At 63.8% G+C, this 93,139-nt stretch carries 76 protein-coding genes, 1 tRNA gene and 1 riboswitch; of the genes, 43 read left to right on the forward strand and 34 right to left on the reverse strand.

Annotation, left to right across the window (positions count from 1 at the left end; genetic code table 11):
• A partial coding sequence (locus tag CLV47_RS18655) for a cbb3-type cytochrome c oxidase subunit I (RefSeq protein WP_238145515.1) occupies nt 1-1,314 on the reverse strand: 1,314 nt, incomplete at its 3' end.
• Between the two features lie 264 nt (nt 1,315-1,578).
• Here CLV47_RS18655 and cysS point away from each other — a divergent pair.
• Genes cysS through CLV47_RS18670 form a run of 3 tightly spaced genes read left to right on the forward strand, consistent with a single transcriptional unit; the run spans nt 1,579 to nt 6,901 of the window.
• Nucleotides 1,579-2,985 (forward strand): cysteine--tRNA ligase, encoded by a 1,407-nt coding sequence (cysS, locus tag CLV47_RS18660; protein ID WP_106350635.1) that lies wholly within the window; start codon nt 1,579-1,581, stop codon nt 2,983-2,985.
• The gene (gene rlmB, locus CLV47_RS18665) at nt 2,986-3,939 is read left to right on the forward strand and encodes a 23S rRNA (guanosine(2251)-2'-O)-methyltransferase RlmB (RefSeq protein ID WP_106350636.1); all 954 of its coding nucleotides are present in this window, start codon (nt 2,986-2,988) and stop codon (nt 3,937-3,939) included. It abuts the gene before it with no gap.
• A 46-nt stretch (nt 3,940-3,985) separates the two neighbouring features.
• A complete protein-coding gene (locus CLV47_RS18670; protein WP_106350637.1) occupies nt 3,986-6,901 on the forward strand; it encodes an FAD-binding and (Fe-S)-binding domain-containing protein in 2,916 nt (971 codons plus the stop codon).
• A gap of 77 nt (nt 6,902-6,978) precedes the next feature.
• On the opposite strand, the gene CLV47_RS18675 is transcribed toward CLV47_RS18670, so the two are convergent.
• Nucleotides 6,979-8,802 carry an HNH endonuclease signature motif containing protein gene (locus tag CLV47_RS18675; RefSeq protein ID WP_106350638.1) on the reverse strand — a complete coding sequence of 608 codons (1,824 nt, stop codon included), beginning with the start codon at nt 8,800-8,802 and terminating at the stop codon, nt 6,979-6,981.
• A 210-nt stretch (nt 8,803-9,012) separates the two neighbouring features.
• On the opposite strand from CLV47_RS18675, the gene CLV47_RS18680 reads away from it, so the two are divergent.
• Both CLV47_RS18680 and CLV47_RS18685 read left to right on the forward strand, forming a co-directional pair.
• The gene (locus CLV47_RS18680; protein WP_106350639.1) at nt 9,013-9,786 is read left to right on the forward strand and encodes a cyclase family protein; all 774 of its coding nucleotides are present in this window, start codon (nt 9,013-9,015) and stop codon (nt 9,784-9,786) included.
• Nucleotides 9,786-11,411, forward strand: coding sequence for a thiamine pyrophosphate-binding protein (locus CLV47_RS18685; protein WP_106350640.1), 1,626 nt, complete (start codon nt 9,786-9,788; stop codon nt 11,409-11,411). The genes CLV47_RS18680 and CLV47_RS18685 overlap by 1 nt, the downstream gene beginning before the upstream one ends.
• 33 nt (nt 11,412-11,444) lie before the next feature.
• On the opposite strand, the gene CLV47_RS18690 is transcribed toward CLV47_RS18685, so the two are convergent.
• On the reverse strand, nt 11,445-12,779 hold the full coding sequence (locus CLV47_RS18690) for a DUF445 domain-containing protein (RefSeq protein ID WP_238145516.1): 1,335 nt from the start codon (nt 12,777-12,779) through the stop codon (nt 11,445-11,447).
• A 273-nt stretch (nt 12,780-13,052) separates the two neighbouring features.
• Nucleotides 13,053-13,547 (reverse strand): hypothetical protein, encoded by a 495-nt coding sequence (locus CLV47_RS18695; RefSeq protein WP_106350641.1) that lies wholly within the window; start codon nt 13,545-13,547, stop codon nt 13,053-13,055.
• A gap of 150 nt (nt 13,548-13,697) precedes the next feature.
• Here CLV47_RS18695 and CLV47_RS18700 point away from each other — a divergent pair, with 150 nt between their 5' ends.
• Nucleotides 13,698-14,462, forward strand: a complete 765-nt coding sequence (locus CLV47_RS18700) for an SGNH/GDSL hydrolase family protein (RefSeq protein WP_106350642.1) — start codon at nt 13,698-13,700, stop codon at nt 14,460-14,462.
• A gap of 92 nt (nt 14,463-14,554) precedes the next feature.
• On the opposite strand, the gene CLV47_RS18705 is transcribed toward CLV47_RS18700, so the two are convergent.
• Nucleotides 14,555-16,189, reverse strand: a complete 1,635-nt coding sequence (locus tag CLV47_RS18705; protein WP_202862694.1) for a bifunctional 3'-5' exonuclease/DNA polymerase — start codon at nt 16,187-16,189, stop codon at nt 14,555-14,557.
• A gap of 63 nt (nt 16,190-16,252) precedes the next feature.
• Here CLV47_RS18705 and CLV47_RS18710 point away from each other — a divergent pair, with 63 nt between their 5' ends.
• The 15 genes from CLV47_RS18710 to CLV47_RS18785 all read left to right on the forward strand — a co-directional run bounded on the left by CLV47_RS18710 (nt 16,253) and on the right by CLV47_RS18785 (nt 33,578).
• Nucleotides 16,253-16,774, forward strand: coding sequence for a gluconokinase (locus CLV47_RS18710; protein ID WP_238145517.1), 522 nt, complete (start codon nt 16,253-16,255; stop codon nt 16,772-16,774).
• 96 nt (nt 16,775-16,870) lie between these two features.
• Nucleotides 16,871-16,943: transfer RNA gene (locus CLV47_RS18715), tRNA-Thr, on the forward strand.
• A gap of 263 nt (nt 16,944-17,206) precedes the next feature.
• On the forward strand, nt 17,207-17,572 hold the full coding sequence (locus CLV47_RS18720) for a hypothetical protein (RefSeq protein WP_146135445.1): 366 nt from the start codon (nt 17,207-17,209) through the stop codon (nt 17,570-17,572).
• A 1,398-nt stretch (nt 17,573-18,970) separates the two neighbouring features.
• The gene (locus tag CLV47_RS22145) at nt 18,971-19,135 is read left to right on the forward strand and encodes a hypothetical protein (RefSeq protein ID WP_170111164.1); all 165 of its coding nucleotides are present in this window, start codon (nt 18,971-18,973) and stop codon (nt 19,133-19,135) included.
• 127 nt (nt 19,136-19,262) lie between these two features.
• The gene (locus CLV47_RS18735) at nt 19,263-20,144 is read left to right on the forward strand and encodes a sigma-70 family RNA polymerase sigma factor (protein ID WP_202862695.1); all 882 of its coding nucleotides are present in this window, start codon (nt 19,263-19,265) and stop codon (nt 20,142-20,144) included.
• Between the two features lie 133 nt (nt 20,145-20,277).
• Nucleotides 20,278-20,745, forward strand: coding sequence for a carboxymuconolactone decarboxylase family protein (locus CLV47_RS18740; RefSeq protein ID WP_106350647.1), 468 nt, complete (start codon nt 20,278-20,280; stop codon nt 20,743-20,745).
• 184 nt (nt 20,746-20,929) lie between these two features.
• Nucleotides 20,930-21,736, forward strand: a complete 807-nt coding sequence (locus CLV47_RS18745) for an enoyl-CoA hydratase/isomerase family protein (RefSeq protein ID WP_106350648.1) — start codon at nt 20,930-20,932, stop codon at nt 21,734-21,736.
• Between the two features lie 184 nt (nt 21,737-21,920).
• A complete protein-coding gene (locus CLV47_RS18750) occupies nt 21,921-23,702 on the forward strand; it encodes an acyclic terpene utilization AtuA family protein (protein WP_106350649.1) in 1,782 nt (593 codons plus the stop codon).
• 34 nt (nt 23,703-23,736) lie between these two features.
• On the forward strand, nt 23,737-24,705 hold the full coding sequence (locus CLV47_RS18755) for a zinc-binding dehydrogenase (RefSeq protein ID WP_106350650.1): 969 nt from the start codon (nt 23,737-23,739) through the stop codon (nt 24,703-24,705).
• 5 nt (nt 24,706-24,710) lie between these two features.
• The gene (locus tag CLV47_RS18760; RefSeq protein WP_106350703.1) at nt 24,711-25,904 is read left to right on the forward strand and encodes a CaiB/BaiF CoA transferase family protein; all 1,194 of its coding nucleotides are present in this window, start codon (nt 24,711-24,713) and stop codon (nt 25,902-25,904) included.
• Between the two features lie 256 nt (nt 25,905-26,160).
• The gene (locus CLV47_RS18765; RefSeq protein WP_106350704.1) at nt 26,161-27,117 is read left to right on the forward strand and encodes an alpha/beta hydrolase; all 957 of its coding nucleotides are present in this window, start codon (nt 26,161-26,163) and stop codon (nt 27,115-27,117) included.
• On the forward strand, nt 27,114-28,700 hold the full coding sequence (locus tag CLV47_RS18770) for a flavin-containing monooxygenase (protein ID WP_106350651.1): 1,587 nt from the start codon (nt 27,114-27,116) through the stop codon (nt 28,698-28,700). The genes CLV47_RS18765 and CLV47_RS18770 overlap by 4 nt, the downstream gene beginning before the upstream one ends.
• Before the next feature lie 102 nt (nt 28,701-28,802).
• On the forward strand, nt 28,803-31,190 hold the full coding sequence (locus CLV47_RS18775) for an ATP-binding cassette domain-containing protein (protein WP_106350652.1): 2,388 nt from the start codon (nt 28,803-28,805) through the stop codon (nt 31,188-31,190).
• A 103-nt stretch (nt 31,191-31,293) separates the two neighbouring features.
• The gene (locus CLV47_RS18780) at nt 31,294-32,166 is read left to right on the forward strand and encodes an LLM class F420-dependent oxidoreductase (protein ID WP_106350653.1); all 873 of its coding nucleotides are present in this window, start codon (nt 31,294-31,296) and stop codon (nt 32,164-32,166) included.
• A 38-nt stretch (nt 32,167-32,204) separates the two neighbouring features.
• Complete coding sequence (locus CLV47_RS18785) at nt 32,205-33,578, forward strand: NAD-dependent succinate-semialdehyde dehydrogenase (protein ID WP_106350654.1); 1,374 nt, start codon at nt 32,205-32,207, stop codon at nt 33,576-33,578.
• A gap of 44 nt (nt 33,579-33,622) precedes the next feature.
• Here the strand turns inward: CLV47_RS18785 and CLV47_RS18790 are convergent, their stop codons facing one another.
• Complete coding sequence (locus CLV47_RS18790; protein ID WP_238145518.1) at nt 33,623-34,132, reverse strand: mycothiol transferase; 510 nt, start codon at nt 34,130-34,132, stop codon at nt 33,623-33,625.
• A gap of 79 nt (nt 34,133-34,211) precedes the next feature.
• Nucleotides 34,212-35,114 carry an alpha/beta fold hydrolase gene (locus tag CLV47_RS18795; RefSeq protein WP_106350656.1) on the reverse strand — a complete coding sequence of 301 codons (903 nt, stop codon included), beginning with the start codon at nt 35,112-35,114 and terminating at the stop codon, nt 34,212-34,214.
• A 92-nt stretch (nt 35,115-35,206) separates the two neighbouring features.
• Here CLV47_RS18795 and CLV47_RS18800 point away from each other — a divergent pair, with 92 nt between their 5' ends.
• Both CLV47_RS18800 and CLV47_RS18805 read left to right on the forward strand, forming a co-directional pair.
• On the forward strand, nt 35,207-35,893 hold the full coding sequence (locus CLV47_RS18800; protein WP_106350657.1) for a TetR/AcrR family transcriptional regulator: 687 nt from the start codon (nt 35,207-35,209) through the stop codon (nt 35,891-35,893).
• A 133-nt stretch (nt 35,894-36,026) separates the two neighbouring features.
• Nucleotides 36,027-37,277 (forward strand): homogentisate 1,2-dioxygenase, encoded by a 1,251-nt coding sequence (locus tag CLV47_RS18805; protein ID WP_106350658.1) that lies wholly within the window; start codon nt 36,027-36,029, stop codon nt 37,275-37,277.
• A gap of 64 nt (nt 37,278-37,341) precedes the next feature.
• Here CLV47_RS18805 and CLV47_RS18810 read toward each other — a convergent pair whose 3' ends face one another.
• A complete protein-coding gene (locus tag CLV47_RS18810; protein WP_106350659.1) occupies nt 37,342-37,962 on the reverse strand; it encodes a class I SAM-dependent DNA methyltransferase in 621 nt (206 codons plus the stop codon).
• 203 nt (nt 37,963-38,165) lie between these two features.
• Between CLV47_RS18810 and CLV47_RS18815 the strand changes: the two genes are divergently transcribed.
• From CLV47_RS18815 to CLV47_RS18830, 4 genes are read left to right on the forward strand one after another with little or no spacing between them, the layout of a single operon-like run.
• Nucleotides 38,166-39,095 (forward strand): LLM class F420-dependent oxidoreductase, encoded by a 930-nt coding sequence (locus tag CLV47_RS18815; protein ID WP_106350705.1) that lies wholly within the window; start codon nt 38,166-38,168, stop codon nt 39,093-39,095.
• Nucleotides 39,092-40,069 (forward strand): aldo/keto reductase, encoded by a 978-nt coding sequence (locus CLV47_RS18820; protein WP_238145519.1) that lies wholly within the window; start codon nt 39,092-39,094, stop codon nt 40,067-40,069. The genes CLV47_RS18815 and CLV47_RS18820 overlap by 4 nt, the downstream gene beginning before the upstream one ends.
• A gap of 54 nt (nt 40,070-40,123) precedes the next feature.
• The gene (locus CLV47_RS18825) at nt 40,124-41,653 is read left to right on the forward strand and encodes an acyl-CoA synthetase (RefSeq protein WP_106350660.1); all 1,530 of its coding nucleotides are present in this window, start codon (nt 40,124-40,126) and stop codon (nt 41,651-41,653) included.
• Nucleotides 41,654-41,673: 20 nt separating this feature from the next.
• Complete coding sequence (locus tag CLV47_RS18830) at nt 41,674-42,105, forward strand: OsmC family protein (protein WP_106350661.1); 432 nt, start codon at nt 41,674-41,676, stop codon at nt 42,103-42,105.
• Nucleotides 42,106-42,115: 10 nt separating this feature from the next.
• On the opposite strand, the gene CLV47_RS18835 is transcribed toward CLV47_RS18830, so the two are convergent.
• Nucleotides 42,116-42,634 carry a flavin reductase family protein gene (locus CLV47_RS18835; protein WP_106350662.1) on the reverse strand — a complete coding sequence of 173 codons (519 nt, stop codon included), beginning with the start codon at nt 42,632-42,634 and terminating at the stop codon, nt 42,116-42,118.
• Nucleotides 42,631-43,020: an ankyrin repeat domain-containing protein gene (locus CLV47_RS18840; RefSeq protein WP_106350663.1), complete on the reverse strand. Its 390-nt coding sequence runs from the start codon at nt 43,018-43,020 to the stop codon at nt 42,631-42,633. Before CLV47_RS18840 ends, CLV47_RS18835 begins: the two co-directional genes overlap by 4 nt.
• Before the next feature lie 101 nt (nt 43,021-43,121).
• Here CLV47_RS18840 and CLV47_RS18845 point away from each other — a divergent pair, with 101 nt between their 5' ends.
• The 6 genes from CLV47_RS18845 to CLV47_RS18870 all read left to right on the forward strand — a co-directional run bounded on the left by CLV47_RS18845 (nt 43,122) and on the right by CLV47_RS18870 (nt 47,708).
• A complete protein-coding gene (locus CLV47_RS18845; protein ID WP_106350664.1) occupies nt 43,122-43,799 on the forward strand; it encodes a uracil-DNA glycosylase in 678 nt (225 codons plus the stop codon).
• Nucleotides 43,796-44,932: a trans-sulfuration enzyme family protein gene (locus tag CLV47_RS18850; protein ID WP_106350665.1), complete on the forward strand. Its 1,137-nt coding sequence runs from the start codon at nt 43,796-43,798 to the stop codon at nt 44,930-44,932. Before CLV47_RS18845 ends, CLV47_RS18850 begins: the two co-directional genes overlap by 4 nt.
• Nucleotides 44,933-44,950: 18 nt before the next feature.
• The gene (gene rarD / locus CLV47_RS18855) at nt 44,951-45,898 is read left to right on the forward strand and encodes an EamA family transporter RarD (RefSeq protein WP_106350666.1); all 948 of its coding nucleotides are present in this window, start codon (nt 44,951-44,953) and stop codon (nt 45,896-45,898) included.
• 164 nt (nt 45,899-46,062) lie between these two features.
• Nucleotides 46,063-46,368, forward strand: coding sequence for a DUF3263 domain-containing protein (locus CLV47_RS18860; protein WP_106350707.1), 306 nt, complete (start codon nt 46,063-46,065; stop codon nt 46,366-46,368).
• A gap of 9 nt (nt 46,369-46,377) precedes the next feature.
• Nucleotides 46,378-46,941 (forward strand): LytR C-terminal domain-containing protein, encoded by a 564-nt coding sequence (locus CLV47_RS18865; protein WP_106350667.1) that lies wholly within the window; start codon nt 46,378-46,380, stop codon nt 46,939-46,941.
• A gap of 62 nt (nt 46,942-47,003) precedes the next feature.
• The gene (locus CLV47_RS18870; protein ID WP_170111165.1) at nt 47,004-47,708 is read left to right on the forward strand and encodes a dienelactone hydrolase family protein; all 705 of its coding nucleotides are present in this window, start codon (nt 47,004-47,006) and stop codon (nt 47,706-47,708) included.
• A 45-nt stretch (nt 47,709-47,753) separates the two neighbouring features.
• Here CLV47_RS18870 and CLV47_RS18875 read toward each other — a convergent pair whose 3' ends face one another.
• On the reverse strand, nt 47,754-48,206 hold the full coding sequence (locus CLV47_RS18875) for an SRPBCC family protein (protein WP_106350669.1): 453 nt from the start codon (nt 48,204-48,206) through the stop codon (nt 47,754-47,756).
• Complete coding sequence (locus CLV47_RS18880; RefSeq protein WP_170111166.1) at nt 48,203-50,716, reverse strand: AAA family ATPase; 2,514 nt, start codon at nt 50,714-50,716, stop codon at nt 48,203-48,205. The genes CLV47_RS18875 and CLV47_RS18880 overlap by 4 nt, the downstream gene beginning before the upstream one ends.
• A gap of 212 nt (nt 50,717-50,928) precedes the next feature.
• Between CLV47_RS18880 and CLV47_RS18885 the strand changes: the two genes are divergently transcribed.
• Both CLV47_RS18885 and CLV47_RS18890 read left to right on the forward strand, forming a co-directional pair.
• A complete protein-coding gene (locus CLV47_RS18885) occupies nt 50,929-53,742 on the forward strand; it encodes an alpha/beta fold hydrolase (protein ID WP_202862697.1) in 2,814 nt (937 codons plus the stop codon).
• On the forward strand, nt 53,739-54,626 hold the full coding sequence (locus tag CLV47_RS18890) for an ABC transporter permease (RefSeq protein WP_106350671.1): 888 nt from the start codon (nt 53,739-53,741) through the stop codon (nt 54,624-54,626). Before CLV47_RS18885 ends, CLV47_RS18890 begins: the two co-directional genes overlap by 4 nt.
• Before the next feature lie 50 nt (nt 54,627-54,676).
• Here the strand turns inward: CLV47_RS18890 and CLV47_RS18895 are convergent, their stop codons facing one another.
• The 4 genes from CLV47_RS18895 to CLV47_RS18910 form a co-directional block, all read right to left on the reverse strand.
• Nucleotides 54,677-56,434, reverse strand: coding sequence for an MDR family MFS transporter (locus CLV47_RS18895; protein ID WP_146135446.1), 1,758 nt, complete (start codon nt 56,432-56,434; stop codon nt 54,677-54,679).
• 35 nt (nt 56,435-56,469) lie between these two features.
• A complete protein-coding gene (locus CLV47_RS18900; RefSeq protein ID WP_106350673.1) occupies nt 56,470-56,955 on the reverse strand; it encodes a MarR family winged helix-turn-helix transcriptional regulator in 486 nt (161 codons plus the stop codon).
• A gap of 113 nt (nt 56,956-57,068) precedes the next feature.
• The gene (gene metX, locus CLV47_RS18905) at nt 57,069-58,232 is read right to left on the reverse strand and encodes a homoserine O-acetyltransferase MetX (RefSeq protein WP_238145520.1); all 1,164 of its coding nucleotides are present in this window, start codon (nt 58,230-58,232) and stop codon (nt 57,069-57,071) included.
• 28 nt (nt 58,233-58,260) lie between these two features.
• Nucleotides 58,261-59,583, reverse strand: coding sequence for a bifunctional o-acetylhomoserine/o-acetylserine sulfhydrylase (locus CLV47_RS18910; RefSeq protein ID WP_106350675.1), 1,323 nt, complete (start codon nt 59,581-59,583; stop codon nt 58,261-58,263).
• 180 nt (nt 59,584-59,763) lie between these two features.
• Nucleotides 59,764-59,877: riboswitch (SAM riboswitch) on the reverse strand.
• A gap of 361 nt (nt 59,878-60,238) precedes the next feature.
• On the opposite strand from CLV47_RS18910, the gene CLV47_RS18915 reads away from it, so the two are divergent.
• Nucleotides 60,239-60,442, forward strand: coding sequence for a cold-shock protein (locus tag CLV47_RS18915; RefSeq protein ID WP_106350709.1), 204 nt, complete (start codon nt 60,239-60,241; stop codon nt 60,440-60,442).
• A 63-nt stretch (nt 60,443-60,505) separates the two neighbouring features.
• Here the strand turns inward: CLV47_RS18915 and CLV47_RS18920 are convergent, their stop codons facing one another.
• Nucleotides 60,506-61,927, reverse strand: a complete 1,422-nt coding sequence (locus CLV47_RS18920) for an amidase (RefSeq protein ID WP_106350676.1) — start codon at nt 61,925-61,927, stop codon at nt 60,506-60,508.
• Nucleotides 61,928-62,289: 362 nt separating this feature from the next.
• Between CLV47_RS18920 and groL the strand changes: the two genes are divergently transcribed.
• Both groL and thpR read left to right on the forward strand, forming a co-directional pair.
• Nucleotides 62,290-63,918, forward strand: coding sequence for a chaperonin GroEL (gene groL / locus CLV47_RS18925; protein ID WP_106350677.1), 1,629 nt, complete (start codon nt 62,290-62,292; stop codon nt 63,916-63,918).
• Between the two features lie 158 nt (nt 63,919-64,076).
• Nucleotides 64,077-64,595, forward strand: a complete 519-nt coding sequence (thpR, locus tag CLV47_RS18930; protein ID WP_106350678.1) for an RNA 2',3'-cyclic phosphodiesterase — start codon at nt 64,077-64,079, stop codon at nt 64,593-64,595.
• Between the two features lie 24 nt (nt 64,596-64,619).
• Here thpR and CLV47_RS18935 read toward each other — a convergent pair whose 3' ends face one another.
• The 13 genes from CLV47_RS18935 to CLV47_RS18995 all read right to left on the reverse strand — a co-directional run bounded on the left by CLV47_RS18935 (nt 64,620) and on the right by CLV47_RS18995 (nt 82,374).
• Nucleotides 64,620-65,879, reverse strand: a complete 1,260-nt coding sequence (locus tag CLV47_RS18935) for an ABC transporter substrate-binding protein (RefSeq protein ID WP_106350679.1) — start codon at nt 65,877-65,879, stop codon at nt 64,620-64,622.
• Nucleotides 65,880-66,119: 240 nt separating this feature from the next.
• Nucleotides 66,120-67,379, reverse strand: coding sequence for an ABC transporter substrate-binding protein (locus CLV47_RS18940; protein ID WP_106350680.1), 1,260 nt, complete (start codon nt 67,377-67,379; stop codon nt 66,120-66,122).
• 163 nt (nt 67,380-67,542) lie between these two features.
• Nucleotides 67,543-68,799, reverse strand: coding sequence for an ABC transporter substrate-binding protein (locus CLV47_RS18945; protein ID WP_106350681.1), 1,257 nt, complete (start codon nt 68,797-68,799; stop codon nt 67,543-67,545).
• A 201-nt stretch (nt 68,800-69,000) separates the two neighbouring features.
• Nucleotides 69,001-70,266, reverse strand: a complete 1,266-nt coding sequence (locus CLV47_RS18950; RefSeq protein WP_106350682.1) for an ABC transporter substrate-binding protein — start codon at nt 70,264-70,266, stop codon at nt 69,001-69,003.
• 284 nt (nt 70,267-70,550) lie between these two features.
• A complete protein-coding gene (locus CLV47_RS18955) occupies nt 70,551-71,816 on the reverse strand; it encodes an ABC transporter substrate-binding protein (protein WP_106350683.1) in 1,266 nt (421 codons plus the stop codon).
• 218 nt (nt 71,817-72,034) lie between these two features.
• Nucleotides 72,035-73,291, reverse strand: coding sequence for an ABC transporter substrate-binding protein (locus CLV47_RS18960; protein WP_106350684.1), 1,257 nt, complete (start codon nt 73,289-73,291; stop codon nt 72,035-72,037).
• Between the two features lie 329 nt (nt 73,292-73,620).
• The gene (locus CLV47_RS18965; protein ID WP_106350685.1) at nt 73,621-74,883 is read right to left on the reverse strand and encodes an ABC transporter substrate-binding protein; all 1,263 of its coding nucleotides are present in this window, start codon (nt 74,881-74,883) and stop codon (nt 73,621-73,623) included.
• A gap of 304 nt (nt 74,884-75,187) precedes the next feature.
• Entirely contained in the window at nt 75,188-76,447 is a 1,260-nt protein-coding gene (locus CLV47_RS18970; protein ID WP_106350710.1) for an ABC transporter substrate-binding protein, read from the reverse strand.
• A gap of 498 nt (nt 76,448-76,945) precedes the next feature.
• Complete coding sequence (locus tag CLV47_RS18975) at nt 76,946-78,199, reverse strand: ABC transporter substrate-binding protein (RefSeq protein ID WP_106350686.1); 1,254 nt, start codon at nt 78,197-78,199, stop codon at nt 76,946-76,948.
• 354 nt (nt 78,200-78,553) lie between these two features.
• Nucleotides 78,554-79,747: a branched-chain amino acid ABC transporter permease gene (locus CLV47_RS18980; RefSeq protein ID WP_202862698.1), complete on the reverse strand. Its 1,194-nt coding sequence runs from the start codon at nt 79,745-79,747 to the stop codon at nt 78,554-78,556.
• Nucleotides 79,740-80,621, reverse strand: coding sequence for a branched-chain amino acid ABC transporter permease (locus CLV47_RS18985; protein ID WP_106350687.1), 882 nt, complete (start codon nt 80,619-80,621; stop codon nt 79,740-79,742). Before CLV47_RS18985 ends, CLV47_RS18980 begins: the two co-directional genes overlap by 8 nt.
• Nucleotides 80,618-81,538, reverse strand: coding sequence for an ABC transporter ATP-binding protein (locus CLV47_RS18990; RefSeq protein WP_238145521.1), 921 nt, complete (start codon nt 81,536-81,538; stop codon nt 80,618-80,620). Before CLV47_RS18990 ends, CLV47_RS18985 begins: the two co-directional genes overlap by 4 nt.
• Before the next feature lie 26 nt (nt 81,539-81,564).
• Nucleotides 81,565-82,374, reverse strand: a complete 810-nt coding sequence (locus CLV47_RS18995) for an ABC transporter ATP-binding protein (RefSeq protein ID WP_106350689.1) — start codon at nt 82,372-82,374, stop codon at nt 81,565-81,567.
• A 473-nt stretch (nt 82,375-82,847) separates the two neighbouring features.
• On the opposite strand from CLV47_RS18995, the gene CLV47_RS19000 reads away from it, so the two are divergent.
• Together CLV47_RS19000 and CLV47_RS19005 are read left to right on the forward strand one after the other, a co-directional pair.
• Complete coding sequence (locus CLV47_RS19000) at nt 82,848-84,578, forward strand: glycerol-3-phosphate dehydrogenase/oxidase (RefSeq protein ID WP_238145522.1); 1,731 nt, start codon at nt 82,848-82,850, stop codon at nt 84,576-84,578.
• A 3-nt stretch (nt 84,579-84,581) separates the two neighbouring features.
• Nucleotides 84,582-84,845 (forward strand): DUF4031 domain-containing protein, encoded by a 264-nt coding sequence (locus CLV47_RS19005; protein WP_106350691.1) that lies wholly within the window; start codon nt 84,582-84,584, stop codon nt 84,843-84,845.
• Between the two features lie 18 nt (nt 84,846-84,863).
• Here CLV47_RS19005 and CLV47_RS19010 read toward each other — a convergent pair whose 3' ends face one another.
• From CLV47_RS19010 to CLV47_RS19025, 4 genes are all read right to left on the reverse strand, one after another.
• Nucleotides 84,864-86,051, reverse strand: coding sequence for an MFS transporter (locus CLV47_RS19010; RefSeq protein ID WP_106350692.1), 1,188 nt, complete (start codon nt 86,049-86,051; stop codon nt 84,864-84,866).
• 97 nt (nt 86,052-86,148) lie between these two features.
• Nucleotides 86,149-86,826, reverse strand: coding sequence for an HD domain-containing protein (locus tag CLV47_RS19015; RefSeq protein ID WP_106350693.1), 678 nt, complete (start codon nt 86,824-86,826; stop codon nt 86,149-86,151).
• The gene (locus CLV47_RS19020; protein WP_106350694.1) at nt 86,823-88,559 is read right to left on the reverse strand and encodes a DNA repair helicase XPB; all 1,737 of its coding nucleotides are present in this window, start codon (nt 88,557-88,559) and stop codon (nt 86,823-86,825) included. Before CLV47_RS19020 ends, CLV47_RS19015 begins: the two co-directional genes overlap by 4 nt.
• Before the next feature lie 137 nt (nt 88,560-88,696).
• Nucleotides 88,697-91,051 (reverse strand): helicase-associated domain-containing protein, encoded by a 2,355-nt coding sequence (locus CLV47_RS19025; protein WP_106350695.1) that lies wholly within the window; start codon nt 91,049-91,051, stop codon nt 88,697-88,699.
• A 116-nt stretch (nt 91,052-91,167) separates the two neighbouring features.
• Between CLV47_RS19025 and CLV47_RS19030 the strand changes: the two genes are divergently transcribed.
• From CLV47_RS19030 to CLV47_RS22860, 3 genes are all read left to right on the forward strand, one after another.
• Complete coding sequence (locus CLV47_RS19030) at nt 91,168-91,371, forward strand: hypothetical protein (RefSeq protein ID WP_106350696.1); 204 nt, start codon at nt 91,168-91,170, stop codon at nt 91,369-91,371.
• Between the two features lie 33 nt (nt 91,372-91,404).
• The gene (locus tag CLV47_RS19035; protein WP_106350697.1) at nt 91,405-92,019 is read left to right on the forward strand and encodes an HAD family hydrolase; all 615 of its coding nucleotides are present in this window, start codon (nt 91,405-91,407) and stop codon (nt 92,017-92,019) included.
• A 194-nt stretch (nt 92,020-92,213) separates the two neighbouring features.
• The gene (locus CLV47_RS22860) at nt 92,214-92,597 is read left to right on the forward strand and encodes a cold-shock protein (protein WP_106350698.1); all 384 of its coding nucleotides are present in this window, start codon (nt 92,214-92,216) and stop codon (nt 92,595-92,597) included.
• Nucleotides 92,598-93,139 lie beyond the last annotated feature (542 nt).

Here is a 93,139-nt window from a genome sequence, read left to right on the forward strand (position 1 = left end):
ACCGATGAAGGTCAGCCAGAAGTGCAGCTTGCCGAGCTTCTCGTTCATGAACCGGCCGGTGAACTTCGGGAACCAGAAATACACGCCGGCGAACGCCGAGAACGCGATCGTGCCGTAGAGGACGTAATGGAAGTGCGCGACCACGAAGTAGGTGTCCGAGACGTGGAAGTCGATCGGCGGGGACGCCAGCATGACGCCGGTCAGCCCACCGAACAGGAAGGTCACCAGGAACCCGACGGCAAACATCATCGGGACCTCGAAGGTGAGCGACCCGCGCCACATTGTGCCGATCCAGTTGAAGAACTTCAGTCCGGTCGGAATCGCGATCAGGAAGCTCATGAAGGAGAAGAACGGCAGCAGCACCGCGCCGGTGGCGAACATGTGGTGCGCCCACACCGTCGCCGACAGCACCGCGATGGAGCAGGTCGCCATGATCATGCCCTTGTAGCCGAACATCGGTTTCCGACTGAAGACAGGGATGATCTCGGCGATGATGCCGAAGAAGGGCAAGGCGACGATATAGACCTCCGGATGCCCGAAGAACCAGAACAGGTGCTGCCACAGGATCGACCCGCCATTTTGTGGTTCGAACACGACTGAACCGAGTTGCCGGTCGGCCAGCAGCACCAACAGCGCGGCGGTGAGGATCGGGAACGCCAGCAGGACCAGGATCGAGGTAACCAGCGCGTTCCAGCAGAAGATCGGCATCCGGAACATCGTCATGCCGGGTGCGCGCATGCAAATGAGGGTGGTGATGAAGTTGACCGCGCCGAGGATCGTGCCGAGACCCGAAATGCCCAGGCCGATGATCCACAGGTCCGCGCCGACGCCCGGCGAGTTCGTCGCATCGCTGAGCGGTGAGTAGGCGAACCACCCGAAGTCGGCGGCGCCACCGGGGGTCACGAAACCCGAGATGTTGGTGATCGCACCGAGCAGGAACAGCCAGTAGGAGAATGCGTTGAGACGCGGGAAGGCGACGTCTGGTGCGCCGATCTGTAAGGGCAGCACGAGGTTGCCGAATGCGAAGAACAGCGGTGTCGCGAAAAACAGCAGCATGATCGTGCCGTGCATGGTGAACAGCTGGTTGTACTGCTCCGGCGACAGGAACTGGTAGCCGGGGCGGGCTAGCTCGGCGCGCATCATCATCGCCATCAGGCCACCGAGCAGGAAGAACGAGAACGCCGTAATGAGATACATCAGACCGATCACCTTGTGATCGGTCGTACGCAATACGGCGCCGAAGCGGGAGCCCTTCTTGGTGACGCGGTGCGGTGTTTCGGTAACTACGGATCGAATCGGCGTACCAATCGCCACGGTGAACCTCCCCAGAACGCCCTGGAGACGGGCCCGTACCGTCTGCTTCGACTGCCGTGCGAATCGACGTGGCCCGCCGAGTCGGATCGTTGCGCGGGGCGCGCTTGTCAGGCGCGGAGACTCGTTCCCAATCGCTGGCTCTGTCCTCTACGTAACGTCGATCTTGCCCAATAGTCAAGGGACAATTGCCTAACCTGGGGGTACGCCGGACTTCCATTACCTATAGGTGCGGGGTCACTCGGATCGTTTCCGTACGATTGATCCGTGGCCATCCGACTCTTTGACAGCAAATCCCGCACCGTCAGGGATTTCGTCCCGCTCGAAGCCGGCAAGGTCTCGATGTATGTCTGCGGCATCACCGTGCAGGGACCGCCACACATCGGGCATATGCGATTTGCCGTTGCATTCGATATTCTGCGCCGTTGGATGACTCGCGAGGGTTACGACGTGACACTCGTGCGCAATGTGACCGACATCGACGACAAGATTCTGACGAAGTCTGCCGAAGCCGGCGTCGACTGGTGGAAGTTCGCGTACGCCAACGAGCGGATCTGCACCTCGGCGTACGACGTATTGGGCAACTTGCCGCCGTCCTACGAACCACGAGCGACTGGTCACGTGACCGAAATGGTCGAACTCATGCAGAAGCTCATCGACGGTGGTCACGCGTACGCCGTCGGCGGCGATGTGTACTTCGACGTACGTTCCTGGCCGGCGTACGGCGAGCTCACCGGGCAGAAGCTCGACGAGTTGCAGCCCGCGTCCGACACCGAGACCGACGAACACAAAAAGGACCCGCGCGACTTCGCGCTGTGGAAGTCCTACAAAGACGGCGAACCGCAGACCGCGTCCTGGCCCACGCCGTGGGGCCGAGGGCGGCCAGGCTGGCACCTGGAGTGCTCCGCGATGGCCCGTCGCTACCTCGGTTCCGCGTTCGACATCCACGGCGGCGGGATAGACCTGCGCTTTCCGCACCACGAAAACGAGCTGGCACAGTCTTCTGCTGCCGGTGACGATTTCGCGTCGTACTGGATGCACAACGGCTGGGTGACCATGGGTGGCCAGAAGATGAGCAAGTCACTCGGTAACACGCTCAACGTTGATGAGCTGGTCAAGACCGTGCGGCCGGTGGACATTCGGTACTTTCTCGCCGCGGCGCATTACCGCAGCACGCTGGAGTTCAATGACGACTCGTTTGCGCAGGCACATGCGTCGTACTCGCGGCTGGAAAACTTCGTGCGCCGGGCCAACGAACTGCACCCCGAACCGGTCGACCTCGCGCAGGTCGAGGTTCCGACGGAGTTCGCCGAGGCGCTCAACGACGACCTCAGCGTCAGTGGCGCGCTGGCGGTCATCTTCGATGCCGTTCGCGTCGGCAACAACGAGATCGGCCCCGGCGAAGCAACTCGGGCTCGGCTACATCAAGTACGCGCGATGCTCGACATCTTCGGGCTCGACCCTCTCGATCCGCACTGGTCCGGCGGCGAAGAGGCCGACCTCACCGGTGTCGTCGACGCCTTGGTCGCGCTGACCGTGACGCAGCGGCAGGACGCCCGAGCGCGCAAGGACTATGCGGCCGCAGACGCAATCCGTGACGAGCTCAAGGCGGCCGGCATCAATATCGAAGACAGCGCATCCGGCACGCGCTGGACAATAGAGAGCGGTAAGTAGATGGCGGGCAACTCCCAACGCAAGGGTGCAATGCGCAAGGCCGGCACCAAGAAGGGCGCCCAGACAGGTTCGGGCGGGCAGCGTCGCAAGGGGCTCGAAGGCCGCAAGCCGACCCCGGCCGCGAAGGACCGCTACAAGCACCCGGCCCAGAAGCGCGCTCAGGTCGCGGCACGCAAGGCCGTCGGCCGCCAGACGCGGCGTAAACCGGCCAACGCGCCAGAGATGCTCGTAGGACGCAACCCTGTCGTCGAAGCATTGCGCACGCGCGTGCCGGCGACCGCCCTCTACATCGCCGAACAGACCGAGCTCGATGACCGCGTCAGCGAGTCGATCCGGATCGCCGGGGACATCGGACTGCCGATCCTCGAGGTCTCTCGGCACGAGCTGGACCGGCTGACCGGTGGGATCTTGCATCAAGGGATCGGAATCGCCGTACCGCCCTACAAGTACGCCGACCCGTCGGACTTGATAGCGGCTGCGCGCGCGGCCGGTGAAGCACCGCTTCTGGTCGCGCTGGACGGCGTACAGGACCCCCGCAACCTCGGCGCCGTGGTGCGATCCGCGGCGGCGTTTGGTGCGCACGGAGTGATTGTGCCGGAGCGTCGCGCCGCAGGCATGACCGCGACCGCATGGCGTACGTCGGCCGGCGCGGCGGCCCGCCTGCCGGTCGCGCAGGTCACCAACATGTCGCGCACGATCCTGGAACTGCAGAAGGCCGGCGTATTCGTCGTCGGGCTGGCCGCTGACGGCGATATCTCGTTGGAGTCTTTCGACGGGGCAACCGATCCCGTTTGCATCGTGGTCGGTTCCGAAGGCAAGGGCTTGTCTAGGCTGGTTGCGGAGAAGTGCGATCAGGTGCTGTCGATCCCGATGTCGGGCAAGGCCGAATCACTCAACGCATCGGTCGCGGCGTCGGTCACCCTGTGGCAGTTCGCTAACTCGCGTCGTTCCTGAGCCAACGGCTCGCGTCGTACAGAGTGCGTCGTACAGAGAGGGAGTTATGTCGGTAGATCTTGGCATGCCGGGGCGTCGCCTCGACCGGTCGGGCGTTGATGAGGACGCATCGAAAAGCCTCGAGCTGAAGTTGCGTCGTACCGTCGGCGGCGAGGTTGCTTTCGATTCCGGCACCCGGGCCGTGTACGCCAGCGACTCGTCCAACTACCGCCAGATCCCCATCGGCGTAGTCTTTCCGCGCGACGAGGGTGATGTCGAGGCCACGATCGCTGCGGCCCGTGAGGTCGGTGCGCCCATCCTAGGTCGCGGGGGTGGCACCGGGCTTGCCGGCCAGACGTGCAACGTCGCAGTGGTCATCGACTTCTCGCGGCACATGAACAAGGTCCTTGAATTCGACCCGGAAACCCGACTTGCGCGAGTGCAGCCGGGCATAGTGCTCGACGATCTGCGCGCCGTTACAGAAGCGCACGATCTGACCTTTGCTCCTGATCCCGCGACACACGCGTACTGCACTATCGGCGGCATGATCGGCAACAACTCCTGCGGCACGCACTCGGTATATGCCGGCAAGACTGTCGACAACATCGAGTCGATGCGCGTCCAGACCTACGACGGACTCCGTCTCGATGTCGGCAAGCTGACCGAGGCGCGGTTCACGGAGCTCGGTCAGAGCGCCGGCCGGGTTGGCGAGATCTACCGCGGGCTAGGCGATCTGCGGATCAAGTACGGCGATCACGTGCGCCGCGAATTCCCGGACATCCCGCGGCGAGTGAGTGGCTACAACCTCGATTCGCTGCTCGAAGAGGGCGGCCCGAACGTCGCTCGAGCGCTGGTCGGAAGTGAGTCCACCCTCGTCACGGTGACCGAGGCAACGCTTCAACTGGTGCAGTGGCCGCCGTACCGCCGGCTGCTCGTGCTTGGTTACGAGGACATCTTCACGGCCGCCGACTTCGCGGCGGAGTTCCGGAAGTTTCCCGGTGTCATTGGCATCGAGGGCGTCGACGACGTACTCGCCGGCTACATGCGCAAGCGCAACATGCACATGGAGTCCCTCGCCGGGCTGCCCGACGGTCGCGGCTGGGTGCTTGCAGAGTTCGGCGCATTCAGCGAAGACGAGGTCGAGTCGTTCGTGGAAAACGCCGTCCGTACGGCGCCAGGCAACCCGAGCACCAAGATCTGCCGCACAGCTGCGGAGCAAAAAGCGATGTGGGCCGTGCGCGAGTCCGGGCTCGGCGCGACCGCCCGGCCGCCGGGACAGGCACCCAACATCGAAGGCTGGGAGGACGCCGCCGTACCACCGGAACGCCTCGGAGAGTACATCCGCCGGGTCAGCGAACTGTGGAAAGAGTTCGGCTACACCGGCGCGTGGTATGGCCACCTCGGTGACGGGTGCATGCACACCCGCAGCAGCTTCGACCTCGGTTCCTACGAAGGGATCAAGACCTACCGCTCCTACATCGACAAGGCCTCGGACATCTGCGTCGAACTGGGCGGCTCGCTGTCCGGTGAGCACGGTGACGGACAGGGCCGCGCGGAGCTATGGGGCAAGATGTTTGGTCCTGAGCTGATGGGTGCTTTCAAGGAGTACAAGACTCTATGGGACCCGCAGGAGCGGATGAATCCCGGAAAGTTGATCGATCCTTTCCCGCTGGACACGAACCTCAAGCACGGTCCGGATCGACCGCACAACCCGATCGACAAGACGTCGTTCTATTTCGGTGACGAGGGTTTCTCGCTGCAGGACGCAGCCGATAGGTGCGTAGGGGTGGGGCGGTGCCGGCGTACCGATAGCGGCACGATGTGCCCGTCGTTCCGGGTCACTGGCGATGAGAAGCACTCGACTCGCGGTCGCGCGAAGATGTTTCAGGAGATGTTCCGAGGCGAGGTCACGCCGTCGACCTGGCGCAACAAGGATGTCGCCGAGGCGCTCGATCTTTGCCTGGCGTGCAAGGGGTGCAAGACCGATTGTCCGACCAACGTAGACATGGCGACGTTCAAATCGGAGTTCTTGTCCCATCACTACAAGGGTCGGATCCGTCCGCGGCAGGCCTACTCGCTGGGCATGATCCGCTACAGCGCCAGGCTCGCGTCCAAGATGCCGAAGCTTGCCAACAGGGTGCTGAAGTCGCGGCTTGGTAAGCCGTTACGCACGATGGCTGGGGTCACGGCCTCGCGTCCGGCGCCAGTGTTCGCGGAGCAGACTCTGCGCTCGTGGTTGGCGAAACAGTCACTGTCGACCAGCGGTGAGGACGTCGTGCTCTGGCTCGATACGTTCACTAACTACCTCGGTCCTGAGGCCGGGATTGCCGCCACCAAGGTGATGGAGGCTGCCGGCGGGCGCGTGCAGGTGCCGTCGGAGGATGTGTGCTGTGGGCGGCCGCTTTATGACTACGGCATGCTGGATCTGGCGAAGAAGAGCCTTGTTAAGACGATGAAGGCGTTGCGTCCGCACATTGCTGCCGGTACGCCGATCGTCGTACTGGAGCCGAGTTGTCTGGCGACGTTCCGGGACGAGCTGGTCGGCCTCTTCCACGACGATCCGACGGCGCTGGCGTTGTCAAGGCTGGCGATTTCGTTGCCAGAATGGCTTGCTATCAAGGCGAAGTCGATGCCGAAGTCCGAGGAGCCGCGCCGGAAGGTGCTTCTTCAGGTGCACTGCCACCAGGAGGCGAACGGCGGTCACAAGGCTGACGTGGAGATCCTCGAGGCGATCGGTTATGAGGTTGAGGTACTGGACGCGGGCTGCTGCGGTCTCGCGGGTTCGTTCGGTTTCAGCGCGAAGCACGCCGACGTCTCGGTGAAGGTAGCCGAAGACCGGCTGCTACCGATGCTGGCGGCGCAGCCGGACGCGATTGTCGTGGCGGACGGGTTCTCGTGCCAGACGCAGATTCGGCAGCTCGGCAACCGCGAGGTCAAGACCACGGCCGAACTCGTCGCTGAAGCCTTCGCCGTCCACGTCTAGCCCGGAGTCGCTGGGATGGACGACCATCTGGTCGCGCGGACTGTGAAGTAAGTCAGTAGATAGGCGCAGGCTGTGGCCTAGTCGCGTTGTGGTGGTGGGTCGGTGTCGGCGGGATACGTGAGGTATCTGCGGCTGGCGGGGCTGGTCCATTCACACGACGCGTCGTCGTGGAGTTTTACTCGCCAGTTGGTTTGGTGTTTCAGTCGGTGGTGGCGACGGCACAGGGCGATGAGGTTGCAGTCGCCGGTGGTGCCGCCGGTCCCGTCGGGGCGGTGCGGGTCGATGTGGTCGACGTCGCAGCGTTCGGCGGGGCGGGTGCAGCCGGGGAACCGGCAGGTGTGGTCTCGTTGGATGATCCGGCGGCGCATCTGTGCCGGTGGGCGGTACGTTTTTGTGCCGACGTCGAGGACGGCGCCGGTGTAGGGATCGGTGATGACGCGTTGCCATCGTGCGTCCTTGGCGAGGTAACGGGCGAGGTCGGCATCGATGGGCCCAAGGCCCTCGATCGCGGCGACCGCCCGGCGGTGCGGGTCGTCCGGGCGCGTTTCAGCACCGAGCGTGTCGGTGGCTTCAGAATCGTTCGTGCCCGCATCATTCGGGTTGCCGCTGTCGGTGTCGCCGCTGTTGGTGTTGCCGCCGGGTCGACTCTGCGTGTGATCATGACCCACGGGATCGCTTGAGGCTTCGGCATCGTTCGCGGCGTCGGGCTCGTTCGTGCCGTTGTCGCTGTCGGTCGCGGCAGCAGCATCGCTGCTTCGGTTCGTGCCGGCGGCACCGCTGCTCGCGCCTGTACTGCTGTTGGTGCCTGCGAGGTCGGACCCGGCCAACAGGTGCACGGGGATCGTGACTTTGATCGTGACCTCGGGTATGCGCGGGACGGTGAAGTTGATGGTCGCTGCCAGTCCCCGGATCTTCTCCATCACCGCGGCCGCTTCGGTGGACTGGCCCGGGTCGGTGATCAGGTACTGCCCGTCGGCGTCCCACGCCGCGGCGCCGGGTATCGCCCCGCCGTAGGCGGGGTGCCCGGCGGGGCGGATCATCGCCGCCGGCCCGAGCACACACGCCGCGAGGGCGTCGAGACGCCGCTGCTCATGCGTGCGGTCGTCACCCGGTAGCGCGCCGCTGCGCGCGAGGTCATCCAACGCTGTGTCGAGGGCGCGGGCGCACGCGATCGGTAGCCGCCCGAAGATCCGTGCGGTGATCGAGTCACTATCGAACGCGACGTACCGGTCCCTGTTGGCGCGGGCGCGGCGTTGTTTCTGCTTACTCGTGCCCGTCACAGCGATGACCGCTTTCTCGATACGCCGCGCGAACTGGCCGGGCGTGTCGGTGTGCGCGTGCGGCAGCACCCGCGCCGTGACTTTCTCCAGTTCGGTGTCGGTGAGGTCGGTGGTGTGCTCGGTGAACAGGTCCAGCTTGTGCGCGGTCATTCCGCGGTAGGGGTCACCGTCGGGGTCGAGACTGGCGACCGCTGCGGCGTAGTGGCGGGTGTAGTAGCTGGCGGTGGCGAGCTGGTTTTTCGCCGTACCGGTGCTCACGCACGTCGCGGCGGCGAGTTCGGCGGCGGCGAGGTCAATGTTCTGCAGCCATGTGTCGGACCCGATGTCGGGGCAGTCGGCCCCCGCATGCCGGCGGGGACCACCGGGTACGGCGGAGGGGTCGAGGAGTTGGTAGTCGGCGGTACTGAGCAGGATGCTGCGCAGGGTGAGCTTCTCGCGGTGCAGGAGTGCTTCGGCGTGTTCGATGTCGACCAGTTGGGTGAGGGTCGCCGTGAACGTCTCGGCCTTCGTGACCGGACCTTGCATCGTGGGCGGGGCCGTCTCGCCGGTATCGGCGGGTGACGAGGGCAGGTCGAGGCGTGGTTGTGTCCGTTCCGCCTGATCCTTGTGCCTCGTACGCATGTGCTATATCGTATCGCGCCGGGGTGCGTTACCGCAAGACCTGAGCAGGTCTTCTTTCCTTGTATATCAGAGTATTTTGCCGCAGATCGCCGGGTTATTTGCCGCGGATGACGGGGTGCAGAGTCACGGACCGTGGGGTACAAAGCCACGGATGGTGGGCGACCGGGCAGACTGGCACCAGCCCGTCTTACTCGCATTCTTGGAGGCACAGTGTCCGTATTGAGCGACTTCACCAAAGCGCTGCAGGCCGGCGCGATCTCGGTCATCGACCTGACGGCGCCGTTATCGTCCAGTACGCCGGTCATACAGCTACCGCCGGAGTTCGGCCAGACGGCGACGTTCGAGCTGGAGGAAATCAGCAAGTACGACGACCGCGGCCCTGCCTGGTACTGGAACAACTTCCGCTCCGGCGAACACACCGGCACCCATTTCGACGCGCCCAACCACTGGGCCACCGGCAAAGACCTAGGCGATATCGCATCGGTGCCGGTCGAACGGCTGATCGCGCCGGCCGTCGTACTCGACTTCAGCGCGCGGGTCGCGGACAACCCGGACTTCCTCGTCGAGATCGACCACATCAAAGAGTGGCAGTCCCAGCACGCGCCGCTGCCCGACGGCGGCTGGATGTTCGTGCGGACCGGCTGGGATGCGCGGTCGAGTTCCCAGGCCGAGTTCGTGAACGCCGACGAGAACGGACCGCACACGCCGGGCCTGTCCGGAGACTGCGTCCGGTGGCTGGCCGAGGAGACGCCGGTGATCGGCCTCGGGGTCGAGACCGTCGGCACCGATGCCGGCGCGGCGCACTCATTCGACCCGCCCTTTCCGTGCCACGCTAACTTGATGGGCAACGGCAAATATGGCCTGACCCAGCTGCAAAACCTCGCGCAGCTACCTCCGACTGGTGCCGTGATCATCGCGGGACCGCTGCCGATTGTCACCGGCTCCGGCGCTCCCGCCCGAGTGCTGGCGCTCGTGGAACGCTGATGAACGTCGCGCAGGCCGTCGGCCGGGCACTTGTCGAGGCGGGCATCGATCACGTCTTCGGTGTCGTCGGCTCGGGCAACCTCGAATACACCAATGCCATGGTGGATGCGGGCGCCCGATTTGTCGCCGCGCGGCACGAAAGTGCCGGTACGACGATGGCCGACGCGTTTGCCCGTACGACGGGGCGTCCGGCCGCGGTGACCCTGCACCAGGGATGCGGGCTGACCAACGCGATGACGGGCATCACCGAGGCGGCCAAAAGCAGGACCGCTCTGGTGGTCGTGGTCGCCGAGACCGATCAGCCAGATTCCAACTTCTATGTCGACCAGCCGGCCCTTGCCGAGGCGGTCGGCGCCGTACCGATGCGGATCACTCATGCAGCGGCCGCGGCCGCGACGGCGCGTTCGGCGGTGGAGTTTGCGGTGCGCGAACGTCGTACCGTCGTACTCAACGTGCCGCTGCACCTGCAGGCGATGGAGGCCGGCACCGAAATCGTGGATCCGGCGATGACCACGACCGGAGCCAAGCTCGAGGGTGACCTGGACCGGTTCGTGATGGCTATCAAGTCCGCTCGGCGTCCGGTGTTCATTGCCGGTCGGGGAGCGCGCGGAGCAGGCGCCGAACTCGCCGCGCTCGCGGATCGGTGCGGTGCGCTGCTGGCTACTTCAGCTGTTGCAAAAGGGATGTTTACCGGCAACGACTGGTCACTCGGTGTGTCCGGCGGGTTCTCCTCTCCGCTGGTCGCGGAGCTCATCCAAGGCGCCGACCTGATCGTGGGCTGGGGCTGTTCGCTGAATATGTGGACGATGCGGCAGGGGACGTTGATAGGCCCCGACGCGGTCGTCGTGCAAGTCGAGATCGACTCGGACCGCGTCGGGAAGTACCGCACGGTCGACCATTTCGTTGCCGACGACGCCCGGCAGGCGGCCGTCCGGACGACCGAGGCCCTGGGTGACTGGACATCCGAGGGCTATCGCACGTCCCGGGTGCGTGCCCACCTCGCTGATCGCGGCCGGTGGCGGGACACGGCGTACGACGACCTCAGCACCGACGAGTTCATCGACCCGCGGATCCTCACCACGCGCCTGGACGATCTGTTGCCGGCCGAGCGGATCGTGTCCGTGGACTCGGGCAACTTCATGGGCTACCCCAGCGCGTTTCTCGACGTACCGGACGAGCAAGGATTCTGTTTCACGCAGGCGTTCCAGTCGATCGGGCTCGGTCTGGCCACCGCGATCGGCGCGGCGCTGGCGCGCCCGGACCGGCTACCGATCGCGACGCTCGGCGATGGTGGTGCGCTGATGGCGGCCAGCGAGTTCGAGACCGTCGTACGGCTCAGTCTGCCGATGGTGGTGGTTATCTACAACGACAGTGCGTACGGCGCGGAGGTGCATCATTTCGGCCCGCACGGTCACGACCTGAGCACCGTGCAGTTTCCGGAGACGGATTTCGCGCAGATTGCCATCGGATATGGCTTTGACGGAATCACCGTACGGCGAAGCGCGGACCTTGATGCGGTAGGTGACTGGCTCGCCGGCGACCGTGCGCGGCCACTGCTCATCGACGCCAAGGTCGTGCGCGACCAGCCGTCGTGGTGGCTCGAGGAAGCCTTCAAGGGCCACTAACCCGCCCGTCCGCGACGAAACCGTGCGGTACCGCTAGCCGATGAGCTGGGCGATCGTGTAGATGACGAGCCCGGCGAGGGCGCCGACCACAGTGCCGTTGATCCGGATGAACTGGAGGTCGCGGCCGACCTGCAGCTCGATGCGCTTAGACGTCTCGACCGTGTCCCAACGCGCGACCGTGCCAGAGATGAGGTCCGCGATGTCGCCTTTGTACTGGTCAACGACGTACAGCAGCGCACGTTCGACCCAGCCGTCGATCTTGCCGCGCAGTGTGTCGTCGGTGGTGAGCATCGTGCCGAACCGCATGATGGTCATCTCGATCTGTTGGCGCAGCGGCGATTCGGGGTCTTTGGAGAGGTCGACAAGGTTGCGTTTGATCGCCGACCACAATGACGAGGACCATTCCTTGACTGCCGGGTGGCTGAGCACGTCCTCCTTGATCGCGTCGACCTTGGCCGCCGTGGCCGGATTCGTGCGCAGGTCCTCGGCGTACTCCTTGATTCGCGCGTCGAACTGGTGCCGTAGCTCGTGGTCTTCATCGATCGAGACGTCGTGGATGAAGCTCTGTACGCCGGTGAACATCTTCGTGAAGATGCGATCGTCGACCCAGTTGGGCACCCAGTCGGGCGACTCCTCGGAGACCTTCTGCCGGAAGACGGCCTTGTTTTCCTCCAAGAACTTCGCCATGCCTTTGAGAGCGGCGGTCAGCATGTGCTGATGGTTCCCGCCGTCGACGGCGATGTCGATGACCTTCGCGAGCAGCGGTGCGGCGGGCGTGGCGCGTACCCGTGACACGATGAGCGAGTCCAACGCGGCCTGTACGTCGTCGTCGTTCATGATCTCGGTGGCGCCTTCGATCGCGGCGCCGATCGTGTCGCCGAGTCGGCGGGCATTGGCCGGCTCGGCGATGAACTGGCCGATCCGCTGCGATACGCCGATCTGGCGCAGCTTGTCTGCGAGCACCGGGCCGGTGAGGAAGTTGGACTGGACGAACTCGCCGAGGCTTTCGCCGATCTGGTCCTTCTTGTTGGGAATGATCGCGGTATGCGGGATCTTCAGCCCGAGCGGATGCCGAAACAGCGCCGTGACCGCGAACCAGTCCGCGAGCGCACCCACCATGGACGCCTCGGCCGTCGCGCGCACGTAGCCGACCCAGGTGGGTGCGGCGTTCTTCTGCCAGATCACGCACGCGATAAAGATGATCGCCGCCAGGATCAGCAGGCCGGCCGCGGTTGCCTTCATCTTGCGCAACGCGCGGCGTCGTTCGTTGTCGCCGGACATGGCCGGGACGCTGAGGCCTACCGGGGTCTCCGGCGGGGTCGGTGCTTCGGTCAGTTCGGCGACCGGGTCTGCGAAATGTTTTGCCACGCCGGTAAGCCTATGGCCGGAACGCTGACCGCCGCGGCCGGCTGCTGCCCACCGGTGGCCAACCTCTACCTGAAAGCGGATTCGCTAGGCCCTGGAACGATCGGCGCCGCCCTCCGTACGCCGGCTCGGGTGGTCGTTGTGCACGCCCGCGACCCTACAAATGTCCGCGAAGTTTGGAACTGCGCGCCGAAATGCCCATGTCTGGCGCCCGGAAAATCCTCAACCGTGAACGACGAAAACCACCAGACGAGGCCGGGTCCGAAGACCGGGGGATCAGCTCTCCCATTTCGTGCAGGCCATCGTGCCATCGAGCGTTGCCGATCCGAGCGAAACATTGACAAAAGTTACGCTGTCCGCCCCGTAACTGATCCCATCAGGCTGCTGTGTCTTGTGCGGGGCGCCCTGTCCGATCTTGACCATCGCGAAGTTTGATTTCTCGGCCTCGACCAACGGTAATTGGTTGTTCGTTTTCCCGATGATGTGCTGGATATCGCCCGGTGTGCCCGAGCAGTACACGTCGGTCGGCATGAGCTCGGTCTGTTGGCCGTTGACCGTCAGCGTAAGCGCGGACGCGGCAGGCGTCTCTGCGGCCGTCGGGGGCGGGGTCGACGCCTCCGCTGAGGTCGTGGGCGCCTTGTCAGGCGATGTGCTCGAGGCCGAAACAGGGTCGTTGCCAGCGGAACATCCGGACAGGACGACGGCGGCGAAAGCCGTGAGGAGGAAGGTGCGACGAGGTATCCGGGCCAGCGTCGGGAGGCATGCGCGCATCAGGACAGCGTAAAGGATACGGGCGCGTCCATAGATTCCAGGCTAGAGATGATCCGCGGGTTGGCGCGACGCGCCGTTCATCGGCCGTTGGCCGCGCGGCGTCTTGCAAACCGGTGTTGGCCCCGCAGCCGTGGACGATAGCGTTGAGGCATGTTCAGCAGTTACGCCGCGATCGGCGATAGTTTCACCGAGGGGTACGGCGATGATCTGCCCGACGGGCGGGTGCGGGGTTGGGCCGATCTGGTCGCGCTCGGCATGGCCGCGGCGAGTCCGCAGCCGGTGACCTACGCAAACCTCGCGATTCGCGGCCGGAAGCTCGGTCCTTTGCTCGACGAGCAGCTACAACCGGCGATCGACCTGCGTCCGCAACTGCTCAGCCTCAACGGCGGCGGCAACGACATCATGCGCCCGCGCGTGGCGATCCAGCCGGTCGCCGACCAGCTCTCGGCGGCGGCCCGACGAGTCGTCGGTGCGGGGATCCACCTGTTACTGCTTAGCGGCGCAAATCCGTCGCGCCATCTGCCCGCAGGTCGGCTGATCCAACGGCGCGGTCAGCAGTTGGACGACGCCGTACTCGCGACCTTCCCGCGCGACGGTGTCACCTTCGTCGACAACTGGGCGGACACGGCGCTGACTGACATCCGCTTCTGGTCAGCCGACCGCATGCATCTCAACGCGCTCGGGCATGTGCACGTGGCGAGCAATGTGCTCACGGCGCTCGACGTACCGGTGCCGGATGAGTGGTCCGCGATCGAAGCGGCCGCCACGAGCGAAGTGCGCACGATCGGCTACTACCGCGAACACGTGCTGCCGTGGGTCGGCCGACGGCTGGCCCGGAAGTCGTCCGGTGACGGGCGACTGCCGAAAATTCCGGTGCTCACGCCGGTCGAGCCGGGTCCGTCGATCTCCACGTAACCGTCCCGCCTCCTCCGGAGGTTAGCTGGAGAGTTTGATGCGCTGAGCGCGTCAAACCTTCCAGCTAGGGATGAGATTTCGCGGGCGACGATTCATTTGGCCTCGGCGTACGACTTGACCGACTTCGCCTCCATCAGAAAGATCACCGGCGTGTCGCCGAACAACAGCCTGGAGGCGGCGTCGGCAGAATCCTTGATCGCCGCGCCCACCGCCTCGGCGAGTTCCGCGTCGCAGTGCACGATCACCTCGTCGTGCTGGTAAAAAACGATCCGAGCGCTGTCGCTGTCGCCGTACGCCGCAAACAGCTTCTGGCGCAGGATTCCCAGCAGCGACTCGGCCCACTCGGCGGCCGTTGCCTGTACGACGAAGTTGCGGGTGAACCTGCCACGCGCCCGCTCCTGAGCCGGTGACGGGTCGCGCTCTGAGCGCGGAGGGCTCGTGCGACCGAGGTGCGAATGGACGAGACCGCCGCGCTCGCCGGCGTGCGCGGCGTCTTCCAATAGCCGCAGGGCGCGGGGGTAGCGAGCCCTGAGCACCTGGAGGGGAGCGGCAGCGCCACCTCCGACCTGGCCATACATCGCGCCGAGCAGGCCGATCTTCGCCTTAGCCCGGTCACCTCCGAACGCCTGCGCGGCAAGGGTTTCGTACATGTCAGTTGATCCTGCCGCGCGCATCATGCCCGGATCGCCGGACATCGCGGCGAGGACACGCGGTTCGAGCTGGGCTGCATCCGCGACTACGAGCGTCTTGCCGGGGTCGGCGACGACGGCGCCGCGCAGGCGCCGCGGGATCTGCAGCGCCCCGCCCCCACGTGTCGCCCACCGCCCGGAGACAACCCCGGCCGGGACGTACTCCGGTCGAAATCTTCCATTGCGTACCCAGGTGTGCAGCCACGCCCAGCCGTTGGCCGTGTGCACTCGCGAAAGTTCCTTGTAGGTCAGCAAAGGAGCGATCGCTGGATGGTCGATCTTTCTGATCACCCAAGAGCGGGTCGATTCCAGCTCGACACCCTGCCGGCCGAACGCCGCGATGAGGTCGGCGGGGGAGTCGGGGTTGACCTGCGCGCCGTTAAACGCCGCGCGCACCTGGTCGGCGAGCGCGGCCATCTTCGGCGGCCGGCCACCGGAGCGTGGGCGTTCGCCCAGTAGGTCGGTGAGCAACGCGTCGTGTACGCCGGCGTCCCAAGGGATTCCGGCCTCGGTCATCTCCACCGCGAGCAGCGCACCGAGCGAATCGGCGGCGCACAGAATTCCAAAGGCGTTGGGGTGCGCTCGTTCTGCGATACGACGTACCTGATCCTGGTAAATCTCAAACGCGGCACTCGCCGGGTCGGCGTCGGACATCAGCGCGGCACGGTTGAACAGCGCGAGTGGCTCTGGGTCCGCAGAATGCGACGGACTCGTGAGGCGGGCCTCCGGCGCCTCGATTCCGTGCAGCCGCGCCAAGGATGCGGCCGGATGGGACGGGGCGCCGTACCGGCCCTCGGCCGCCAGCAGGAGCGCCTCGACCAGTACGACGTCGTGGCATCGGTCCAGGCGCACGCCGAGCTCGCGCAGCGTGGGATAGATCGAGGCGGCTCCGGGCAGGATCCAGCGAGGCCTTTCGGCGGTTTCGATCCGGGTGAGGGTTGGCGCGACATCTGCGGGAGCGAGTCGGACGGCGGATGATTCGTCGGTGCGGCGTACCCAGAAATCACCTGCGATATCGATTCCGAGGGCAACACTCACCAGATCATTGTTGCCCATGGGTCAGACTTGATTGATCGGACTCAACCTGCTGTGGAGGTTTGCGTGGTCGAGAAGGCCCTCGGAGACAGTTACCCGCCCATCGTCACGATGGGGGTGTCCGGGTCGGGCAAGACCACCGCCGGTCGCGCGCTCGCCGAGCGCCTGGGCGTGCCGTATGCCGACGCCGATGACTTCCACTCCGAATCCAACATCGCCAAAATGGCCAGTGGAACGCCGCTCACGGATGCTGATCGCTGGCCGTGGCTGGAGGCGGTCGGAGCATGGCTCGGTCGCCACCAGTCCGGTGGCGGCGTGATGGGATGCTCGGCGCTACGAGTCGCCTATCGGGACGTGCTGCGCAAACATGCACCGGGCGTGCTCTTTGTGCATCTGGAAGGTGAGCGGTCGGTCGTCGTACGACGCGTCGCCGAGCGTTCCGGTCACTTCATGCCCGCGGCACTGGTCGACTCCCAGTACGCGACGCTTGAGGAACTCGAACCGCGCGAACGCGGATTGGTGGTCGACTTCGATCTGCCGATCGAGCAGATCGTGGACAAGGCCGTCGCGTACGTCGCCGCGAACTGAGAACTAGTGCAGGGGACTTAGTAAGGGGCTGGTCTCTAGCAACGCGCCCGACCGGGCGTGCGCGGTGGCCGCCGTCTACGATGGATGCCGCACATCGCCGACCTGGCGCAATTGGCAGCGCATCTGTCTTGTAAACAGAGGGTTGCGGGTTCGAGTCCCGCGGTCGGCTCCGCTGATCGGGCCGTAAAGCCACCTGGTCAGAGCATAGAAATGGTCCCTCCCTAATTCGTGTAGGGAGGGACCATTTTGTCTCTGGTCACAAATCTTGGTCACAAATGACCGAAAACGGTCAAACCGCGAATATCCGCCCGGCTACCTCGGCCGCTGCTGTTGCGCCGTCGTCGTCTGTGACCAGATAGAACCGCGAGTACGTCGCGACGTCGTGCCCGAGCAGTGACACTAGCCAGGCAAGGCGTCAAAACGGATGAGTACGTGTTTAGTTCGGCTGGCGCCAACCGTCTGGCGCGGTCGCTGTGGGGAGCCCTGCGAGACCGCGCACTCGACCTGCCCGACGACGCCGAGTTGCGCGATGAGTTCATCGCAACGCGCCTGGTGGAGACGGCGCCCGGAGTGGTCAAGATTCAAAACCCGGCCGGATCTCACGACGACATCGTGACCGCCGTCGCGATGGTCGTCGCGGACCTCGCGAACATGCCGGACGTCGGCCGGGGGTCGATCGCGGTGCCGCACGGACGGGTCCGGAGGCAGTACGGCTCACTATCTACGCGAGACCGACTTAGACAGGGCGCCGTCGGGCCGCTCGCGGATCGTGCCTGGCCCAGGCGAGGCTTTGCTTAAAGAGCCGGTACTCGTACGGTGAGGGCCTCGACCAATTGCGGGGGCAGCCAATGGTCATGCAGAAGATTAGCGATTTTTTCGCGTACAACCCCGACCCGGGGGGCGAATCGGGTGGAGGCGGATCGACGATCGTTTTGATTCTGATTTTCGCTGTGCTTGTTTTGTCGCTCACTGTGGCTGGCCGCAGGATACAAGACAAGGAGCGGAGAGAAGTCGAGAAAGAAATCGATAGACTCAATGGACGCAACACACCGCGAGCGAGTCCGGAGGAGGACTAGCGGAGGGAAGGTCGCGAGGAGTTCCGTACGGGCTGCCCGACGGAAGTGATCCACCACGGTCTTGGTGCCTATCACTATTCGCGTCGACCGGGGCTGGCGGACGGAGCGATGAGAAGGCAAGTACGTCTGCTAGCGATTGCGAGCGAACAGTCAGGCGCGCTACGTTGAACAACGTGTCTGGTCCAAGTTTGGTGTTTACCGAGAATGCCCTTGACCGCGCCGATCGGGTGCTGGCCGACCAACGAGGCCGAGTCGGAGCGGGGCCCAGTTTCAATGATTACGTGCCGTACGTGTTCGACTGTGCATGCGCTGTGGCCCGCACTCTTAACGCTGAAGCAGCGCCTGCCCTCAAGGTGAACCAAGCGATGGCGGACTGGTGGAGAGGCTTACACGACGATGAGGAACTCAAACACGTCCGAATAATCGGACGGAATGGCGAATTGAAGGGGGGAATCCGGGCTCTATATGAGCAAATGACGATGACAGGGCCGGAGGCGAACTTGGTCGTCGGGCCGATCTATTTCGAATCAGTTGCCGCTGATGGCGGGAGGCACAGAGGCGGAGTCAAACATGTCCTGTCAGCGGCGGAAGGAACCTTGATCGAATGGATGTTCCGCTCAGGCCCTTGGGAAGACCTGGAGTTCTTTGCTTGCATGGAGAAGTTTCTGCAGCGCTGGCGCTCTGAGATTCTGCCAGCGGCAAATGCGTACGTTGCCGCGACGCCTGGAACGCCCACCTCAAATGAATGGACGGAGTACTTTCCACCGGAAAGTGACTCTTAGCGGACCGATCCTGGGGTACACGGCAGTTGGATCTGAAGCGAGGGGACGTTAACCGCGTGGTCACAAACCTGGTCACAAACGGCGAGATACGAGACGATACGAGACGATACGAGAAAGTACGGAATTTCTTAGTTGCCAGATATAAAAGCGAAGTAGGCGCGACTAGGGACACCAGGCCGTGTCTTGTAAACAGAGGGTTGCGGGTTCGAGTCCCGCGGTCGGCTCTACCTAATCATGGCGACAACCTGCGCGTTTGCGGTTGCCTACCATTTAACCCTGATCGACTTCGCTCGCTCCAAGAGTAAGCATGACGACGTCGGTGATGACAGGAGACCTGCATGGCGACGGACGACAATGAACCGGGTGCCGTAGATGCTGCTCCGCTGTTAGACATGGCAGAGGTCGCTCCTCAGCCCGATGAGTTCGAGGCCGACCCTGATTCCGCTTACCGGAAGAAGTGGGGCGCGACTTCCGACGAGTCGCCAAGCGAACGACGACGCTAGCCGAGGCAGCCCTACGGATGTGGCGGCAAATCCGCGAATCACTGGCAAGTCTCTGCGTGCCCGTTACGTTGGCACGAGCGGGCACGTCGTGGTTATGACGAGACTCGCCTGTAGGAGGTAACGACATATGGCTGGATCGATGTCGGAGCAAGCGGTAGTCGAGGCATTCGAGGAACACCGCGGGCGGCTGGTGGCGGTGGCCTACCGGATGCTCGGGTCGCGGGCGGATGCCGAAGATGCGGTCCAAGAGGCATGGCTGCGACTGGCGCGACAAGGCCCGGCAGCGATCGACAACCTCGCTGGCTGGCTGACTACCGTCGTGGGCCGCGTGTGCATTGACATGCTCCGATCGCGCAAGGCCAAACCCGAGGCGTCGTACGACGACCAGCGGCTGCCCGAGTTGGTCGTGACCGACGACGAGGACGCGCCGGAGGACACGGCGCTGCTCGCCGAGTCGGTCGGACTCGCGCTGCTGGTGGTGCTCGATACCCTGCGCCCCGCGGAGCGGCTGGCGCTCGTACTGCACGACATGTTCGCGGTGCCGTTCGAGGAGGTCGGTCAGATCATCGGTAAGTCCGCCGATGCCAGCAAGATGCTCACCAGCCGGGCCCGCCGAAAGGTACAGGGCTCACGGGCCCCTAACCAGGACCGGCGCCGGCAGCGGGCCGTGGTTGATGCGTTTATCGCGGCGGCGCGCGAAGGCGACTTCGAGGGGCTGCTGCGAGTGCTCGATCCGGACGTGCGGTGGAGCGTGCACACGCCGCAAGGCGTGACAGTCAAACTGGGCGCGACCGAGCTCGCGGCGCAGGCTCAGCGAGGCAAGGACGCGAAGGTGACCGCGCGCCGAGTGCTCGTCAATGGTGAGCCGGGGATCGTGGCGTGGGGTCCGACGGGCAAGCCGCTGGCCGTGATGGCGTGCACCGTCGTCGACGACCGGATCGTTGAGGTGATCTCGGTGGTCGACCGTGAGCGTCTCGCGGCGATGGACCTCCCTGGGCGCCCTAGCTAGATCGCGTTTTCTTCTGACCGTCGGCGCGAGATGAGCGGTTCGCGCGGGCACCTATGGTCGACGCGCGGTGTTACGTTCCCGGCGTCAGCCTCGTCCAAGTAGGTGAAACCCACAGAAGACGAAGGAGATCATCATGCAAGCTCGACTCAACCCGTTCGGCACCGATATCGCACCGAAGCTCGTCAAGCACATCGTTGCGGCAGGCAAAGTCGTGACCACGTCGTCCGTACCTGCGGCGACCCTCGAACTGGTAAACATCCGGGCGAGCCAGATCAACGGCTGCGGGGGCTGCCTGGACATGCACACTAAGGACGCAGCGCGCGCGGGCGAAACGCCACTACGGCTCAATCTCGTGGCGGGCTGGCGGGAGACAACGGTCTTCACCGACGCCGAACGTGCAGCGCTTGAACTCACCGAACAAGGCACCCGGCTCGCTGACGGTTCCGGCGTCACCGACCAGGTATGGGCGAGCGCGACAGAGCACTACGACGAGGAACAGCTGATGGCCCTGGTGGCGCAGATCGCCCTGATCAACCTGTTCAACCGGATGAACGTCATTACCCGGCAGCCAGGAGGTGAGTACGTGCCTGGGCAGTTCTGACGCTAGCGCGGATCGTCGCACCGGTCCTCGCGGAACGTCTGGGGCCGACACGCTGATGACCTCCCCGGCAGGCCGATGGTCCGGCATTGCCAGTTCGCGGTGTTAGGGTGCCCGCACTGGTCGTAGAGGTAGTGGAGGAGCGCGATGAGGGCACGTCAAACAGCGCGTTTCAGAGGTCCCGGCCATGACTGACGTGGGCGACGCGGGCGCGATCCCGACCCGCGAGGACCCGCTCGAGCGACTGACGCTGGTGCGCGAGGGCGCGGTCCTGCACGTGTGGCTCAACCGCCCGAAGATCCTCAACGCGCTCGATGACAAGACCTTGAACGAGATTGCCGCGGTATTCGATGCGGTCGCCGACCATGATGACGTCCGCGTCGTCGTGCTGGGCGGCGCTGGGCGCGCCTTCAGCGCAGGGGCCGATCTGCGCAACCCGCCCTCGCGTCCTGTCGCGGGCACCTCGGTCCGGCAGCGGCGGTACGTCGCCGAGACCGGACACCGCGCGTGCCAGGCGATCGCCGCGTGCGGGGCGATAACGATTGCGCGGACGCACGGGCATGTGGTCGGTGGCGGCGTATTGCTGGCTGTCTCCTGCGACTTTCGGGTCGGTGCAGACGACACGGTGTTTTCGCTGCCCGAGGTGGAACTCGGGATGCCGCTCTCGTGGGGCGGCACCCCCTTACTAATCAAAGAGATCGGCGCGGCGCGGGCGCGGGAGATGATCATGACCTGTCGGCCCGTCGATGCCGCACAAGCCGAGCGATTCGGTCTGCTGCATGCTGTCGTGGCACCAACGGACCTCGACGTCGAAGTCGCGTCCTTGTCCGCTCGACTGGTGGGGATGCCCGAGGCCAGCCTGACGGCAACGAAACAACAGTTCAACCGATACGCGGCGTCCGCCCGCCTCGCTGACCTGACCGAGACGGACAGCGACATCTTTACCGGGGTCTCAGGGCGGGGCGCAGCGCCGCCCCGACCAGACGCTAACTAACTGACTACCTGGCTCTTGTGTCATCAATGGTGCGCTTGTGTCACCGAGGTCCGTGACACAGGTGCACAGTCCGTGACACAAGCGGATTGCAAGAGTGTGCGGGGATGGCCTGCGCGGCGGCCGCACGGTAACGTCGAGCGGCGAGACATCTTAAGCATCGCTAAATATCGAGAGGCCTTGATCGATGGCTAAGCAACCTGTGCGCATCGCCAATTTTTCCGGCTACTACGGTGACCGCTACACCGCGATCGACGAGGCCATGACCGGCGACCCGATCGACGTACTCATGGGTGACTTCCTTGCGGAGGTCACCCTCGCCTCCCTCTCCACGCGTTACAAGGAAGACACCACGCGCGGGTACGTCGAATACTTCCTCGAGCAGATCAAGCCGCACCTGTCGGCGATCGCCGAGCGCGGCATCAAGGTGGTCACCAACGCAGGTGGATTCAACCCCGCTGCCATGGCAGTGGTGCTGCGCGAGTTGGTCGCGCAATCCGGCGCGGACCTGAAGGTCGCGCACGTCGAGGGCGACAACGTATTCGAGCAGCTCGGGGACTTGCAAAAGGACGGCAATCTGCTGCAGAACCTCGACACCGGCGAGCCGCTGAGCTCATGGGGGTACGAGCCGATCGCGGCAAACGCGTATCTCGGTGGTTGGGGGATCGCCGCCGCGCTTGAGGCCGGTGCAGACATCGTCGTGTGTGGCCGGGTCACCGACGCCTCGTTGACGCTCGGGCCGGCGGCGTGGTGGCACGGCTGGGCGCGCGACGACTGGAACGCTCTCGCGCACGCTGTCACCGCGGGGCACATCATTGAATGCGGATCGCACGCAGTCGGCGGCAACTTCTCCGGTTTCGCCGACGTACCCAACATGCTGGTCCCGGGCTTTCCGATCGCCGAGGTGGCCGCCGACGGATCGACGGTGATCACCAAGCACTCCGGTGACGGCGGCGCCGTCACCGTCGACACCGTCACTGCGCAGATCCTCTATGAGATCCAGGGCCCGCGTTACCTCAATCCCGACGTCACGCTGCACATCGAGAGCATTCAACTCGAGCAAATCGGCCCGGACCGAGTCCTTGTATCAGGGGTCGTCGGTTCGCCGCCGCCCCCGACGACCAAGGTCGCAACCTTCGCGCCGATCGGCTACCAAGTGATGGAGACGGCGTACGTCACGGCACCGGACGTGGAGAAGAAGGTCGACCTGCTGCGCTCCCAGGTCGGCCGCAACATGACCGTCGGTGTCGACGACTATGTCGTGACCCCACTGGGTACGGCGGCGGCAGATCCACAGAGTCAGTGGGATGCGACGGTGCCGGTGCGTTTCATGGCCACCGCGCGGGATCGCCAAACGCTCAAAGAGTTCAACCTCGCCGGCCGGCTCAACAGCCTCTACCTCAGCAGTATCCCCGGCTATTATCGCGACGGTGCGGCGTCCCGCGCTGCCGAGCCTCAGCCACGGATCGAGTATTGGCCGGCCCTTCTGGACATGGCGCTGATCAACCATCGGGCCGTGTTGTGGGACGGCACTGCGCTTGACATCGCGCCGCCGGACGAAACGGAGCTAAGCACTCAGCCGGAGCACGACGAGCCCCGACCCGAGAGCTATCGGGCCGCGGACCTGCGCACGGTCGAACTCGGCGCGCTCGCCTACGCGCGCAGTGGGGACAAGGGCGGCAACAGCAACGTCGGCATCTGGGTCCGCGACAAAGCGGCCTACTCCTGGCTGCGGCAGGCGCTCACCACGGACGAGTTCTACATGCTCGTCCCCGAGGCCAAGGACATCGATATCGTTCGACACGAGTTCCCCAACCTGGGCGCGGTGCATTTCCTGCTCAAGGGCCTGTTGGGCACCGGCGGATCGTCCAATTTGCGTGTCGACCAGATCGGAAAGGCCGTGGGCGAATACATCCGCGCCAAGCACGTGCAGGTCCCGCGGCAACTTCTCGGCGCCGCCGACTCTTAGCCTTCTCCCGACAAGACAAAGGACTAGCCAACGTATGTGGTCGCAACGGCTCATCGCTCCCCACCAATTCCGCAATACCGAGGTGCCGACGCCCGGCATGGACGACATCGGTGAGGGGGAACTGCTTGTGCGATTGCGTGCCGGAGGGATCTGCGGCAGCGACCTACCGCCGGTGCGGATGCATTTCGACCCGCAGGAGAAAGCGCCAGGCGTATGGCCGCTGCACGAGATCGTCGGTGACGTCGTCGCTTCCAAAAGTACGTCGATCGCCGTTGGCCAACGGGTCATCGGCTGGGCAAAGGACCTACAGGGGCTCGTCGAGGTCTTCACCGCGTACGCCGACCAGGTCGTGCCGGTCGAACCGGACATTTCTGATGTTGCGGCCGTGGTCGCCCAGCCGCTGGCGTGCGTGATGTGCGCCGTTGATCGGTTCGACAGCGTGGCCGGACGCCGGGCGGCGGTCATCGGCCAAGGCCCGATCGGACTGCTGTTCAGCCACGTGCTCAAGTCTCGCGGTGCGAGTGAGGTCATCGGTGTCGATGTGGTCGATCGCAGCGATCTGGGCGCCGACTTCGGCGTCGACAAGATCATCTACGGATCGAGCCGAAACTGGGCGCCGACGTTGACCAAGGATGAGCGGCCAATGTTGGTCGTCGAGGCCGTTGGCCACCAAATCGGTACCCTTAATGACGCGATCACCGCGGCCGCTGTCGGCGGGCAGATCATGGCGTTCGGCGTCAATGACGACCCGTACTACCCGATCGACTTCCACTGGTTATTTCGCAAGAACCTGACGCTTCATGCAGGGATCACCACCGAGCACGCGAGATATCTGAGGGCGGCGCAGGAATACCTGCGCGCGCACCCGGGCCTCGCGCAGCGATACGTAACCAACGTGATGCCAATCGCTGACGTGCAGCAGGCCTTCGAAATCGCTGCCCGGCCGTCCGTCGGCCGCCTCAAGGTCGTTCTTACCGTCGACGGCGAGGACGCTGCCAAGTGACGAGCATGTTTGACGGGCTCAAGGTCATCGATTGCGCGAGCTACATCGCCGCGCCGGCAGCCGCGACAATCTTGTCGGACTTCGGCGCCGACGTCATCAAGGTCGAATCGCCCGGAGAGGGCGACCCGGACCGGACCATGGGCTACCTGCCGGGAATGCCCAAGAGCGAGCACAACTTCGCCTGGATGCTCGACAACCGCAACAAGCGCAGCCTGGCCCTCGACCTGTCCACGGCTGACGGCCAGGCGGTGCTCGCCGACCTTGTCGGTCAGGCGGATGTCTTTATCACCAACCTGCCGCTCGCCGTCCGCTCTCGGCTGGGGATCGGATACGAGACGCTCTCGGCGCATAACGACCAGTTGATCTACGCCTCGTTCACCGGGTACGGCGAGCGCGGCGACGAGGTCGCCAAGCCGGGCTTTGACATGACGGCGTACTGGGCCCGGTCCGGGATCATGGATGCCACGCGCGCGCATGCAGGCGCGACACCTGGCCGTGCGCCATCCGGGATGGGCGACCATCCGTCGGCGATGACGCTGTTCGCGAGCATCGTCATGGCTCTCTACCAGCGCGAGCGGACGAAGAAGGGCACCTTGGTCCAATCGTCGTTGCTCGCGAACGGGGCCTGGGCGAACGCGGTGATGGCGCAGGCAGCGCTGACGGGGGCGCAGTTCATCCCGCGCCCGCCGCGTGAGCACGGCGCCAACGCGCTGAGCAACCACTACCGCTGCCAAGACGGCAAGTGGCTGATCTTGACCGCTCTCAACGAACCGCGCCAGTGGCCGCTGCTCGTCGAATGCCTCGGCCTTAGTGACCTGCTCAGTGACCCACGGTTTGAGACCAGGGCCGACCGCCACGAGCGCTCGGCCGAGCTGATCAAGATCTTCGACGACGCATTCGCGACGAAGGATCAGGCGCAGTGGCGCACGATACTTACCGAGAAGGGGATCGTGTTCGAGGTCGTGGCCGAGTCGGCTGACATCCCGAACGACCAGCAGATGCTCGCCAACGGGGTCATCGTCCCGTTCGAGTCCGGGGAGATGATGACCGTCGCCAACCCGATCAATGTTGGCGGAGTCGACAAGATCACTCCCCGTTATCCACCCGAACTCGGCGAGCACAGTGACGAAGTGCTGCGCGAGATCGGGTACGACGCCGATCGCCTAGCCAAACTGCGCGCAAGCGGCACCATCGTCTGAACAAATGTTCATCGAAGCGGTGTGCTCGGTTGACGGGCCGATGAACTCGCGCTTACAGTCAGTGCATCACAGACATATAGAAGATTTTTAACCGTCATCGCCACAAGCGAGTCGACGGGTTTGATGCCGCTGGACGCGTCGTCACCATGCGCATTCGCATTCGCGTTTCAGGGGACACGTTGGGTCGTGTCATGTGCGCGACCGCGATTTTCGGTCGATCTGCCGGATGGCAGGTCAGAAAGCAGTCGGTGAATTTATGACACTGGATCAGGCTTCGCAAGGATTTATTGCCGCGATGGCGGAGGCCGGCGCGCCACCGATGCATGAAGTTACGCCGTCGATCGCGCGGATCAATGGACCGGTGCTCGCGGGCATGAGCGGACGCGGTCCCGAGGTCGGCGAGGTCCACAACACTCGCCTCACGGGCAAGGACGGCGGCACGTTCCGGGTGCGTGTCCTCAAGCCGGAAGGCGCAGCGACCTCGGTCATCGTCTATATCCATGGTGGCGGTTGGGTTATTGGCGACATCGACTTGCAGTACGACAATCTCGGCCGGGAACTGGTTAACGCCACTCAGTCGGTCGTCGTGCTCGTCAACTACCGCAAAGCGCCGGAGCACCCGTTCCCGACGGCGATCGACGATAGCTACATCGGGCTCCAGTGGGCCGCCGAGCACGCGGCCGAGTTCGCGGGATCTGATGTGCCGTTCATCGTTGCGGGGGACAGCGCCGGTGGCAATATCGCCGCGGTCATGACCCAGTGGGCGCGTGACAAGGGCGGCCCGAAGATCGACTACCAAGTGCTCGTCTACCCGGTTACCGATTGCGATCTGGAGACCGCGTCGTATCTGGATCCGGACAATCAACTGCTGCTCAGTCGCGAGACGATGATCTGGTTCTGGGACCACTATCTGCCGGATAAGGAAGCACGCAAGAGCCCCGATGCATCGCCGTTGCGGAATCCCAACCTCGCGGGCCTGCCACCGGCGTTGGTATATCTCGCCGAGTGCGATCCCCTTCATGATGAGGGCGCGGCGTACGCCGAAGCACTCAAAAGCGCGGGCGTGCCCGTCGAGGTGTCGACCGCAGAAGGCCAGATGCACGCGTTCTTCCAGATGGTCAACATCCTGCCGGGCAACCGGGTCGGGATCGACTATGTAGCGGACCGAATCAACAGCCGGATCGCCGATCTCAAAGGAGCTGCCGTCAAATGACCGACGTCGACGTAGTCATTATCGGAGCCGGGTACGCCGGCATGTACCAGCTGCACAAGCTGCGCAAGATCGGCGTCAGCGCGCGTGTAATTGAGGCCGGCGACGATGTCGGGGGCACGTGGTACTGGAACAGATACCCGGGCGCGCGTTGTGACATAGAGTCGATCCACTACTCGTACTCATTCGACGAGGATCTCGAACAAGAATGGAACTGGTCCGAGCGGTACGCCGCGCAACCCGAGTTGCTCAAGTACGCCAAACACGTTGCCGACCGATTTGATCTGCGCAAGGACATCTCGTTCAATACCAGGGTCGAGAAGCTGGAGTTCGACGAGGACGCGGACACGTGGACGACGACCACCGACGACGGTGCGCAGCTCACGTCTCGCTACGTGATCGCAGCGACCGGCTGCCTGTCGGCGCCGTCTCGGCCGAAGTTCGAAGGCATGGAGGATTTCGCCGGGGAGCAGTATTACACCTCTAGTTGGCCCCATGAGGGTGTCGACCTGACCGGCAAGCGGGTCGCCGTGATCGGCACCGGGTCTTCTGGTTTGCAGACGATCACCGCGATCGCTCCCGACGTACTGGAGCTAACGGTGTTCCAGCGGACGCCAAGCTTCGCTGTACCGGCACACAATCACCCTTGGACTGAGGAGCAGCTCGCGGAGATCAAGGCGGACTACCCGGCGTTTCGCGAGCGGGATCGCAACACCCGCATCGGGTTCTTCACCAACGCCGGGACCGGACTCATGTCCGAGGCGCCGCCTGAGGAAATCCAGCGGGACTTCGATGAGCGTTGGCAAAAAGGTGGGCTCGGATTCAACTCGGGGTTCGCCGACGCCCTGATCGACGCGCGCTCGAACGACCAGGTCGCCGAATACGTCCGTTCGAAGATCCGCGAGAAGGTCAAGGACCCCGAGACAGCCGAGAAGCTGTCGCCGCGGACGTATCCAATCGCCAGCAAGCGGATGTGCGTGGACACCGGTTACTTCGAGGTCTACAACCAGGACAACGTCACGCTGATCGACATCAACGAGCAGCCGATCAGACAAATCACCAAGGACGGGATCCTCGCCGGCGACACCGAGCACAAGGTCGACGTCATCATCTTTGCGACCGGGTTCGATGCCATGACCGGTGCGTTGGACCGGATCGAGATTCGTGCGGGGGACCAGCTCCTGCGCGAAAAGTGGGCACACGGGCCGCGCACCTATCTCGGCCTGATGAGCGTCGGTTTCCCGAACCTGTACATGATCACCGGTCCCGGCAGCCCGTCGGTGCTGTCCAACATGCTCGTGTCGATCGAATACCACGTCAACTGGGTCACCGACGCGATCGGCTACCTCAACGCGCAAGGCAAGACGCGGATGGAACCGACTCAGGAGGCAGAGGACAACTGGGTGAGCACGGTCAACGACTTCGGCAACATGACGCTGATGCCGCAGGCTAATTCCTGGTATATGGGTGCCAACATCCCGGGCAAAGAAAGGGTCTTCATGCCTTTCGTCGGCGGCGTCGATACCTATGCCCAGGTGGCCAACGGCGTCGCGACGGTCGGATACCACGGTTTTGATCTAACCTAGTACCGCGTTCCGGGGACGAGTTACTGCGCGAGTGTCATTCTCGCGTTTCGATCGATCGAGCGCGCGCCAAAGCCACTCTCGACCGATGGAGACACGAAGACCTTGGCCACCAAGAAGGACAGGCAGTCCACGACAAAACACGCCGCTGATAGCCATGACCTAATACGCGTGCAAGGCGCTCGCGTCAACAACCTCAAGGACATCAGCGTCGAGTTGCCTAAACGGCGACTGAGCGTGTTCACCGGGGTCTCCGGATCAGGTAAGAGCTCACTCGTATTCGGTACGATCGCCGCCGAGTCCCAGCGGATGATCAACGAGACCTACAGCGCCTTCGTTCAGGGTTTCATGCCATCGCTGACTCGACCCGAAGTCGATTACCTCGAGGGGCTGACGACCGCAATCATCGTCGACCAGGAGCGGATGGGGGCCAATCCGCGGTCGACGGTTGGCACCGCTACCGATGCCAACGCGATGCTGCGGATCTTGTTCAGCCGGCTCGGCGATCCGCATCTCGGTCCACCGACGGCATACTCGTTCAACGTCCCGACCCGCAAGGCCAGCGGGATGATGTCCACCGAGAAAGGCGGCCGGGTCGAGAAGAAGACCGTGAAGCAGGCGGTCTATCTCGGCGGCATGTGTCCACGGTGCGAGGGCATGGGTCACGTCAGCGACATCGATCTCACCGCGCTGTACGACGACTCCAAGTCGCTTGACGATGGCGCGCTGATGGTCCCCGGCTACTCAATGGACGGCTGGTACGGCCGGCTCTTTGCCGGGGTCGGCCTGCCGATGGACAAGCCGATCGCGAAATTCACCAAGAAGCAGCTCGATACGATGCTGTACGCCGAGCCGACCAAGATCAAGGTCGAGGGCGTCAACCTGACCTTCGACGGCATCATCCCCAAGATCCAGAAGTCGATGCTGTCTAAAGATCCCGAGGCGATGCAGCCGCACGTCCGTCGCTTCGTCGAGCGGGCCGTGACCTTCCAGACCTGTCCCGAGTGCGAGGGCACCCGGCTGACGCCGGAGGCCCGCTCATCGAAGATCCGCGGCAAGAGCATCGCTGACCTCTGTGCCATGCAGATCAGCGATCTGGCCGACTGGGTCCGCGGGCTGGACGAACCTTCCGTGGGCCCGCTGTTGGCCGGCTTGCTTCACCTGCTCGAGTCATTCACCGAGATCGGGCTGGGCTACCTCTCACTCGATCGGCCCGCCGGGACACTCTCCGGCGGCGAGGCGCAGCGCACCAAGATGATCCGCCATCTCGGCTCGTCCTTGACCGACGTCACCTATGTCTTCGACGAACCGACGATCGGCCTGCACCCCCACGACATAGAGCGGATGAACCAGTTGCTGCTGCAGCTGCGGGACAAGGGAAACACCGTGCTGGTGGTGGAGCACAAGCCCGAAACCATCGCGATCGCCGACCACGTCGTCGATATCGGTCCGTTGGCCGGCTCCGGCGGCGGCGAGATCGTCTTCGAGGGCACGGTCGAGGGACTGCGGGGGAGCGACACCATCACCGGCCGGCACCTTGATGACCGCGCGCGGCTGAAGGACGAGGTGCGTACGCCGACCGGCGCCCTTGAGGTGCGCGGGGCCACGACGCACAACCTCCAGGGCGTCGACGTCGACATCCCGCTTGGAGCGCTCGTCGCGGTCACCGGTGTCGCCGGTTCCGGCAAGAGCTCATTGATTCACGGCTCGGTGGATGGGCGTGACGGTGTAGTCGTCGTCGACCAGGGCGCGATCAAGGGATCGCGGCGTAGCAACCCGGCGACGTACACCGGCCTTCTCGAGCCGATCCGCAAGGCGTTCGCCAAGGCCAACGGGGTCAAGCCCGCATTGTTCAGCTCCAACTCCGAGGGCGCCTGTCCCTCGTGCAACGGTGCCGGGGTGATCTTCACCGAGCTCGGCGTGATGGCCACCGTCGAGTCGCCGTGCGAAGAGTGCGAGGGTCGCCGCTTCCAAACCGCCGTGCTCGAGTACGACCTCGCCGGCAAGAACATCGCCGAGGTGCTCGCCATGTCGGTGGACGAGGCCGAAGCCTTCTTCGGAAAGGACAGCGAGGCGAGTATCCCGGCCGCGCATAAAATCCTCGACCGGCTCGTCGATGTCGGGCTCGGCTACCTGACCCTCGGGCAACCACTCACAGCCCTGTCCGGCGGCGAGCGGCAACGGCTCAAGCTGGCGACGCAGATGGCCGACAAGGGTGATGTCTACATCCTCGACGAGCCGACCACCGGCCTGCACCTCGCCGACGTCGAGCAGTTGCTGGGGCTGCTCGATCGGCTCGTCGACTCCGGCAAGTCGGTCATCGTCATCGAACATCACCAGGCGGTGATGGCGCACGCCGACTGGATTATCGATCTCGGACCGGGCGCCGGTCACGACGGTGGCCGGCTGGTCTTCGAGGGCTCGCCGGCCGACCTCGTCGCGGCGCGATCCACCCTCACCGGCGAGCATCTTGCGGCGTACGTCGGCGCCTGATCGATGCTCATGAGGCCTGTATTGCCGCGTGCTGTTCGCGGCGCCGTTGCCGGAGTAGGTATCTAATGGAAAACGCCGTGTTTCACATCCTGTCGGAGGCTTCATGAAAATCGGACTGCACATCAGTGACCACACCTTCCCGAGTGGTCCGGCCGGACTGCGCGACGACCTCATCCGGATCGTTTCGGCGGCCGAAGAGGCCGATTTTCAGCGGGTCAGCGTGATGGACCACGTCTGGCAGATCAGCATGCTTGGACCGCCGGAGCGCGAGATGCTCGAGGCATATACGACTCTCGGGTTCCTCGCCGCTCGGACCTCGAAGATCGAGCTCGTGCCTTGGGTTACGGCCGCAATCTACCGCGAGCCAGGAATGTTGGCGAAGATCGTCAGCACCCTTGACGTGTTGTCCGGTGGGCGAGCCTGGCTCGGTATCGGTGCGGGCTGGAACGAAGACGAAGCGCGCGGTCTCGGACTGCCGTTCCCTCCTCTGGCAGAACGGTTCGAGCGTCTCGAGGAGACAATTCAGATCTGCCTGCAGATGTGGAGCGATGACGATGGGCCGTACAACGGCAAGCATTACCAGTTGGCCAGAACCCTCAACTCGCCCCAGCCGCTCACCAAGCCGCATCCACCGATCCTGATCGGCGGCGGCGGCGAGAAGAAGACCCTTCGTATGGTGGCCAAGTACGCGAACGCGTGCAACCTGTTCGCGAACGACGACCTGACCCATAAACTCGACGTACTGCGAGAACACTGCGACCGCGAGGGCCGCGACTACGACGACATCGAGAAGACCGTCATGCGGTCGCTGGATCCCGGCGAGGGCGGCGCAGGCGTGGACAAGTTGATCGAGGAACTGCAGGCGCTCGCGAAGCTCGGCGTCTCGGAGGTGCATGGCGGCGTACCGCACGTCTCGCAGATCACCGCATTGGAAATCCTCGGCCGCGAGGTTGTACCCGCAATTGCGGAGTTCTGAGCCTTCCAGTTCCGCAGCTGCGCGGTTAGGGTGGGCTCATGACTTCTTATAAGGTAGTAAATCCAGCAACCGGGGAGACCGTCAAGGAATACCCCGAGGCCACCGACGCCGAAATCCAGGATGCGTTGAAGCGTTCGGACGAGGCGTTCAAGACCTGGCAGAACGCCCCGGTCGGCGAGCGGTCGAAGGTCCTCGCTCGCGTTGCCGAACTCTACGACGAGCGCAAAGAAGAACTCGCGAGGATCATCGGGCGTGAGATGGGCAAGCCGGTCGCCCAGGGAATCGGCGAGGTCGGCATCGTCGGAAGCATCTACAACTACTACTCCACCGAAGGCCCCGGCCTGATGCAGGACGAGGTCCTTTCGGTCAGTGGCGGCGGCGAGGCCGTCGTACGTTCGGCGCCGCTCGGTTCGCTCCTGGGGATCATGCCGTGGAACTTCCCGTACTACCAGGTGGCCCGCTTTGCCGCGCCCAATCTGATGCTCGGCAACACGATCATTCTCAAGCATGCGCCATGCTGCCCGGAGTCTGCGCTCGCGATCGAGCAGATCTTCAAAGATGCGGGGCTGCCAGAAGACGCCTACATCAACGTCTTCGCCACCAACGATCAGGCGGCCGACATCATCGCCGATCCGCGTAACCACGGAGTCTCACTCACCGGTAGTGAGCGTGCCGGCGCGGCCGTTGCCGAGGTCGCCGGGCGCAACCTCAAGAAGGTTGTGCTGGAACTAGGTGGATCTGACGCGTTCATCGTGCTTGACTCGCCCGATGTAAAGAAGACGGCAAAGATCGGTGCCGGCTGGCGCGCGATGAACGCCGGTCAGGCCTGTAACGCCCCGAAGCGCTTCATCGTCAAGGATGATCTGTACGACGAGTTCGTCGAGACGCTGACCGACCAGTTCAGCCAGATCAAGCCCGGAGATCCGCTCGACCCGAAGACCGCCTTCGGCCCGCTGTCGTCGCAGGCCGCCGCCGATGGTCTGATGTCGCAGATCCAGGACGCGATCGACAAGGGAGCGACGGTGCACACCGGTGGCAAGCCAGTCGACCGTCCGGGCGCCTATATCGAACCGACGGTCCTGACCGATGTCACCCCGCAGATGCGTGCCTACTCCGAGGAGCTCTTCGGGCCGGCCGCCGTCGTCTACAAGGTGGCCAACGAGGACGAGGCGGTCGAACTCGCCAACAGCTCGTCGTACGGCCTGGGCGGCACGGTGTGGAGTGCCGACCTCGACAAGGCACGCGCCGTGGCCGACCGGCTCGACACCGGGATGGTGTTCATCAACGCAGTTGGCGGCACGCAGGCGGATCTACCATTTGGCGGCGTGAAGCGTTCTGGCATTGGCCGCGAGCTCGGGAAGTTCGGGATGGACGAGTTCGTCAACAAGAAGCTCGTGCGCATCCCGAAGTAACGACGCGCAGGCGTCGTACCTCCGACGCTCGGCCGCAGCTTTTGTTAAAGCCGCTCGATGAGCCCGCGGATGTACGACGCCTGCCCCGCATGCTGCAGGTCGTCGCCGATGACGCTGACCAGCCGTACCCCGAGAGTTACCGGCGGGTCCCACCGTGTGTCGACCACCCGATCGAGGTCCTTGTCGGTGAGTGTCGCGACGTACTTCTTGGTCTGGGCGGTCACCGCGTCGAGGTAGCCGGTCAACAGGTCCCCGGACTCGACCTTTACCTTCGCGACATCCTCCGAGCTCTGCCCGTAGCCATGCGCCGCATCGTCGAACGGAAGATCGAAGCGTCGCGCCCATCCCTCAGAAGTCCAGACCTGATCGATTCCAGCGACGTCCGCGACATGGTCGTCCTGCACTCGCGTCAGATGCCAGACCAGCCACGCAATCGAGTTGGCGTCGGCGTCGGGACGATACGACAGCTGCTCCGGGGTCAGGCCCTCGACGGCGTCGTTGACGATCTCGGTAATCCGGTCGAAGTGGTCGCGCAGTAGATCGGCAGAGTTCACGGCGGTTCCTTTCATGGAGGGTTGCACAGGGTCGTACCACGTCTCACCGTAATCCGGCGAGCGACATTTTAGTCTGCGACTAGGCGTGGGGTCCGGTCGCGCGAGCAGCGGTAGTGCGGATCGCGCGCGCGAAGGTCGGCCAAAGCTCGCGTGGGACGAAATGTCCGAGTCCGGGGATCATCAACTGCCGGGCCCCGGAAACGGCCGTCGCGATCGCTCGCCCCGCGGACGGTCGCAGCACCGGGTCTTCAAGCCCATGCACGACGAGGGTCGGTTGCCTGATTTCCGCGAGAGAACCTCCGCTCCACTTCGCGCCGGTTTGCCGACTCATCGCTTTTGTATCGCGAAACGGGCTGCTCGAGTCCCGTTCGGCGATGATCCGGGCCGCCCTCTCGTCAAAAGGGTAATCCGAAGTCGATAGAGCCCGAAGAACTGCAACCCCGAGTGCGATGTCGCCGTCGCGTCCTTCAGGAAATTTCATGCGGCTCATCTGCACTATGAACCGGGGTCGCACGAACCGAAGTGCGGATAATCCGGATGCATCACTTGGCACCGCGCCCGACGTTATTAGGCTACGGACTCGGCTCGGATGCCGAATTGCGATCCGCTGAGCGACCAGCCCGCCCATCGAATGGCCAAAGAGGTGCGCCGACTCCCAGCCCATGCTGTCGAGTACGGCAACCGCATCGTCGGTCAGGTCCTCGGCGGTGTACGCGGCCGGACGCGGTCGGAAGAGTGCGACTAGCGGATGCACTTTTTCGGTATCGGGGAAGCGAGTGGACTCTCCGGCGTCTCGATGGTCGTAAGCAACGACGTGAAATCCCTCGCCGACGAGGGAGTCGACGAGCCCCTGCGGCCACCAGAACCGGGTGGTGCCTAGGCCGATCACGAGCAGAAGCGGGTCGCCGCCGGCGCCTCCGAGATCTTCATAGGCGATCTCGACGTCCCCGTTCCGGGCATACCTCGTTGTGTTGGTATTCATTCCGACTCCCTTCCGTCATTTGCAAACATCGTTCGCAAATGATGATACCTCTTTTTCGGGTACAGTGTTCGCAAATAGTGTTGGAGGTGCGAATGACCGCAGATCGCGATGACGAGATCATCTGGCTGCGACGCGAGCATGCGAACCTCGGCCGGCCGGCCGAGCGCAGCCGAGCGCAGCTCACTGCGGCCGCTGTTCGGATTGCTGATGTGGATGGCTTGGACGCGGTCTCGATGCGACGCGTCGCTGCGGATCTGGGTACCGGCGCCGGCTCGCTCTATCGCTATGTCGCTGCTCGGGATGATCTGCTCGACCTCATGATCGATGCGGTCGCCGAAGAATACGAATTCACGCCATCTACCGGCGACGCGATCGCTGACCTGCTTGATATCGGCCGTCAGATGCGCCAGATTATGCATGCTCATCCGTGGCTGCCCGCGATGGTCGCGACCACGCCGACACTGGGCCCCAACGGCATCGACCTGCTCGAGCACGTACTTGGCCTGCTGGCCGATCATCCCGCCGACGTTTCGACCAAACTCGAGACCTTCGCGATGCTGAATGCGTTGGTCTCGTCTTTCGTGCAGAGCGAGGTCAACGGTAACTCTGGGGCGCAACGTCGCCAGGCGGCCTACCTTGCTCATGTGGCCGCTGCCGGTGACCATCCGAGAATCGCTGCTGCCGTCGCCGATGCACCCCTGGAGATGACCGGCGCAGATCGCTTCGACGCACTCGTTGGTCGAGCGCTTATCGGCCTCCTCGGTGATGCTGGGAAATAGGTGGTCGCCCGCGCATCGCGCTTTGTGACCGGCCTATGTCAGAGAATCGCGAGCCCTCCCGATCGCGGACAGCGCGGAAATGCGATACACATGAACTGTCCCGATTGACCACAGTTGTGAAGGCGTGAGGGCAATGGCGCATTATCAGTCCGCAGGATTCATCCCACCGAAGCGGCACACGCAGCACCGCCTGGACAACGGCCGGCTGGCGTACGAAGAACTGATGGGGGAGGAGGGGTTCTCCTCGGACTCGTCGCTGCTTTATCACCGCAACATTCCGTCCACGATCGCCGATTCGCGGATCTGGGACCTCGCCGACCAGTCGACCGAGCCCAACCATCCCATCATCCCCATGCACCTGAAACTGCACGACCTTTTTGCCGTCGACGACACCGCGCCGGGCGGCGCGACGCCGTACCAGGGAGTGGACGTGGTGACCGGGCGGCGGCTCGTGCTCGGTAACGGCGACGTCCGGATCTCCTACGTAGTAGCCGATACGCCATCGCCGTACTACCGCAACGCGATCGGCGACGAGTGCCTGTACGTCGAAAGAGGTTCGGCGCGGGTGGAGACGACGTTCGGGCTTATCGAAGCCGCCGAGGGTGACTACGTGATCATTCCGCGGGCGACCAACCATCGATGGGTCCCTGACACAGATGGTGAGCCGCTGCGGGTCTACTGCATCGAGGCCAACTCGCATATCGCCCCGCCGAAGCGCTATCTGTCGCGGTTCGGCCAGTTGCTGGAGCATTCGCCGTACTGCGAACGCGACCTCCGTCCGGCCGGCGGTCCGCTGCTGGCCGAGGACGTCGGCGCAGACGCTGCCGACGCCACCGACGTCTACATCAAGCACCGCGGCAACGGGCCCGGCGGCATTGTCGGGACGGTGCATACGTTGCCGACTCATCCGCTGGACGTGATCGGCTGGGACGGCTGCCTCTACCCGTATGCGTTCAACGTGCGCGACTTCGAGCCGATCACCGGCCGCGTGCATCAGCCGCCACCGGTCCATCAGGTCTTCGAGGGCGACAACTTCGTGATCTGCAACTTCGTGCCGCGCAAAGTCGACTACCACCCACTCTCGATCCCGGTGCCCTACTACCACTCCAACGTCGACAGTGACGAGATCATGTTCTACGTCGACGGCGACTACGAGGCGCGGAAGGGTTCGGGGATCGGCAAGGGGTCGATCTCGGTTCACCCGGGCGGCTACTCGCACGGACCGCAGCCCGGAGCGTACGAAAACTCCGTTGGTATCGACTACTTCGACGAGCTCGCGGTCATGATCGACACGTTCCGGCCGCTGGAGATCGGCGAGGCAGGGCGGGCCAGCGACGATGGCCTGTACGCGTCGTCCTGGTCGCGCAACCTCCCGTCGAACTAGTGCGTACCGATCCCAGAGCGTCTCCAAGGACGGATTAGGTCGGGTGTATGCGACCTAATCCGACCTAGAGACGACGAGCGGAACCGGTGCAGACCGCCAGAAACAGGGGATAGGAACGGTCACCCTTGGCTACCTGAAAGATGCCACCCCGGTACTGCACCGCGAAGCCGGCTTCCTCGAGCTGGCCGGTCAAGGTCTTCTGATTGAAGCCGTTGTGGCCGTCGAAGTCCGTGTTGTGAAATGACCCGTCCTCTTCCTCAAGATCCACAATGCACGCCCGGCCACCGTCAGCAAGCAGCGTTGCAAAGCTGGCAAGGACCGTGGGCAAGTCGGCGATGTGGTGCAAGGCCATTACCGTGACGATGAGATCGAACCGTTCGTCCGGGGTATCGCCCGTCGAGAGGTCCAGGTCCCACACGCGGGTGTTGGCCGGGAGCGTCCCCGCCGTGATCTTGTCCTCGGCGACAGCGCGCATCCCCGCGGACGGGTCGGCGAGCGTGATCGGTCCTACCGCCCCTACGAGCTGCTGTGAGACGAGCCCGGTGCCGGCGCCGTATTCGAGTAGGCGCATCGAGGGCTGCAGAGGTACGGCATCGCTGATCGCGCTCGCAACCGCGCGTGCCCGCTCCACTTTGGCCGGCTCATCCCAGGTGGCCGCCCGGTCGTCAAACGAACTCGTGGTCATCTGCTGCTCCTCGCCGAGTGTGGTCTGCGTCCACCTTAACGTCCCCAATAGCGGCACCCTCTTCCTTCTCGTGCCTCATTTGGCGTGACAAGGAAGAGTTTCGCGAGACAGGGGAGGCGGCCGGTTGCCGATGGTGAGGTACGAAGTCGCGGATGGTGGCGGCGGGTCGCCAGCGCTCCGGCGGGCTGTTGTTGAATGGAGCCATGAAGCTACGGATCTTCACCGAACCCCAGCAAGGCGCGAGCTACGGGACGCTGCTCTCGGTCGCGCAGGCGACCGAGAAGCTCGGCTTTGACGCGTTCTTCCGCTCCGACCATTACCTGGTCATGGGTGGCGGTGATGGGTTGCCGGGCCCGACCGATGCATTCCTGACTCTTGCGGGTCTGGCCCGCGAGACCAGCACGATCAGGCTCGGCACGCTTGTGTCGTCGGCGACCTTCCGGCTGCCCGGGGTCACGGCAATCTCCGTCGCGCAGCTTGACGAAATGAGCGGCGGGCGCATCGAGCTCGGTCTCGGCACTGGGTGGTACGACGCAGAGCACACGGCTTACGGCATCCCGTTCCCAGCTTTAGGTGAGCGATTTGACCGGCTCGAGGAGCAACTCGAGGTCATCGACGGGCTGTGGCGTACGCCGGTCGGTGAGACGTACAGCTTCGACGGCAAGCACTACACGCTCAAGAATTCGCCCGCGCTCCCCAAGACCGTGCAGCAGCCAGGGGTCCCGATCGTTGTCGGCGGTGGTGGCAAGAAACGTACGCCGTACCTTGCCGCCAAGTACGCCGCCGAGTTCAATCGTGTATTCACTTCGGTTGACGACACGAAGGCGCAGTTCGAGCGAGTCCTCGCGGCGTGCGACGAACAAGGTCGCGAGCGATCCTCACTTGTGCTGTCGGCCGGCCAAGTTGTCTGCGTCGGACGCACCGAGGCCGAGATCAAGAAGCGCGCTGAGGCAATCGGCCGCGACGTCGACGAACTGCGTGCCAACGGACTCGCCGGTACGCCGGACGAAGTCGTCGACAAGATAGGGAAGTTTGGTGACGCAGGCGCCGTTCGCATGTATATGCAGATTCTTGACCTCAGCGACCTCGATCACCTCGAGGTGCTCGCTTCCGACGTGATGGCTCAGCTGTGACCCTCGAGCGACGGTCGATCGGCAGCGCCGGGCTGCGCTCCAGCCTGCTCGGGTACGGCGCGATGGGGCTGTCTGGCGTATACGGCGCGGCCGACGACCACGAGTCGGTTTCTCTGCTGCACCAGGCGATCGATCTTGGCATCACAATGTTCGACACGGCCGATGCGTACGGCGCCGGTCACAACGAGTCGCTGTTGGGCAGGGCATTTCACGATCGCCGGCACCAGGTCACTATCGCTACTAAGACCGGTGCCCTTCGCGACACGGGCTTGGGCCGCGCCGAACATATCCACGCCGCGATCGACGAGAGCCTGCGCCGGCTGCAGACCGATCACATTGATCTCTACTACCTGCACCGGGTCGACCCCACGACTCCGATTGAAGAAACGATCGGCGCGATGAGCGAGCTGGTGCATGCGGGCAAAGTCAAATACCTCGGCGTTTCCGAGGTAAGTGCGGACACCCTTCGCCGCGCGCACGCGACTGCACCGATAAGCGCCGTACAGCAGGAGTACTCGCTATTCGTGCGAGATCCGGAAGAGGACCTGCTCCCGACTATGCGTGAGCTCGGCATCGGGCTGGTCGCCTACTCACCACTGGGCCGCGGCATCCTCTCCGGCGCGATGCGCAACATCGCCGAGGTCGAAAACCTCGAAGACCGCCAAAACCGCTATCCGCGGTTCGAGGAAGATGCATTCGAAAAGAATGTCCGGCTCGTCGAGCAGATGAGTCAGATCGCCCACGCGCTCGACCTCACTCCCAGCACCCTCGCTCTGGCCTGGGTGCTGGCTAAAGGCGACGACGTGGTTCCGATCTTCGGCACGCGCAAGATTCACAACCTGCAAGCAAACCTCGCCGCCACGGAGGTCTCGCTCGATGCGGAGACCATCGACCGGCTCGACCACCTTTTCCCGATCGGCGCTCTTCACGGTGCTCGTTATAACGAGGCATTGCAGAAACGCATCAAGCGCTAGACGTCGTACTCACTACACACGGTTACCCCCTGTCAAGGGGGATGAAGGAGCAACATGTATCCCGGTAAATGGGCGAAGACGCAGCCCGATCACCCGGCCGTCATCATGTCGGACACGGGCCAGACACTGACGTTCCGCGAGCTCAACGAACGCTCGATCCGGCTCTCACACTGGTTCCACGAGCAGGGCCTTCGCCACGGCGACGTGGTGGCGCTGCTGTCGACGAACTCGGTCGAATACTTCGAGGTCTACTGGGCTGCCGTCCGTTCCGGTCTTTACCTGACGGCGATTAACTTCCACTTGCTGCCTGGCGAGGTCGGCTACATCTTGAACGACTGCCAAGCAACCGCTCTGGTCGCGTCCGCGGACTTGGCTGAGTTGGCGACCAGTGCACTCGCGCAGGCGCCCACTGTCTGCGCCAAGCTCGCCTACAAGGGCTCGATCGAAGGCTTCGAGGACTACGAACAGACCCTCCAGGCGCAACCGACCGAGGAGCTCGCCGAGCACCGTTCCGGACGGACCATGCTCTACTCCTCGGGCACGACGGGGCGCCCCAAGGGCGTGCGGCTGGCGTTTTCCGGTCTCAATGTCGAGGACGACACCGACGGCGGCCTCGCGGTGATGGCCGAGATCTTCGGCTTCGACACGGACACCCGCTATCTGTCGCCCGCGCCGCTCTACCACGCCGCGCCGCTGCGCTACTCCGCACGGATCCAGGCGTACGGCGGCACGGTCATCTCGATGCCGAAGTTCGATGCCGAAGAGGCGCTGCGGCTGATCGAAAAATACAAGATCACCCATAGCCAATGGGTCCCGACGATGTTCGTGCGGATGCTCAAGTTGCCCGAGGAGGTACGCGCGAAGTACGACGTTTCCAGTCTCAAGATTGCGATCCACGCGGCCGCGCCGTGTCCACGTGACGTCAAGGCCGCGATGATCGACTGGTGGGGTCCGGTCTTGTGGGAGTACTACGCCGGATCAGAGTCCAACGGCAGCACGCTCATCAACTCCGAACAATGGCTGCAAAAACCCGGCTCTGTAGGCAAAGCAGCCGCTGGAGAGCTCCACGTCTGCGACCAGGACGGCAATGAGCTACCGACCGGTGAGGTGGGCAAGGTCTACTTCGAACAAGAAGTCGTCGAGTTCGAATACTTCAACGACCCCGAAAAGACGGCCGCATCCCGCCACCCCGCCCACGACAACTGGTCGGCGATCGGCGACCTCGGCTATGTCGACGAAGACGGTTTCCTTTTCCTTGCAGAGCGGCAAAGTTTCGTCATCATCTCTGGCGGGGTCAACATCTACCCGCAGGAGATCGAGGACGCGCTCGTGCTGCATCCGAGCGTGTACGACGCCGCCATCATCGGCGTACCCAACCCGGACTTCGGCGAAGAGGTTAAGGCCGTCATCCAGCTCGAGGCCGGCGTACCGCCCACGGACGAGACGCGGGAAGCGCTGATGGAACACCTGCGTGCGCATGTCGCGTCGTTCAAGCTGCCCCGCTCGATCGATTTCATCGATGACCTTCCCCGCACGCCCACTGGCAAGCTGCGCAAGCACGAAATCCGCAAGAGCTTCGTCTAAATACCTTGGAGGACCACGATATGGCCGATGACAACCACCGTTCCCTGAGCCTGAACCGCACCGACCTGGGGAAGTTCGAGGTGACGAACCCACGTGGCGGATCACTCGTTACCGGCAAGGGCGACGACGCAGACTTCACTCCCGGGGAACTGCTGATGGTCGCAATCGCATCCTGCACGGGGGTCGATGTGGACATGCTCACCGCGCGGCGCGCGGAACCAGACCGCTTCAAGGTTCGTGTCGAGGCCGACAAGATGAAAGATGAGCAGGGTAACCACCTAGGCAACATCACGCTCACCTTTGACATCGCGTTTCCGGAAGGCGAGAAGGGCGATCAGGCAAGAGAGGTTGTACCGGCGATGGTGCAGCGCTCACGTGAGCGGCTCTGCACCGTCGGCCGGACGGTGCAGATCGGTACGCCGATCACTGACCAGTTCGGCCCGGTCGAGTAGCGGAGTACATCTACTGTACGGCGAGGTTGCTAAACGTACTTCTAAAGAACACCAGCGGTTTTTTGTCAGTTTCGGCATCCAGGTGCAGCACGCGGCCAACGACGATGTCATGGTCGCCTCCATCGTGCACGGCATCGATCATGCAGTCGATGTGCGCGAGCACTCCCTCGACCAGCGGCGCCCCGCTGGGGCCCGGCTCCCAGGAGACCCCGGCGAATTTGTCGCCGCCGGAGCGCGCGAACTGACTGCTCAAGTGCTGTTGTCCCTCAGACAGGATATTGGCCGCGAAATGTTTCGCGCGGCGGATCTTGGGCCAGCTTTTCGATGACTTCGCGGGGCAGAACATCACCAACGGTGGGTCGAGGGACAGCGACATAAATGACTGGGCCGTGAGGCCGACCGGCTCGCCGTCGAGCATCGCGGTCACCAGGACGACGCCCGATGCGAAGTTGCCGAGCACGGACCTGAACGTGTCGCCGTCGACGCTCGCCTTGTCCAGCTGCGCGGCCTCGTCAGATGATTCCTTCATGATCCCTCCTGGCCATTCAGCAACGGGAGCGCCGCCGACTCGAACAACTGCGCCGTGTCCCGGGCGGTCGGCGTACCGGCGTCGGGATCGGCGCCCGCGGCCAGGAGAACCTCGGTGACGTCGACATAGCTTTTGAACACCGCACCGGCAAGCGGAGTCTGTCCGCGGTCGTTCACCCTCTCGACGTCGCCGCCGGCCTTGACAAGCCCGTCGACCAGGGCCGCATGACCGTGATACGCCGCCAGCATCAGCAGCGTGTTGCCCTGGGGATCGGTCAGATTCGGTGACAGCCCGGCGGCCACGTAGTCGAGCAGTTGGGCATCGCCGTCGCGAGCCAGGTCGAACATCCGATGCGCGAACTCGACGAGTTCTTTCGAGGGCTCCATGCCCGCAACACTAGTCGCCATGCCCGGCCAGATGCAGCGAGTAGAGGAGACCGCGGATGCTTCGACGTTGGCCCGTACGACGCGTGGAATGATTCGTCACCATGAGCGCAAAACCACTCGAGGAGATCGTCGACGCGTCCTGGGTGCCGGTACTTCGCCCGGTTGAGGACCGGATCGCTGCTATGGGCGAGTTCTTGCGCGCTGAAGTGGCCGCGGGCCGTAGCTATCTACCTGCTGGTGACAACATCCTGCGCGCGTTCCGCCAGCCGATCGGCAACGTGCGGGTGCTGCTCGTCGGCCAGGACCCCTATCCCACGCCCGGACACGCTGTCGGCCTGTCCTTCTCGGTCGAGCCGCACGTGCGACCGATCCCAAGATCGCTGCAGAACATCTACAAGGAGTACGCCGCCGACCTGGGCTTCCCTGCGCCGGGCAACGGCGATCTGAGTCCGTGGGAACAACACGGCGTGTGTCTGCTCAACAGGTGCCTCACCGTCGCGCCGGGCGCGCCGGCCAGTCACCGGGGCAAGGGCTGGGAGGCGGTGACCGATGCGGCGATCGATGGTCTGGTCGGCCGTGGCGGTCCGCTCGTCGCCCTCCTGTGGGGACGCGACGCGCAAAACCTGACGCCGCGGCTCGGCGATACACCGATTGTCGCCTCGGCGCACCCGAGCCCGATGTCAGCCGACCGCGGGTTCTTCGGCTCCAGGCCGTTCACCCGTATTAACGAACTGCTCACCGCGGCCGGCGCCGAACCGGTCGACTGGCGACTGGCATGAGCAACGACGAGGGGTACGCCGGCTGGTCATTTGACACCCGTGCGGTGGCTGTCGGCAGGCCCACCGGAGCCGGCGCGCCGCTTAACACGCCGCCGGTGTTTGCCTCCAGCTTCCGGGAAGGCGGCAATGACTACGCACGGTTTGGCACCCCGACCTGTGACGCGTTCGAGGCGGCGCTCGGCGCTCTCGAGGGTGGCGTGGCGGTCGGCTTTGCAACCGGGATGGCCGCCTGCGCCGCCGTGCTCGAAGACCTGCCATCGGGCGCGCGGGTCGTCGCCGCGGCAAACATCTACCACGGCGCGCGGACGCTGATGCGCGACATGGAGGAGCGCGGCCGGTTGGTCCTGGACACCGTCGACGCGACCGATCTGACCGCTGCCCGCGCTTCACTCGCCGGCGCCGCGATGCTATGGCTGGAGTCGCCGAGCAACCCGCTGCTGCAGGTGCTCGATCTAGAGGCGCTGTGCCGGCTAGGCAAAGAAGCGGGCGTACCGGTGGTCGTGGATAGCACCTTCGCCACCCCCGTGCTGCAAAATCCACTCGCGCACGGCGCAGCGGCGGTCGTGCACTCGGCGACGAAGTACATCGGTGGGCATTCGGACCTCATGATGGGTGCGGTCGTCGTGCCGGATGAGGAGGCCGCCGAACCGGTACGCCGCCGACGTACGTTTCATGGCGCCATGCCCGGTGCGATGGAGGCGTTTCTGGCGCTGCGCGGGCTGCGCACCCTGCCGCTGCGAATCAAGGCCGCTCAGCAGAACGCGATGGTCATCGCCGGACGGTTGGCCGAGCACCCGGCCGTCACGAGCGTGTTCTACCCAGGGCTGCCAGGCGATCCCGGACATGAACTAGCGTCCCGACAGATGCGCGGGTTCGGCGCCATGTTGTCCTTCTGCGTCGAGTCCGAAGACCGCGCGGACGAGGTACTCGCGCGTACCCGGCTGATCGTGATGGCGACCAGCCTCGGTGGCGTCGAGTCGACCGCGGAACGCCGTAACCGCTGGAACGAGGGGGCGCCGACCGGTTTGATCAGGCTGAGCGTCGGCATTGAAGCGGTCGAGGACATCTGGCGGGACCTCGGGACGGCGCTCGGCCAACCGCGGGGCCTGGGCGATCGCAGCGCACCGGAGTAACGCCGCTAGTGTGACCACGTGTCCAACGCGCGTAAGGGTCTACTGGCGGGAATCGCCGCCTACTCAGTTTGGGGACTCTTCGCTCTCTATTGGCGCTGGCTAGGCGATATCGGCGCATTCGAGTTGATCGCCCATCGCATCGTGTGGTCGTTCGTGACGATTGGCATCATCATCCTCGCGCTGCGTCGGTGGGCAGAGGTCAAGGCGGCGCTGCGAAAGCCTAAAACCGCGCTCATCCTGACCGCCGCATCCCTGGCCATCGGCATCAACTGGACCATCTTCGTATGGGGCGTCAACGCCGGTCATACGATCGAGGTGTCGCTTGGCACGTTTACGACGCCACTGGTCAGCGTGGCTTTTGGTGTCATCATCTTCAAGGAACGGCTCGGCGTACTGCAGTGGATCGCGCTCGGCCTGGCCACCATCGCCCTGGTCTATCTGGCATTTGACTACGGCCGGCCGCCGTGGCTGGCGCTCGGTATCGGTGTGACCTTCTCGTCGTACTCGTTGCTGAAGAAGATCACCCCCACCGCGCCGCTGCCTGGACTGCTGACCGAGACGATCGTGCTGTTGCCCGTGGCGCTCCTGGTCATCGCGTTTCTCGGCGTACGCGGGCAGACCGAGTTCGGCCACCACGGACTCGCCAATACGCTCCTGGTCCTGACCGTGGGTCTGGTTACCGTGCTGCCGCTCGTGCTGTTTGCGGTGTCGGCGCAGATTGTCCCGCTGAGCACGGTCGGGATCTTGCAGTACATCACCCCGACGCTGCAACTGATCACCGGAATCTTCATCTTTCGTGAGCCGATGCCGATGGCGCGGCTCATTGGGTTCGGCCTCGTCTGGGTTGCGCTGATCCTTTACACGTATGACGCGCTCCGAAAGATGAGTCGCTCGCGCCGTACTCGTGTGACTAGTGAGGCCAGTGTTACGGATGAGATGAGTGTGGGTGTGACCGAGCCGATTTAGCCTGTGAATCTTGGATTATTGGGCGTTTTTGACCCCGGGTATCCGCAATCGACGCACAACCCCATGGCAGAATAACGGAGTCGAATGACAAAGATGTAGTTTGCCCGTTGGCGCGCATTAACGGCGCCCTGCGCGTCACCAACAGCACGAGGTTCAGGAGTCTCATGGAAAGCTCGCACGCCGCCGATGCCCATCTCAGTGATGACGCCGAGGTCGACGGACTGAGCCGCCGCGACCGGGACATCCTCGCCTTCGAGCGCCAGTGGTGGAAGTACGCCGGCGCCAAGGAGCAGGCAATTAAAGACCTGTTCGACATGTCGGGGACCCGTTACTACCAGGTGCTTAACGCCCTTATCGACAACCAGGCGGCACTCGCGGCCGACCCCATGCTGGTCAAACGGCTGCGTCGGCAGCGCTCCAGTAGGCAGCGCGCACGCTCGGCCCGTCGACTGGGGATCGAACCACAGTAGGATTGCCGGATGCTCTCGCCAGTACAAGTACGCCGTAGACGGATCATTGGTGCAGTTGCATCCCTAGTGGGCGTACTACTCGTCGTACTGGCGATCATGGGCATGACCGGTCAGCTCGGCGCAGGCGGGAAGACGACCGCGGCCAACCCCAATCTTGGCACCACGAGCGGGTCGCAAACCTCCGGAGCGTCCAACTCCGCCAGCCAGTCCGCCAGCTCCGACAGTGCCTCGCCGAGTAGCGGCGCGGCAGGCGATTCATCGGCGAACAAACCCGACCTCAAGGCGCCGCTCACCGTGCTCAACGGCGGCGGCACGGCAGGCCTCGCCGGCCGCGCTCGCGACGCGTTCGCCGCGAAGGGCTGGGAAGTGTCCGAGGTCGGCAACTACACCGGCAAGAAACTGCCCGGTTCCACCATCTACTATCCGGCCGACAACCCGGACGCGAAACAGGCGGCCACGAACCTACAGTCGCAGTTCCCTAAGCTGACTGGCCTCGAGCAGTCGCCGGCCGACCTCAAGTTCAGTGGCGTCGTGGTCATCCTGACCGGCGACTGGGATCCCAAGAACGGCTGACCCGCGTCCGGGACTTCGTACCCTCACCGGGCGTCAATTCACCGACGGAGGACGATCACCTCGTGTGCGACGTACGACGCGCGACCAGCGCCGGCGGCGTACCGCTGACCGTGTGCGCACCGTCGCACGCTGTACGGCGGGGAGTCGTCGTACTGCATGAGATCTGGGGCGTCACGCCGAGCATCGGCGCCGTCACCAGACGCCTCGCCGGCGCCGGTTATGCCGTCGCCGCTCCACACCTCTATCACCGCCAGGACAGCCCGATCCCGGCGCGCGAAAGAGTCAACGATGCGTTGCGATTGCGCCGTACCCTCACCGCGTCCGGAATCGACAGTGACGTCCGCGGCGCGATCGACTATCTCGCCGCAGCGGGCGCGACCAAGGTCGGCGTCCTCGGATTCTCGATGGGCGGGACAATCGCGCTATGGGCGGCCGCGCATGCGCCGATCGATGCGGCAGTGAGCATGTACGGCGGAGGCATCGCGCGGACACGGTGGCGCGGCATCGATTCTGGAACTGCGCTCGCCGCTGACCTCCGAGTGCCGTGGCTGGGACTGTACGGCGATGGCGACTCGACGATTCCGGTCGCGCAAGTTGAGCGACTACGGACCGCGCTGAGTGAATCAAGCGTTGACGCTCAGGTCGTTCGCTATCCGGGCGTAGGGCATGGGTTCGTGCTCGATCCGCTCGCCACCGACTGTGTTCCTGCCGAAGCTGAGGACGCGTGGCGTCGTACCGTCGAATTCTTCGGCAGCCACTTGGGCTGACGCGAACTCGGCGTCGGTCCATACGAATTTCGCGGGCGGTGGGGGCTAGGAGCCGGTCGTGCTTCGCCGTTCGACGTTCGTCTTAATGTTGCCCAGGGAGATGGTCGCCTCCTCGTCGATGCGCTCGATCATCTGCTCCGTCGGAGGTTTGGGCCGTGACGGGTTTTGGATCGTGCGGGTGTACGCCGTCCGTCCGTCGGTCTCGGCGAACGTGTATTCGGCAACGATCGGGCCGATGAAGTCGGTGTTGGTGCGTGCGACCCAGCGTCGAGGCCGGTCGCAGACCTCGACGACCCAGTCCAGCTGGACCTCGCCCTTACTCGTGTGCCACTTCTCGTGAAATGTCTCGTCCGCGACGAGCGGTCGATCCTCACTGTCGATGTGGTGCGAGGCGGCGATCCACTCCGGCCACGACTGCGGGTTGCTGACATAGTCGAAGACGGCGCCCGCGGGCGCATCGATCTCGATGCTGTGACTGCGTTCAAATGCCGAGGTCACGACTGCTCACGCTCCTTTGCGAAGTTTTCCAGCCACTCGACCTGTTCGGAGTTGAGTGATGGACGGATGTTGTTGCGGGCTCGATCGAAGTCCGCCTTGGTCACCCGCGGCGCGTCGAGGTCGCGGCGCATCGCGACCAGCGCCGCCTCGCGCACGAGCGCGGCGCAGTCGGCGCTCGAATAGTGCTCGAGCTCCTTTGCGATGGCCGTGAGGTTGACGCCGCGAGTGATCGGCGTGTTGCGGGCCGAGGCCTTGAGGATCGCTGCTCGCGCGTCGGCGTCCGGCGGCGGCACATAGATCATCCGGTCGAGCCGGCCCGGACGCAACAGCGCGGGATCGATCAGGTCAGGCCGGTTGGTGGCACCGATGACGACGACGTTTTTCAGTGCCTCCACACCGTCGAGCTCGGTGAGTAGGGAGGCGACGACGCGGTCCGTCGTACCGCCATCGGTGCCTTGACCGCGCGGCGGAGCGAGCGCGTCGACCTCGTCCATGAAGATCAGCGTCGGTGACGCTTGGCGGGCTCGCCGGAACAGCTCACGTACGGCGCGTTCACTTTCGCCGACCCACTTGTTGAGTAGCTCCGCACCCTTGACGCTCATCACGTTGGTCTGCCCGGATCCGGCGATCGCCTTGACGAGGAATGTCTTCCCGCAGCCGGGCGGTCCATAGAGCAGTACGCCGCGCGGAGGGCTGATCCCGAGCCGCTCGAAGGTCTCGGGATACTGCAGCGGCCACAGCACCGCTTCGGTGAGAGCTTCCTTCGTCTCGACCATGTCGCCGACGTCGTCGAGGGTCACGCGCGCGACTTCCAGTGACGACTCGGCCATCGCGGTCGGCCGCACGACCTCCAGCGCGCCGATCAGGTCGGTCTGGTCGATCGTCGGATTGTCCGACTCGCGCTGCCGAAGGGCGGCACGCACGGACGCCTCGCGCCGCAACGCGATCAGGTCCGCGATGACAAACCCCGGCGTACGGGCCGCTATCTCGTCAAGGTGTACGCCGCCGGCCAGTGGCACCGGGCGCATCACGGCCTCGAGGATGTCTTTGCGACCGTTCTTGTCCGGCAGCGGCACGGACAGCTGATGATCGAGTACGCCGGGGCGCAGTAGCTCGGTGGAGACCTCTTCGGGGCGGGCCGTCGTGCAGACGACGGCGACCTTGCTGGCGCCGATGGTGTGAGCGAGCAGGTCGATGAAGATCCGTGAGAGTGGCTCCGGTTCGTCGCGTGGAGCGAGCGCCTCGACGTCCCGGATCAGCAGCATCGTGGGGGACTTGTCGGTGGCGTCCTTGATCGCGCTGCGCAGGGCATCGGCGGCCGCGGCGGCCTCGACGGCGGCGACCGCGGGCGCGGACAGGTCGACCACGCCGGCGCCGACGGACGCGGCGACCGATTGCGCCAGGGTGCTTTTGCCGACCCCGGGTGGCCCGCTGATTAGTACGCCGAGCTGCGCCGTGCTGCCGAGTCGATCGAGCACCTCGGTGTGATGGAAGCCGAGGTCCAGCCACTCGTAGAGCGAGTGGGACTGTTCCTTTACTCCGGGCAGGTCGGCAATAGTCGGTATGGCCGTCGCGACGGTCCCGGTGTCGGCGTCATCGGCGACTGTATCGCGCTTGTCCACGTCACTCTGTTCGGCGGTTTGGGCCGGTTTGGCTGCCGGCTTTGCCTTTGTCGCCGACCCGGTTGCGGCCGCACCTGACTTCGTGTCAGAGGCCGCGGGCTTTTCCGCGACGACTGCCGGACCCGCGGACGGAGCAGGTGTCGTCGCAGGCAGTGGTACCGCTGCAGGCGGGGACGGGAGAGGTGAAGACGGTGGCGGCGATGGCGCTGCGGTCACGGTGTATAGCGGGTTGGGCTGCGGCGTCACTTGGCGCACGGACGAATGGTTCGTCGATGCCCGGCTAGGCTTCTCTGGCGCCCAGCCCGGTGCGCTGCCACCCCCGCGCCACGACACCGTCGTACCGGCTGTGACCAGTGCGGGGCCCGCAGCATCGACGCTGGTGACCGTGAGCAGCGTGGTTGTCCACTGCATGCCCATCAGCGCCCGCAACTGCCGCCGCGTGCTGTCGAGGTCACTCTGATCGACCAGTCCACCGAGCGAGTTTTCCTGCGGGAGGAGAGATATGTTGTCGCCCGTGGCCACCATCTTGCCTAGCAACGCGCGGCGCAGCATGTCGGGGCTGACGATCCGCGAAATGTTGGCATCGCCGGCCACCTCGACGGTGCGCGCCTCGGTGAGGTCGATCTTGGCGACCTGGACCGCCGTACCGTCTGCGATCCCGATGTTGCCGAGTGTGAGGTCGTCGGCCAGCAGAATCCCCGGTGGCACGTCGTTGCCGCCGTCGGCGACGATTGCGCCGGTCGTACGTCGGCCGCCCAGTAGCACCGGGTCCCACGGTGCCAGGTCGAGCGCCGCAAGCACGTCCTGGTGCATGCGTACGACGCCGCGCCGTGCATCAAGCACGGCGGCGGTCAGGCGAGCAGTGAGCGTAAGTCCGGTTTCCGACACGTGGTCGAGCGTAGTCGGAACGGGCGCGGCAGCGCCGCCGACCGCAGTCAACTGCTCAGCGGCACGCCTGAGACGTGGTGCCGTGGAACTTCTGCCGGCCATCTCGGGTTAACTAGGGGAGTTGGACGGCGGTCAATACGCCGTACCGAGAGACCGGGGTGCGCGTGAGAAGCCTGTCCAGGACGAGTCGCATCGTCATTACGGTGCTTGCCGTGATTGTTGTGGCGGGTGGACTCGTGTCATGGCGGCTCATCAGCAACGCCAATCCCGGATACCGCACGGTCAACTCGATGTTCGGCAGCAACACCTCACCTTCCGTCTTACTCGACACGACGATGTACATCCCCGACAACGCGACGGCAGCGCACCCCGCACCCGCGGTGATCGTCGCGCACGGCTTCGGCGGTGACAAGGAGTCCGTGGCCGCCGACGCCAAAGACCTTGCCGCCCGCGGGTACGTCGTGCTCGCATACAGCGCGCGCGGATTCGGAAAGAGCGACGGGCAGATCTCGCTCAACGCGCCGGACGCCGAGGTCGCGGACGCGAAGAACCTCATCACGATGCTCGCGCAGCAACCGGAGGTGCAGAAGGACGGGCCCAACGACCCGAGGGTCGGGATCGTCGGCGCGTCGTACGGCGGCGCGCTCGCGTTGATGACCGCCGGACTGGATGATCGGGTCGACGCGATCGTCCCGGAGATCACCTGGAACCGGCTGTCACGAGTCTTCTTCCCGAATGGCTCGGGGGTGCTGCCGCATAACGCATTGGCTCCCGCCGCGGTTGGACCGGGCGCGCAGGATGTCGCCCCTGGGGTGTTCAAGCGTGAGTGGGCCGGGATCTTCTTCGGGCTGGGAAAGGGCAACGGCATTCCCTCACTTTTGCCGTCGGCTACCAGCGGCGATTCCAGTGATTCGAGCGGGTCGGGTGGCTCCGGCGCGGCCAGCAAGCCGGGGGCCTCGGATGGCACATTTCCGCTCAACCCCGCGCTCGAACCGCAGTTGGTGTGCGGGAAGTTCAGCGCGCAGATCTGTCAGGTCTATACCGAGGCGGCGTCGACCGGCACGCTCAGCGCCGCGTCGGTGGCCGTGCTCGACAAGTCCTCGCCGTACAGCGTCGCGGACAAGATCAAGGCGCCGACCTTCCTGATCCAAGGCCAGAACGACTCGCTGTTCCCACTCAGCGAGGCGGACGAGACCGCCCGTCAGATCGCGCTGAACGGCACCGACGTCAAGGTCTACTGGACCGCCGGCGGCCACGATGCGGGCGGTGTGGGCGCGACCGACGACGAGACCAAGCAGATCCGCGGCGAGGTCGCGGGCTGGTTCGATCACTACCTGAAGAAGACCGGCCCGAAGCCGTCCCTCGACTTCGCCTTCGACCAGGAGACCGGGTTGTCGGTGCGAGGCGGGCGGCCGGCGATTCGAGTCGAACGCGCCCCGTCGTACCCCGGCGTCCACGACCTCGATGTCGCCACCAAGAGCCTGACGGTGTCGGGGACGCCGCAGCTGGCCGTGGCGCCCGCCGGCGGCGTACCGTCGTCGATCTCTACGCTGCCTGGGATCGGCAATTTCGGTCTCGCCTACGACCCTCCGGGCCAGGCGGCCGTTTTCACGTCCAAGAAACTGACCACCGCGATGAGTATCGTCGGCAGCTCGTCGATCAAGATCCACGTGTCCGGCGTACCCGAGGGCGCCGTACTGTTCGCGAAGCTTTACGACGTGCCCGACGGCGGTACGCCGAGCCTGCCCGGGGGCAGCGTGGCGCCGGTCGTCGTACCGCCATCCGCGCCAGGCGCCGGGGTCGATGTCGACGTTGTGCTGCCGGCCGTTGCGCACCAGTTCGAAACTGGCCACCGACTGCTGGTCGCATTCGCCACCACGGATCGCTCATACCAAAGCGAACCGCAGCAGAAGGTCATCGGTATCAGCCTTGCCGGCGGGTCGGGTGGCCTCACCTACGCGACGGTCAGCGCGACTCCGGACGCGGCGCCCGTATCGGATTGGCTCATTCTCCTCGCCATCGTCGTCGGAGCCGGCGTACTCGCGGCGCTCGTGTCGCTGCTATGGCGGCGCCGGCGGCTGCGCAAGGAGTACGTCGCCTTCGACACGCAGCTGGCCGATGTGCCGCTCGTCGCCGACGGTCTGCGCAAGGCATACAAGGACGGCTTTGTCGCGGTACGCTCGGTGAATTTCCGCGTCGAGCGGGGCCAGGTGGTCGGGCTGCTCGGACCGAATGGCGCCGGCAAGACGACGGCGCTGCGCATGCTGATGGGCCTGATCCGGCCGACCGCGGGAGAGCTGCGCGTCTTCGGTCACCACATCAGCCCCGGCAGCCCCGTATTGAGCCGGTTGGGCTGCTTCGTCGAGGGCGTCGGGTTCCTGCAGCACCTCAACGGCCGGGACAATATCGAGCTGTTCTGGGCCGCAACCGGACGGCCGCTCGAAGACGCCCGCCTCGACGAGGTGCTGGAAATCGCTGGGCTCGGTGACGCGATCGACCGCAAGGTCAAGACCTACAGCCAAGGGATGCGGCAGCGGCTGGCGATCGCGCAGGCGATGCTCGGCCTGCCGGACCTGCTCGTGCTTGACGAGCCGACTAACGGGCTCGATCCGCCGCAGATTGCCGAGATGCGCGCCGTACTGCGCTCCTATGCCCGCGACGGCCGGTCGGTGCTCATCTCCAGTCACCAGCTAGCCGAGGTCGAGCAGACGTGCTCGCACATTGTCGTGATCAACAAGGGCGAGGTTATCGCGTCGGGTTCGGTGGCCGAGGTCGTCGGTGTCGGTGCCGAGCTCACTGTCGGCGTGGACGACCCCGCGATTGCCGCGCGCCTGATTGACCGGCTCGACGGCGTGATCGTCATCGACCAGTCGGCGACCGAGATCGGCGTCGAGATCACCGACGAACACGTACACGCCGCCGACATAGTGGCGGCCCTCGTAACGGCCGGCGTACGGGTCGACAGCGCTGTTCCACGGAGGCATCTCGAGGACGCCTTCCTGGCATTGGTGGGTGAGGTGAAATGACCGAGTCACAGGCCGCAGGACGCGACGTAGCGGACCGCAGAGGGGCGGCGCCGGGTTACGCGCCCGGGCACACGCTCGGCTTCTGGATTGAGGTACGCCGCCAGCTGGGGCGCCGACGTACTCTCGGCGTCTTTGCCTTCATGGCGTTGCTTCCGCTGATCTTGATCCTGGCCTTCGCGATCGGCAATCCGGCCGACCTCGGCAGGTCCAGCACGGTCAATCTGGTCGACGTCGCGACCACCGGCGCGCTCAACTTCATGCTCTTTATTTTTTTCGTGACGACCGGGTTCTTCCTCGTCATCGTCTTCGCGCTGTTCTTCGGAGACACGGTTGCGAGCGAGGCAGGGTGGGGGAGTCTGCGCTATCTGCTGGCCATCCCGGTGCCCCGAGGCCGCCTGTTGATGCGCAAACTGCTCGTCGCGTTGTTCTTGTCGTTGGCGGCACTCGCGGTGTTGATGGCAGTCTCGCTGGTCGCCGGGTGGATCTTTTACGGCTGGCATCCGGTTGGTACGCCGGTCGGCATCGAACTCTCGCCCGGGGCAGCGTCGTGGCGGATCCTGCTGATCGCGGCGTACATCGCGGTCAACATGCTGATGGTCGGCGCGCTGGCGTTCTACCTGTCGGTGCGCACCGACGCTCCGCTCGCCGCGGTCGGCGGCACCGTGTTCATCGTGATTGTCTCGTCGATCCTCGGGCAGGTCGATGCGCTCGGCGACCTGCGCAACTGGCTGCCAACGCAGTACAACTTCGCCTGGGTGGGCATGCTCGGCGTACCCCCGGACACGAGTCAGATGATCCGCGGCGTGTCCTTTGCCCTGGCCTACGCCGCGATCTTGCTCGCGCTTGCCTTCCGGCATTTCCACAAGAAGGACGTCACGTCGTAACTAGGGTCCGGACGGACGACCGCAAGCTCGCAGTTGCGAGATTTCCGACGTTAAGCGAGACCCTCGGCGCGCGCTTCCTTCATGCGATCGGCCATCGCGCTGGAGTTACGCATCGGCAGTTGCTTGACCAACAGCGCAAACAGGAAGCCGACAATCATGACCGGGATCGCGAAGTGGTACACCGCTTGCATCGCTTCGACGAACGCGTCGAGGATGCCGTCCTTCAGCCCCGGGGAAAGGTGACCGACGCTGTTGATCGCGTCCGTGCTCGCCAGCAGCTTCTGTAGCTCGTTTGCGGTCACGTCTGGCATCGCGAGAAGCTGTTTGGCGCCCTCGACTTGGGCCTGGCTCACGCCAGGCGGCAGTTGACCGGAGGCGGCAGCCTGAACCAGCTGGTGTGCCTGTGCGATCTTCTGCTCGATGCCGGGTTTGGCCGCTGCAAGCGGAGCGGCTACCGATGTCACGAACGTGCCGTTGAGGATGGACCCGAAGATTGCGACGCCCATCGTGCCGCCCAGCTGCCGCATAAACGTCCCGGTCGACGTGACGACGGCGAGGTCCCGCCCGGTGACCGCGTTCTGAGCGGCCAGCACCAGGTTCTGCATGCAGCAGCCGAGCCCGAGGCCGAGGACGAGCATGTAGAGACTGAACACCCACATCGACGTACCGCGCTCGACCGTGCTGAACAAGAACATTGCCAGGACCAAGATCGCGGTGCCGCCGACGATGAACATCTTGTACTTGCCGAGCTTGGTGATCAGGTTGCCCGAGCCGATCGACGCCGACATGATTCCAACGACCATCGGGATGATCGCGAGGCCGGCTTCGGTCGCGCTGAGCCCCTTCTCGATCTGCAGGTACTGCGAGACGTAGATGATCGCGCCGAACATGCCGAAACCGATCACGACGCCGACGATCGTCGTGGTCGTGACTACCTTGTTCTGGAAGATCCGCAGCGGCAAAATAGGATCGTCGACGCGGAACTCCCACCAGATAAAGATGGCCGTAAGGGCTGCGGCGACGACGAAGTAGGTGATGATCGAGGTCGAACCCCACCCGTCGCTGTTGCCGAACTCGAGCGCAAGCAGCAAGCTCGATACCGCGCCCACGAGCAGGGCAGCGCCGAAGTAGTCGATCTTGACCTTCTGGTGGTGATGCGGCAAATGCAGGTGCTTGACGACGAGGTAGATCGCGACGAGCCCGACGGGGATGTTGACCCAGAAACACCAGCGCCACGACACCGAGTCGGTGAGAAACCCGCCAAGCAGCGGGCCCACCACAGACGAGAGGCCAAAGACCGCGCCGAAATAGCCCTGGTATTTGCCGCGCTGCCGTGGCGGCACGATGTCGGAGATGATGATGAATGCTAGCGGCATGAGACCACCCGCGCCGAGGCCCTGAACGCCGCGGAAGATGATCAGCTGCGTCATGTTCTGGCTGAACGCCGCCAGCACCGAGCCGACCAAGAAGACGCCGATGCTGAACAAGAAGACCGGGCGCCGACCGAAGATGTCCGAGACCTTGCCGTACAGCGGAGTCGACGCGGTCGCGAGCAGCATGTACGCCGTCACGACCCACGGGATCGCCTCAAACGCCTTGAAGTCGCCCGCGATGGTCTTCAGCGCGGTAGAGACAATGGTCTGGTCGAGCGCGGCGAGAAACATGCCGGCCAGCAGGCCGAACAGGATCGCCATGATCTGCTTGTGCGAGAACTCGCCGGATTCTTCGACGGTCGCGTCAGGTGCGGTGGTCACGAGTGCTCCATGTGAAATGTAAAGACAGTGGTCGGGTCGGGAGGTGCCTCTCACGCGACGCTCTGAGGACGTGCGTAAAGCGCCTTCGCTTAGGTCGTCTTATGCGGTACGGCGTGCATATGCCGGGCAGCGGTGGTCTGTAGGTCCGCAGCGAGCCGGCCGAGGATGGCCCGCAACTCGCGGCGATCTTCCTCGTTCCAGCCGCTGATCGCCGATCCCAGCTCCTCGCGCCGGACGTGCTCTGCGTGTGCGAGCATGGCGCTCCCTTTGGCGCTGAGCCGCATGAGATGCGCTCGTCCGTCGGCGGGGTCTGGGCTGCGTTCGACGAGGTCGTCCTCTTCGAGTTTCTTGATGTGCCGGCTGATGGTCGAGATGTCGAGCCCGCAGAACTCGGCCACGGACGACGGTCGTGACTTGTCAAAGTGCCGAATGGAGGTGAGCACCATTAGCGCTCCCTTATCCAAGGCCATGCTCTCGAACCCCTTGTGCACCGCGCGTACGACGCTCAGAAGACTGCGCACGATGTCGTCTAGAGCATCAGTGTCTTCGGGGTCGGGGTGGGTTGCTTGTGTCACGCAAGTAAGTATGCGGCCCGATAATTGCGTTTCGCAACTTAATTCTCGGCATTGTGTGGCGCCTCACCGGGTCCGGCTAACATGCAATAAACGCCCGATGGCGCAACGAGGATTCAGTCGGCGCCGAGGGCGTTTTTGATGATGGCGCCGATCATGTCCAACTCGATCAGGAAACCGTCGTGACCGTACGGCGAGTCGAGGATTGTCAGGTCGTTTTTGCCTTTTGGCGCGAACTTCGCGAGCTCTTCGGACAACCGAACGGGGTACAGCCGATCGGTGTTGACCGCGACGATGTGCAACTGCGCGGTGACCTTGGCAAGCGCGGCCGCCAAGCCTCCGCGGCCACGACCGATATCGTGCGAGTTCATCGACTCGGTGAGTACGACGTAGGAGCCGGCGTCGAAACGACCGACCAGCTTGTCCCGGTGGTGGTCGAGGTAGGACTCGATCGCATATCGGCCGCCGCCGCCAAGGGGATCTTCGCCGGGTTGCGCCTCACGGCCGAAGCGGGTCGCAAGCTCGTATTCGGAGCGGTAGGTCACGTGCGCAATGGATCGTGCGATGCCCAGGCCGACCGTGGGCGCGTCGCCGGACTCGTAGTAGTCGCCGCCGCACCACAGCGGATCAGACTTGATCGCCGCGATTTGCGGTGCGCACCAGGCGATCTGGTCGCTCGTTGCGTAGGCGGTCGACGCGAGTATGACCGACGACTGGACGCGATCTGGATACATGATCGGCCATTCGATGGCGCGCATGCCGCCCATCGATCCGCCGACGACTGCGGCGAACTTGGTGATGCGTAGCTGGTCGGCGAGCAGTGCCTCGACGCGCACCTGGTCGCGGATGGTGATGAACGGGAATCGACTGCCCCAGGGAGTGCCGTCCGGGGCTGGAGACGATGGGCCCGTCGTACCTTGGCACCCGCCGAGCACGTTAGAGGCGACGACGTACCACTTGTCGGTGTCGAGGTATCGCCCCGGACCGATCAAACCGTCCCACCAGCCCGGTGTCGGCTGACCTTCGGCCGCTGGCCCGTCGACGTGCGCGTCGCCGGTCAGTGCGTGTTCGATGAGTACGGCGTTGTCGCCGGCGGCGTTAAGGGTGCCCCACGACTCGTAGGCGACCCGGACCGACGGGAGTACGCCGCCACGTTCGAGCTCAACGGCGCCGATGTCGACGAACTTGCGGGCTGCAACCGGATCGCCCTCACGCCAACCGCCGACGTGCGTCCCCCGGCGCACGGCGTTCGGCGAGTTGTATGTGGGGCGATCCGCCACAGATGTCATTCTCCTGAGTCGACTCTCGTTAGAGCGCGGCCGCGCTGAACCCGGTCTCGAGGTCAGCGAGGATGTCGTCGATGTTTTCGATTCCTACCGACAGGCGGACCAGCCCGGGAGTGACTCCCGAGGTCGCCTGCTCCTCTGGAGTGAGCTGGCTATGCGTCGTGGACGCGGGGTGGATTACTAGTGAGCGCACGTCTCCGATGTTAGCGACGTGACTGTGCAGCTCCAGCGCCTCGACGAACTTCTTACCCGCATCGACGCCGCCCTTGATCTCGAACGACACAATCGCGCCGGAGCCCTTGGGTACGTACTTCTTGGCCAGCTCGTAGGACGGGCTGGACTCCAGGCTGCCCCAGAACACCTTCTCGACCTCGCTGCGTGTCTCAAGCCAGTTGGCTACCTTGCGCGCATTCTCGACATGCCGCTCGACGCGCAGACTCAGCGTCTCGATGCCCTGCGCGATAAGGAAAGCATTGAATGGCGACACGGCCGCGCCGGTGTCGCGCAGCAGTTGTACGCGCGCCTTGAGGATGTACGACAGGTTGGCGCCGAACGCGGAGCCGACCCCCAGATCCTTGGCGTAGGTCAGCCCGTTGTAGCTCGGGTCCGGCGTGTTGAAGTTAGGGAAGCGTTCGGGGTACTGCGCATAGTCGAAGTTGCCGGAGTCGACGATTGCGCCGGCGATTGAGGTGCCGTGGCCGCCGAGGTACTTGGTGGCCGAGTGGATGACGACGTCGGCGCCATGCTCGATCGGACGCAGGAGGTACGGCGTGGCGACGGTGTTGTCGACGATGAGCGGCGCACCGAAATCGTGCGCGATCTTCGCGATGCCCTCGATGTCGAGCACCTCGCTGCGCGGGTTGGCGATGGTCTCGAAGAAGAAGGCCTTCGTGTTGTCCTGAATTGCGCTCTTCCACGACTCAAGGTCGGTCGGGTTTTCCACGAACGTCGTCTCGATGCCGAACTTCTTGAACGTGTAGTGCAACAGGTTGTAGGTGCCGCCGTACAGGCTCGGCGAGGCCACGATATGGCCACCGTTTTCAACGACGTTGAGCAGGGCGAGCACTTCGGCGGCCTGGCCGGAGGCGACGAGGAGCGCACCGACACCACCTTCGAGTGCGGCGATGCGCTGCTCGACCGCGTCGGTCGTCGGATTCATGATGCGGGTGTAGATGTTGCCGAACTCGGAAAGCCCAAACAGGTTCGCGGCGTGCTCGGTGTCTTTGAAGACGTACGACGTGGTCTGGTAGATCGGCAGCGCGCGCGACCCGGTCGTCGGATCCGCCTCCTGCCCGGCGTGGATCTGCTTGGTCTCAAAGGCCCAATTGGCTGCTTCGTTGCTCATTGCGTGTTGTCTTCCTTCGTGTTTCTGGTGCGCCAGAACTGGCGTCGAGGTGTTACTCGTACGAAATGGATTGGGTGCTGCGCGGACGCCTCGGGCATGGAGATGCGAGGCGTCGTACGCGCTATCTACAGAGGGTGCTCACTGTGACTCCCGAAGATCTGGGGCCACTGCGTATTGAGAGGCCCGCGCTTGCGTTTGTCGGTCGACATTCGCCTGGTCTTCACCCGGAGCACCCCACCGCGGTTGGAGGGTTGCCGTCCAGCAAGCCGGGGCTCTGCACTGGAACTCATAACCTGCCGTCGATGTTAGCCCATTGCGGTGTGCCCGTGCCACGGGTACCGACCGAATGTGGGCCGAATGACTGCGTGGCGTGAGCGCGCGAGAACGCCTTGTGCGCAGGTTGTCACCGAGAAAGGCGTTGCCCGTTTCGTTATCTTGTCGCGATTGTTTACCTGGGCCAAACCTGTAACGTGAGGCTTGGTCGTAGTTCAGCAAGTCGTGTGCGTTACCGCGCTAGACGTTGGGCAGGCGGTTGACGGGCACGGAAGTGACCAGCGATACCGGTCCAGGGTCATGCAAGTGTAGTGCGGGACGGATGAGCAAGGCCCCGGTTCTGCAAGGTGTGGAATCCGGATCGCACAACGTAGGAGTGCACGTGGCACAGGGAACCGTGAAGTGGTTCAACGCGGAAAAAGGCTTCGGCTTTATCGCAGTTGACGGTGGGCAAGATGTCTTCGTTCACCACTCGGCAATTCAGATGGATGGCTACCGCGCCCTCGAAGAGGGACAGCGCGTGGAGTTCGAAGTGACCCAGAGTGAGAAGGGTCCGCAGGCGGACCAAGTCCGGGTTGCTGGCTAACGACCGGAAACTTCGTAAGTATCAAAGGCCTACCCGGCCCGCCGGGTAGGCCTTTGAGTTCGCTCAACCAGCGAGATTTAGTCGGCTTCCGCGATCGGACAGTTCGTTGAAGCCGCCGGCGGCGTTTTCGTATGCCGCGGCCGCGCGCAGCACAAGTGCATCTTCGTGCCGTCGTCCGACGATCTGCAGACCCACGGGCAGCCCGTTGCTGAGTCCACACGGCACCGAGGCCGCTGGCTGTTGCGTGAAGTTGAAGGGATAGCAGAACGGGCTCCACGTCATCCACCGCTTCTCCTTCCAATCGGGCGGGACTTCGTGTCCGACCTCGAACGCGGTACACGGCAACGTCGGTGTGATTAGTAGGTCGTAGTCCTGATGGAAGCGGCCCAACCGCTCGGAGAACGAGTCGCGGTAGTGCATCGCCAGCAGGTACTCGACGCCCGTGACCTCGCGGCCCTTGGCAGCCATAGCCTTGATCGGTTTGTCGAACAGGTCGCGCTTGTCGGCCGGCGTCTGCTCGACTACTTTCGCGATCCCGGTATTCCAGATGACGCCGAAGGCTTCCGGGCCGCCGGTGAGATCGGGGAAGGCCTCGGTAACCTCGGCGCCGAGGCCTTGGAATACGTCGGCGGTGGCGGCGACGAGTGCGCGGACTTCTGGATCGATGTGGTCGGTGCCGAAGTCGGCCGTAAAGGCGATCCGCAGGCCTTTCAGCGACGAGATGTCGAGAGAGTCGTCGTACGCCGCGGTCGCCGACGGGTAGGACGTGCCATCGCGCGGATCGGGCGCGGCGAGCACGTTGAGTAGCAGCCCGGCGTCGCGAACCGTGCGGGCCATCGGGCCTTTATGGGACATGCCGATGAATGGGCCACCCTGAAATGCCGCGACCCGGCCGTACGTCGGCTTGATGCCTGCCAGCCCGGTGAAACTGCAAGGGATACGAATGGATCCGCCGCCGTCCGAACCTACGGCCAGTGGTCCGACTCCGGCTGCGAGAGCCGCCGACGCGCCACCGCTGGAGCCGCCGGGGGTGACGTCGAGATTCCACGGGTTGCGGGTGATGCCGGTGAGCGGACTGTCGGTGACGCCTTTGTGCGCGTAGTCCGGCAGCGTGGTCTTGCCGAACAGTACGGCGCCGGCCTCCTTAAGCCGCGTGACCGGGGGAGCGTCCTCGGTTACCGGTGTATCTGACGTGGTCAAGGAGCCGTTGCGGCAGGGAAAGCCGGCGACCGGGATGTTGTCCTTGATCGAGACCGGCACGCCATCCAGGGGGCCGATCGGCGAGCCCGTCCGCCAACGTTTCTCGGACGCCTTCGCCGCGGCCAGCGCGGAATCGTCCATGACGACATTGAAGGCATTGATCTTCGGGTTGACCTCGGCCAGCCGATCGAGGGTCGCCCTCGTCGCTTCCACCGGCGACAGCTCGCCGGATTGATAGAGCGCGGTCAGTTCGGTCGTCGTGAGATACGCGATCTGGGTCGTCATAGAGATCTCCAAGCGCGGCAGCAGTTTTGATGGTCTGCTTAGACAACTGCAAATCGCAGGCGCAAGCAACCCAGCGCGAGCGCGACGAGTGCGATCCGGCAGCCACACGCGCTCGGCATTTACACCGTCGAGGCGCACTGAAAACGTTGGCACTCGGCTGCGACGAGTGCCAAACCTCTCTTAGCACTCTCGATAGAGGAGTGCTAACCTGGCGGGTGCCAAACTTTGGTGAGGCAGTACCGCGTCGTACTCATTTCGACCGAGCCGATCTCGAGTCGATTGAATGCGTTGCGTCTGTCGTCCGTCGCGGGCACCGAGGTTGGGCAATGAAACGTTCCCCTTAAATAAGGATGGATTAGTCAATGGCGAAAATGATCGCGTTTGACGAAGAGGCCCGTCGTGGTCTCGAGCGCGGCATGAATGCTCTTGCCGACGCAGTCAAAGTGACGCTGGGCCCTAAAGGCCGCAACGTCGTACTGGATAAGAAGTGGGGTGCCCCGACCATCACTAACGATGGCGTGAGCATCGCGAAGGAAATCGAGCTTGAGGACCCGTGGGAGAAGATCGGGGCCGAGCTCGTCAAGGAAGTTGCCAAGAAGACTGACGACGTCGCCGGCGACGGTACGACGACCGCTACCGTTCTTGCTCAGGCGCTCGTCAAGGAAGGCCTGCGCAACGTCGCGGCCGGCGCCAACCCGATGTCCTTGAAGAAGGGCATTGAGGCTGCTGTTGCCTCGGTTTCCGAGCAGCTGCAGAAGCAGGCCAAGGACATCGAGACCAAGGAAGAGATCGCCTCCACCGCTGGCATCTCCGCCGCTGACCCGGCCATTGGCGAGCTCATCGCCGAGGCAATGGACAAGGTCGGCAAGGAAGGTGTCATCACCGTCGAGGAGAGCAACACCTTCGGCCTCGAGCTTGAGCTCACTGAGGGTATGCGCTTCGACAAGGGCTACATCTCCGGTTACTTCGTGACCGATCCCGATCGTATGGAAGCCGTCCTCGACGATCCGTACATCCTGATCGTCGAAGGCAAGATCTCCAACGTCAAGGATCTTCTCCCGCTGTTGGAGAAGGTCATGCAGTCGGGCAAGCCGCTGGCGATCATCGCCGAGGATGTCGAAGGCGAAGCGCTCTCGACCCTCGTCGTCAACAAGATCCGCGGCACGTTCAAGTCCGCCGCCGTCAAGGCTCCGGGCTTCGGCGACCGCCGCAAGGCCATGCTGCAGGACATCGCGATCCTCACCGGTGGCCAGGTCATCAGCGAGACCGTCGGGTTGTCGCTCGAGTCTGCTGGACTCGAACTGCTCGGCAAGGCGCGCAAGGTCGTCATCACCAAGGACGAGACCACCGTCGTCGAGGGTGCTGGCGAGACCGACCAGATCAATGGCCGTGTCGCCCAGATCCGTGGCGAGATCGAGAACTCTGACTCGGACTACGACCGCGAGAAGCTGCAGGAGCGCCTGGCGAAGCTCGCCGGCGGCGTTGCTGTCATCAAGGCCGGCGCCGCTACGGAGGTCGAGCTCAAGGAGCGCAAGCACCGCATTGAGGACGCAGTCCGCAACGCGAAGGCTGCCGTTGAAGAGGGCATCATCGCCGGTGGCGGTGTCGCGCTGATCAACGCTTCGCTCAAGGCCTTCGACAAGCTCAACCTTGAAGGTGACGAGGCCACAGGTGCTCAGATCGTCAAGACTGCGCTGGAAGCCCCCCTGAAGCAGATCGCCGTCAACGCCGGCCTCGAAGGCGGAGTTGTCGTCGAGAAGGTCAAGGGTCTCAAGGTCGGCCACGGCCTCAATGCGGCCACCGGCGAGTACGTCGACATGGTTGCTACGGGCATCATGGAGCCGGTCAAGGTGACGCGTTCGGCACTGCAGAACGCTGCCTCGATCGCCGCGCTGTTCCTCACCACCGAAGCGGTAGTCGCGGACAAGCCCGAAAAGGCTGCCCCGGCGATGCCAGGTGGCGACGGCGGCATGGGAGACATGGGCTTCTAGAGACATGGGCTTCTAAAGACGTGGGCTTCTAAGCCTCGTCCGCACAACGCTCTACCGCAAAGGCGGGTCCGACATGGTCGGGCCCGCCTTTTGTGGTTGCTCCCTGGCAGCGCTAGGGGGACAGCGCACGTCGGTGGCAGTTGGTAGCCTCCGGTGCTATGGCCCGGTTATTTGTCGCTATCTTGTTGCCCGACGACGTCGTCACTCACCTACATGAGCATCTCGATGTGCTCAGCACCGCGCGACCGGACCTGCGTTGGGTGGCGCCGCAGAACTATCACCTAACCGTCCGCTTCCTCGGCGAGTGCGGCCCGCACGAGACCGATCGGCAGATCGATCACTGGGCCGGCCGCGCGTCGCAGTCCGGCCCGCTGGACTTCAACCTGCAGGGCGCCGGGACGTTTCCGTATGACTGGTCGGCGAAGGTGCTGTACGCCGATGTCGCCGGCGACCGGGACGGGTTCACCGCCCTCGCCGGCCCCCAGCAGCAGCCACATGTGACGCTGGCGCGCAGCCGCGAGCCGGCCGAGCTGACCGGCGCCGTCCTGGAACTGTCGTCGTACGCCGGACCGTCGTGGCAGGCCACCGAGATTGTGGTGATGCGGTCCTATCTGCGTAGTTCAGGTGATCGAGGGCCGCGCTACGAGCCCGTCGAGCGGTTGCCCTTGGGCAGGTAAATGACGTTTTGTCGTTGACGAACGCTACTTCTGCAGCGGCGCCTTGTAGTCCTTGGCCTCTTTGGACATATAGTGCGATTCGAGAGCCTTCAGGCCACCCGGGATGGAAGCATCCGGTACGACGATGTAGCCCTCACGGGACGGCGGCACACCCTCGGTGGAGTAGTCCAGTTTCGGCGTCAGACCCTGCGTGTCGACATCGATCTTCTTGCTGGCGGCGATCAGCCCGTCGCGCGTCATGTCCTTGCTGTCGCACGCCTCCTTAAGGATCGCTCCCCAGACAAGCCCTTCGACGTAGCCAAAGTTGACCTGGTCGCTCGGCTCGTCCTGGAACTTCGTCGGGTACTCGGTCGCGATCTTCTGCGCCAGCGCACCCTCCGCGCCGTACGGCGCCATGCCAACGGAGCGGTAGTAGTTGCCCATGGCCGACGCGGCCGGCGTACCCAGCAACTGCGGCTCGAACGACGGACCGTTGCCCATGATGGGGATGTCCAGACCCTGTGCTTGTGCTTGCGTGAGGATCGAACCCATCGCCTTGGGCGCCACAGCAGCGAGGATGACCTTGACGCCCGAGCTCTTCATCTTGGTGACGGCCGAGGACATGTCGCTCTCGGTCGCGCTGAGCTTGACCGAGTCGAGCTCGAGGTCGTGCTTCTTGGCGTAGTACTCCGCGCCGGCGATTGCGTTGAGGCCGTACTCGGAGTCGATCGCCACCATGCCGACCTTGTCTCCGTCGGCGAGCATGCCGGCCTTCTGTAGGTAGGCGAGCCCGTTGATGGTGTCGATGTCGTGCGACGTGCCGGTCATCAGCAGTTCGGGGTTGTCCAGGTTGACCGACGCCGTGGTGCTCGAGGTGACGATCGCGTTGTCGGAGGTGAAGCTGCCCTTCAGTGCCGCGAGCGAGGCCGAACCGAAGATCTGCAGATAACCGGCGACCTTGTCCTTGAGCTCGGCGTAGAGCGGAACGGCCTTATCGGCCTTATATGCCGAATCGCGGACCTCGATCTTTACGGTGCGCCCGCAGGCGCCGCCGCTCGCGTTGAAGTCGTCTGCCCACATCTGGTTGCCATGCGTGACGGCCAGGCCGTAGGCCTTGAGTACGCCGCTGGCGTCCGTAATCGCGCCGAGGCTGATCTCTTTGTCAGTGATGCCGAAGTCGGTCTTGACGCCTTTGTCATCGGTCTTCGCCGCGTTGTCGCCGCCGCCCTTAGTGCTGCAGCCGGTCACCACCAACGCGAGGATCGCCGATCCCGCTACCAGCGCACGATTTAGCTTCAATGCCATGCTTTTGTCCTCTAAATTCCCCGGCACGGTCAGCAGGTTCGAAGATGCGCAAACGTGGCCGCCGGTGTTTATTTTCTATATATTCGGTGATGATCCTGGCCTACCCGACTACCAATAGCAAGCCATGGGCGCCGCCAGGGATGTGCGGTTGGCCATGTGTGATTACCGTCAAATGCGGCCGCGAATGCACGAATGCCGCCCCACCGTTGGTGGGGCGGCATCCTCGTGCAGATCGGGTCGCTATTTCTGCGCCGGGACCTCGTAATCCTCGGCGTCCTTGGACGCGTGCAGTTGCTCGACGACGGTGACCCCGTCGATCTTGGTCGGGTCGACCTTCTGCACGTAGTTTTCCCGCGTGGACGGTTGACCGGCCTTGTCGTAGCTGAGCGTCGCGGTCATGCCATTGGTGTTGACGCTCTTCACCGAAGACTTAGCCTCGAGCATGCCCTGACGGGTGAGGTCCTTCGCCTTGCACGCCTCGGTCAGTACGGCGCCGAATGCTTTGCCTGCGGCGTATCCGGAAACGACGCCACTGTTTGGCACGTCGGTGAACTTAGCCTCGAACGCGGTACGCAGGGTCTGTGCCTCGGGGGTCTGCGCGGAGTACGGCGTGAACGACGCGACCCGGTAGAACTTGTCGAAGGCCGACTTCGCGGGTGTATTGAGCACCAGCGGGTCGAAGGTCGGATAGTTGCCCATGAACGGAATGTCCATGCCCTGCGCCTGTGCCTGCGAGAGCGCCGACGCGGTTGCCTGCGGTGCCGTGGTCAGCAAGATTGCCGTGACATTCTTGGACTTCAGGCTGGTGATCGAGGCGCCCATGTCGACGTCGGCCGCGGTGATCTTGGCTTCGACGAGGTCGATGCCGTGCTTCTTGGCGTACCAAGTCGACCCTTCGAGGGCATTGCCGCCGTACTCCCCGTCGGTGTAGAGATGCCCGACGGTGTCGCCCTTCTTGATCATGCCCTGCTCCATCATCCAGGCCATGCCGTTGATGAGCTCGACGTCGTACGGCGTACCGGTCATCAGGATCGTCTCCTCGGCGAGGTAGTGCGAATTCCACGATGCGGGCACGGCCATGATCTTGTCGGTGACGAGGTCTTGCTTCAGCGCGGCGAGCGCACCCGAGCCAAGCAGTTGTACGTATCCAAGCACCTTGCTTTTGAGTTCGCCGTACGCCGTGATCGCCTTCTCGGTCTTGTAGGCGTAGTCGCGGACCTCGAGTTTGATCTGCCGACCACAAATGCCGCCGGACGCGTTGACCTCATCAGCCCACAGTTCGTTGCCGTGAACCGTGCCGAGGCCGGTGTTCTTGAAGTTTGCGGTGTTGTCGGTGAGTACGCCGACGCTGATCTTCGAGTCCGTGACCCCTACGTCGTACTTCACGCCGTTGGAGTCAGTCTTGGCTTCGGTGGCTGCGCCACCTTTGGTTGAGCAGCCGGCGAGTACGACGGCGAGTGCGAGCGCCCCGGTGACCAGGGCACGATTGGTTCTACGCATGCAAAAACAAAACCTTCCAGAGTTTAGTAGAGAGCGCGTTGGCTGAAAATCAGCCCGCGGAATGCTCCATACTAGTTCTGAACAATTGTTAAGTGCGCGTCAGGTCTAGGCCGCCCTGGACGCCGAGCGAGCCGACGGCGCGCTCGGCGTCCATGCAGTCTGGCTACTTCTCGTAGGGGAGTTTCTGTGCGAGGGCGTCTTTAGAGGCTTTGAGATCGGCGACTATGACGTCGCCGTCGGGCGAGTTCAAGTCGACGCCCATGATGAACGACTCGCGGGTACCCGGCGTACCCGGCTTGGAGAAGTCGAGCTTGCCCATCAGCCCCTTCGTGTCGACCTTGACGTTGCTGGCTGCCTTGACGATGCCATCGCGGGTTAGATCCTTGTCGTCGCAGGCCTTCTTCAGGATCGCGCCGAACGCCAGACCTGCGGCGTAGCCCGACGTCACGCTGCTCGAACCCGGTTCGGTGAACTTGCCTTCATATAGTGCCTTCAGGTCAGCTACGGCTGGGATATCAGCGCCAAAGTTTGCCCACGAGGTCGCCCGATGGTAGTTGACGAACGACTCCTTCGCCGGCGTACCAAGCAATGTGGGGTCCCATGTGGGGGAGTTGCCAATCAACTGGACATTGAGACCTTGGGCGACGTTCTGCAACGAGATCGATGCCATGGCCTTCGGGGTGGTGGTCATGGCGATGGCCGAGACGCCCTCGCCCTTGAGTTTGGTCACCGATGCGGCCATGTCCACGTCGCTCGCGGTCACCTTGATCTCGACGACGTTCAGGTTGTGCTGCTTCGCGTAGAACGCGGATCCTTCCCGCCCGGATGCGCCGTACTCGCTGTCGACGAAGATGTGGCCGATCTTGTCGCCGTCCTTGATCATGCCTTGTCCTTGCAGCCAGGCGAGTCCGTTGATCATTTCGAGGTCGTACGTCGCGCCGACCATCAGCACCTGTGGTGAGTCGAGGATGTGCGAGGTGTAGGACGCCGGCACAGTGAGGATATTGTCGCTGACGACTTGGGGCTTCAGCGCAGAGACGACAGGTGACCCGAGCATCTGCACCATTCCGGCGACCTTGTCCTTGATCTCGGCGTACTGCGTGACGGCTTTGTCCGCGGCATAGCCATGATCGCGCGTGAGGATTTCGATATCCCGACCGCAGATGCCGCCGGCGGCGTTGACTTCGTCGGCCCACAGCTGGTTGCCGTGGGTGATGTCGAGGCCGATGACCTTGAACACGCCGCTGTTGTCGGTCATCGCGCCGAGCGTGATCTTGCTGTCGGTGACGCCGTAGTCGGTCTTCACTCCCGAATCGTCGGTTGACTGTTGCTGCGATTTTCCGCCTTTCGTCGAGCATCCGCTGGCGACGAGGCCGAGAGCTACCAAGCTCGCGGCAATGATGGAGGTGGACTTACGCATGGAGTGCTCCCCGCTTGAGTGAATAGATCCTGTAGAGATGTACACCACACTGAGGAGCGGGAGTGATGACTTTCGGCTGCTGTTATCTGTTCGTTGTTAAGTGCCAGCAGATGTTCAAAAGTTGTGCGCATTGCGCGCGTGGCGGACGATAAAAAATCGCCTGCCCCGCACGAGGCGGGACAGGCGATCTTCTGCGGTGTGCTACTTCTGAAGCGGAGTCTTGTAGCTCTTGGCTTCGTCCGATGCCTTGGACTCCTGCACGACGACGAGCCCGCCGACGACCGACGAGTCCGGCCGAACGATGATCGACTCACGCGCGGAAGGTTGACCCGGCTTGGAGAAGTCCATGTCCGCGCCGACGCCCTTCGAGTCCACCTTGGTCTCGCTCAACGCCTTGATCATGCCGTCGCGAGTGAGGTCCTTGTTGTCGCAGGCCTTCTCCAGGAGAGCCTGGTACGCGACGCCGGACAGGTAGCCCATGTTGACGTTGTCGCTCTGACCTTCCTGGTACTTCGCCTCATATTCGGTCGCGATCTTCTGCGCCGTCTCGTTGCCGTCCGCATTCCACGGGACGACCCCGGTGACACGGTAGAACAGCTCTTCGAAGGCGCTCTTTGCCGGAGTGCTCAAGAGCGTGACGTCGAACGCCGGATTGTTACCGATAACCGGCACGTTGAGACCTTGCGCAGCATCCTGCGTCAGAACCGACGAGGCGGCGGCAGGCGCGAGCGTGATCGCGATTGCCTTCACCCCTGCGGACTTGAGTTGCGTAACAGCGGCAGTCATGTCCGCGTCGGAAGCGGTGACCTTGACGTCGACCAGTTCCATGTCGTTTTGCTTCGTGAAGTGTTTCGAGCCGAGCAAGCCACCCTGGCCATACTCTGAGTCGATGTAGATGTGGCCGATCTTGTCGCCCTTGGCGATGATGCCCTCGTCCTTGAGGTAGCCCAGGCCGTTGATCATCTCGACGTCGTACGTCGCACCGAGCATCATGACCGCCTCGCTGTCGAGGTTGGTCGATGCCCATGACATCGGGATGGTGACAATCTTGTCGCTGGTGATCTGCGACTTGAGTGCTGCCAGGATTGGGGATCCGACCAACTGCATGACGCCCAGGACCTTGTCCTTGACCTCGGGATAGAGCGCGACGGCCTTGTCCGCGGCGTACCCGGTGTCACGCACCTCCAGTTTGATGTCTCGCCCGCAGATGCCGCCGGCGGCGTTGACCTCGTCGGCCCAGACTTCGTTACCCCGGGCGAAGCCGGTGGCGACGGTCTTGAAGACGCCGGTCTGGTCGGTGAGTACGCCGATGCTAATTGTGTCGTCGGTGACGCCTACCCCCGTCTTGACACCAGAATCGTCGGTCTTGGTCTCGTTGCTGCTCCCGCCCTTGGTGCTGCAGCCGGTGACTGCGAGCGCCAATGCCATGGAGATGCTGACGGCCCAGCGTGTGGATTTGTTGGTCATAGCTCACTTTCGGTCCGCCGCGCAGCGCGCGGCTGTCATCAAGGATGGAGCGACCACGTTGATTGCCCCGTATTGGCCCGCCCGCAACCAGGCGCCGCCCCTGACCGAAAACTCACGCGCGTGTAGTTGCTGTGAGCTCGGCTGGCCTTCATCCTTCACTGATCGGCGTTCCGAGGTGTGCCAAGTGGCTTAAACGTTATGTTCTTGTAGATCTTGACCGTGCAAAGCGCGACGGCCGCGCCCAAGAGGGCGCGGCCGCGGCGTACTGAAAATGTAGTGACGTGCTACTTCTGGTGAGGTGCCTTGTATTTCTTGGCGTCCTCGGACTCCTTGAACGGCTGAACGACGGTCAGCCGGCCGACCGTGTCGAAGCTGGGCGCCTCGACAAGGGTCTCGCGGCTGGACGGCGAGCCTTCCTGGCTGAAGTCAAGCTTGCCGCTGAGGCCTTGGGTGTTCACCTTCGACTTCTTCTTCGCGGCCATGATGCCTGCGCGGGTCAGATCTTTGTCCTTGCACGCCTGCTCAAGCACGCCCTGCCATGCCAACCCATGCATGTAGCCGGTGACGATCGAGTCGCTCTTGATTTCCTTGTGGCCGGTGGCGTCGTACTCCTGCATGATCTTTTGGACCGTTGGGTTGTCGGCAGAAGCTGGCAGGATGCTGGACACGCGGAAGGTGTTGCCGTTCAGCAGCGCGTCCTTCGCCGGAGTGTCGAGAAGAGTCGGGTCGAAGGACACGCTCGAGAACATCAGCGGTACTTGGAGCCCCTGTGCCTGGGCTTGGGTGGCGACTGAGGCGGCCGGACTTGGGGACAGTGACATGAGGATCGCCTTGACGCCCTGGCTTTTGAGCTGGGTGACTGCCGAGGACATGTCCTTGTCTTCGGCCGTCACCTTCACGCCCACGATCTCTGAGCCGTGCTGTTTGCCCCAGTATTCCGAGCCAAGGAGGCCGCCCTTGCCGAATTCCGAGTCGACGTAGATGTGGCCGATCTTGTCGCCGTCTTGGATCTTGCCCTGGTCCTTGAGGAAGTTGAGGCCGTTCATCATGTCGATGTCGTACGTCGAGCCGATCATGAACACCTGCGGCGCGTCGAGGTTGGTCGATGCCCACGAGGTCGGCAGGGTGAGCATGTTGTCCGACTTAATGTTGGACTTCAGAGCGGCGAGAATCGGCGAGCCGGTCAGCTGCATGATGCCCAGTACCTTGGGCTCGAGCTCGGGATACAGTGCGACGGCCTTGTCGGCCTGCTGGGCGGTGTCGCGAACCTCGACCTTGATATTGCGTCCACAGATCCCGCCCGCGGCGTTGACGTCGTCGGCCCACATCTGGTTGCCGTAGGTGACCGGCAGGCTGTTGACCTTGAATGGACCGGACAGGTCGGTCATGACTCCCAGCGAGATCGTCTTATCGGTGACGCCGATGTCGGTCTTGACACCATCGGAACCGGTCTTCGCCTCGCCCGAGCCTCCTCCTTTGGTGCTACATCCGGACAGTACGACGGCCGTTGCCAGCAGGCCGGTCAGAAACACGCGGTTTCGCTTCGACATCCATTACCTCTCAGAGAGCCTAAGTTCAATGTGCACCGCGGGACGCAAATGCACACGAATTCAGAGTCTGGCGATTGACGGTGGTCCTGGCAACGGCGCACGGCCAATATGGCCGAATCGTTACGTAGCCCAAACAATGGTGCGCGAGCGCACGCAAAGGCCCCTCCTTTCCGTTGCATGGAAAAGAAGGGGCCTTTGTTTGATGGTGCAGGCGCGGACTATTTGTTGAGCGGGCTCTTGTAGTCCTTGGCGTCCGGGTACGACGTGAACGGGGCGACGACCTTGAGGTATCCCAGCAGGCTCGGGTCGATCTGCTCGATCACGGTTTCGCTCGAGGCAAGTTTGCCCGGATGGGTGTAGTCAAGAGTGCCGGCCAGGCCCTTGGTGTCGACCTTGACGCCCTTCGAGGCCTTGACGATTCCGGCTCGGGTGAGGTCCTTGTTGTCGCAGGCCTTCTGGAGCACGGTCTGCATCACCATGCCGAAGACGTAGCCGATGTTGATGTCATCGTTGGGAGTCTCGCCCGGGTACTTCTTGTCGAACTCCTTGACAAGTTTTTGCGCCTCGGGGCTGTCGGCGTTGTAGGGCAGCGCGCCGACCGACCGGTAGTAGTTACCGAGCGCCGCCATGGCCGGCGACTTGACCAGGGTAGTGGCGTAGGTCGGGTTGTTGCCAACGATGGGCAGGGCTCCCATCCCTTGGGCGGCCATCTGGGTCGCCGTTGAGCCGAGCTGCGCGCCGGTCGTAGTCAGCAGGACCGCCTGGACGCCTTCGCTCTTGAGCTTCGTGACGGCCGAGGACATGTCGGCATCCGTGGGGCCTACCTTGATCGGCACGATTGTCTGGTTGTGCTTCTTGGCGTAGTACTGCGCGCCGTTGAGACCGCTCGCGCCGTATTCGCCCTCAATGTAGATCATGCCCAGCTTGTCGCCGTCCTTGATCTTGCCTTCCTTCTGGACGTACGCCATGCCGTTGATCATCTCGACGTCGTACGACGGTCCGACCATCATGATGGTTGGGAGGTCGAGGTTGGTCGCGGCCTGAGAGGCCGGAATCGCGAGCATGTTGTCGCTCTCCAGCTGGCCCTTCAGAGCCGCGATGACGGGCGAGCCGAGGAGCTGGATCATCGCCGCGACATTGTCCTTCTGGGCCGCATAAAGCGTCACGGCCTTATCTGAGGCGTAGCCGTTGTCGCGGACGTCGATCTTGACCTGGCGACCGCAGATGCCTCCGGAGGCGTTGACGTCGTCGGCCCACATCTGGTTGCCGTGGGTCAGGCCCAGACCGATCTCCTTGAAGACGCCGGACTCGTCGGTTTGCACCCCGAGCGTGATCGTCTTGTCGGTGACGCCGTTATCGGTTTTGACACCCCCGCTGCTCGTGGATCCGCTGCTGGCGGCCTTGGTGCTGCATGCCGCAAGCGACATAGACAGCGCTAACATGCCGATAATGATGGCGCGATTCTTTTTATGCATTCAACGTCCGCTCTGTTCGAGGTAGGAGGGTGCGACTGCGCCCCCCAGCTGCAAGCAACAACGTGAATCTTGGCATCCAGATAGGCACCACGAAAGCAACCTTCCGATGATTCGTCTGAATCGTGACCAACTGGCAATCGAAATCTGGGTGCGAATACAAACAATGTTAAAACCATGTTTGTAAATGGAGTTTGGGTGGAATGGCGCAAGCACAAGAGCGGCCCCGATTGCCGCTGCAACCGGGGCCGCTCTTGTGCTGACTGCTTGTGCTGCCTTGTCTCCTAGTGCTGCCTTGTCTCCTAGTGCTGCCTTGTCTCGTTAGATTCTCGTTACTTATTCAGTGGGCTCTTGTAGACCTTGGCCTCATCCGAGGAGGCAAATGGCTGGATCACCTTGAGGTAGCCGACGACACTGGGGTCGATCTGCTCGATCACGTCTGAGATGGTGGACGCCTTACCCGGATGCGAGAAGTCCAATGGCTCACTGCCGGCCAGGCCCTTGGTGTCGACTTTGACACCCTTCGACGCCTTCACGATGCCGGCGCGTGTCAGGTCTTTGTCCTTGCACGCTTTCTCAAGCACCGTCTGCATGGTGAGGCCGTAGGTGTAGCCGGCGTTGATGTCATCGTTCGGCTCCTGGCCGGGGTATTTCTTGTCGAACTCCTTGACGAGTTTCTGCGCCTCTGGGTTGTCGGCGCCATACGGCAGGATGCTGATAGACCGGTAGTAATTGCCTAGCGCGCTCATGGCCGGCGACTTGACTAGCGTCGTGGCGTAGGTCGGGTTATTACCCATGATGGGCAGGGCTCCCATCCCTTGGGCGGCCATCTGAGTTGCGGTCGAGCCGAGCTGAGCTCCGGTGGTGGTCAGCAGTACGGCGTTGACGCCTTCGCTCTTGAGTTTGGTGACGGCCGCGGACATATCGGCGTCTGTGGGTCCGACCTTGATTCCGATCACGGTCATGTTGTTCTTCTTAGCGTAGGCCTCTGATCCGTTGAGGCCGCTCTGTCCATACTCGCCCTCGATGTAGATGTGGCCGAGTTTGTCGCCGTCCTTGATCTTGCCGATCTTCTTCAAGTAGGACAGTCCGTTGATCATTTCGACGTCGTAGGTGGTGCCGACCATCATGGCGGTCGGGAGGTCGAGGTTGGTCGCTGCCTGCGAGGCTGGAATTGCCAGCATGTTGTCGCTGGCGAGCTGGCTCTTGAGCGCCGCCATGATTGGCGAGCCGAGAAGCTGAATCATGGCCGCGACGTTGTCCTTCATCGCGGCATAGAGGGTGACGGCCTTGGCGGCGTCATAACCGTTGTCGCGGACGTCGATCTTGATCTGGCGTCCGCAGATGCCTCCGGAGGCATTGACGTCGTCGGCCCACATCTGGTTGCCGCGAGTCAGGCCGAGCCCGATCTCCTTGAAAACTGCAGACTCGTCAGTCTGCACCCCGAGCGTGATCGTCTTGTCGGTGACGCCATTGTCGGTCTTGACCCCTCCGCTGCTCGAAGACCCGCTACTCGCGGCTTTAGTGCTACAAGCCGCGAGCGACATTGTGAGTGCTACGACGCCAATAATGATGGCGCGACTCTTTTTACGCATTAAACGTCCACCCTGTTCAAGTAATGGGGCTGCAATTGCGGCTCCCCAAGCTGCAAGCAATAACGTGAATCTTGACACCGCATTGGGCTATGCGGAAGTGACTTCGAGCAACTCTGCCGAATCGTGACCTTCCGGCAATCAAAATTCGCGGCTGCTCTCATTATTGTAAAATTTGGGTATGGAATTGATTCGGCGTGACAATAATCGGCGACGCCATTAGGTGGACATAAAGAAAGATTCGCCCTCGGCTTTGCCGGGGCGAATCTTTCTTGTGCTCGTGGCGAGTTGGTTCGCCGAGGTCTCGCTACTTCTGCAGCGGGGCCTTATAATTCTTCGCTTCCTTCGACTCGTTTAGCTCGTCGACAATCTTCAGCCCGCCCTTGGCCGCCGGATCCACCTGCTCGATATAGGTCGATCGAGTGGACGGTTGACCGGGCTTGGAGAAATCGAGTGGCGCCGTCAGATCTTGGGTGTCGATCTTGACCTTCGCTGATGCCTCTACGAGACCCTTGCGGGTCATGTCTTTGTCCTTGCACGCCTTCTCCAGCACTGTCTGGTAGGCAAGACCCGACGCGTAGCCGAAGTCAACGCCGTCGTTCGGCGCATCGGTGTATTTGGCCTCGTACGCCTTGGCGACCTTCTGCGCGGCCGGCTTGTCCGACGAGAACGGCGCAATTGAGCTGACGCGGTAGAAGTGCGCGAGCGCGTCTTTCGCGGGCGTGTTGAGCAGAACCGGGTCGAAGGTCGGATTGCTGCCGAGGATCGGCATGTCTGCCATTCCCTGGGCAGCCATCTGGGTAGCGACCGAGCTCATCTGCGCGGGCGTCGTGGTCAGCACGATGGCGCTCACGCCCTGGCTTTTAAGGCTGGTGACGGCCGAGGACATATCCGAATCCGTGCCGGCTACCGCGACCGGAACGACCGTCATATTGTGGTCCTTCGCGTAGGCCTGCGAGCCCAATAGGCCGCCCTTGCCGTATTCGGAGTCGATGTAGATATGGCCGATCTTCTCGCCGTCTTTGATCTTGCCCTGCTTCTGCAGATAGGACATGCCATTGATGATCTCGACGTCGTACGTCGCGCCGACCATCATGACCGCGGGACTATCGAGGTTGGTTGAGGCCCAGGACGAGGGGATGGACAGCATGTTGTCGCTCGTGATGGAACTCTTCAACGCGGCGAGAATAGGCGAGCCGAGCAGCTGGACCATTCCTGCTATGTCGTCTTTCATGCCGGCGTAAAGGGTGACGGCCTTGTCGGCCTTGTAGCCGTTATCGCGGACCTCAAGTTTGACTTGACGTCCACAGATGCCACCGGCAGCGTTCACCTCGTCGGCCCAGATCTGGTTTCCGTCGGTGATGCCGATACCCAAAAGCTTGAACACGCCCGACGTATCAGTCATGACGCCGAGAGTGATGTCTTTGTTGGTGATGCCGAAGTCGGTCTTGACGCCACCCGATCCAGTCTTCGCTTCGCCGGATGAGCCGCCTTTGGTGCTACAAGCGGACATCGTGAGCGTGAGTGCGAGTGCGCCGCCGATGATTGCAAAATTGAGTTTGCGCATGAAGCTGTCCAGCTTTCTCATTGTGAGGCGCGCGGATCTCGGTGCCTCAGCAGTAACGGGGTAGAGGTCAAAGGTTGCACTACTCGATCGTCGTCGAAAGGCGATTAGTGCTGGAAATCCGAATCGTTACGGTTGTTAAATCGGCGCTAAGCGGGTAGCTGTCATATCTCGAACACTTCAGTGCGGGCATTCACTTAGGTCGGCTAAATTGTTGTTCGACCCGGAGTGCTCGCTTTTGCTTATATTCTTGAGAAGGGCTACGAGCGCGCCCGCTGCTGAACTCCTCGAACATTCGCGCCTGCCGAGCCGAGGACCATGGTAAATAGAATATTGGTCAACTGACCAATTTTGTAACCTTTTGGTAAATGTGACGATGAGAGAGCGAATACGAAACCGCTCGCTCCCGAAAGGTGGAAGCGAGCGGCTCGTTTGGTGCGGTCCCTCACGGTACCGGCCTCGGCATGTCGGTTCTTATCTGCCGGTCCCGGGTGGGATGGGTTATCCGCCGATCTTGTAGTCCTTGGCCTCTTTGGACTCGGTGAGTTGCTGGACGATCTTCAGGCCGCCCTTCTGGGATGCATCCGCCTGCTCGACAACAGTCGATCGAGTCGAGGGTTGACCGGGCTTCGAGAAATCGAGCGGGGCGGTCATTCCTTCCGTGTCGACCTTGACCTGGGACGCCGCCTTGACAATGCCGGCGCGCGTCAGGTCTTTGTTCTTGCAGGCCTTTTCGAGCACTGCCTGGTAGGCCAACGACGAAGCGTAGCCGAAGTCGATGGCGTCGTTCGGTGGGTCGGTGTATTTCGCCTCGTATTCTTTGGCGATCTTCTGCGCGAGCGGCACCTCAGAGGAGTAAGGCACAATCGACGTAACGCGGTAATAGTTGCCGAGCGCGTCTTTCGCGGGCGTATCCAGGAGATTCGAGGCCCAGGTCGGGTTGTTGCCCAGCAATGGAAGGTTGCCGATCCCTTGCGCGGCCATCTGAGTCGCTACCGAGCCGAGCTGTGCCGGTCCGGTGGTGGTCACAATCGCCGATACTCCCTGGCTCTTGAGGCTGGTGACCGCCGCCGTCATGTCGTTGTCGGTGCCGGTGACCTTCAGGGGAATGTCGGTCATGTTGTGCTCCTTCGCGAATGCCTGAGAGCCGACAAGTCCGCCCTGGCCATACTCGGAGTCGATATAGATATGACCGATCTTGTCGCCTTCCTTGATCAAACCTTGTTTGAGCAGGTACGAAAGGCCGTTGATGATCTCGATGTCATACGTCGCGCCCACCATCAGCACCGCTGGGCTGTCGAGGTTGGACGACGCCCACGAGGCTGGAATGGAGAGCATGTTGTCACTCGTGATGGTGCTCTTCAGCGCGGCGAGGATCGGTGATCCTAGAAGCTGCAGCATTCCGGCTGTGTTGTCCTTCATCGCGGCGTAGAGCGTGACGGCCTTGTCGGCCTGATAGCCGTTGTCCCGGACGTCGAGTTTGATCTGCCGACCGCAAATGCCTCCTGCTGCGTTGACGTCGTCGGCCCACAGCTGGTTGCCCTGGGTGAGGTTGACGCCGGTGATCTTGAAGACGCCCGAGGCATCGGTCATGACGCCGAGGGTGATGTCTTTATCGGTCACGCCGTAGTCGGTCTTGACGCCGCCCGCGCCGGACTTGGCCGCGCCCGACGACCCGCCTTTTGTACTGCACGCGGCCAGCGGAAGCGTGAGCGCGATGAGCCCTGCTAGAACTGCACGGTTGATCTTGTGCATAGGTCCCGGGATCCCCTCTGTGAGTTAACCGGCGCGCGTCGAACGCCCCCGGCACGGAACTGATTATCAGAGATCCTGACATGTGAATCGGTCGGACGGAATAGAAATTGGACGAGAAGAATCGAATTGTGACCCAAGTGAGTTAGATGTTAAGAATTGTAGAGACGCGTGAGCAGGGTCGACCGAAGAATGTTTTGCTTAACTAATGAAATAGTAATTAGTTTCGGTAAATAAAAGAGTAAAGGATATGCAATCTCCAGGTCCTGGCCAGTGCGCCGAAATGGCGACAACAAAAAGTCCGCCCGCCTCGCGAATTGCGAGGCGGGCGGACTTTTTACTGCGTGAGGTCTGAGCCTACTTCTTGAAGATGCCCAGGATGCGGTTGCCGATGCCGGCCAGACCACGTGGTTCGAACATCATGATCAGTACGACGAGCGCGCCATACACCAGATTGGTGATCACGATAGGCGAGAACGCCGTGCCACTCTGGACGCCGCCGGATCCGCCCTGCGTGAGCAGCGACAGGATCAGGGGCATACCGAACACCACGAACGATCCGGCGATCGATCCGACAAGTGATCCAAGTCCGCCGATGACGATCATCGCCAAGAACGCAATGGCCTGAGTGACGCCAAAGGTCCCGAACTCGGACTCGTCAGGCTTCATGAGGCTGTACCACCAGATCGTCATGACGCCGGCCAGGCCGCAGTACATCGATGAGATGGTAAACGCGCTGGCCTTGGACCAGACGACCGAGACGCCGAGTACGGTCGCGGCCGCCTCATTGTCGCGGACGGCGCGCCATGCACGGCCGGTGCGGCCCTTGAGAGCGCCCCGAGCCAGCAGGTAGGCGATGATCGTCAGGATCAAGAACAGATACCACTTGCGCTCGTCCTTGCCGAGGGGCGTACCCAGCAGCACGATGATCGGCTCTGGTGGGTCAACTTTCAGCCCACCGATCCCGAACTGGACAGGGGAGCGGCCCGACGAAGTGGAGCCGGCGAGCGCCGGTAGGACGCGCCCGAGCCAGAAGCCCAGGAACACCAGCGCCAGCGATGCGACACCGAGATAGATACCTGAGAGACGACCGGAGATCGGGGAGAACAATGCCCCGGCCAAGCCGGCGACCGCTACCGCAAGGATCAGCGCCAGCAGCGGCGGCAACCCGAAACCGACGTAGGTCGGGTCGTCGGTCGGTCCGGCGAAGACGGCGTACGAAACGCCACCTACGAGGAGGAAGAACGTATTCGCCAAGGACAGCTGCCCGGCCTGACCTAGCAGCATGGTCAGGCCCATGCCGCCGACGGCGCCGGTCATGATCCAGGTGCCGACACTCAGCCACTGGGCCTGCATGTAGAGCGGAATCAGGCATAGGACAAGCAGCAGCACGATTGTGCCGACGATCTTGAGGATTCGTCCGAGCGGCGTGCGAGATGGACGAATCGAGTACGACGCGTTCTCCGGGCCCTCCGCGGTCGTCGTGGCGTCAGTGTGATCGGTCGGTGGAGTCTCGTCCACCACCGTTGAGGTTGTCGTGGGATCAGACACGGTGCTGTTCCACCTTTCCGAACAGGCCCGACGGGCGGAAGATCAAGACAATAAGCATGACGATGAACACCGACACTTTCGAGAAGTCCAGATCGATGTACTGCGCGGTGAACGATTCGGTGAGACCAACGACGAAGCCACCGACGACAGCGCCGCCCGGCGAAGTCATGCCGCCGATGATCGCGGCGGGGAAGGCATAGATCGCGAGGGAGTGCGTGCCCTCCGACAAGCCGGCGCCAGAGAAGTCCTGCGTGGCCATGAAGAGCACCGCGATGCCGGCGAGCGCGCCGCCGACAGCCCATGCGCCTGCAGTAATGCGTGAGCTGCGGATGCCCATCAGCGCGGAGGCCTCGCGGTTCTCGGCCTGCGCACGCATGGCGACGCCCCAGTTGGACCAGCGGAATGCCGCGAAGAAGACCGAGATGAGCACGATGGCCGTGATCAATGCGACGGTTTGTGTCTTCGGCAGCGTGACGTCGCCCAGATGAATCGGGCTGGCGTCGTACGGGTCGCCGAGGAATGGCGCGGCCTCGGTGCCCAGCCTTCGGACGATCTCTGTCAGCAAGATGACGTCCACGCCGATGGTCAGAATTGCTAAAGCGTCGTGACTGGCGAGTTTTGCATTCGCGACAAGCACCCGCTCGATGATCACCGACAGAACCGCGGCCGCCACGACGCCCGAGAGCGCGGCGAGCCACCAACCCGTGTGCGGTTTGAGCACGAAGACGATGTAGCCACCGACAAGGGCAACCGAGCCCTGCGCGAAGTTGATGACCTCCGTCGCCTTGAAGATGATCACGAAGCCGAGTGCGAGCAGCGCGAAGACCGCGCCCTTGCCAGCCCCGTTGATGAAGACCTGCAAAAATGTACTCACTGAGAGTCCTCCGATTTGGCTGCTTCGGACGCGCCATTGTCGTCAAGCGAAGGAAGTTGACCGTCTCCAGCTGCGTGCTTGGGCTGGTCGGCACTTGTTTCGGCGTTGACCTCGTCCTCAGGTGCCCCGAGGTACGCGCGGATAACTGCGGGGTCCTTCTGGACCGCGCTCGGTACGTCGTCGGCGATGCGCTTGCCGAAGTCGAGGACGGTGACGTGGTCGGCGACGTCCATGACAAGAGACATGTCGTGCTCGACCAGCAGGATCGAGATCCGCAGCTCGTCGCGCACATCGTGGATAAGCTGCGCGATCTCCGCCGTCTCGGTCGAGTTCATGCCGGCGGCGGGCTCGTCGAGCATGAGCACCTTGGGCTCGGACGCGAGCGCCCGAGCAATGTCGACGCGCTTCTGATCGCCATACGACAACAGGCCAGCCGGCTTGTGCAAATGCTGCGAAATGCCGAGGAAGTCGCAGATCTCGGCCGCCCGCTGCAGGTGCCGGTTTTCGGTTTTGATGACCCAGGGCAGCCGCAGGCCGTACGACGCGAAACCGCCCTTCATCAGCGAGTGGCGCCCGAGCATCACGTTGTCGAGCACCGTGGAGGTCCCTGACAGCGCAAGGTTCTGGAACGCACGGCCTAGACCTAGGCGGGCGATCTTGTGCGGCGGGGTGTTGCTGAGCACCGTGTCACCGAGGGTGATCTTGCCGGAAGCGAGCTTGTAGACGCCGGTAATGGCGTTGAAGCAGGTGGACTTGCCGGCGCCGTTCGGGCCGATGACCGCGTGAATAGTGCCGGGCTCCACAGTGAAGCTGACATCGTTGAGCGCCACGATGCCGCCGAAGCGAACCGTGGCGTTTTCAAGGATCAGCGGCGGTGGTGGTGTGCGCTCGACCGCCGGTTGGCTGCTGGTTGACACGTTTCGCTCCGAGGTTGCTGGTTTCGTCATCCGTTCCACACTCCAAGCACGCGACGGTTATGCGAGGCCTTCTTGGCCGCGACGGCATCCGCATCGGAGTCCTCTGCGCTCTCGGCGTGCCCGCCAAGGTAGAGGTGCTGCACGTCCTCGGAGTTACGAAGCTCCTCCGCAGATCCCTGCAACTGAAGCTCGCCGACCTCGAGGACGACGGCCCGGTGCGCAACTCGCAGCGCCATGGTCGCGTTCTGCTCGACGAGGACGACGGCCGTGCCCATCTCGTTGATCTCGGTGACGATGTTGCCGATTCGGGTCACCAACTGGGGCGCCAGACCCAGCGACGGCTCATCCATCAGCAGGACCTTGGGCTCGCACATCAACGCGCGGCCGATAGCGAGCATCTGCTGTTCGCCACCGGACAGCAGTAGCCCCGGCTGCTTGGAGCGTTCTGCAAGGCGCGGGAACAAGGTGTAGACGCGGTCGCGAGCGGACTCCCGGCGCTTGGGGTCGGCCGACAGACCACCGGCGCGCAGATTCTCATCCACGCTCATACGCCCGAAAATCTGCCGACCCTCGGGCACCTGCATAACGCGCTGGAGCACGATGTTGGCCGGGTCCATCTTGTCGATGCGCTTGCCCTCAAACGTGATCTCGCCACCGGTGATGGTGCCACGATGCAACTTGAGAGTTGCCGAAATTGCGCGTAGCAGCGTCGACTTGCCCGCGCCGTTGCTGCCGAGAACGGCCACAACCTCGCGTTCTGGTACGTCGAAACTGACGCCTCTAAGTGCTTGTACGGACCGTCCGTACCGGACTGAAACGTCCTTAATACTTAGCACGAGCCTCCCTAACGGTAGAGGAATCTAGGGGAGACAACATCCCCGGTGTAATTGGTGACAACTTTGAATGAGTCGCGGGCGCGCGCCTGCGACAGGGTGGAATCTTTGTCTACTAATGGGCCCCTTCGGTAGCCCATCGGAGGGCAATCATTGGAATTTTCACCAACCTGAGACCTGGACCAAGTGATACGTGGCAGTGTGTGCGCATTGCGCACACTACCGTCTTGAGCGGTGGTGTCACAGGCGAACCCGCACGGTGGTGTTGGTCCCCCTGACGCCGCGGTTGGCCGGGTGGGCACCCCGCTGGCGAGTAGTTGTCGCGGGACCAAGCCCGCAACGGCATTAAACAATATTCCATATTGTGTGGGTGAACAGTATGTGGTTTGTTCGATCGCCACGCTAACGTGATACTTCACCTCGCACCCACGCCGGTGCGCGGACTACAGGATTCTACTGACCGTTAGACTCGCGGCGTGGAGTCGTCGGATATGCGCTCGGGAAATCTCGATCCCTTGCAGCGCACGCATGACCTAAGACGACTGGAACACGAACAATTCGACGTGCTCGTCATCGGCGGCGGCGTGACCGGGGCCGGCGTTGCGCTCGATGCTGCGACCCGTGGGCTGCGCGTGGCGATCGTCGAGGCGCGTGACTGGGCGGCCGGCACGTCCAGCAGGTCGAGCAAACTCATTCACGGCGGACTGCGCTACCTGGAACAGCTCGACTTCCCACTCGTCCGCGAAGCGCTGCGCGAACGCGGGCTGCTGTTGGGCAAGATCGCGCCGCACCTGGTCCGCCCGGTGCCTTTCCTGCTGCCATTGGAGAAGCGGGTGTGGCAGCGGTTCTACTACGGCGCCGGTGTCGCGCTTTACGACTCGCTCGGCAGCGTTCTTGGCACGTCGCGCGAGATGCCCCGGCACAAACACCTCACCCGCCGCCAAGCCCGCGCAATCTTCCCGTCGCTGAAGCCAGATGCGCTCATTGGGGCGATCCGCTATTACGACGGACAGGTGGACGATGCTCGGCTGACGATGTCGTTGGTGCGCACCGCGGCGGCGTACGGCGCGGCCGCGGTCAGCAGCGCGCGAGTTGTCCGACTGCGTCGCGACGAGGCCGGTGCGGTGGTCGGTGCGGTGGTCAGTGACCTGGAGTCCAGCAGGGAGATCGACGTACGCGCCACCCGAGTGATTGCCGCGACCGGCGTGTGGAGCGACGACATCGGTGAAATGGTGGGCGGCCGGGTCGCAGTTCGTGTACGCGCCTCGAAAGGTGTGCACTTCGTCGTACCCCGAGAAGCGATCGACGGCGATGTCGGGCTGATCCTGCGCACCGAGAAGAGCGTGCTGTTCGTGATCCCATGGGACCGGCATTGGATCATCGGCACGACAGACACCGACTGGGACCTCGACCGGGCGCATCCAGCGGCCAGCGCGCACGACATTCGCTACCTGCTCGATCATGTCAACCGGGTACTTGACCGGCCATTGCACCGCGGTGACATCGATGGTGTGTACGCCGGTCTGCGGCCGCTGCTGTCCGGAGAGTCCGACGCGACGTCGAAGCTTTCGCGCGAACACGCGGTCGTCAGCCCTGCGCCCGGACTGACCCTGATCGCGGGCGGCAAATATACGACGTACCGCGTGATGGCCAAGGACGCCGTCGACGCCGCGACCGCGGACCTTGGCTGGGTCGGCAAGTCCGTCACCGAACGGATACCGGTCCTCGGCGCGCACGAATTCCAGTCGCTGTGGCGGGCCCGCGTCGGTCTGGCGGTCCAGCGCGGCATTGCGGTGCCGACGATCGAACACCTCTTACGCCGATACGGCGACCAGTACGCCGACGTACTCGCGCTGTGCGATGACGATCCCTCGTTGCGCGAGGTGCTTCCCGACAGCGGTGGCTACCTCAAGGCCGAGATCCGGTACGCCGCCGAGCGCGAAGGGGCGTTGCATCTGGACGACGTACTCACTCGGCGTACCCGCATCTCTATCGAGACCGAACATCGCGGCGTCGACTGCGCTCCCGAAGTGGCTCGGATCGTCGGCGAGGTCCTCGGATGGGACGAGACCATGCGCGAACGCGAGATCGAGCACTACTTCGCCCGGGTTGAGGCCGAACGGCAGTCGCAGAAGAAGCTGGATGACCGCACGGCCGATGCCGCGCGACTCGGTGCGCCGGACGTCCGCGGCGCGTGGGCGGACTAGACGATGTCATTGTTTATCGATCAGCCGTACTGGCCGGGGCACGGTCGTCTCTGGGCACATCTGATCAGTGACTCGTCGTTCGAGGAGCTGCACCAGTTTGCCGGGTCCATCGGGATTCCGCGGCGCGGCTTCGATGGCGACCACTACGACATTCCGGCCGATCGATGGTCGATGGTCGTCGATAGGGGCGTTACGCCTACCGACTCGAAGGACGTCGTACGCCGGCTCCGTGCGGCCGGCCTGCGGCGACCCAAGCACCTGCGCTAGTCGGCGGGTAGGGCGACGCTACACGCGCTGCGCGGACTCGACCACGCGCCGGCGTACCGCAATGAGCACGACGCCCAGCCCGACGTACATCGCCACCCCCGCCACGACGAACGCGGTCCGGACGCCTGCGTTGTCGACCACGACCCCGCCGCCGAGAGCTCCAAGCGCGATCGAGAGGTTGAAGATCGAGCTGTTTACCGCCGTCGCGATCTCCTCCGATCCCGGTGACACCTTGAGCACCCAGGTCGTGATCGATACCGACGCGGCGCCCGCGAACAGTCCCCAGATCGCCATCAGGACTCCGCCAATGGCTGGCGTCGTACCGGCGACTGGGAATACCACGAGGACCGTGCCCGTGACCGCGGTGATCAGCGCGAGCGCGAGGTTCGGCCGGCGTCCGGAGACGGCGCCAATGGCGAAGTTGCCGACCAGCCCGGCGACTCCGAAGATGAGCAACATCGCGGAGATGCCGCCCGGCGCGACGTTCGCCATCTGCTGCAGGCCTGGGCTTGCGTAGGTGTAGGCCAAGAACTGGGCGGTCACGATCAGGAAGGTGAGGAGTACGGCGAACCGCACACCGGAACGAGTCGTGGAATGCAGGAGGTCCCGTGGCCGCAGCGCGTTTTGGGGTGGGGTAGGCGGGAGCAAGAAGAACAGCGCGGCCGCAACCACGGCTCCGAACGCTGCGATGAGCAGAAACGAGAGGCGCCAGCCAAGCATCGTGCCGACCCAGGTGCTCAGCGGTACGCCGATAACGATGCCGGCCGAGACGCCGCTGAACACGATAGAAGTGGCGCGGGCCGCGTGGTTCGGACTGACATGCCGTACGGCGACGGCCGCCGCCAGCGACCAGAACCCGCCAAGGCTCAGGCCGATCAGCACCCGCGACAGCAGCAAGGCGATCAGGCTGCCGGAAAAGTAGGAGCCGATGCAGCCGACGACCATGACCAGCAGGGCCGCGGTCAGTACAAACCGCCGGTCGAGTTTGCGCGTCGCAACGGGCACCATTGGTGCGGCTAACGCGGCGACGATCCCGGGCACCGTGACCGACAACCCGACGAGCCCGGGGCTGGCGCGCAGGTCACCCGCGATCATCGACAGCAGGCCGATCGGTGCCTCTTCGATGGTGACCATGGCGAAGATGCCAAGGCCGATCGCGGTGACGGCCAGCCAGCCGCGCAACCCAGATTGCTGCTCAGTTTCCATTACTTCCACTCGTGCCCGTGATTAGCGGTCGACAAGGGCCGGCAAGCGGAGGTTCGGCGATGGGCGCACGTGACGACCGTAGCGAGGCGGTTGGGCACTATGAGAGCGGGATGCCGAACAGCGATGGACCCGCTTCAGGGTCGTCGCGATGGTAGACCTGCAGCTCGGCAGCGATGTTGGTGCGCGCGTTGTCTTCGTACGCCGCCCGCGCCTCCGGCAGCAGATAGAGCCGGTCCCGTTCCAAGAATCCCTGCAGGATATGGCTTCTAGCAGCCTTGAACTCATCGTCCGGGATGTGCGCATATTCGGTGCGTACGCCGTTGACATAGCGCAGATACTGCGCTGCCGGTACCCCGAGGATCGCCAGGTCGGCGTCGTGCATGAGCAGACTGGCGCGACTGGCCTCGGCGCCGGTCTCGTGGGTCTCGGTCATCACGATGAGTGCGCGGACTTCGTCGACGAGCGCGGGATCGGTGTGCAGGGATGCCAGGGCAGTGCCGGCGAGCTCGGCGCTGCGGGCCTCGTTGTCGGTTGCCGTCGGGTCGTACACGGCATCGTGGAACCACGCGGCAAGCCGAGCCGCATGTAGGTCTTCGCCCTCGTGCGCGAGCTCGTCAATGACGATGAGCACGTGCAAGAGGTGCTGCAGATTGTGGTAACCGCGGTGCGGTTCACCCCAACGGTTGATCAGGTCGGTCCAGACGACCCTCGAGGTTTCGGAGCCGCCGCACTCGGTAACCCACGAGTCCCACAGCAGCGTGGACTCCTTGCTCACTCTTCGTCCTGTGCGTCGAGCTCCGCCCCGAGGTCGGCGGCTACGTCGGCGTCCCGATCAGCACTCGTCGCGTCGATGACCGGTAGCGGACCGGCGAGTACGTCGTCAGCGTCGGAAATCGTGTAGGCGTAGCCCTGCTCGGCGAGGAACCGTTGGCGGTGAGCGGCGTACTCGGCGTCGATCGTGTCGCGTGCGACGACCGAATAGAAGTGCGCCTGCTTGCCGTCGGCCTTGGGGCGCAGGATGCGTCCCAGCCGCTGGGCCTCCTCCTGCCGGGAGCCGAACGTGCCGCTGATCTGGATCGCGATCGACGCCTCGGGAAGGTCGATGGAAAAGTTGGCGACCTTGCTCACCACCAGGGTCTTGACCACGCCGGTGCGGAACTCTTCGAAGAGCCGTTCGCGCTCCTTGTTGGTCGTCTTGCCCTGCACGATCGGTACGCCGCCGAGATACTCAGATATCTCCTCGAGCTGGTCGAGGTAGGCCCCGATGACGAGCACCTGCTCGTCACGGTGTCGTTCGATGAGCTTTTTGACGACCGGCATCTTGGTGTGTGCGGTCGCGCTGAGCCGGTAACGGTCCTCAGGCTCAGCGGTCGCGTAGGTCATCCGCTCGTTGTCGGTCAGTGTCACGCGCACCTCGCCGCAGATCGCGGGAGCGATCCAGCCCTGCGCCTCGATGTCCTTCCACGGCGCGTCGTACCGCTTGGGCCCGATCAGGCTGAAGACGTCGCCTTCGCGGCCGTCTTCGCGGACCAGCGTGGCGGTGAGACCGAGTCGTCGGCGGGACTGCAGGTCTGCGGTAAGCCGGAAGATTGGCGCCGGAAGCAGGTGCACCTCGTCGTACACGACCAGGCCCCAGTCGCGTGAGTCGAACAGGTCGAGGTGGATGTACTGACCTTTACGCCGCGTCGTCATGATCTGGTACGTCGCGATCGTGACGGGCCGGATTTCCTTGCGCTCACCGGAGTATTCGCCGATCTCCTCTTCGGTCAGCGACGTCCGCTCGATCAGTTCGCGCTTCCACTGCCGGCCGGCGACGGTGTTGGTGACGAGGATCAGCGTGGTTGCCTTGGCCTGTGCCATCGCGGCCGCACCGACCATCGTCTTGCCGGCGCCGCAGGGGAGTACGACGACTCCGGACCCACCGGCCCAGAATCCATCCACGGCTTGCTGTTGGTAGTCGCGCAGATGCCACTCGTCCTGCACCAGCGCGATCTCGTGGGCCTCGCCGTCGACGTAGCCGGCGTAGTCCTCCGCCGGCCAGCCGACCTTGAGCAGTGCTTGTTTGAGCCGGCCGCGTTCGGAGGCGTGTACGACGACGGTGTCCTCATCGATGACAGCTCCGAGCATCGGGCGAATCTTCTTGTGCCGCAGTATTTCTTGGAGTACGGCGCGGTCGGTCGTGGTGAGGACGAGACCGTGCGACGGGTGTTTTTGAAGCTGCAGGCGTCCGTAACGATCCATCGTCTCGGCGATGTCGACCAGCAGGGCGTTGGGCACCGGGTAACGCGAGAAACGCACCAGAGCGTCGACGACCTTCTCGGCGTCGTGCCCGGCAGCCCGCGCATTCCAAAGACCCAGCGGAGTGACGCGATAGGTGTGCACGTGCTCGGGAGAGCGCTCAAGCTCGGCGAATGCGGCGATCTCGAGGCGGCATTCGGTGGAGCGCGGGTGGTCGACCTCGAGCAATAGCGTCTTGTCGGATTGGACGATCAGTGGTCCGTCGTTCACGTGCGACCCCTCAGGTGGTGCGTTGTAGACAGGTGGTGCGTTGTAGAACTATGGCGCGTTGTGGATGAGTGCCAGACCTACAAGGATATGCGTCATGGCTGACACGCTGTGATCGAATGCCGCGGTCTATGGATGGATCAGGTCACCGCGAGCGCCACCGACACGATCCGGTGGATGGCGAAGACTCGCTCGTCACGGGTGCGGTGATCGAGAGCGTGCATGTAGCCCCCGGCGACGCGTTCGGGGGTGACGAGGCGGGTAGTCAGTGTGCCGGACTCGTCGACGTAGTCCAGGCTCAGAGCGGCGCCACGGCTGACAGCGCTTTGCAACAGCGAGAGCGTCGCCGCAGTGGTCACGCCCGGAAGCTCGGATGAGACCCGACCTTGCGCGGAGGCACTTGCCTCGGTGACACGGTCCCCATCGCGGAGGTTGCGCACGAGTGCCGCGGACTCGTCGGCGTTGAACGTCGTGCCGTGGGTACGCCGTTCGAGCCGCGGTTTAGAGCGTGCGGGCGCGGCCAGTGCCGTCGTCACCACGCCTTGCTCGTTTTCCAGGGTCGGCATGAAGCCCGCCTCGCGCAGTCCACTGACGAGATCGGCCGGATCGGCTTCGGTGATGAGCACCGTCGGGGCCAGGCGACGTAACCGCAGGTGACTCAGGGACGAATTCGTGAGCGCCGAGTTGAGGGTGGTCGGGTCGTCACAGCGGAGGTACGCCGTCGCGCCGCCGGCCCGCAGGGCGCCGTGCCGCCGGCCGATGTCGTCGATCAGGTAGGTCAATGCCTGCGGAACAGGAGTCTTGCTGTGAGTAGCCCACAACTCATGCAGCTGAGCGGTCGGCATCCCCGAGTCCAACGCGCGGCGGATGGTGGCCTCGGTGATGCGGTAGACGGTCGCGCCGCCGGCCGACTCGACGTCCGCTACCTGGGCCATCGTGTCTGAGAGCTCCGGTGTGAGGCGTCCTGGAGCGATCGCGGTGAGGTCGGCTTGCAACAACACATAGTCGATCGGAGCGGGCAGGGTGGCGGTGAGCAACGTGGTCACCGTCGTGGGATCGGCGCCGTCGACGAGTGCCCGGCCCGGCGCGGACAGCGCGTGTTTGCCTGTTATGCCGAGGAACTCGGCATCCCGTATCGCGTAGTGAGCCGTCGTCGCTACGCTCGGGGACATCCGTCGTGGCCAGCGCCACGCGGCGATCTCGAGCAACGCGTCGGTGTCGGCGGTTGACCATTTTTCGATTCCGGCGAGTGTCTGCAGCATCCGGCGGCGGGTGGCGGCGGCGCCCGCGCGGTTTACCTCGTTGGACAGCGCATGGGGCGAGTCTGCGGTGCCGTCATTGCTTAGCCAGGACAACGCCGGCATGTCGATCCACGCCGTGGCTATCGTCTGCCACCGTTCTTCGAGCGAGTCCGTGAGCCATTCGTCGTACGTCGTTGTCGGTAACCAGATCGGTTGGTGCGAGCGTGTCGGAGCGAGTAGGCCGGCGTACTCCGCTACGTGCAGCAGGAGGTTGCTGTCGGACTGTTCGACCTCGAGCAGCTTGGCGATCTTCTTGGTCTCGCGAGAGCCCAGCCCACCGGTGCGCAGTACCCGCGGCTCCAGCTCGCCGACCAGCTCTAGCAGTCGAGTCATGCGGCGTACGGCGTCCTGCGCATGAGTAGCGGCGGTGCCGTTGACGTCGTCAGCGGAGTAGGTCGACGTGTCGACCGTCGGGGGAGTCGACCTAGCCGGTCCCAGCGGCGTCGTACCGCGCAGGTGCAGGCCAACCTCCCGGGGCAACTCCACGGAGCTGGCGCCGACCGAGGCGAGCAGCCCGTGGCTGGTCAGCCACCGCACCGGTGGCATGTCGTCGGTGACTTCTAAGAGCCGATCGGCGTTGCGCAGGTCGCCGACGGGCGTGCCACCGTCGAGTTGACGCAGGATGTCGAGCGCGCCGTCTGGTGCCCGCTGCAACAGGCCGGCGAGAGTGTCGTTGGAGCGCAGCCGGTCGCTGATCAAGCCGGTCGCCATCGGCTGTCCGGCGTACGGCAGGTCAAGGTTGTGCAGTACGACGCGCAGACTATCGGCCCGATAGGCGTCGAACAGCTCCGCGGCCGGCCGGCCCAATCCGGCAATGTGCCGGTGCGCGGCATCGCGGACCGGGGCGGGCACATTGATCGCGTCGTCTGCGCCCCAGATAAGAGCCAGATCACGCAGCCGCTCGGTGGCGCGCCGTACGTCGGCGATCCGGGCGCCGGCACAGTTGGCCTTGACCGCGGCCGCGGTGCCCGGTTGCGGGCCGAGCATCAGCCCGTCGAGGACCTGGACGTCCCACGCGGTGAGCTCGTCGAGAGCCCGCGCAACCGACATCCGTACAGACAGCCGAGAGGCCAGCGTCGACATGTCATGCGGCGCGGGGTACGCCGCGTCCGGGCGCAGCGTAATCAGCCGCGCCAGCCACGCGTCATCGCGGCTGCGCAGCCAATCGGCCATGGTGCGCGCTCGAGTGCTCATCCCATCAAAGGTAGTACGCCGATCCGCCGAGCCGCGCGCTACCGCAACAGGCAGTCGTGGGTACGCTGTATCCGCCTGCAGCAGACGGTTAGTACCTGGACAGAAAGGCCCGACACATGGCTAGCAAGGATGCCGACACCGACAACGGCCTCATCAGGGTGGCCCCATCCTGGCCCGCGGACGGAGAAGGTGACCATCCGGTTACCGAGTTCACCTCGGACCGCGCTGGCGCGCTGTCGCCGTTTGGTGACGACATCAAGTTTCCGCTCCCGGTGAGCCTGCTGCGCTACGAGCACACGACCGCGCGTCCCAACCGCTAGACCGATGAGGTCGGGTTCGGGCGGCTACCGGCGATGAGCGCGCCATTTGTGATCGGGTTCGACCTCGATATGACGTTGATCGACTCTCGGCCCGGAATGGCCGCCGTAATTCGTGAGATTAACGCCGAGACCGGCTATCAGATCGACGCCGACTCGGTCGCCGGTCATCTGGGCCCGCCACTGGATCAGCTCCTCGCTCCATGGGTGCCGGCCGACGACCGCGACGCGTTAGTCGTCCGGTTTCGCGAACTCTATCCGCGGTTGGCGATCACGCCCGCGGCCGCCTTGGCTGGCGCTCGTGAGGCGCTCGAAGAGGTGTACTCCCGCGGCGGCCGGGCGATCGTCATCACCGGGAAATACACCCCTAACGCGCGGTTGCACCTCAAGCACCTCGATCTGCGCTACGACTCGTTGACCGGCGCGTCGTGGGCGGACGCGAAGACCGCGGCACTGCAGGAGGCCGGGGCGGCGGCGTACGTCGGCGATCATCCGGCCGACATGCTCTCGGCTAAGGCCGCTGAAGCGCTGGCGGTCGGCGTACCGACCGGTGGTGCGAGTCGCGCGGACCTTGTCACTGCCGGTGCGGACGTCGTACTCGACTCTCTGGTCGAATTCCCAGGCTGGCTCGACGGTTTCTTGACGCGTTAAGGATTCGCCGGTATGCGGCGACCCGGGGTATGCTCCTAGTTTCCGCCAACAAACCATTGGCACGCAGGCCGGGTGATGGCGGACTCTTAACGTTAGATCCCTACATCGCCCCGCGTTGTCGCGGAGCCTATGGTGTACCGCGGAAGACAGCCAACGATTTGCGCATGGCGCAACTGAACGAATGAGGAATAGGCGTGCCTAGCGGACGGGTTAAGTGGTACGACGCCGAAAAGGGCTTCGGTTTTGTCTCCCAAGAACGTGGAGAGGACGTTTTCGTCCCCAAGTCTGCGCTGCCGACCGGGGTGGCGGAACTGAAGAAGGGACAGCGAGTCGAGTTTGGCATCGCTGACGGACGCCGTGGCCCGCAAGCGTTGTCCCTGCAAATTACCGACCCGGTCCATTCTGTGTCGGCCGCCACCCGCAAGTCGCCAGATGAGCTGACGCCGATCGTCGAGGACCTCATCAAGCTGCTCGACGGAGTCTCCAACCAGCTGCGTCGTGGCCGGTTTCCCGAGCGGGCCGCGGCCAAGAAGGTCGGCTCGGTGCTCCGCGCCGTCGCTGACGACCTCGAGGCCTAGCCCCCGCGATCCGTCACAAAATTCCCCGCGATCCGTCACGAATGTACGGCGGTCCGTCACGAATGTACGGCGGTCCGTCACGAATGTACGGCGGTCCGTCACGAATGTACGGCGGTCCGTCAGTACGACCGCATGATCCGTAAGTTTGTATCGCCGTACTGGCGGCTCGCGTGTTCTGTGGTCCGGTTTCACGCAAGCTAGATACTGCAGTAGCGCTCCTGGCGGGGCAGCGCTTGGACGTTCCCACCGATCTCGCAACCGCCCGCAAATGTATGGTTCGGCACCGCTGACGGCGAAAATCCGCTACCGAATAGCACAAAATGTACCCAAACGGTCGTGACGGGTGAAGCGAAGTCACCCGAGGCGTTGACGCTTGTGTTTAGCCTGCCTGAAACGCAACCGGTATCGGACGCACGGAACGCGGGCGACGGATGACGCGACATTACAGACTGTGCGGTCAAGGGATTGTCGCAACACCCTGAAACCGTGAATCGAGGCCGGTATGGGTATCGAGGTAGACGCGCGTGAGGCAGTGATCAGAC

The sequence above is a fragment of the Antricoccus suffuscus genome, from assembly GCF_003003235.1.
In the GTDB taxonomy this organism is placed as follows: domain Bacteria; phylum Actinomycetota; class Actinomycetes; order Mycobacteriales; family Antricoccaceae; genus Antricoccus; species Antricoccus suffuscus.

Coding starts and splice junctions, on each gene's coding strand:
- rlmB (WP_106350636.1), top strand. CDS start 2,986: ATGGCGGGCAACTCCCAACGCAAGGGTGCAATGCGCAAGGCCGGCACC.
- CLV47_RS18670 (WP_106350637.1), top strand. CDS start 3,986: ATGTCGGTAGATCTTGGCATGCCGGGGCGTCGCCTCGACCGGTCGGGC.
- CLV47_RS18675 (WP_106350638.1), bottom strand. CDS start 8,802: ATGCGTACGAGGCACAAGGATCAGGCGGAACGGACACAACCACGCCTC.
- CLV47_RS18685 (WP_106350640.1), top strand. CDS start 9,786: ATGAACGTCGCGCAGGCCGTCGGCCGGGCACTTGTCGAGGCGGGCATC.
- CLV47_RS18695 (WP_106350641.1), bottom strand. CDS start 13,547: ATGCGCGCATGCCTCCCGACGCTGGCCCGGATACCTCGTCGCACCTTC.
- CLV47_RS18700 (WP_106350642.1), top strand. CDS start 13,698: ATGTTCAGCAGTTACGCCGCGATCGGCGATAGTTTCACCGAGGGGTAC.
- CLV47_RS22145 (WP_170111164.1), top strand. CDS start 18,971: ATGGCGACGGACGACAATGAACCGGGTGCCGTAGATGCTGCTCCGCTG.
- CLV47_RS18735 (WP_202862695.1), top strand. CDS start 19,263: ATGGCTGGATCGATGTCGGAGCAAGCGGTAGTCGAGGCATTCGAGGAA.
- CLV47_RS18740 (WP_106350647.1), top strand. CDS start 20,278: ATGCAAGCTCGACTCAACCCGTTCGGCACCGATATCGCACCGAAGCTC.
- CLV47_RS18745 (WP_106350648.1), top strand. CDS start 20,930: ATGACTGACGTGGGCGACGCGGGCGCGATCCCGACCCGCGAGGACCCG.
- CLV47_RS18750 (WP_106350649.1), top strand. CDS start 21,921: ATGGCTAAGCAACCTGTGCGCATCGCCAATTTTTCCGGCTACTACGGT.
- CLV47_RS18755 (WP_106350650.1), top strand. CDS start 23,737: ATGTGGTCGCAACGGCTCATCGCTCCCCACCAATTCCGCAATACCGAG.
- CLV47_RS18760 (WP_106350703.1), top strand. CDS start 24,711: ATGTTTGACGGGCTCAAGGTCATCGATTGCGCGAGCTACATCGCCGCG.
- CLV47_RS18765 (WP_106350704.1), top strand. CDS start 26,161: ATGACACTGGATCAGGCTTCGCAAGGATTTATTGCCGCGATGGCGGAG.
- CLV47_RS18770 (WP_106350651.1), top strand. CDS start 27,114: ATGACCGACGTCGACGTAGTCATTATCGGAGCCGGGTACGCCGGCATG.
- CLV47_RS18780 (WP_106350653.1), top strand. CDS start 31,294: ATGAAAATCGGACTGCACATCAGTGACCACACCTTCCCGAGTGGTCCG.
- CLV47_RS18785 (WP_106350654.1), top strand. CDS start 32,205: ATGACTTCTTATAAGGTAGTAAATCCAGCAACCGGGGAGACCGTCAAG.
- CLV47_RS18795 (WP_106350656.1), bottom strand. CDS start 35,114: ATGAATACCAACACAACGAGGTATGCCCGGAACGGGGACGTCGAGATC.
- CLV47_RS18800 (WP_106350657.1), top strand. CDS start 35,207: ATGACCGCAGATCGCGATGACGAGATCATCTGGCTGCGACGCGAGCAT.
- CLV47_RS18805 (WP_106350658.1), top strand. CDS start 36,027: ATGGCGCATTATCAGTCCGCAGGATTCATCCCACCGAAGCGGCACACG.
- CLV47_RS18810 (WP_106350659.1), bottom strand. CDS start 37,962: ATGACCACGAGTTCGTTTGACGACCGGGCGGCCACCTGGGATGAGCCG.
- CLV47_RS18815 (WP_106350705.1), top strand. CDS start 38,166: ATGAAGCTACGGATCTTCACCGAACCCCAGCAAGGCGCGAGCTACGGG.
- CLV47_RS18825 (WP_106350660.1), top strand. CDS start 40,124: ATGTATCCCGGTAAATGGGCGAAGACGCAGCCCGATCACCCGGCCGTC.
- CLV47_RS18830 (WP_106350661.1), top strand. CDS start 41,674: ATGGCCGATGACAACCACCGTTCCCTGAGCCTGAACCGCACCGACCTG.
- CLV47_RS18835 (WP_106350662.1), bottom strand. CDS start 42,634: ATGAAGGAATCATCTGACGAGGCCGCGCAGCTGGACAAGGCGAGCGTC.
- CLV47_RS18840 (WP_106350663.1), bottom strand. CDS start 43,020: ATGGAGCCCTCGAAAGAACTCGTCGAGTTCGCGCATCGGATGTTCGAC.
- CLV47_RS18845 (WP_106350664.1), top strand. CDS start 43,122: ATGAGCGCAAAACCACTCGAGGAGATCGTCGACGCGTCCTGGGTGCCG.
- CLV47_RS18850 (WP_106350665.1), top strand. CDS start 43,796: ATGAGCAACGACGAGGGGTACGCCGGCTGGTCATTTGACACCCGTGCG.
- CLV47_RS18860 (WP_106350707.1), top strand. CDS start 46,063: ATGGAAAGCTCGCACGCCGCCGATGCCCATCTCAGTGATGACGCCGAG.
- CLV47_RS18865 (WP_106350667.1), top strand. CDS start 46,378: ATGCTCTCGCCAGTACAAGTACGCCGTAGACGGATCATTGGTGCAGTT.
- CLV47_RS18890 (WP_106350671.1), top strand. CDS start 53,739: ATGACCGAGTCACAGGCCGCAGGACGCGACGTAGCGGACCGCAGAGGG.
- CLV47_RS18910 (WP_106350675.1), bottom strand. CDS start 59,583: ATGAGCAACGAAGCAGCCAATTGGGCCTTTGAGACCAAGCAGATCCAC.
- CLV47_RS18920 (WP_106350676.1), bottom strand. CDS start 61,927: ATGACGACCCAGATCGCGTATCTCACGACGACCGAACTGACCGCGCTC.
- groL (WP_106350677.1), top strand. CDS start 62,290: ATGGCGAAAATGATCGCGTTTGACGAAGAGGCCCGTCGTGGTCTCGAG.
- thpR (WP_106350678.1), top strand. CDS start 64,077: ATGGCCCGGTTATTTGTCGCTATCTTGTTGCCCGACGACGTCGTCACT.
- CLV47_RS18935 (WP_106350679.1), bottom strand. CDS start 65,879: ATGGCATTGAAGCTAAATCGTGCGCTGGTAGCGGGATCGGCGATCCTC.
- CLV47_RS18940 (WP_106350680.1), bottom strand. CDS start 67,379: ATGCGTAGAACCAATCGTGCCCTGGTCACCGGGGCGCTCGCACTCGCC.
- CLV47_RS18945 (WP_106350681.1), bottom strand. CDS start 68,799: ATGCGTAAGTCCACCTCCATCATTGCCGCGAGCTTGGTAGCTCTCGGC.
- CLV47_RS18950 (WP_106350682.1), bottom strand. CDS start 70,266: ATGACCAACAAATCCACACGCTGGGCCGTCAGCATCTCCATGGCATTG.
- CLV47_RS18955 (WP_106350683.1), bottom strand. CDS start 71,816: ATGTCGAAGCGAAACCGCGTGTTTCTGACCGGCCTGCTGGCAACGGCC.
- CLV47_RS18960 (WP_106350684.1), bottom strand. CDS start 73,291: ATGCATAAAAAGAATCGCGCCATCATTATCGGCATGTTAGCGCTGTCT.
- CLV47_RS18965 (WP_106350685.1), bottom strand. CDS start 74,883: ATGCGTAAAAAGAGTCGCGCCATCATTATTGGCGTCGTAGCACTCACA.
- CLV47_RS18970 (WP_106350710.1), bottom strand. CDS start 76,447: ATGCGCAAACTCAATTTTGCAATCATCGGCGGCGCACTCGCACTCACG.
- CLV47_RS18975 (WP_106350686.1), bottom strand. CDS start 78,199: ATGCACAAGATCAACCGTGCAGTTCTAGCAGGGCTCATCGCGCTCACG.
- CLV47_RS19005 (WP_106350691.1), top strand. CDS start 84,582: ATGTCATTGTTTATCGATCAGCCGTACTGGCCGGGGCACGGTCGTCTC.
- CLV47_RS19010 (WP_106350692.1), bottom strand. CDS start 86,051: ATGGAAACTGAGCAGCAATCTGGGTTGCGCGGCTGGCTGGCCGTCACC.
- CLV47_RS19025 (WP_106350695.1), bottom strand. CDS start 91,051: ATGAGCACTCGAGCGCGCACCATGGCCGATTGGCTGCGCAGCCGCGAT.
- CLV47_RS19030 (WP_106350696.1), top strand. CDS start 91,168: ATGGCTAGCAAGGATGCCGACACCGACAACGGCCTCATCAGGGTGGCC.
- CLV47_RS19035 (WP_106350697.1), top strand. CDS start 91,405: ATGAGCGCGCCATTTGTGATCGGGTTCGACCTCGATATGACGTTGATC.